This window comes from Paracoccus sp. SCSIO 75233, from assembly GCF_027912675.1.
Lineage (GTDB): Bacteria > Pseudomonadota > Alphaproteobacteria > Rhodobacterales > Rhodobacteraceae > Paracoccus.
The window spans coordinates 1753120-1868462 of record NZ_CP115757.1 but is presented as its reverse complement, the minus strand read 5'-3'; the positions used below and the strand labels follow the sequence as shown (position 1 = coordinate 1868462).

Annotated in this window: 107 protein-coding genes and 3 pseudogenes (2 of these 110 only partly in view); 79 read left to right on the top strand and 31 right to left on the bottom strand. The window is 61.9% G+C overall.

Annotation, left to right across the window (positions count from 1 at the left end; genetic code table 11):
- The 4 genes in view from PAF12_RS09050 to PAF12_RS09035 are tightly spaced (at most 1 nt apart) and all read left to right on the top strand, a layout consistent with a single transcriptional unit that may run on beyond the window.
- Positions 1–1217, top strand: partial view of a DUF294 nucleotidyltransferase-like domain-containing protein gene (locus tag PAF12_RS09050; protein WP_271106610.1) — the 3' portion only. 595 nt of this gene lie to the left of the window's left edge; the window shows 1217 of its 1812 coding nt (coding positions 596–1812); its start codon lies beyond the left edge, outside the window; it ends in the stop codon at positions 1215–1217.
- Entirely contained in the window at positions 1214–1717 is a 504-nt protein-coding gene (locus tag PAF12_RS09045) for a hypothetical protein (protein WP_271106609.1), read from the top strand. Before PAF12_RS09050 ends, PAF12_RS09045 begins: the two co-directional genes overlap by 4 nt.
- Position 1718: 1 nt before the next feature.
- Positions 1719–2093, top strand: coding sequence for a response regulator transcription factor (locus tag PAF12_RS09040; protein ID WP_271106608.1), 375 nt, complete (start codon positions 1719–1721; stop codon positions 2091–2093).
- Positions 2087–4051, top strand: a complete 1965-nt coding sequence (locus tag PAF12_RS09035; protein ID WP_271106607.1) for an exonuclease domain-containing protein — start codon at positions 2087–2089, stop codon at positions 4049–4051. Before PAF12_RS09040 ends, PAF12_RS09035 begins: the two co-directional genes overlap by 7 nt.
- Before the next feature lie 102 nt (positions 4052–4153).
- On the opposite strand, the gene PAF12_RS09030 is transcribed toward PAF12_RS09035, so the two are convergent.
- Positions 4154–4972: a sulfotransferase family protein gene (locus PAF12_RS09030; RefSeq protein WP_271106606.1), complete on the bottom strand. Its 819-nt coding sequence runs from the start codon at positions 4970–4972 to the stop codon at positions 4154–4156.
- 134 nt (positions 4973–5106) lie between these two features.
- On the opposite strand from PAF12_RS09030, the gene PAF12_RS09025 reads away from it, so the two are divergent.
- Positions 5107–6684, top strand: a complete 1578-nt coding sequence (locus PAF12_RS09025) for a DUF5928 domain-containing protein (protein ID WP_271106605.1) — start codon at positions 5107–5109, stop codon at positions 6682–6684.
- A 10-nt stretch (positions 6685–6694) separates the two neighbouring features.
- Positions 6695–7075, top strand: a complete 381-nt coding sequence (locus tag PAF12_RS09020; protein ID WP_271106604.1) for a histidine triad nucleotide-binding protein — start codon at positions 6695–6697, stop codon at positions 7073–7075.
- 166 nt (positions 7076–7241) lie between these two features.
- Here the strand turns inward: PAF12_RS09020 and PAF12_RS09015 are convergent, their stop codons facing one another.
- Both PAF12_RS09015 and PAF12_RS09010 read right to left on the bottom strand, forming a co-directional pair.
- On the bottom strand, positions 7242–7727 hold the full coding sequence (locus PAF12_RS09015; RefSeq protein WP_271106603.1) for a YtoQ family protein: 486 nt from the start codon (positions 7725–7727) through the stop codon (positions 7242–7244).
- 19 nt (positions 7728–7746) lie between these two features.
- A complete protein-coding gene (locus PAF12_RS09010; protein ID WP_271106602.1) occupies positions 7747–8676 on the bottom strand; it encodes an ABC transporter ATP-binding protein in 930 nt (309 codons plus the stop codon).
- Positions 8677–8779: 103 nt separating this feature from the next.
- On the opposite strand from PAF12_RS09010, the gene PAF12_RS09005 reads away from it, so the two are divergent.
- From PAF12_RS09005 to polA, 3 genes are all read left to right on the top strand, one after another.
- Complete coding sequence (locus tag PAF12_RS09005; protein ID WP_271106601.1) at positions 8780–9022, top strand: zinc-finger domain-containing protein; 243 nt, start codon at positions 8780–8782, stop codon at positions 9020–9022.
- Positions 9019–9648: a DUF2459 domain-containing protein gene (locus tag PAF12_RS09000; RefSeq protein ID WP_271106600.1), complete on the top strand. Its 630-nt coding sequence runs from the start codon at positions 9019–9021 to the stop codon at positions 9646–9648. The genes PAF12_RS09005 and PAF12_RS09000 overlap by 4 nt, the downstream gene beginning before the upstream one ends.
- Before the next feature lie 591 nt (positions 9649–10239).
- On the top strand, positions 10240–13047 hold the full coding sequence (gene polA / locus PAF12_RS08995; protein ID WP_271106599.1) for a DNA polymerase I: 2808 nt from the start codon (positions 10240–10242) through the stop codon (positions 13045–13047).
- Positions 13048–13101: 54 nt separating this feature from the next.
- Here the strand turns inward: polA and PAF12_RS08990 are convergent, their stop codons facing one another.
- Complete coding sequence (locus PAF12_RS08990) at positions 13102–14172, bottom strand: DUF2125 domain-containing protein (RefSeq protein WP_271106598.1); 1071 nt, start codon at positions 14170–14172, stop codon at positions 13102–13104.
- 63 nt (positions 14173–14235) lie between these two features.
- On the opposite strand from PAF12_RS08990, the gene PAF12_RS08985 reads away from it, so the two are divergent.
- The 5 genes from PAF12_RS08985 to PAF12_RS08965 all read left to right on the top strand — a co-directional run bounded on the left by PAF12_RS08985 (position 14236) and on the right by PAF12_RS08965 (position 20048).
- On the top strand, positions 14236–14787 hold the full coding sequence (locus PAF12_RS08985) for a gamma-glutamylcyclotransferase (RefSeq protein ID WP_271106597.1): 552 nt from the start codon (positions 14236–14238) through the stop codon (positions 14785–14787).
- A 78-nt stretch (positions 14788–14865) separates the two neighbouring features.
- Positions 14866–16605, top strand: a complete 1740-nt coding sequence (locus PAF12_RS08980; protein ID WP_271106596.1) for a hypothetical protein — start codon at positions 14866–14868, stop codon at positions 16603–16605.
- Positions 16605–18230, top strand: coding sequence for a peptidoglycan -binding protein (locus PAF12_RS08975; RefSeq protein ID WP_271106595.1), 1626 nt, complete (start codon positions 16605–16607; stop codon positions 18228–18230). The genes PAF12_RS08980 and PAF12_RS08975 overlap by 1 nt, the downstream gene beginning before the upstream one ends.
- Positions 18230–18973 (top strand): alpha/beta fold hydrolase, encoded by a 744-nt coding sequence (locus tag PAF12_RS08970; protein ID WP_271106594.1) that lies wholly within the window; start codon positions 18230–18232, stop codon positions 18971–18973. The genes PAF12_RS08975 and PAF12_RS08970 overlap by 1 nt, the downstream gene beginning before the upstream one ends.
- Positions 18966–20048, top strand: a complete 1083-nt coding sequence (locus PAF12_RS08965; RefSeq protein ID WP_271106593.1) for a carboxylesterase — start codon at positions 18966–18968, stop codon at positions 20046–20048. The genes PAF12_RS08970 and PAF12_RS08965 overlap by 8 nt, the downstream gene beginning before the upstream one ends.
- An 81-nt stretch (positions 20049–20129) precedes the next feature.
- Here PAF12_RS08965 and PAF12_RS08960 read toward each other — a convergent pair whose 3' ends face one another.
- Complete coding sequence (locus PAF12_RS08960) at positions 20130–20981, bottom strand: MBL fold metallo-hydrolase (protein WP_271106592.1); 852 nt, start codon at positions 20979–20981, stop codon at positions 20130–20132.
- Between the two features lie 61 nt (positions 20982–21042).
- Between PAF12_RS08960 and PAF12_RS08955 the strand changes: the two genes are divergently transcribed.
- From PAF12_RS08955 to PAF12_RS08930, 6 genes are all read left to right on the top strand, one after another.
- On the top strand, positions 21043–22392 hold the full coding sequence (locus tag PAF12_RS08955) for an ATP-binding protein (RefSeq protein ID WP_271106591.1): 1350 nt from the start codon (positions 21043–21045) through the stop codon (positions 22390–22392).
- 357 nt (positions 22393–22749) lie between these two features.
- Positions 22750–23121 carry a 30S ribosomal protein S12 gene (rpsL, locus tag PAF12_RS08950; protein WP_022705687.1) on the top strand — a complete coding sequence of 124 codons (372 nt, stop codon included), beginning with the start codon at positions 22750–22752 and terminating at the stop codon, positions 23119–23121.
- A 12-nt stretch (positions 23122–23133) separates the two neighbouring features.
- Positions 23134–23604 (top strand): 30S ribosomal protein S7, encoded by a 471-nt coding sequence (gene rpsG / locus PAF12_RS08945; protein ID WP_271106590.1) that lies wholly within the window; start codon positions 23134–23136, stop codon positions 23602–23604.
- A 15-nt stretch (positions 23605–23619) separates the two neighbouring features.
- On the top strand, positions 23620–25743 hold the full coding sequence (gene fusA, locus PAF12_RS08940) for an elongation factor G (protein WP_271106589.1): 2124 nt from the start codon (positions 23620–23622) through the stop codon (positions 25741–25743).
- 120 nt (positions 25744–25863) lie between these two features.
- On the top strand, positions 25864–27039 hold the full coding sequence (tuf, locus tag PAF12_RS08935; protein WP_271106588.1) for an elongation factor Tu: 1176 nt from the start codon (positions 25864–25866) through the stop codon (positions 27037–27039).
- A gap of 144 nt (positions 27040–27183) precedes the next feature.
- Positions 27184–27450 carry a hypothetical protein gene (locus PAF12_RS08930; protein WP_271106587.1) on the top strand — a complete coding sequence of 89 codons (267 nt, stop codon included), beginning with the start codon at positions 27184–27186 and terminating at the stop codon, positions 27448–27450.
- A gap of 316 nt (positions 27451–27766) precedes the next feature.
- Here the strand turns inward: PAF12_RS08930 and PAF12_RS08925 are convergent.
- A protein-coding gene (locus PAF12_RS08925; RefSeq protein ID WP_173485039.1) for an IS5 family transposase occupies positions 27767–28554 on the bottom strand; the annotation gives its coding sequence in 2 pieces (ribosomal slippage) (positions 27767–28215 and positions 28215–28554; 789 coding nt in all).
- Between the two features lie 478 nt (positions 28555–29032).
- Between PAF12_RS08925 and rpsJ the strand changes: the two genes are divergently transcribed.
- From rpsJ to rpmD, 20 genes and pseudogenes are all read left to right on the top strand, one after another.
- A complete protein-coding gene (gene rpsJ / locus PAF12_RS08920) occupies positions 29033–29341 on the top strand; it encodes a 30S ribosomal protein S10 (protein ID WP_042247848.1) in 309 nt (102 codons plus the stop codon).
- 10 nt (positions 29342–29351) lie between these two features.
- Complete coding sequence (gene rplC, locus PAF12_RS08915; RefSeq protein WP_271106586.1) at positions 29352–30227, top strand: 50S ribosomal protein L3; 876 nt, start codon at positions 29352–29354, stop codon at positions 30225–30227.
- Entirely contained in the window at positions 30224–30844 is a 621-nt protein-coding gene (gene rplD / locus PAF12_RS08910) for a 50S ribosomal protein L4 (protein ID WP_271106585.1), read from the top strand. Before rplC ends, rplD begins: the two co-directional genes overlap by 4 nt.
- Positions 30841–31137, top strand: coding sequence for a 50S ribosomal protein L23 (locus tag PAF12_RS08905; RefSeq protein ID WP_271106584.1), 297 nt, complete (start codon positions 30841–30843; stop codon positions 31135–31137). Before rplD ends, PAF12_RS08905 begins: the two co-directional genes overlap by 4 nt.
- 81 nt (positions 31138–31218) lie before the next feature.
- Complete coding sequence (rplB, locus tag PAF12_RS08900) at positions 31219–32058, top strand: 50S ribosomal protein L2 (RefSeq protein ID WP_271106583.1); 840 nt, start codon at positions 31219–31221, stop codon at positions 32056–32058.
- 3 nt (positions 32059–32061) lie between these two features.
- The gene (gene rpsS, locus PAF12_RS08895; RefSeq protein ID WP_271106582.1) at positions 32062–32340 is read left to right on the top strand and encodes a 30S ribosomal protein S19; all 279 of its coding nucleotides are present in this window, start codon (positions 32062–32064) and stop codon (positions 32338–32340) included.
- A 5-nt stretch (positions 32341–32345) separates the two neighbouring features.
- Positions 32346–32723 (top strand): annotated as a pseudogene (rplV, locus tag PAF12_RS08890) (50S ribosomal protein L22); the annotation flags it as partial.
- A gap of 74 nt (positions 32724–32797) precedes the next feature.
- Entirely contained in the window at positions 32798–33514 is a 717-nt protein-coding gene (gene rpsC, locus PAF12_RS08885) for a 30S ribosomal protein S3 (protein WP_271106581.1), read from the top strand.
- A 12-nt stretch (positions 33515–33526) separates the two neighbouring features.
- Positions 33527–33940 (top strand): 50S ribosomal protein L16, encoded by a 414-nt coding sequence (gene rplP / locus PAF12_RS08880; protein WP_271106580.1) that lies wholly within the window; start codon positions 33527–33529, stop codon positions 33938–33940.
- A 226-nt stretch (positions 33941–34166) separates the two neighbouring features.
- Positions 34167–34373 (top strand): 50S ribosomal protein L29, encoded by a 207-nt coding sequence (gene rpmC / locus PAF12_RS08875; RefSeq protein WP_271106579.1) that lies wholly within the window; start codon positions 34167–34169, stop codon positions 34371–34373.
- Between the two features lie 10 nt (positions 34374–34383).
- On the top strand, positions 34384–34632 hold the full coding sequence (gene rpsQ, locus PAF12_RS08870) for a 30S ribosomal protein S17 (RefSeq protein ID WP_271106578.1): 249 nt from the start codon (positions 34384–34386) through the stop codon (positions 34630–34632).
- A 65-nt stretch (positions 34633–34697) separates the two neighbouring features.
- Positions 34698–35066, top strand: a complete 369-nt coding sequence (gene rplN, locus PAF12_RS08865; protein ID WP_090521031.1) for a 50S ribosomal protein L14 — start codon at positions 34698–34700, stop codon at positions 35064–35066.
- On the top strand, positions 35066–35371 hold the full coding sequence (gene rplX / locus PAF12_RS08860; RefSeq protein WP_271106577.1) for a 50S ribosomal protein L24: 306 nt from the start codon (positions 35066–35068) through the stop codon (positions 35369–35371). Before rplN ends, rplX begins: the two co-directional genes overlap by 1 nt.
- On the top strand, positions 35371–35931 hold the full coding sequence (rplE, locus tag PAF12_RS08855) for a 50S ribosomal protein L5 (protein WP_271106576.1): 561 nt from the start codon (positions 35371–35373) through the stop codon (positions 35929–35931). Before rplX ends, rplE begins: the two co-directional genes overlap by 1 nt.
- A 19-nt stretch (positions 35932–35950) precedes the next feature.
- A complete protein-coding gene (gene rpsN / locus PAF12_RS08850; protein WP_271106575.1) occupies positions 35951–36256 on the top strand; it encodes a 30S ribosomal protein S14 in 306 nt (101 codons plus the stop codon).
- 10 nt (positions 36257–36266) lie between these two features.
- Positions 36267–36665 (top strand): 30S ribosomal protein S8, encoded by a 399-nt coding sequence (gene rpsH, locus PAF12_RS08845; RefSeq protein WP_271106574.1) that lies wholly within the window; start codon positions 36267–36269, stop codon positions 36663–36665.
- Between the two features lie 10 nt (positions 36666–36675).
- Positions 36676–37209 (top strand): 50S ribosomal protein L6, encoded by a 534-nt coding sequence (gene rplF, locus PAF12_RS08840; protein WP_271106573.1) that lies wholly within the window; start codon positions 36676–36678, stop codon positions 37207–37209.
- 11 nt (positions 37210–37220) lie between these two features.
- The gene (gene rplR, locus PAF12_RS08835) at positions 37221–37580 is read left to right on the top strand and encodes a 50S ribosomal protein L18 (protein WP_271106572.1); all 360 of its coding nucleotides are present in this window, start codon (positions 37221–37223) and stop codon (positions 37578–37580) included.
- A gap of 134 nt (positions 37581–37714) precedes the next feature.
- Positions 37715–38308 (top strand): 30S ribosomal protein S5, encoded by a 594-nt coding sequence (gene rpsE, locus PAF12_RS08830; RefSeq protein ID WP_271106571.1) that lies wholly within the window; start codon positions 37715–37717, stop codon positions 38306–38308.
- Positions 38309–38320: 12 nt separating this feature from the next.
- Positions 38321–38509: a 50S ribosomal protein L30 gene (gene rpmD / locus PAF12_RS08825; RefSeq protein ID WP_147095542.1), complete on the top strand. Its 189-nt coding sequence runs from the start codon at positions 38321–38323 to the stop codon at positions 38507–38509.
- Between the two features lie 113 nt (positions 38510–38622).
- On the opposite strand, the gene PAF12_RS08820 is transcribed toward rpmD, so the two are convergent.
- From PAF12_RS08820 to PAF12_RS08810, 3 genes are all read right to left on the bottom strand, one after another.
- Positions 38623–41727, bottom strand: a complete 3105-nt coding sequence (locus PAF12_RS08820; protein ID WP_271106570.1) for an efflux RND transporter permease subunit — start codon at positions 41725–41727, stop codon at positions 38623–38625.
- Positions 41724–42836, bottom strand: coding sequence for an efflux RND transporter periplasmic adaptor subunit (locus PAF12_RS08815; RefSeq protein ID WP_271106569.1), 1113 nt, complete (start codon positions 42834–42836; stop codon positions 41724–41726). The genes PAF12_RS08820 and PAF12_RS08815 overlap by 4 nt, the downstream gene beginning before the upstream one ends.
- Positions 42837–43304: 468 nt before the next feature.
- A protein-coding gene (locus tag PAF12_RS08810; RefSeq protein ID WP_173485039.1) for an IS5 family transposase occupies positions 43305–44092 on the bottom strand; the annotation gives its coding sequence in 2 pieces (ribosomal slippage) (positions 43305–43753 and positions 43753–44092; 789 coding nt in all).
- 104 nt (positions 44093–44196) lie between these two features.
- Between PAF12_RS08810 and phnC the strand changes: the two genes are divergently transcribed.
- From phnC to PAF12_RS08780, 6 genes are read left to right on the top strand one after another with little or no spacing between them, the layout of a single operon-like run.
- Positions 44197–45021, top strand: coding sequence for a phosphonate ABC transporter ATP-binding protein (gene phnC / locus PAF12_RS08805; RefSeq protein ID WP_271106568.1), 825 nt, complete (start codon positions 44197–44199; stop codon positions 45019–45021).
- A 21-nt stretch (positions 45022–45042) separates the two neighbouring features.
- Positions 45043–45951: a phosphonate ABC transporter substrate-binding protein gene (gene phnD / locus PAF12_RS08800; RefSeq protein WP_271106567.1), complete on the top strand. Its 909-nt coding sequence runs from the start codon at positions 45043–45045 to the stop codon at positions 45949–45951.
- Between the two features lie 59 nt (positions 45952–46010).
- On the top strand, positions 46011–46868 hold the full coding sequence (gene phnE / locus PAF12_RS08795) for a phosphonate ABC transporter, permease protein PhnE (RefSeq protein WP_271106566.1): 858 nt from the start codon (positions 46011–46013) through the stop codon (positions 46866–46868).
- Positions 46868–48187 carry a phosphonate ABC transporter, permease protein PhnE gene (gene phnE / locus PAF12_RS08790; RefSeq protein ID WP_271106565.1) on the top strand — a complete coding sequence of 440 codons (1320 nt, stop codon included), beginning with the start codon at positions 46868–46870 and terminating at the stop codon, positions 48185–48187. Before phnE (PAF12_RS08795) ends, phnE (PAF12_RS08790) begins: the two co-directional genes overlap by 1 nt.
- Before the next feature lie 4 nt (positions 48188–48191).
- A complete protein-coding gene (locus PAF12_RS08785; protein ID WP_271106564.1) occupies positions 48192–48842 on the top strand; it encodes an SDR family NAD(P)-dependent oxidoreductase in 651 nt (216 codons plus the stop codon).
- Entirely contained in the window at positions 48842–49459 is a 618-nt protein-coding gene (locus PAF12_RS08780) for a chloramphenicol acetyltransferase (protein ID WP_271106563.1), read from the top strand. The genes PAF12_RS08785 and PAF12_RS08780 overlap by 1 nt, the downstream gene beginning before the upstream one ends.
- Here PAF12_RS08780 and phnF read toward each other — a convergent pair.
- Positions 49447–50151: a phosphonate metabolism transcriptional regulator PhnF gene (phnF, locus tag PAF12_RS08775; protein WP_271106562.1), complete on the bottom strand. Its 705-nt coding sequence runs from the start codon at positions 50149–50151 to the stop codon at positions 49447–49449. The two genes, PAF12_RS08780 and phnF, sit on opposite strands and share 13 nt — an antisense overlap.
- A gap of 77 nt (positions 50152–50228) precedes the next feature.
- Between phnF and phnG the strand changes: the two genes are divergently transcribed.
- Genes phnG through PAF12_RS08735 form a run of 8 tightly spaced genes read left to right on the top strand, consistent with a single transcriptional unit; the run spans position 50229 to position 56305 of the window.
- Positions 50229–50687, top strand: coding sequence for a phosphonate C-P lyase system protein PhnG (gene phnG, locus PAF12_RS08770; protein WP_271106561.1), 459 nt, complete (start codon positions 50229–50231; stop codon positions 50685–50687).
- The gene (gene phnH, locus PAF12_RS08765; RefSeq protein ID WP_271106560.1) at positions 50684–51241 is read left to right on the top strand and encodes a phosphonate C-P lyase system protein PhnH; all 558 of its coding nucleotides are present in this window, start codon (positions 50684–50686) and stop codon (positions 51239–51241) included. The genes phnG and phnH overlap by 4 nt, the downstream gene beginning before the upstream one ends.
- Positions 51241–52323: a carbon-phosphorus lyase complex subunit PhnI gene (locus PAF12_RS08760; RefSeq protein WP_271109679.1), complete on the top strand. Its 1083-nt coding sequence runs from the start codon at positions 51241–51243 to the stop codon at positions 52321–52323. The genes phnH and PAF12_RS08760 overlap by 1 nt, the downstream gene beginning before the upstream one ends.
- Complete coding sequence (locus PAF12_RS08755; protein ID WP_271106559.1) at positions 52320–53162, top strand: alpha-D-ribose 1-methylphosphonate 5-phosphate C-P-lyase PhnJ; 843 nt, start codon at positions 52320–52322, stop codon at positions 53160–53162. The genes PAF12_RS08760 and PAF12_RS08755 overlap by 4 nt, the downstream gene beginning before the upstream one ends.
- On the top strand, positions 53159–53968 hold the full coding sequence (gene phnK, locus PAF12_RS08750) for a phosphonate C-P lyase system protein PhnK (protein WP_271106558.1): 810 nt from the start codon (positions 53159–53161) through the stop codon (positions 53966–53968). Before PAF12_RS08755 ends, phnK begins: the two co-directional genes overlap by 4 nt.
- A 2-nt stretch (positions 53969–53970) precedes the next feature.
- The gene (phnL, locus tag PAF12_RS08745) at positions 53971–54654 is read left to right on the top strand and encodes a phosphonate C-P lyase system protein PhnL (protein WP_271106557.1); all 684 of its coding nucleotides are present in this window, start codon (positions 53971–53973) and stop codon (positions 54652–54654) included.
- Positions 54651–55178 (top strand): phosphonate metabolism protein/1,5-bisphosphokinase (PRPP-forming) PhnN, encoded by a 528-nt coding sequence (gene phnN, locus PAF12_RS08740; RefSeq protein WP_271106556.1) that lies wholly within the window; start codon positions 54651–54653, stop codon positions 55176–55178. Before phnL ends, phnN begins: the two co-directional genes overlap by 4 nt.
- Entirely contained in the window at positions 55175–56305 is a 1131-nt protein-coding gene (locus tag PAF12_RS08735) for an alpha-D-ribose 1-methylphosphonate 5-triphosphate diphosphatase (protein WP_271106555.1), read from the top strand. Before phnN ends, PAF12_RS08735 begins: the two co-directional genes overlap by 4 nt.
- 24 nt (positions 56306–56329) lie before the next feature.
- Here the strand turns inward: PAF12_RS08735 and nagA are convergent, their stop codons facing one another.
- The 6 genes from nagA to PAF12_RS08705 form a co-directional block, all read right to left on the bottom strand.
- Entirely contained in the window at positions 56330–57469 is a 1140-nt protein-coding gene (nagA, locus tag PAF12_RS08730; RefSeq protein WP_271106554.1) for an N-acetylglucosamine-6-phosphate deacetylase, read from the bottom strand.
- Between the two features lie 28 nt (positions 57470–57497).
- Positions 57498–58346: a BadF/BadG/BcrA/BcrD ATPase family protein gene (locus tag PAF12_RS08725; RefSeq protein ID WP_271106553.1), complete on the bottom strand. Its 849-nt coding sequence runs from the start codon at positions 58344–58346 to the stop codon at positions 57498–57500.
- A 126-nt stretch (positions 58347–58472) separates the two neighbouring features.
- The gene (locus tag PAF12_RS08720) at positions 58473–59549 is read right to left on the bottom strand and encodes a BMP family ABC transporter substrate-binding protein (protein WP_271106552.1); all 1077 of its coding nucleotides are present in this window, start codon (positions 59547–59549) and stop codon (positions 58473–58475) included.
- 33 nt (positions 59550–59582) lie between these two features.
- Positions 59583–60455, bottom strand: coding sequence for an ABC transporter permease (locus tag PAF12_RS08715; protein ID WP_271106551.1), 873 nt, complete (start codon positions 60453–60455; stop codon positions 59583–59585).
- A complete protein-coding gene (locus tag PAF12_RS08710) occupies positions 60452–61528 on the bottom strand; it encodes an ABC transporter permease (RefSeq protein ID WP_271106550.1) in 1077 nt (358 codons plus the stop codon). The genes PAF12_RS08715 and PAF12_RS08710 overlap by 4 nt, the downstream gene beginning before the upstream one ends.
- Complete coding sequence (locus PAF12_RS08705; RefSeq protein WP_271106549.1) at positions 61515–63041, bottom strand: ABC transporter ATP-binding protein; 1527 nt, start codon at positions 63039–63041, stop codon at positions 61515–61517. Before PAF12_RS08705 ends, PAF12_RS08710 begins: the two co-directional genes overlap by 14 nt.
- A 92-nt stretch (positions 63042–63133) precedes the next feature.
- On the opposite strand from PAF12_RS08705, the gene dnaE reads away from it, so the two are divergent.
- The 3 genes from dnaE to PAF12_RS08690 all read left to right on the top strand — a co-directional run bounded on the left by dnaE (position 63134) and on the right by PAF12_RS08690 (position 68697).
- The gene (gene dnaE, locus PAF12_RS08700) at positions 63134–66601 is read left to right on the top strand and encodes a DNA polymerase III subunit alpha (RefSeq protein ID WP_271106548.1); all 3468 of its coding nucleotides are present in this window, start codon (positions 63134–63136) and stop codon (positions 66599–66601) included.
- A 103-nt stretch (positions 66602–66704) separates the two neighbouring features.
- A complete protein-coding gene (gene yghU, locus PAF12_RS08695) occupies positions 66705–67577 on the top strand; it encodes a glutathione-dependent disulfide-bond oxidoreductase (protein WP_271106547.1) in 873 nt (290 codons plus the stop codon).
- A gap of 319 nt (positions 67578–67896) precedes the next feature.
- Positions 67897–68697 (top strand): DUF3800 domain-containing protein, encoded by an 801-nt coding sequence (locus PAF12_RS08690; protein ID WP_271106546.1) that lies wholly within the window; start codon positions 67897–67899, stop codon positions 68695–68697.
- A 260-nt stretch (positions 68698–68957) separates the two neighbouring features.
- Here PAF12_RS08690 and ilvC read toward each other — a convergent pair whose 3' ends face one another.
- On the bottom strand, positions 68958–69980 hold the full coding sequence (ilvC, locus tag PAF12_RS08685) for a ketol-acid reductoisomerase (RefSeq protein WP_368045135.1): 1023 nt from the start codon (positions 69978–69980) through the stop codon (positions 68958–68960).
- Between the two features lie 130 nt (positions 69981–70110).
- On the opposite strand from ilvC, the gene PAF12_RS08680 reads away from it, so the two are divergent.
- Both PAF12_RS08680 and PAF12_RS08675 read left to right on the top strand, forming a co-directional pair.
- Complete coding sequence (locus PAF12_RS08680; RefSeq protein ID WP_271106544.1) at positions 70111–70566, top strand: Lrp/AsnC family transcriptional regulator; 456 nt, start codon at positions 70111–70113, stop codon at positions 70564–70566.
- Positions 70563–71036, top strand: a complete 474-nt coding sequence (locus PAF12_RS08675) for an Lrp/AsnC family transcriptional regulator (RefSeq protein WP_271106543.1) — start codon at positions 70563–70565, stop codon at positions 71034–71036. The genes PAF12_RS08680 and PAF12_RS08675 overlap by 4 nt, the downstream gene beginning before the upstream one ends.
- On the opposite strand, the gene PAF12_RS08670 is transcribed toward PAF12_RS08675, so the two are convergent.
- Positions 71018–72097: a PA0069 family radical SAM protein gene (locus PAF12_RS08670; protein ID WP_271109678.1), complete on the bottom strand. Its 1080-nt coding sequence runs from the start codon at positions 72095–72097 to the stop codon at positions 71018–71020. The two genes, PAF12_RS08675 and PAF12_RS08670, sit on opposite strands and share 19 nt — an antisense overlap.
- 122 nt (positions 72098–72219) lie before the next feature.
- Between PAF12_RS08670 and PAF12_RS08665 the strand changes: the two genes are divergently transcribed.
- Positions 72220–72384, top strand: a complete 165-nt coding sequence (locus tag PAF12_RS08665) for a hypothetical protein (protein WP_271106542.1) — start codon at positions 72220–72222, stop codon at positions 72382–72384.
- Here PAF12_RS08665 and PAF12_RS08660 read toward each other — a convergent pair.
- From PAF12_RS08660 to PAF12_RS08635, 6 genes are all read right to left on the bottom strand, one after another.
- On the bottom strand, positions 72381–72980 hold the full coding sequence (locus PAF12_RS08660; protein ID WP_271106541.1) for an HNH endonuclease: 600 nt from the start codon (positions 72978–72980) through the stop codon (positions 72381–72383). The two genes, PAF12_RS08665 and PAF12_RS08660, sit on opposite strands and share 4 nt — an antisense overlap.
- 342 nt (positions 72981–73322) lie before the next feature.
- Entirely contained in the window at positions 73323–73979 is a 657-nt protein-coding gene (locus PAF12_RS08655; protein ID WP_271106540.1) for an alpha/beta hydrolase, read from the bottom strand.
- 356 nt (positions 73980–74335) lie between these two features.
- Positions 74336–75217 (bottom strand): calcium-binding protein, encoded by an 882-nt coding sequence (locus PAF12_RS08650; protein WP_271106539.1) that lies wholly within the window; start codon positions 75215–75217, stop codon positions 74336–74338.
- 338 nt (positions 75218–75555) lie between these two features.
- Positions 75556–76455, bottom strand: a complete 900-nt coding sequence (locus PAF12_RS08645; RefSeq protein WP_271106538.1) for a calcium-binding protein — start codon at positions 76453–76455, stop codon at positions 75556–75558.
- Between the two features lie 239 nt (positions 76456–76694).
- A complete protein-coding gene (locus PAF12_RS08640) occupies positions 76695–78512 on the bottom strand; it encodes a hypothetical protein (protein WP_271106537.1) in 1818 nt (605 codons plus the stop codon).
- 3 nt (positions 78513–78515) lie between these two features.
- Positions 78516–81215, bottom strand: coding sequence for a caspase family protein (locus PAF12_RS08635; protein ID WP_271106536.1), 2700 nt, complete (start codon positions 81213–81215; stop codon positions 78516–78518).
- 194 nt (positions 81216–81409) lie between these two features.
- On the opposite strand from PAF12_RS08635, the gene PAF12_RS08630 reads away from it, so the two are divergent.
- From PAF12_RS08630 to PAF12_RS08615, 4 genes are read left to right on the top strand one after another with little or no spacing between them, the layout of a single operon-like run.
- Entirely contained in the window at positions 81410–89227 is a 7818-nt protein-coding gene (locus tag PAF12_RS08630) for a hypothetical protein (RefSeq protein WP_271106535.1), read from the top strand.
- Positions 89209–91041, top strand: a complete 1833-nt coding sequence (locus PAF12_RS08625; protein WP_271106534.1) for a hypothetical protein — start codon at positions 89209–89211, stop codon at positions 91039–91041. Before PAF12_RS08630 ends, PAF12_RS08625 begins: the two co-directional genes overlap by 19 nt.
- On the top strand, positions 91038–91613 hold the full coding sequence (locus PAF12_RS08620; protein ID WP_271106533.1) for an SCO family protein: 576 nt from the start codon (positions 91038–91040) through the stop codon (positions 91611–91613). Before PAF12_RS08625 ends, PAF12_RS08620 begins: the two co-directional genes overlap by 4 nt.
- A 32-nt stretch (positions 91614–91645) precedes the next feature.
- Positions 91646–92824, top strand: coding sequence for a c-type cytochrome (locus PAF12_RS08615; protein ID WP_271106532.1), 1179 nt, complete (start codon positions 91646–91648; stop codon positions 92822–92824).
- A gap of 200 nt (positions 92825–93024) precedes the next feature.
- On the opposite strand, the gene PAF12_RS08610 is transcribed toward PAF12_RS08615, so the two are convergent.
- Positions 93025–94388, bottom strand: a protein-coding gene (locus PAF12_RS08610; RefSeq protein ID WP_271106531.1) for an IS3 family transposase whose coding sequence is annotated in 2 segments (ribosomal slippage) — positions 93025–94038 and positions 94041–94388 — 1362 coding nt in all. Because the reading frame shifts where the segments join, the coding sequence is not laid out codon by codon here.
- 150 nt (positions 94389–94538) lie between these two features.
- On the opposite strand from PAF12_RS08610, the pseudogene putP reads away from it, so the two are divergent.
- Positions 94539–95917: pseudogene (gene putP / locus PAF12_RS08600) on the top strand (sodium/proline symporter PutP).
- A gap of 62 nt (positions 95918–95979) precedes the next feature.
- On the top strand, positions 95980–96747 hold the full coding sequence (locus PAF12_RS08595; protein WP_271106529.1) for an SDR family NAD(P)-dependent oxidoreductase: 768 nt from the start codon (positions 95980–95982) through the stop codon (positions 96745–96747).
- Here PAF12_RS08595 and PAF12_RS08590 read toward each other — a convergent pair.
- Positions 96737–97396, bottom strand: coding sequence for a helix-turn-helix domain-containing protein (locus PAF12_RS08590; protein ID WP_271106528.1), 660 nt, complete (start codon positions 97394–97396; stop codon positions 96737–96739). The genes PAF12_RS08595 and PAF12_RS08590 overlap by 11 nt on opposite strands.
- A gap of 172 nt (positions 97397–97568) precedes the next feature.
- On the bottom strand, positions 97569–98054 hold the full coding sequence (locus PAF12_RS08585; protein ID WP_271106527.1) for an Lrp/AsnC family transcriptional regulator: 486 nt from the start codon (positions 98052–98054) through the stop codon (positions 97569–97571).
- Positions 98055–98105: 51 nt separating this feature from the next.
- Between PAF12_RS08585 and PAF12_RS08580 the strand changes: the two genes are divergently transcribed.
- Positions 98106–99050, top strand: a complete 945-nt coding sequence (locus PAF12_RS08580; protein ID WP_271106526.1) for a LysR substrate-binding domain-containing protein — start codon at positions 98106–98108, stop codon at positions 99048–99050.
- Between the two features lie 41 nt (positions 99051–99091).
- On the opposite strand, the gene PAF12_RS08575 is transcribed toward PAF12_RS08580, so the two are convergent.
- The 3 genes and pseudogenes from PAF12_RS08575 to PAF12_RS08565 form a co-directional block, all read right to left on the bottom strand.
- Positions 99092–100228, bottom strand: coding sequence for an enolase C-terminal domain-like protein (locus tag PAF12_RS08575; RefSeq protein WP_271106525.1), 1137 nt, complete (start codon positions 100226–100228; stop codon positions 99092–99094).
- 34 nt (positions 100229–100262) lie between these two features.
- Positions 100263–102197 carry a TRAP transporter fused permease subunit gene (locus tag PAF12_RS08570; protein WP_271106524.1) on the bottom strand — a complete coding sequence of 645 codons (1935 nt, stop codon included), beginning with the start codon at positions 102195–102197 and terminating at the stop codon, positions 100263–100265.
- A gap of 127 nt (positions 102198–102324) precedes the next feature.
- Positions 102325–103687 (bottom strand): annotated as a pseudogene (locus tag PAF12_RS08565) (IS3 family transposase).
- Positions 103688–103772: 85 nt separating this feature from the next.
- Here PAF12_RS08565 and PAF12_RS08560 point away from each other — a divergent pair.
- From PAF12_RS08560 to PAF12_RS08520, 9 genes are all read left to right on the top strand, one after another.
- Positions 103773–104864, top strand: coding sequence for a TRAP transporter large permease (locus PAF12_RS08560; RefSeq protein WP_271109676.1), 1092 nt, complete (start codon positions 103773–103775; stop codon positions 104862–104864).
- A gap of 7 nt (positions 104865–104871) precedes the next feature.
- Positions 104872–105642 (top strand): IclR family transcriptional regulator, encoded by a 771-nt coding sequence (locus tag PAF12_RS08555; RefSeq protein ID WP_271106523.1) that lies wholly within the window; start codon positions 104872–104874, stop codon positions 105640–105642.
- Positions 105639–107714: a hydantoinase/oxoprolinase family protein gene (locus PAF12_RS08550; protein WP_271106522.1), complete on the top strand. Its 2076-nt coding sequence runs from the start codon at positions 105639–105641 to the stop codon at positions 107712–107714. Before PAF12_RS08555 ends, PAF12_RS08550 begins: the two co-directional genes overlap by 4 nt.
- A gap of 2 nt (positions 107715–107716) precedes the next feature.
- Entirely contained in the window at positions 107717–109267 is a 1551-nt protein-coding gene (locus PAF12_RS08545) for a hydantoinase B/oxoprolinase family protein (RefSeq protein ID WP_271106521.1), read from the top strand.
- Positions 109268–109369: 102 nt separating this feature from the next.
- A complete protein-coding gene (locus tag PAF12_RS08540) occupies positions 109370–109765 on the top strand; it encodes a cupin domain-containing protein (RefSeq protein ID WP_271106520.1) in 396 nt (131 codons plus the stop codon).
- A gap of 1 nt (position 109766) precedes the next feature.
- Complete coding sequence (locus tag PAF12_RS08535; RefSeq protein WP_271106519.1) at positions 109767–110549, top strand: HpcH/HpaI aldolase/citrate lyase family protein; 783 nt, start codon at positions 109767–109769, stop codon at positions 110547–110549.
- On the top strand, positions 110546–111433 hold the full coding sequence (locus tag PAF12_RS08530) for a 3-keto-5-aminohexanoate cleavage protein (RefSeq protein WP_271106518.1): 888 nt from the start codon (positions 110546–110548) through the stop codon (positions 111431–111433). The genes PAF12_RS08535 and PAF12_RS08530 overlap by 4 nt, the downstream gene beginning before the upstream one ends.
- A gap of 14 nt (positions 111434–111447) precedes the next feature.
- Positions 111448–112608: an acetyl-CoA acetyltransferase gene (locus tag PAF12_RS08525; protein WP_271106517.1), complete on the top strand. Its 1161-nt coding sequence runs from the start codon at positions 111448–111450 to the stop codon at positions 112606–112608.
- Positions 112605–114119, top strand: a complete 1515-nt coding sequence (locus PAF12_RS08520) for an AMP-binding protein (RefSeq protein ID WP_271106516.1) — start codon at positions 112605–112607, stop codon at positions 114117–114119. Before PAF12_RS08525 ends, PAF12_RS08520 begins: the two co-directional genes overlap by 4 nt.
- Before the next feature lie 31 nt (positions 114120–114150).
- On the opposite strand, the gene PAF12_RS19010 is transcribed toward PAF12_RS08520, so the two are convergent.
- On the bottom strand, positions 114151–114375 hold the full coding sequence (locus PAF12_RS19010; protein ID WP_368045134.1) for a DUF6538 domain-containing protein: 225 nt from the start codon (positions 114373–114375) through the stop codon (positions 114151–114153).
- A 110-nt stretch (positions 114376–114485) separates the two neighbouring features.
- On the opposite strand from PAF12_RS19010, the gene PAF12_RS08515 reads away from it, so the two are divergent.
- The 3 genes in view from PAF12_RS08515 to PAF12_RS08505 are tightly spaced (at most 16 nt apart) and all read left to right on the top strand, a layout consistent with a single transcriptional unit that may run on beyond the window.
- Positions 114486–114977: a hypothetical protein gene (locus PAF12_RS08515; RefSeq protein WP_271106515.1), complete on the top strand. Its 492-nt coding sequence runs from the start codon at positions 114486–114488 to the stop codon at positions 114975–114977.
- Positions 114974–115210, top strand: coding sequence for a hypothetical protein (locus PAF12_RS08510; RefSeq protein WP_271106514.1), 237 nt, complete (start codon positions 114974–114976; stop codon positions 115208–115210). Before PAF12_RS08515 ends, PAF12_RS08510 begins: the two co-directional genes overlap by 4 nt.
- Positions 115211–115226: 16 nt before the next feature.
- Positions 115227–115343, top strand: the start of a protein-coding gene (locus tag PAF12_RS08505) for a hypothetical protein (RefSeq protein WP_271106513.1). 759 nt of this gene lie beyond the right edge of the window; only the first 117 of its 876 coding nucleotides appear in the window; its start codon is at positions 115227–115229; its stop codon lies off the right edge, out of view.

Genomic DNA, 115343 nt, shown 5'->3' with positions numbered 1-115343 from the left:
GTGACAGCGCCGCACCGGTCTCGGAAATCATGACCCGCGATCCGGTTTCGCTGCCGCCGGGGGCGCTCGGCTCTGACGTGCTGCATTCGATGATGGAGCGGCGGATCGGGCATTTGCCGGTGGTCGAGGCGGGGCGGTTTGTGGGCATGATCACGCAGACCGATCTGACGCGGGTTCAGGCGGTGTCGAGTTCGATCCTGATCCGGGACGTTGCGCAGGCGAGCGATGTGGCGCAGATGGCGGAGGTGACGGCGCGGATCCCGGATCTGCTGGTCAGCCTTGTCGCCGCCCATCAGCGTCATGAGGTGGTGACGCGGTTGATCACCGATATTGCCGATGCCGTCACGCGCCGCCTGCTGGCGATGGCGGAGGCGAAGCTTGGCCCGCCACCTGCGCCGTATCTGTGGGCGGCTTGCGGCTCGCAGGGGCGGCAGGATCAGACCGGCGTGTCGGATCAGGACAATATCCTGATCCTCGCGGACGGGGCGGACCCTGCCGATCCCTATTACGAAAACCTCGCCCGCTTTGTCAGCGACGGGCTGAATGCGGCGGGATATGTCTATTGCCCCGGCGATATGATGGCGACCAATCCGCGCTGGCGTCAGCCGCGCAATATCTGGCGCGATTATTTCCGCGGCTGGATCGACCGGCCTTCGCCCGAGGCGCAGATGCTGGCCTCTGTCATGTTCGATCTGCGGGCGATTGGCGGGGATGGAGCACTTCTGGCGGGGCTTCAGGCCGAGACGCTGGAGATGGCGGCGAAGAATTCGATCTTCGTGGCCCATATGATCGGCAATTCGCTGAAACATCAGCCGCCGCTGGGGCTGATCCGGGGGTTCGCCACCATCCGCTCGGGCCAGCATCAGGGCCATATCGACATGAAGATGAACGGCGTGGTGCCGGTCGCCGATCTGGCGCGGGTCTATGCGCTGAAAGGGCGGCTGAGCCCGGTCAACACGCGCGCCCGGCTGGAGGCGGCGGAGGATCGCGGCGTCATCTCTGGCAGCGGCGCGCGCGATCTTATTGCGGCTTACGATCTGATCCAGACGCTGCGGCTGGAAAATCAGGCCGCACTGGTCCGGGCGGGGCGGAAGCCGGATAATTTCCTGTCCCCCGCCGATCTGCCGGATTTCGAGCGCAGCCATCTGCGCGATGCCTTTGTCGTGGTGCGTTCGATGCAGTCGGCCTTGGGTCAGGGGAAAGGGATGTTGTCATGAACCAGTTAAGCGGCGTGGGCGGCGATCTTCTGGGCGTCTTTGCGGTCGCCATCGGTGCGGCGGCGCTGCTTTATGCGCTGACCCATGCGCTGCGCGCGGCCGGGCGTCCGCTGCCGGGCTGGGTTTTGCCGGCGGGGATCGGTGCCTCGATGCTGATCTATGCGACATGGAACGAATATAGCTGGGCCAGCCGGGTGAAGGCGCAATTGCCGGAGCGGGTTCAGGTGGTCAGCGAAGGCACCGGGCGCAGCGGGCTGAGGCCGTGGACCTTTCTGGTCGCCCCGACCTCCCGCCTTGCCTTGATCGACCCTGACGCCGTGCGCGAAGGGCAGGACGGGGCGCAGATCGTGCCGGTAATCCTTGTCGAACGCTGGAAGCGCAGCGTGACGGTTGAACAGGGGGTGGATTGCGCGGGCGGCCGCACCCGTGCGCCCAATGGCGACTGGCAGGACGCGGCGGCGGGCGATCCGGCCTTTGCGGCGATCTGTTCGGGGGGATGAGATGGCGCGGATTCTGGTGATCGAGGATGAGGACAACATTGCCGCCGCGCTCGATTTCCTGCTGACGCGCGACGGGCATGAGCATGAGCGGCTGGCCACGGGCGGCGGTGCCATCGCGGCGATGCGGGCGAAGCTGCCCGATCTGGTGCTGCTGGATGTGATGCTGCCCGAGATCTCCGGCTACCAGATCGTGCAGGAGATGCGGGCCGATCCGGTGCTGAAAGATGTGCTGGTGCTGATGATGACCGCGCGCGGTTCGGTGACGGAGCGGCGCAAGGGGCTGGCGCTTGGTGCCGACGGGTTCATCTCCAAACCCTTCGAGATGGCGGAACTGCGGGCGGAGATGGCGCGGATGCTGGACGGTGCGTCATGCTGAGCGGTTTGTCGCTGCGGGTCCGCGTGTTCCTGATCTTCGCCGGTCTGGCGGCGGGGATCGTGGCGCTGTGCCTGCTGGGGCTGTTCGTCGCGCATGGGCGGCTGGTGGCCGGGGACGGCATGGCGGGCGTGACCGATGCGTTTTCGCTGATCGCGCTGATTGCCGGGCTGGGCGGGGCGCTGCTGGTCGCCGGGGTCTGGTATCTGTTCGACCAGAATGTCGCCCGCCCGATCGAGACGCTGGCCGGGTCGCTTCTGACCGGGGCGATCCCGGATGCGGATGAGGGGCGCTATCTGGCCGATCTGGCCCCTGCTGCCCGCGCTGCCGCCGCTGCGCAGTCCCGTGCCCGCGACGATCTGGAGGCGGCGCTGTCGGATCACGCCGAGGCCGAGGCGCGTGAGAAATCCATGCTGGAAAAGATCCTCTCCGATATCGGTGCCGGTGCGATTCTGGCCGATGCGGAGGGGCGGGTGGTGTTTTACAACGCCGCCGCTGCGCAGCTTCTGCCGGGGCTGGCGCTCGACCGGGATCTGTCGCGATTTCTGCGCAGCGGCGGGCTGGAGGCGGCGCAGGCGCGGCTCGACGCCGGGGCAGAGGCGAGCGATGTGGCGCTGATCGGGGCTGATGATGCGCGTTTAAGCGGTCGGATGCGGCGGCTTCAGGATGACGAGGGCGGCACGGTGCTGATCCTGCGCCCCGCCCGGCGCGAGCCGGTGCCGCCGCGCGCATCGGTGGAAGCGCTGAGCCGCCATGCCGCCGCGCTGGCGCCGCTGCTGGACGATCTGAACGGGCCGCTGCCGGAGGGGCTGCACGACACGATCCGGGCCGAGGGGCGCGGGCTCGTCGCTGCGTTGCGCGATCTGGATGCGGCGCTGACCCCGCCCGCGCCGCGTCAGCGCCGGGTTGCGGCGGAAGAACTCGCACGCGGGCTGGGCCTGCCTTTGGGCGAGGTCGCGCCGGTGACGCTGGCCGCCGATGGCTGGCAGATCGGCGGGCTGGTGACACGGCTGGGTCAGTCGCTGGCGGAATCGGGCCGCCCGCCTGCTGCGTCGATCCGGCAGGAGGGGGCGGAGGCGCTGCTGCATCTGACATGGGAGGGCGAGGCGCTGCCGATGGATCTGCTGGACCGCTGGCTGAGCGACCCGCCCGATCCCGATCACCCGGAGCTGAGCGGGGCCGACATCCTTGCCGCGCATGGCACCGGGATCTGGCCGGAACGGTCCGGGGAGAGGCATCGGCTGGTGCTGCCGCTGGCGCTGTCGCCGGTGCCGCGCGAGGCCCGGCCTGCCGTGACCTATGATTTCGCGCTGGCGCGGGAGGGCAACGCGGATCACCGGCCGCTGAAGGCGCTGACCTGCGTGGTGTTCGACACCGAAACCACCGGGCTGGCGCTGTCCGACCGGATCGTCCAGATCGCCGGGCTGCGCATTGCCGGCGGGCGGCTGACCGGGGAGCGGTTTGAAACGCTGGTCAATCCGGGCCGCGCGATCCCGCCCGCCTCGACGAAGATTCACGGCATCACCGACGAGATGGTCGCGACCGCCCCCGATATGAGTGCGGCGTTGCGCGGTTTTCACCATTTCGCTGAAGGCGCGGTGCTGATCGCGCATAATGCGCCCTTCGATATGGGGCTGCTGCGCGCGGCGGAGGCGGAGACCGGGCAGCATTTCCCGAACCGGGTCATGGATACGGTACTGCTCTCGGCGATGATCTGGGGGCAGTCGGCGGTTCACAGCCTGGACGCGATCTGCGAGCGGCTGGAGATCACCATCCCCGAGGGGCTGCGCCATACCGCTATGGGCGATGCGGAGGCTACGGCGCAGGCCTGGCTGCGCATGCTGCCCGCGCTTGAGGCCAAGGGCATCACCCGGTTCGAGCATGTGCTGCGGGAGGCGCAGAAACATCGCCGCCTGCTCAGCGACGCCAATCTCGCCGCCGCGCATGGGAAGGATAGCTGAATTCAGCCTGGCCGAAATATCCCGGGGTGAGCGCCGCCACGGCGCGAGGGGCAGCGCCCCTTTTTACCTTCCCCGACCCGTTCCGGCCAACCCCCCCCCGGATCAGCGGCCGAGCTTGGCGTGGACTTCCTCGATATCGACCTCGCCCGTGGGCATCTTGTTATCCGGGTCGTCGAAATCATATTTGAAGAGCTGGAAATCCTTCTTGTAGATCTCCCAGATCAGGTGGCGCGACAGGTCGTCGAAATACTCGCTGACATTATGCGCCCGCTTCGGCCCGTGGCCCTCGGATTCGTTGAAACGCGGCACTTCCTCGATATCCACCTTCACCGGGGTGTCGGCGGCATCCAGTACCTTCTTCATGCCGTCATTGAATTTCTCGGTAAAGAAAATCTGATCGTAGTGACCGCCATTGACGATGAAGGTCGAGATGTGGCCCGACATGGAGGACCAGTGGATATCCGGGTCCATCGGGCGGCGCCAGCGGATGGTATCGCGCGCGAATAGCAGGAAGCGGCGGAAGGATTTGACCTGATCGAACTGGAAACCGTCCTCCGGACTGCCGACCTCGATCCCGTATTTCTGGATCAGCTGTGGGACCAGATTGCCCCGGTAGCGGCTGCCATTGCGCTGGATCCCGGCGATCTTGTCGAAGAACGACGACAGGATCCGCGCATAGGGGTTGCGCACGCAGGTGAAGGTCACACCGGTCCGCGCCCGCACGGTTTCGCTGATGACGTCCTGACTGCCATCCTGCGACCATTTGTGCAGACCTTCGGTGCTGTCATGGATGTCGCCGTCAAAGAAGCGGCCATGATCCGAGTAAAACAGGATCTGGCCAATCGTCGAACATGCACATTTGGGGACGACGCGATAAGTCAGGCTCCTGCTTTCGGTCATCCATACACCGGGAAATCCCATATTTTCAGCCTCCTTTGCCGTCAGCGGGTTGCGACAACGGCAGAAATCGTGAAAGACACAAAGCAGATTGAAGTACTATGTTCAATTGCTGGTTGAGGGTAAACCTTAGAAACTATCGGACATTTTAAATAAACATGGCGAAAATAGCCTTTATTTTGCTAGCTCACAAGGACCCGGCGGGTCTGATCGCGCAAGCCGAGCGCCTCACGGCGACAGGAGATTTCGTCTCCATCCATTTCGACGCGAATTCCAACGCGCATCACTACAGCCAGATCCGTTCGGCTCTGGATGCCAATCCGAACGTCACTTTTGCAGCAAAACGCCTGAAATGTGGCTGGGGCGGGTGGTCGCTGGTGGCCGCGACGCTGGAGGCGTTGCGGGCGGCATCGGATGCATTTCCGACCGCAACGCATTTCTACATGTTGTCGGGTGACTGTATGCCGATCAAATCGGTCGAGTATGCCCATCAGTTTCTCGACACTAATCACATAGATTATATCGAATGCGTCGATTTTTTTGGCACTGACTGGATCAAAACCGGGATGAAGGAGGACCGGCTGATCTATCGGCACTGGTTCAACGAACGCACCCAGCCGCGCCGGTTTTACGCCAGCTACGAATTCCAGAAACGATTCAATCTCAAGCGCAGGATTCCCGACGATCTGCAAATGCGCATCGGCAGCCAGTGGTGGTGCCTGCGGCGTGAGACCATCGAGAAGGTGCTGGAGTTCTGCGACACGCGGCGCGACGTGATGCGGTTCTTCTCGACCACATGGATCCCGGATGAAACCTTTTTTCAGACCATCGTGCCGCATGTCGTGCCGCGCACCGAGATCGAGTCGCGGACACTGACTTACCTGATCTTTACCGATTACGGCATGCCGGTGGTGTTCTATAGCGACCACTACAATATGCTTGTCAGTCAGGATTATCTGTTCGCGCGCAAGATCAGCCCGGAAGCGCTGGAGCTGCGCGAGCGGCTCGGCGCGCTCTGGCAGGCGGAAGGGATGCATTTTGCGATTTCCGACGAGGGTAAATCGCTGTTCCGCTTCCTGACCTGGCGGGGCCGGATCGGGGAACGCTTCGCGCCGCGATTCTGGGAGACGGATGCCAGCCTTGGGCGCAACAGCACGCTGATGGTGATCGTGGCGAAGAAATGGCATGTGGCGAAGCGGCTGACCGAGGCGATTCGCGCGTATACCGATATTCCTGCGGTTGATTACCTTTTCAACGAGACCGACGCTTCGCTGCCCGATCTGGGCGGGGTGGAGAAAACCGTGGAGAAGCGGCAGCGGCACCGGCGGGCACTGATTCGGCTGCTGATGGACGAATATGACGATTACCGGATGGTGATCTGCCTCGACCCTTCCGCGCTGGATCTGATTCAGGATTTCCAGCAGGACAAATCCGAGACGCGGGTGTTGTTCATCGATCCGAAATTCGACGAGGAATATCTGCGCGGCCATGTGACCCGGGTTGGTCTGGCCAATGAATCGACCCCGGCGGAAGTGGTGGACCGGCTGCTGCCGCTGGTGCAGCGCGATCTGCGGCAGGAGACGGAGCGGGTGCGCGATCTGGAATTCGACAGTTTCGAGACGATCAGCGAGCGTCAATCACCTGCCAAGAACGCGGCGGCGCTTGCGACCTTCCTGCGGGTGGAGGAGGATGTCGCCGCGGCACTCGCCGACACGCCGCATCTGTTTGCCGATTGAGGAGTCAGCGATGAGCTACAGCTATGATGACAACAACATCTTCGCCAAGATCCTGCGCGGAGAGATCCCGAACGATACCGTTGCCGAAAGCGAGCATTCGCTGGCCTTCCGCGACATCAGCCCGAAAGCGCCGACGCATGTTCTGGTGATCCCGAAGGGCAAATATGTCAGCTTCGACGATTTCGCGGCCAATGCGTCAGACGCCGAGATCACCGATTTCATGCGCCTCTGTGCCAAGGTCGCGAAAGCGGAGGGCGTGGCGCTGGACGAAGGCAACGGCTTCCGCGCCATCACCAATGCCGGCAATGACGGCGTCCAGGAGGTCCCGCATTTCCACCTGCATATTCTGGGCGGGCGGAATATCGGACCGATGCTGCTGATGCGGGAGTGAGGGGGGCGTCGGATCGCCTTGGTCGTGGGACGGTGTGGGGTGCGTTTAAACGCACCCTACGATTGTACGATGGTGGGGGTGTGGTGTGTCGTCCGGTTTTTTGTGGGGAGCCGGTTCGGGGTGGTGCGTTGAAACGCACCCTACGGGTGGATGAGGGGGGCGGAGGTTATCCGGGTAGTTCCCCGCTCAGCGTGTAGCGCAGGATGTCGACGACCTGTTCCGGTTCCTCGCAGACGGCGAGGGCGGCGGCGTCGACTTCTTTGAGGGCGTGGGCGTGGTCGGGGCCGTGCAGGATGACCAGCGATTTGCCGAGCGCGGCGGCATAGCCTGCGTCGAAGGCGGCGTTCCATTGCTTGTATTGCTCGCCGAAGCGGACCACGACGATGTCGGCATCGGCGATGGATTTTCGGGTGCGGATGGCGTTCAGCTGCGCGCCCTTGCGGTCGTGCCAGAATTTCCGCTCCTCCGCCCCCATGATCGCCACGCCGCAATCGTCGCTGGCGGCGTGATTGGTGACCGGGCCGGTGAAGGTCACGTCCAGGCCCTTTGCGCCGTCGATGATGCGGTCGCGCCAGTCGGTGTGGATTTCGCCGGAGAGATAGATTTTCAGCCCGCCAAGGGGGAGGGTCGGGGTTTCTTTGCTGTCTGCCATGTTTCGTGCTCCTGTCGGCTCAGTGGCGGGTCAGTTCGACAAAGACATCCTCCAGCCTCGGCTGCTCGATTGCAATATCGCGGATCGGGATGCCGCCGCCGCGCAAGGCGTCGATGATGCGGTCGGGCTGAATCTGCGAGGGCTGGTAGCTGAAGGCGATGCGTCCGGCCTCGCGCCGCTCGGCGGTGACGCCGTCGGGCAGGGCGGGCAGGGGGGTGTCGTCGGTGGCGATGACCAGCGTCTTGCCGTCGGCACCTTGCAGCAGGGCTTCGGTGGTGTTTTCCACCAGCACCTCGCCGCGGTCGATAATGGCGATGCGGTCGCACATCTGTTCGGCTTCTTCCAGATAATGCGTGGTGAGGATGATGGTCATCCCCGCTTCGTTCAGCTTGCGGACATTGTTCCACAGCATCTCGCGCAGACCGATATCGACGCCCGCCGTCGGTTCGTCCAGCACCAGCACTTGCGGGCGATGGACAAGCGCCTTGGCCAGCAGCAGCCGCCGCTTCATCCCGCCGGAGAGATTGCGCGAATAGCTTTCCGCCTGATCCGAGAGGCCGACAAGCGCCAGCAGCTCATCCGTCCAGCGGTCGGATTTCGGCACGCCATACAGCCCGGCCTGCACGTCGAGGCTGGCGCGTGGGCTGAGAAACGGGTCGATATTCAGCTCCTGCGGCATGACCCCGATGGCGGCGCGGGAATTGCGCGGGTTCACGTCCTGATCGAAGCCCCAGATCACGACATTTCCGGAGGTCTTGTTCACCAGCCCGGCCATGATGTTGATCGTGGTGGATTTCCCCGCCCCGTTCGGACCCAGCAGCCCGAAGATGGAGCCCGCCGGGATGGTCAGGTCGATGCCCTTCAGCGCCTCTTTCGGCGGGGCCTTGCCAGAGGCGGCGTAGGTCTTGCGCAGGCCGGTGATCTCGATGGCGTTGGCTGTCTCGGTCATGATGTTCCCTTGCATGCGGCGCGGGCGCTTCTTGCGGGGTGGATTGCGGTCGGCTATGTGGAGGTTAGACCCTATTCAGCCCCGCACGACAAGAAGGCCCGCCATGACAGAATTCGTGCCGCCCGAAAATCCGCTGTCCACCGATCAGGAGAGCGCCGCCGCCTATCCCGCCCCGGAAACCGAGACGGTGACCAGATGGAAGGTCGCCTGTGCGGGGGACGAAGCGCGGGGCTTGGGTCATCCGAAGGTCTGGCTGGCGATCTCGCCGGTGACCGGGTTCGTCGATTGCGGCTATTGCGACAAGCGCTTCGTGATCGACCGCGAGAACGCGTCGGACGATCATTGATACGCAGGCTGTTCCGGTCGCTTCTTGTGGCCGGTTTGCTGCTGTTCCTTGCGCCTCTGGGCGGGGCGGTTTTGCCCGGTCATGTAACCCCGGTCTCTGGCGGTGACATGGCGGGGGATGAGGTGGTGATCGGCCTGATTCAGGGGGTGATCCACACCGATCTGATGCTGCCGCTGACGCCGCAGACGCGCAAAGATTTCGATTTTGCCGGGATACCCGACGGGGCCGAGTGGCTGGCGGTTGGCTGGGGCGCGCGCGAGTTCTACACCACGGTTGCGAGCCTTTCTGATCTGAGCGCCGGCAAGATATGGCGCGCGGTCAGCGGGGACAGCTCCGTCATGCGCTATGTGCCGGTCGGTCCGATGCAGCCGTCGATGACGATGACCCTGTCGGCGGCGGAATATGATGCGCTCAGAGCGGCGATTCTGGCTGATACGCTGGTGGATCAGCCGGTTGCGCGCGATTTGCTGACGCCCGGGGATAAGTATTTTGCGGCGCGCGGGCGGTTCTCGATCCTGAACACCTGCAATCAGTGGATCAGCCGGACGCTGCGCCGTGCCGGGCAGGGGTTCGGGGGATGGACGCCGACGACGTTGTCGGTTCGGGTGTCGTTGGCGGTGTGGTGAATTGTTCGGTTGGGGTGGGTGCGTGGTGATTGGTGCGCTGAAGCGCACCCTACGGGTTTGGTGGGGCCGTGGGGGTGGATGCATGGTGGTTGGTGCGTTGATGCACACCCTACGGGTTGGTGGGACCGTGGGGGCGGATGCATGGTGGTTGGTGCGTTGATGCGCACCCTACGGGTTGGTGGGGCCGTGGGGGTGGATGCATGGCGGTTGGTGCGTTGATGCACACCCTACGGGTTTGGTGGGACCGTGGGGGCGGATGCATGGTGGTTGGTGCGTTGATGCACACCCTACGGGTTGGTGGGGCCGTGGGGGTAGATGCATGGTGATTGGTGCGTTGATGCACACCCTACGGGTTGGTGGGACCGTGGGGGTGGATGTATGGTGGTTGGTGCGCTGAAGCACACCCTACGGGTTTGGTGGGGTCGCGGGGGCGTGGTGTTGTAGGGTGCGCTTTAGCGCACCGATCCGATGGGATTGGTTGCATCTGTGACCGCGTAGGGTGCGCTTCAGCGCACCACCCATAACAATCGCAACACTGGAAGCCCGCTTGCGAACATGGCAGAACCGTCACCGACGCAGCGGGAGAAAACCATGTCCAGTGCTTTCGGCAAGGGCCACAAGCTTCACCTCATCGACGGCTCGGCCTTCATCTTCCGCGCGTATCACGCGCTGCCGCCGCTGACGCGCAAATCCGACGGGCTGCCGATCGGGGCGGTTGCGGGGTTCTGCAATATGCTGTGGAAATATGTGCAGGATTCCAGGGGCGATCTGGCACCGACTCATGTCGCGGTGATCTTCGATCACAGCTCCAAGACCTTCCGCAGTGACATCTATCCCGATTACAAGGCCAACCGTCCGCCGCCGCCCGAGGATCTGGTGCCGCAGTTCCCCCTGACACGCGAGGCAACAAAGGCGTTCAACATCGCCTGCATCGAGTTGGAGAATTTCGAAGCTGACGACATTATCGCGACCCTTGCATGTCAGGCCCGTGATGCGGGGGGCGAGGCGGTTGTCATCAGTTCCGACAAGGACCTGATGCAACTGGTCGGGGACGGCGTGACCATGCTCGATCCGATCAAGAACAAGGAGATCGGGCCGGAGGAGGTTGCGGAGAAATTCGGCGTCGGCCCGGATCGCGTCGTCGATATTCAGGCGCTTGCCGGGGATTCGGTCGATAACGTGCCGGGCGCACCGGGGATCGGGATCAAGACGGCGGCGCTGTTGATCAACGAATATGGCGATCTGGAGACGCTGCTGGCGCGCGCCGAGGAGATCAAGCAGCCCAAGCGCCGCCAGACGCTGATCGACTTCGCCGATCAGATTCGGGTGTCGAAGCGGCTGGTGCAGCTCGATTGCGAGACGCCGCTGGATTTCTCGCTCGACTCGCTGGAATTGCGCGACCCGGAGCCTGATGCGTTGCTGGGCTTCCTGACCGGGATGGAGTTCCGCACGCTGACCAATCGTGTGGCCGAGAAATTCGAGGTCGAGGCCCCCGCCGTGCCGGACACGCCAGCCGCGCCGCAGGGCGAGGCCGCGAGCGGGCCGGACTGGCCGGAGATCAGTCTGGACGGTTATGAGACCGTGACCACCGAGGAGGCGCTGGATGCGTGGATCGCGCGGATCGCGGCGGCGGGGGCCGTCGCCATCGACACCGAAACCACGGGGCTGAATGAGATGACCGCCGATCTGGTCGGTATCTCGCTATGTGTCGAGGCGGGGCGGGCCTGTTATATCCCGGTCGGTCATATCTCGGGCGGGGGCGATCTGTTCGGCTCTGGCGCGAAGGCAGAGGGGCAGCTTGACGCCGGTCTGGTGCTGAAGAAGCTGAAGCCGCTGCTTGAGGACTCCTCGATCCTGAAGGTCGGGCAGAATATCAAGTATGACTGGAAGATCCTCGCCCGGCTCGGCATTCGGATGACGCCGCTGGAGGACACGATGCTGCTGTCCTACGCGCTGTCGGCGGGGGATGGCGGTCACGGCATGGATGCGCTGGCGGAGCGGGTGCTGGGTCACAAGACCATGCCGATCAAGGATCTGATCGGCTCGGGCAAGTCGCAGATCGGGTTCGAGCAGGTGGAGATCGCCAAGGCCACACCCTATGCCGCCGAGGATGCCGAGGTCACATGGCGGCTGTGGCAGATGCTGCGCCCGCAGCTTTCACCGAACGCGGTGACTACGGCGTATGAGACGCTGGAACGCCCGATGGTGCCGGTGCTGGCGGATATGGAGATGGCGGGGATCAAGGTCGATCCCGAGCATCTGGCGCGCATGTCCAATGTCTTTGCGCAGAAGATGGCCGGGCTGGAGGATGAAATTCACGAACTCGCCGGGCAGAAATTCAATGTCGGTTCCCCGAAACAGCTTGGCGAAATCCTGTTCGACAAGATGGGGTTGGAGGGCGGCAAGCAGGGCAAGACCGGGGCATATTCGACGAGCGCCGATGTGCTGGAGGATCTGGCGGCTGAGGGCCATGACCTGCCTGCCCGCGTGCTGGACTGGCGCGGCATGTCGAAGCTGAAATCGACCTATACGGACGCACTGCAGACTCATGTGAATGCCGATACCCGGCGGGTGCATACGTCTTATTCGATCACCGGGGCGCAGACCGGGCGGCTCGCCTCGACCGATCCGAATTTGCAGAATATCCCGATCCGCACCGAGGAGGGGCGGCGTATCCGTGAGGCGTTTATTGCCACGCCGGGGCATAAACTGGTGGCACTCGATTACAGCCAGATCGAGCTGCGGATTTTGGCTCATGTGGCGGACATCCCGGCGCTGAAACAGGCGTTTCGCGACGGGATCGACATTCACGCGATGACGGCATCCCAGATGTTCGGCGTCCCGATCGAAGGCATGGATCCGATGGTCCGGCGGCAGGCCAAGGCGATCAATTTCGGGGTGATCTATGGCATCTCCGGCTTCGGGCTGTCGCGGAACCTGCGTATTCCAAGGGCGGAGGCGCAGGCCTTCATCGACACTTATTTCGAGCGGTTCCCGGAAATCCGCGCCTATATGGACAGCACGGTGGAGAACGCCAAGCGCGACGGCTATGTGCGCACGATCTTTGGCCGCCGCATCATGACGCCGGGGATCAACACCAAGGGTCCGGCGGCAGGCGGGGCGCGCCGTGCTGCGATCAATGCGCCGATCCAGGGGGCGGCGGCGGATATTATCCGGCGCGCGATGATCCGTATGCCTGCGGCGATAAGCGGCCTGCCCGCGAAGATGCTGCTACAAGTCCATGACGAGCTGGTGTTCGAGGTCGAGGACAAGGCGGTCGACGATCTGATCGCCGCTGCCCGCGAGGTGATGGAGAACGCAGCGGAACCGGCGGTGCGGCTGTCAGTGCCGTTGGTTGTCGATGCGGGCACCGGGGAAAGCTGGGCCGAGGCGCATTGATCCCTTACGCCCCGATCCTTTACGCGCCGATCCTTTCCGCCCCGCCGGGGCGGCTCAGGCCCCGGTGGCGAACAGCCGGGGGGCGGTGCCAATCGGGACGGGGCCGAGGAAGATCCGGCCATTCTCCAAGATCAGCGGCAGGCGGATCTGACCTTTCGCGGCGCGCGGAAAGCTGATCGGTTCGTCCTCCGCGACCGGGCCGGGATCGGGCGCTGCCCCGGCTGCGGTCTGCGCGTCCTCGTCGGTTTCCGGCAGTTCGTCATCTGCCCCGCCCGACAGGTTGTTCAGAAGCGCGCGCGCCATCATCACGCCGCCGCTGGGGATCAGACCGGCATTTACGGCGGCGTCGATGAATTTCGATGCGTCCTCGGTGTAGAACGCGGCCTGACCGGCGGCATAGCCTTCGGCATCCGCCTCGATCCGGCCGATCAGGGTTGCTTCCGCATCGCCGAAGGTAAAGCGCAGGTCGCGGGTCTCGAACCCGGTCGGCATCGGTGGCGGGGCCTTGCCTTCCAGCGTTGCCTGACCCGGCAGCGAGGTCAGCCAGAGCTTCACCGAGCCGTTGATATCGAGCGCCTGCGGCAGTCCGGCCACGACCGCATCGGTCAGGGCGATGTCGATGTCATAGGCCCCGGCGGAGCGCAGCGGCTGGTTGCCGCCCATATGGACAAGCTGCGCCTCGATCCCAAGGGAAGCGAAAAGTTCTGCGCCGTTCATGGCGAGGTTCTCGGCCTCGATCCCCGCCTTGCGGATGGTCATTTCATGGGTCGGGGAGATGGAGGCGCGCGCCTTGCCGCCTGCCAGTGTCAGCGCGGTCGGGACACCGGCGATGCGCAGCTCCATTTCCGTCGGCAGATCGACGGTCAGCGTATTGGGCGAGGTGACCGGGGCGTAGACATCGACCCCCGGCGTGCTGAAACCGCTGGTTTCATCCCCGTAATCGAGCTGATCCATATGCAGCCCGAGGCGGGTCGGGTTGCGCAGCGGCGTCACGCTTTCCGCGTTGACCTGGGGGTTGCTGGCGACGACCTCGGCCGCCCGATTGCCCAGCCACGTCTCGCCCGCATACCACGCGCCGCCGAAAACCACTGCAATCAGAATAACCAGGATCGTGAGTGTTCTCATGGGATTATCCGCCCGTTCCGTGCCATCTTGAACCGCCCCCTTCTAAGCCTAGAATAGCGCCTTATGAAAGAGGAACGCACAGAAGATCAGAACTGGTTATTCGCCTATGGCTCGCTGATGTGGAATCCGGGCTTCACGGTCGCGGAGACCTGCATTGCGACGCTGGAGGGGTTTCACCGGAGTTTCTGCATGCTATCGCATCATTATCGCGGCACGCCGGAGGCGCCGGGGCTGGTGCTGGCGCTTGACCGGACCGACGGGGCAAGTTGTCACGGGGTGGCGCTGCGCGTGACCGACGCCGACTGGCCGGAGGTCATCGCGGAGGTGCGGGCGCGGGAGCTTGTTTCCAATGCATATAAAGAGTCAGTGTTGCCAATTCGCCTCAGTGACGGGCGCGAGGTGGCGGCGATCACCTATGTGATGCAGCGCGATCACGAGCAATATGCCGGCCATCTTCACACGCAGGATCAGGCAAAAATCATTGCGCGCGCGGAAGGTGGCCGGGGTCCGAACCGTGATTATCTTTACAACACGGCGGCACATCTGGCGGAACTTGGCCTTGCAGACCCGGAAATGGAGGCGCTTGCCGCTGAGGTCAGGCGGCTATCTGGTTGAAATTGCAATTCCACGGTTGGCAGCGATATGCTTGCTGCTACACTCGCACGCAAAACCGAGCCCGGCCGGAGGAACCAGATGACCGACGAGACGCCGCCCGGATCCAAGCCATCCCCGGAAGCGGCGGAGAGCGCGGCGACGGAAAAGACCGAGACCCCGCAGACCGTCCCAGCGTCTGAGACGCCGGGCGAACGCAGCGTTGCCGATCCGAAGCCGCGCCCCTCGCGCCGGCTGACCGCGCGCCGGGCGCAGGAGCGCAAGGTGGTGCAGCCGCATTTCGGCCAGCCGGTCCGCCAGATCCTTGAAATGCTGATCGTGCTGGCGCTGGTCGGCGTCGGCGGCTGGTTTGCCTATGGCCGGATTTTACCGATATTTGCGGCAAATCCTTGGCTCAACGGATTGATTCTAGGCGTTTTCGTAATTGGCGTTCTGGCCTGTTTCTGGCAGGTCGCGCAGCTTTTCCAGTCGGTCAGCTGGATCGAGCGTTTTGCGCAGCGCCGCCGCAATGCCGCGGAAAAAGGCGTCGCGGCAATGGGCGATGGCGAAGATCGGGCACCACGGTTGCTGGCACCTCTGGCCGCCCTTCTGGGCGCGCGCGGCCCGGTTGGCGGGGTGATTTCGACAAGCTCGGCCCGTTCGATCCTCGATTCCGTCGCCACCCGGATCGACGAGGCGCGGGATATCACCCGGTATTTGTCAAACCTGCTGATCTTCCTTGGTCTGCTGGGGACGTTTTACGGGCTGGCGACTTCGGTTCCGGCGGTTGTGGACACGATCCGCGCGCTTGCCCCGCAGGACGGCGAGTCCGGGCTGGAGGTGTTTGACAAGCTGATGACCGGGCTTGAGGCGCAGCTTGGCGGCATGGCCACGGCGTTTTCCTCCTCGCTGCTCGGACTGGCGGGGTCGCTGGTGGTGGGCCTGCTGGAACTGTTCGCGACGCACGGTCAGAACCGTTTTTACCGCGAGCTTGAGGAATGGCTGTCCGGCTTCACTCGGCTGGGCATTGCCGGTGATGACGGGGAAAAGCTGGATCAGGCGAGCATTGTCGGCTTCCTCGACCAGATCGCGGGACAGATGGGCGAGTTGCAGGATTTCTATACCGAGCGGGACGAAATCCGCGAGCAGGAAGCCATTGAGGCCGATGAGCGCGTCCTGCTGATGGCCCGCAATGTCGAGCGTCTGGGCCAGTTCATGCTTGACGATTCCGAGGCGAATGTGACGCGCATGGGCGAAATGGCGATCGCCATGAACCGGATGAGCGAGGGGCAGGACCGGCTTGTCCGCGCGGCGGAGACGCGTCCGGGAACCGATCCCGACCTGACCGCTGCGCTGTCCCGGCTGGCGGAAGGGCAGGAGCGGTTGGCGGCCCGGATCGGGCAGGCGGACCGTTCGACCGATACCAGCGCCGAGCTGTCGCAGGCCCTGTCCCGGATGGCCGAGGGGCAGGAACGGGTGGCTGCGCAGATTGAACAGTTGAACCGGGCCCCCAATCCGAATGGCGATCTGTCGGAGGTTCTGACCCGAATGACCGAGGGGCAGGAGCGGCTGATTGCGCTGGTGCAGGACAACCCGGCGGATATGGACGAACTCGCCCGCGCGCTGTCACGCCTGTCGGATGCGCAGGATCATCTGATTCAGGCCTCCGGGCCGGGCAATGGCGGTGTTGACGAGGAATCGCGGCTGCATCTGCGCTCCATCGATCATGCGATCAACCGGATGGTGGAGCATGAGGCGGCTGTCGGAACGGCGGGTCTCGATGCGTTGCGCGGTGAGATCGCCGAGTTGACGGAAGCGCTGCGGGCGCTCGGGCGGGCGTAATGGCGCTGTCGCGCGGCAGGGGCGGCAACCGTTTCAGCTCGACCATCTGGCCGGGTTTCGTCGACGCGATGACCGCGCTTTTGATGGTGCTGATGTTCGTCATCACCATTTTCATGATCGTGCAATCGGTGCTGCGCGAAACCGTGGACCGGCAGGAAGATGAGCTGGGCCAGTTGGCGGAGCAGGTGGCGGGGCTGACCAGTACGCTGTCGGTGACGCAGCGCGCCCGCGAGGCTGCGCAGGCCGGTCTGGACGAGGCACAGGGCCAGATCCTGTCCTTTGAGGAACAGATTGCCCAACTGATCGCGACCCGGGATGCGCAGGCGCAGCGCGCCGATACGGCGGAGGCGGCGTTGTCGGAGACGCGGCAGACGCTTGCCTCGACAGAGACGGAACTGGCCTCCACCGGGCAGCGGCTGGAAACGGCGGAGGCGACGCTGGAGACCACGCAGAACTCGCTCAGCCGGGCGGAGCAGGCGCTGGCGGCGGCGCGGAGCGAGGTGGACGATCAGGCGGAACAGGCCCGGCTGGCGGCGGCGCGGCGCGAGGCGCTGGAAGCTTTGGTTGCTGATTTGCGGACGGAGAATGAGGATGCGGCGGCGGCGCTGACGACTGCGCAGGCAGAGTTGAGCGAGACCGGCACGGCGCTGAGCGAGGCCGAACAGGCCCGCATTGCCGAGGCTGCGGCGGCTGAGGCGCTGCGCGAACGTCTGCGCAACTCGGAGGCGGAACTGACCGCGATGACCCTGTCGCTGGAGGAAAGCCGTCGCGAGGCCGAGGAAACCCTGACCCTGCTGGCCGCCGCCCGTGCAGCGCAGGAAGAACTGAGCAGCGAGGCCGCCGAAAACGCCAGCGCGGCGGAGCGTCAGGCTGCTTTGCTGGCCGTCGCGCGTGAGGAGTTGTCCGGACAGCAGGAGGCGTCGACCGAGGCGCAGCGGCGCGTGGCGCTTCTGAACGAGCAGGTGAGTGCGCTGAACACGCAGCTTGCCTCTATCCAGGAGGCGCTGAATATCAGCCAGACCGACAATCAGAACGCTGAGGTCGAGCTGGAGGAATTGGGCGCGCAACTGAACGCCGCCCTGCTGCGCGAGGCGGAGGAGCAGCGGCAGCGGCTGGCTTTGGAGGAGGCCGAACGGACCCGGCTGGAGCAGGAGGCGGCGGATCTGGCCACCTACCGCTCTGAATTCTTCGGGGAGTTGCGGCGGATTTTGCAGGGCCGGGAAGGCGTGGAAATCGTCGGAGACCGCTTCGTCTTCCAGTCCGAGGTGCTGTTCGGCCAAGGTGAGGCCACGCTGTCGGCGACAGGCCGTGAGGGCGTGGCGAATGTGGCGACCCTGCTGGAGGAGATCGCCGACACCATCCCCGAGGGGATCGACTGGGTGATCCGGGTGGATGGGCACACCGACTCCACGCCGCTTTCGGGCACCGGGCGCTATCGCGACAACTGGGAACTCAGCCAGGCGCGGGCGCTTGCCGTGGTGCGCTATATGGTGGAGGATCTGGGCTTCCCGGACGGGCGGCTGGCACCGACAGGCTTTGCCGATACCCGCCCGATTGCGACGAATGACACGGCAGAGGGCCGCGCGCTCAACCGCCGGATCGAGCTGAAACTGACGGAACGCTGATGACCGAATATCTGGAGATATCGCAGGACCGCCGCATCGCCTATGAGCGGCAGGAGGGGGCGGGCCCGGGGATCGTGTTCCTCGGCGGCTTCAAATCCGACATGCGCGGCAGCAAGGCGGAATATCTGGCAGGCTGGGCGGCGCAGGCGGGCAGGGCGTTCCTGCGCTTCGACTACACGGGTCACGGCGAATCCTCCGGCCGGTTCGAGGATGGGGCAATCGGTGACTGGGCCGGGGATGCAATCGCCGCCATCCGCGCCCTGACCGATGGGCCGCAGATTTTGGTCGGGTCGTCGATGGGCGGCTGGATCTCGCTGCTTGTGGCGCGCGAAATGCCGGAGCGTGTCGCCGGTCTGGTCGGCATCGCCGCCGCGCCGGATTTCACCGAGAACGGGTTCTGGGCCGGTTTCAGCGAGGCTGATCGTGCGGTTCTGATGGAGGAGGGCCGGATCGAACTGCCCTCGGAATATGACGATTCGCCCTATGTCATCACCCGCCGCCTGATCGAGGACGGGCGTGAGCATCTGGTGCTGGACCGGCCTTTGCCGCTGCCGTTTCCGGTGCGGCTGTTGCAGGGCACGGCGGATGCATCCGTGCCGGTCGATTGGGCGATGCGGCTTCTGGATCACGCCGACAGCCCCGATCTGCGGCTGACGCTGGTGAAAGGGGCGGATCATCGGTTTTCCTCGCCCGAATGTCTGGACCTGATCGCTGGGGCGATTGACGAGGTCACGCATGGCTGAGCGCAAACGCCCGCGCAAGGACGGCTCTGCCGCGCCGGGGAAGGCCCGGCGGGTGGCAGACGCTGCCGTTGATGCGGGCGGGGATGCGCCGGAACGGCGGGGGCGTTTCATGAGCTGGGTGTTGATGTCGCTGGCGGTGATCGCGGTGCTGATCGGCTTGGTCTGGATGTTCGGGCCGCGCGAATCCGGTCGTTTCAATCCGCCGGAAATCGCGGAATTGCCGGAGGATCTGGATAACTACCTGTTTCAGGAGGAAAGCGGCGTCCGCCCGGATGTGGCGCGCCGCATCGTCTGGGCCGGGCGAACCGGGGTAAAAACGCCGGTTTCGATTGTCTATCTGCACGGGTTTTCCGCCACATTGCAGGAGCTTCGTCCGGTGCCGGATCTGATTGCGGCATGGCGCGGCTCCAACCTCTATTTCGCGCGGTTGAACGGGCATGGGATGGACAAGGCGTCGATGGGTGCGGCGCGGGTGGATGACTGGGCGCGCGATGTCGCGGAGGCGATCGCGATCGGCAAGCGGATCGGGGAAAAGGTGGTGGTGATCGGTTCCTCCACCGGGGGGACGCTGGCGGCGATGGCGGCGCGCGATCCGGAGCTGGGGCCGCAGATCGCGGGCGTGGTTCTGGTGTCGCCCAATTTCAGGCCGCTGAACCGCTGGACCTTCCTTGCCCGGCAGCCGCTGGCGCGCCAATGGCTGCCCATCCTTGCCGGAGGCGAGCGCTGTTTCGAGCCCTTGAACGAGCGTCATCGCATGTTCTGGACCAGCTGTTATCCGGTTGTCGCCACCCTGCCTATGGCAGCCCTTGCGGCGGAGGCCGAGGGGACGAATTTCAGTGCCGCCACACAGCCGCTTCTGGCGCTGTGGTCGGATGACGATCAGGTCGTCGATCCGGCGGTCACAAAGCGGGTGCTGGAAAGCTGGGGTGGTGAGGTGACCATCAAGCAGGTCACCGTCGGGCCGGGCGACGATCCGTCGGCGCATGTGATCGCGGGGGATATTCTCTCACCCGGGCAGACCGCGCCGGTGGCGACAGGGATCAATGGTTGGATCACCCGGAATTTTGGGGATTGATCCGAGGGTGCCGTGACCGCGACCGGCGGGCTGGTGGCGCTGCCGGATGGATATTTGGCCCAGGGTGAGGTGACGCGCGGGTCAGCGGGCCACGGCGAATTTCGCGTCTGCGGTGATGGAACCTTCGGGCGCGACGACGCCGAGTTCCGTCATGGCGATGAGATGGGCCAGCACATTGCGGGTGGCGGCGGGGAGAAGCTGTTCGGGGATATCATAGATATTTTGCGCAAGCGCCGCAGCCGTTGCCGGGCCATCGGTCAGCGCGCCCAGGATTTGCGCGCTTCGCTGGCGACGATGGGCGCGGAGTTCGGCAACACGGGCTGCGGGATCGTCCACCGGGTCGCCGTGGGCGGGCAGCAGCCGGGCGGGATGCAGCGCCTCGATCCGGTCGAGGCTGCGGAAGTAATCCAGCAGATCCCCCTCCGGCGGTGAGATCAGGGTGGAGGACCAGCCGAGGATGATGTCGCCGCAGATCAGCGTATCGCCCCACAGGAAGGACAGGTGATTGCCCATATGACCCGGCGTGTGAATGGCGGTCAGCGCCCAGCCTTCGCCCTCGATCCGGTCGCCGTCGCGCAGGTTGTGATCGGGTGTGAAATCCCGGTCCCGCCCCTCGCCGCCGCCGGTCGCCTCGGCAAGGGATTGCATGATGATCGATCGTCCGGCCTCTGCCGTGCCGAAGGCGCTGATGGGGGCGCCGGTTGCGTTTGACAAGGCGGCGGCGGCTTCGGAATGATCCCGATGCGCATGGGTGACGAGGATATGGCGGATGCGGCCCGCGCCGGCCTTTATGATGGCGGCAAGATGGCTGTCGATCAGCGGGCCGGGGTCGATGACGGCGATGTCGGTTTCGCCCAGCAGGAAGGTGTTGGTGCCGGGGCCGGTCAGCGGCGAGGGGTTCGGTGCGAGAATGGTTCGCAGCATTGGCATCATGTCCCTCTCTTTCCCATATCTTTCGCATTATCTAACCTAGGCGGGCAAATCAGGGGGCGCCATGAAATTCGGTCCTGACTTCGGATGGCTGAAGCGATTCATGCCGCGCGGGCTTTACGGGCGCGCGGTGCTGATCCTGCTGTTGCCGGTGTTCACCATGGTGCTGGTGGTCACCGTGATGTTCCTGCAACGGCATTTCGAGGATGTGACGCGGCAGATGACCCATTCCGTCGCGCAGGAGATCGCCTTCGTCGCCAGCAGCCTAGACCAGCCGGGCAGCGCCGATGCTGCGCTGCGGGAAGGGGAGTGGGTGGCGGGCAATCTCGGGCTGAGTCTGGAGATGCCGGGAGATCCGGTGGAGGATAGCCGGGTGTTCTATGACGTCTCCGGCCGGATCGTGGCGGATGAGCTGCAGCGCAATCTGCCGATGCTGCGGGCTGTGGAGCTGGGCGATCTGAGCCGGGTCAGGCTGGGTCTGGACGGGGTGCTGGGGCCGTATGTGCTGACATTTCCGCGTGAACGGGTCAGCGCCTCGAACCCGCATCAATTGCTGGTGCTGCTGGGGTTCACGGCGGCGCTGATGACGGTGATTGCGGGGGTGTTTCTGCGCAACCAGCTGCGCCCGATCCGGCGGCTGGCGCGCGCGGCGGAGGATTACGGCAAGGGCAGGGTGACGCCCTACCGGCCCGGCGGCGCGGTCGAAATCCGCAGCGCGGGGGCGGCGTTTCTGGATATGCGCAACCGGCTGGAGCGGCTGGCGGAGCAGCGCGGCATGATGCTGAGCGGGATCAGCCATGACCTGCGCACGCCGCTGACCCGGTTGCAGCTTTCGCTTTCGATGCTGTCACCGGAGATGGAGCCGGATGCGCAGGACATCGCGGATATGCAGCGCGACGTCGAGGAGATGTCGCAGATGATCAACGCCTTTCTGGCCTTCGCACGCGACACGGCACAGGAAACCCCGCCGGAGACGGTGGCGCTTCTGCCGTTCATGGAACGGATCGTTGGCGATGCCACCCGGTCCGGCTATGATGTGTCGCTGAACGCGCCGGGCGTGCAGGAGGACGACAATGCCGTGTTCCGGCCCGATATGCTGCGCCGCTCGGTCGAGAACCTGATCGGCAATGCGGCGCGCTATGGCAGCCGGGTGCGGGTGGAACTGTCGCTCGGCAAGCGCTCGGTCACCGTCGCGGTCGAGGATGACGGGCCTGGCATTCCCGAGGCGCAGCGGGAGATGGCGCTGCGCCCGTTCAGCAGGCTCGATCCGGCGCGGTCGCGCAACCGGGGCGAGGGGGCGGGTCTGGGCCTTGCCATCGCCGCCGATACGGCGCGGATGCTGGGCGGGCAGTTGCGGCTTGGCCGCAGCGAGGCTCTGGGCGGGCTGAAGGCGGAGATCGCGTTTCCGCGTTAGACCGCGCCTGATCGCTGGCAAAAGGGGGGCTTGCAACGGGTGGTTTGCTGCCCCATGTGAAACGCGGTGCAGCACAGAAACCGGGTTGACCGGTCGCGCGCGCTTCTTCCCGGCGTCTTGTTGACAGAATTCCTGATTCCGCCTATAGCCCCGCAGACCCGGAGGGTTTGCCTTTCGGGGTCCAGAACCTTCAGGTCGGGATTTGGGCCGAAACGGCCCGGATCCACTGGATAGCCCCGCCGCCCCGGCAACGGGAACGGATGGGGCTTTGGCTTTTTGCGATTCGCGCAACTGGCCGTCGAGAAGTGGCGCAGTCTGATGACTGCGAGTATTGACAGAAGCAAGACGGGGAACCGAATGCCGACGATTCAACAGCTGATCCGCAAACCGCGGCAGCCGAAAGTGCAGCGCTCTAAGTCGCAGCACCTCCAGGGATGCCCGCAGAAGCGTGGCGTCTGCACGCGCGTCTATACCACGACGCCGAAGAAACCGAACTCTGCTATGCGGAAGGTCGCCAAGGTGCGCCTGACGAATGGCTTCGAGGTCATCTCCTACATTCCGGGCGAAAAGCACAACCTCCAGGAACACAGCGTCGTGCTGATCCGTGGCGGCCGTGTGAAAGACCTTCCGGGTGTCCGTTACCACATCCTGCGCGGTGTGCTGGATACCCAGGGCGTCAAAGACCGCCGTCAGCGCCGCTCGAAATACGGCGCGAAGCGTCCGAAATAAGGAGAGAGATCCATGTCACGTCGTCACGCCGCTGAGAAGCGCGAAGTGCTGCCCGACGCCAAGTTCGGCGATCGCGTCCTCACGAAATTCATGAACAACCTGATGGTTGACGGAAAGAAATCGGTTGCCGAGCGCATCGTTTATAACGCGCTGGACCGCGTTGAATCGAAGCTCAAGCGCGAGCCGGTCGAAGTCTTCCACGAAGCCCTCGACAATGTGAAACCCTCCGTCGAAGTGCGCTCGCGCCGCGTCGGTGGTGCCACCTATCAGGTTCCGGTCGAGGTTCGCCCGACCCGCCGCGAAGCGCTGGCCATCCGCTGGCTGATCACCGCTGCGAAGAACCGCAACGAAAATACCATGGAAGAACGCCTCGCCGGCGAGCTTGCCGATGCCGTCAATGGCCGCGGCACCGCCGTTAAGAAGCGCGAAGACACCCACAAGATGGCCGACGCGAACAAAGCGTTCAGCCATTACCGCTGGTAAACGGAAGGAACTCCCATGTCCCGCGAATATCCGATTCAGCGTTATCGTAACTTCGGCATCATGGCGCACATCGATGCCGGCAAGACCACGATGACCGAGCGTATCCTGTTCTACACCGGCAAGAACCACAAAATCGGCGAGACCCATGACGGTGCCTCGACGATGGACTGGATGGAACAGGAAGCCGAGCGCGGAATCACCATCACCTCGGCCGCGACCACGACTTTCTGGCAGCGCCAGGAGGATCCGAGCGCGGAGGGGACTTCGGACACCAAGTTCCGCTTCAACATCATCGACACCCCCGGCCACGTTGACTTCACCATTGAAGTCGAGCGTTCGCTGGCGGTTCTCGACGGTGCGGTTGCGCTGCTGGACGGTAACGCAGGTGTTGAGCCGCAGACCGAGACGGTGTGGCGTCAGGCCGACCGCTACAAGGTTCCGCGGCTGGTCTTCGTCAACAAGATGGACAAGATCGGCGCCGACTATTTCAACTGTGTGAAAATGGTCAAGGAACGCACCGGCGGTACCCCTTGCCCGATCGTTCTGCCGATCGGTGCCGAGGATCAGCTGGAAGGCATCATCGACCTGATCACCATGGAAGAATGGGTCTGGACCGGCGAAGATCTGGGCGCCAACTGGGAGCGCCGGCCGATCCGTGCCGAGCTGCAGGACATGGCCGACGAATGGCGCGGCAAGATGATTGAGCTTGCTGTCGAGCAGGACGATGACGCCATGGAGCAGTATCTGGAGGGCAATGAGCCCGACGAGGACACGCTGCGCAAGCTGATCCGCAAAGGTACGCTGTCGCTGTCCTTCTTCCCGATGCTGGCCGGTTCTGCTTTCAAGAACAAAGGCGTACAGCCGCTTCTTAACGCAGTGATCGACTTCCTGCCGGGTCCGCAGGACGTGCCGACCCTGATGGGCTTCTCGCCCGATGACGAGAACGAAGAGCGTAACATCCCGCGTCCGGCTGACGATGCCGAGCCGTTCTCGGCGCTGGCGTTCAAGATCATGAACGACCCCTTCGTGGGCTCGCTGACCTTCACCCGGATCTATTCCGGTATGGTGAAGAAAGGCGACACCATGCTGAACTCGACCAAGGGCAAGCGCGAGCGTGTCGGTCGGATGATGCTGATGCACGCCATCAACCGCGAAGAGATCGAGGAAGCCTATGCCGGTGACATCATCGCGCTGGCCGGTCTGAAGGAAACCACCACGGGCGACACGCTGTCGGATCCGTCGAAGCAGGTGGTTCTGGAAACCATGACCTTCCCCGAGCCGGTCATCGAGATCGCCGTGGAGCCGAAATCCAAGGCCGACCAGGAAAAGATGGGCCTCGCGTTGCAGCGCCTTGCTGCCGAAGACCCGTCCTTCCGCGTCGAAACCGATCTGGAATCGGGTCAGACGATCATGAAGGGCATGGGTGAACTTCACCTCGACATTCTGGTCGACCGCATGAAGCGCGAGTTCAAGGTCGAGGCGAATATCGGTGCGCCGCAGGTGGCCTACCGCGAAACCATCTCGACCGAAGCCGAGATTGACTACACGCATAAGAAACAGTCGGGCGGTACCGGCCAGTTCGCACGCGTGAAGCTGATCATCACCCCGACCGAGCCGGGCGAAGGTTACTCCTTCGAATCGCGTATCGTCGGTGGTGCGGTGCCGAAGGAATATATTCCGGGCGTCGAGAAGGGTATCAAATCGGTCATGGACAGCGGTCCGCTCGCCGGCTTCCCGGTGATCGACTTCAAGGTCGCGCTGATCGATGGCGCGTTCCACGATGTTGACTCGTCCGTTCTGGCCTTCGAAATCGCCGCCCGTGCCGGGATGCGCGAAGGTCTGCGCAAGGCCGGTGCGAAACTGCTGGAGCCGATCATGAAGGTCGAAGTGGTCACACCGGAGGAATATACCGGCTCGATCATCGGCGATCTGACCTCCCGTCGCGGGATGGTTCGTGGTCAGGACAGCCGCGGCAACGCGAACGTCATCGACGCTTTCGTGCCGCTGGCCAATATGTTCGGCTATATCAACAACCTGCGCTCGATGTCTTCGGGCCGCGCAGTGTTCACGATGCAGTTCGACCATTACGATGCCGTGCCGCAGAACATCTCGGACGAAATCCAGAAGAAATACGCGTAATCAAGGCGGTGCGGGATATATCTTCCGCACCGCTCCACCCGTACTCGTACGGTGCGCTGAAGCGCACCCTACCACCCGTAGGGTGCGCTTCAGCGCACCGTCATTCAAAGGAGCTTTGCAATGGCAAAAGCAAAATTCGAACGCACGAAGCCGCATGTCAACATCGGTACGATTGGTCACGTTGACCACGGCAAGACGACGCTGACGGCTGCGATCACGAAGTATTTCGGTGACTTCAAGGCCTATGACCAGATCGACGGCGCGCCCGAGGAGAAGGCGCGTGGGATCACCATCTCGACCGCGCATGTCGAGTATGAGACGGACGACCGTCACTACGCCCATGTCGACTGCCCCGGCCATGCCGACTACGTCAAGAACATGATCACCGGTGCCGCGCAGATGGACGGCGCGATCCTGGTGGTGAACGCGGCTGACGGCCCGATGCCGCAGACCCGCGAGCACATCCTGCTGGGCCGTCAGGTCGGCATCCCCTACATCGTGGTGTACCTGAACAAGGTCGACCAGGTCGATGACGAGGAACTGCTGGAACTGGTCGAGATGGAAGTCCGCGAACTGCTGTCCTCCTACGAATACCCGGGCGACGATATTCCGATCGTCAAGGGTTCGGCGCTGGCGGCTCTGGAAGGCCGTGACCCGGAAATCGGCGAGAACTCGATCCGCGAACTGATGAAGGCTGTGGACGAATATATCCCGACCCCGGAACGCGCTGTCGACCAGCCCTTCCTGATGCCGATCGAGGACGTGTTCTCGATCTCTGGCCGTGGTACGGTTGTGACCGGCCGGGTCGAGCGTGGCGCGGTCAACGTGGGTGACGAGCTTGAAATCGTCGGCATCCGCCCGACCAAGAAAACCACCTGCACCGGCGTCGAGATGTTCCGCAAACTGCTGGATCGCGGTGAAGCGGGCGACAATATCGGTGCCCTGCTGCGCGGCGTGGAGCGTGACGGCGTTGAGCGCGGTCAGGTTCTGGCCAAGCCGGGTTCGGTGACCCCGCACACGAAGTTCGAGGCCGAGGCCTATATCCTGACCAAGGAAGAAGGCGGTCGCCACACCCCGTTCTTCGCGAACTACCGTCCGCAGTTCTACTTCCGGACCACGGATGTGACCGGTTCGGTGACGCTGCCGGAAGGCACGGAAATGGTGATGCCGGGCGACAACCTGAAATTCGAGGTTGAGCTGATCGCGCCGATCGCGATGGAAGAAAAACTGCGCTTCGCGATCCGCGAAGGCGGCCGCACCGTCGGCGCCGGCGTTGTTGCGAAGATCATCGAGTGATCACGGCGTAGGGTGCGCGCACGCGCACCACGCGACAGACAAGGCCCGTCCCGAAAGGGGCGGGCTTTTTGCTTTGTGAGGGAACTTGTGCATGGTAATTTTGCTTTCTTCGTGCAAGCTAACTCTTAGCTACAGGAGGTCTGCGTGGAAGTTAGCAGAGAAATAGCAGATGCGGTTGACCGGGTGGTTAGAGAGCGCATCGGTAGAAAAGTTCATGAAGTTAGCATTGATGCAGTAAGAGCGAGCGATGGGGAAGTTACGATTTTTGTGACGGTCGTTATGGAGCGCGAGGCTACCGCGGCAGACTTCGCAGGGAAGTTTTTTGGTTTAACGGGCCGTGTACGAGATGCACTCGGCGAGGATATGAGGGACGTGTTCCCCGTGATAAGGCCCGTAGAGGCTCATGCCTGATACCTCGCTCGCAAAGGGACTGATTGGCTCTGCGAAATCTCTTAGTTCCGCCAGTGGAAGGAGGCCTAAGCAAGCCGACCTTAGGCGCTCTGTCAGTGCTGCGTATTATGCTGTATTCCATCATCTGGCGCGTTCTTGCGCCGATGCACTGGTTGGAGCCTCGAAAAGAACTCGCCCAAACAAAGCATGGGTAGAGGTATACCGTGGCTTGGATCATGGTGCCGCGAAGAATGCGTGTAATGGTGCAGGAAACGTTGCATTTCCCCAGGATATCAAGGATTTCGCCGACGCGTTCAAACAGCTGCAGGTTGCTAGGTCATGTTGACAAATGGCGGATCCAGAGACGGATCGACGTGATGTCAATGAAGCCGAGGAAGCTTTCCGCCGTCTTGTCGTAGCGGGTCGCGACACGCCTGGCGTTCTTGAGCTTGTTGAAGCAGCGTTCGACCAGATTACGCAGGCGATACAGCGAGCGATCGACACCAATCCGCTTCTTGCGGGACTTTCGCATCGGGATCACGGGCAGGACGTTGCGCGCTTCCATGCCGTCTCTGATCTTGTCTGCATCGTAGCCGCGATCCGCGAGCAGCACGCTCGGGCGGGGCAGATTATCCGCCATCACCAGATCGAAGCCGAGATAGTCCGACGTCTGGCCTGGCGTGATCTCTGTCCTCATGGGAAGCCCGTGTGCATTGACGAGGAGGTGGATCTTGGTCGTAAAGCCACCTCGAGAACGGCCGAAACCCTGTCGTGGAGTCCCCCTTTAGCGCCCGCTGCCTGATGGTGGGCGCGGATTACGGTGCTGTCGATCATCTGCAGGGCGCTTGGCACAGCTCCGCTCTGGTTCAGTGCCTCCATGATGTCCTCCCAGAGCCCGGCCAACGTCCAGCGCCGGAATTGCCGATAGACGCTCGACCACTTGCCGAACTCCCCGGGAAGATCGCGCCAAGGCGCCCCGGTTCGGGCAATCCAGAAAATCCCATCAAGAACGAGGCGGTGGTTGGTGGGTTTACGCCCGTTCGGGGCGCGGACGGCGAGGATGAAGCGCTCAAAGAACGTCCATTCCTCGTCCGACATAAGGTCTCGTGCCAAGCTGGTCTCCATCGCAGATGCCAGCTTGAATCATGCTCAAAGCCTGATGTGAATCCCTTTTGTCAACACGACCTAGACATTCAGCCGATTACGACCCGATGATTAGGATCAGTAAAATTGAAGCGCTGAGTTTTGCGACGCTCGCAGAGGACAGCATTGCCGCTCTGGATCGAGTCGGAAGGAAAGACAAGCTTGCGTTTGCTACATGGGTGCTGATCACCAGCAAGGGAGCTAATGATGCTCGTAGCCGGGCAAGGACTGGAAATTTGAGACAAATATAGAGCTTCCCGCCCCCCTTGACCCCCATCCCCACCTGACGCTATACGCGCACATCGCGACCGAATCCGCCTGAATCACAAGGATTCGCTTGCATCTGTCGGGGCCGCCCCCTATAGGGCGGCTTCGCAGTTTTTATACAGGTCCGATGCTGGCGCCGCGTGGTGTGTCGTCAGCCTCTCGACTGGAACCCTCAAAGCTCCGAGGGATGACGATGCAAAGTCAGAATATTCGCATTCGGCTCAAGGCGTTCGATTATCGCGTGCTGGATGCCAGCACCCAGGAAATCGTGAACACGGCCAAGCGCACGGGTGCCACGGTTCGCGGGCCGATCCCGCTGCCGAACAAGATCGAGAAATTCACCGTCCTGCGTGGTCCGCATATCGACAAGAAATCGCGCGACCAGTGGGAAATCCGCACGCATAAGCGTCTGCTGGACATCGTCGATCCGACGCCGCAGACCGTCGACGCGCTGATGAAGCTCGACCTCGCCGCTGGCGTGGATGTCGAGATCAAGGTGTAAGGGGGCGGCAATGCGTACAGGTGTAATCGCCAAGAAGCTGGGCATGACCCGGCTGTTCATGGAAGATGGCCGCCAGGTTCCGGTGACCGTGCTTCAGCTGGACAATCTGCAGGTGGTCTCGCAGCGCACCGCTGAGAAGGACGGCTATATTGCCGTGCAACTCGGTGCCGGCGACGCCAAGGCCAAGCGCGTGGCGGCCCCGCTGCGCGGGCATTTCGCCAAGGCCGGTGTCGCGCCGAAGCGCAAGATCGCCGAGTTCCGCGTCTCCGAGGACAACCTCGTCGATGTGGGCGAGGAAATCATCGCTGACCACTATTTCGCCGGCCAGTTCGTCGATGTTGCGGGCACCTCCATCGGTAAGGGTTTTGCCGGTGCGATGAAGCGTCACAACTTTGGCGGTCTGCGGGCCTCGCACGGTGTGTCGATCAGCCACCGTTCGCACGGTTCGACCGGTCAGTGTCAGGACCCGGGCAAGGTGTTCAAGGGCAAGAAGATGGCCGGTCATCTGGGCGCGGTTCGCGTGACCACCCAGAACCTGCAGGTCGTCAAGACCGACACCGACCGTGGCCTGATCATGGTCAAGGGTTCGGTTCCGGGTTCCAAAGGTGGCTGGGTCATCGTCAAGGATGCCGTCAAGAAAGAGCTGCCCGAGAACCTGATCACCCCGGCTGCGACCCGTTCGAAGCTGAAAGAAGCGCAGCGTATCGCCGAGGAAGCCGCAGCAGCCGCTGCCGCCGAGGAAGAAGCCGCGCGCAAGGCCGCTGAAGAAGCCGCCGCCGCCGAGCAGGAAGCCGCGCTGAAGGAAGCCGAAGCCTCGATCGAAGCCGACAAGGCTGACGAGGGCGGGGCTGACGACGCCGCTCCGGAAGGGGAGAACAAGGAATGAAACTCGATGTGATCAAGCTGGACTCCGGTAAGGCCGGGTCCATCGAGCTGGCCGACGAGATTTTCGGGCTGGAGCCGCGCGGCGACATCCTGCAACGTGTCGTCCGCTGGCAGCGCGCCAAGGCGCAGCAGGGGACCCACTCGGTTCTGACCAAGTCCGAAGTCAGCTACTCGACCAAGAAGATCTATCGCCAGAAAGGCACCGGCGGCGCACGTCACGGTTCCCGCAAGGCGCCGATCTTCCGCAAGGGTGGTGTCTACAAGGGTCCGACCCCACGCAGCCATGCGTTCGACCTGCCGAAAAAGGTCCGCGCGCTTGGCCTTAAGCACGCCCTGTCGGCGAAAGCCACGGCGGGTGAGCTGGTCGTGGTCGAGGATCTGAACATCGCTGACGCCAAGACCGCTGCCGTCGCCAAGGCCGTGAAGGAAAACGGCTGGAAGCGCGTGCTGGTCATCGACGGTGCCGACGTGAACGAGGGCTTTGCCCGCGCCGCGCGGAACCTCGACGGGGTCGATGTGCTGCCCTCGATGGGTGCAAACGTCTATGACATTCTCAAGCGTGATACTCTGGTCATCACGCGGGCGGGTGTCGAAGCTCTGGAGGCTCGCCTGAAATGAGCGCGAAAGCTGAACATTACGACGTGATCCGCAAGCCGATCATCACCGAGAAATCGACCCTGGCGGGCGAAAGCAACGCCTTCGTTTTCGAAGTGGCGATCGACGCGAACAAGCCGCAGATCAAGGAAGCTGTGGAAACCCTGTTCGACGTCAAGGTGAAAGCGGTCAACACCACCGTGACCAAAGGCAAGACCAAGCGTTTCCGCGGCCGCCCCGGCGTCCGTTCGGACGTGAAGAAAGCCTATGTCACGCTGGAAGAAGGCAATTCGATCGACGTGTCCACCGGACTCTGATCGAGGCGAAGGATCGCGGTCTCCGGGTCAACCGGGGGCCGCATGAGTTTTTGACGAAACAAAGCAACGGAAGACAGAAAGATGGCACTCAAGTCGTATAAACCGACGACGCCTGGCCAGCGCGGGCTGGTTCTGATCGACCGTTCGGAGCTTTGGAAAGGTCGTCCGGTCAAAACCCTCACCGAGGGTCTGACCAAGAAGGGCGGCCGGAACAACACCGGACGGATCACCATGCGCCGCAAGGGCGGCGGGGCAAAGCGCCTGTATCGCATCGTCGATTTCAAGCGCACCAAGTTCGATGTCTCGGGCACGGTCGAGCGGATCGAATACGATCCCAACCGCACTGCGTTCATCGCGCTGATCAAATATGACGATGGCGAGCAGGCTTATATCCTGGCACCGCAGCGTCTGGCCGTGGGCGACAAGGTCGTCGCGGGCGAGCGTGTGGACGTCAAGCCGGGCAACGCTATGCCGTTTTCGGGCATGCCGATCGGCACCATTGTTCACAACGTGGAACTGAAGCCCGGCAAGGGCGGTCAGGTCGCGCGTTCCGCCGGCACCTACGCCCAGTTCGTGGGCCGCGATGGCGGTTACGCCCAGATCCGCCTGTCCTCGGGCGAGCTGCGCATGGTCCGTCAGGAATGCATGGCCACCATCGGTGCCGTGTCGAACCCCGATCACTCGAACCAGGATTTCGGCAAGGCTGGCCGCAACCGTCACAAGGGCATCCGCCCGAGCGTGCGCGGTGTCGCCATGAACCCGATCGACCACCCGCATGGTGGTGGTGAGGGCCGGACCTCGGGTGGCCGGACGCCGGTGACGCCCTGGGGCAAAGACACCAAGGGCAAACGGACCCGCACCAACAAGTCGACCGACAAATATATCCTGCGGTCGCGTCACGCACGCAAGAAGGGGCGCTAATCCATGGCACGTTCTGTTTGGAAAGGGCCTTTTGTTGACGCCTATGTGCTGAAAAAGGCCGAAAAAGCCCGCGAGTCGGGTAAATCGGATGTCATCAAGATCTGGTCGCGTCGTTCGACCATTCTGCCGCAATTCGTCGGTCTGACCTTCGGCGTCTATAACGGGCATAAGCATATCCCCGTTTCCGTCTCCGAAGACATGATCGGTCAGAAATTCGGTGAGTACTCGCCGACCCGGACCTATTACGGTCACGCGGCCGACAAGAAAGCGAAAAGGAAGTAATCGTCATGGGTAAGGAAAAGAATCCGCGCCGCGTGGCGGATAACGAAGCGATGGCGAAGGCGCGCATGGTTCGTGTCAGCCCGCAGAAGCTGAATGTCGTTGCCGGTCTGATCCGCGGCAAGAAGGTCGAGAAGGCTCTGAACGATCTGACCTTCTCCAAGCGCCGCGTCGCGGGCGATGTGAAGAAGCTGCTGCAATCGGCCATCGCGAATGCCGAGAACAACCATAACCTCGACGTCGACAACCTCGTGGTTGCCGAAGCCTGGGTTGGCAAGAACCTGGTGATGAAGCGTGGCCGTCCGCGGGCGCGTGGCCGTTACGGTCGCATCATGAAGCCGTTCTCGGAAATCACCATCAAGCTGCGCGAGGTCGATCCGGCCGCTGCCGCGGCTGCGGCGGAAGCCAAGAAAGCTTCCCGCAAGACCGCCAAGGCAGACACCGCAGAGGAGCAAGCGTAATGGGTCAGAAGGTCAACCCCGTCGGGATGCGCCTCCAGGTCAACCGCACCTGGGACAGCCGCTGGTATGCCGATGACAAGGAATATGGCGACCTGCTGCTTGAGGACGTTCGCATCCGCGAGTTCATCAAGAAAGAAGCCAAGCAGGCCGGCATCAGCCGCGTCATCATCGAGCGCCCGCACAAGAAATGCCGCGTGACCATCCACGCCGCGCGTCCGGGTGTCATCATCGGCAAGAAGGGCGCCGATATCGAGGTTCTGCGCAAGAAACTGTCGCAATTCACCGACAGCGAACTGCATCTGAACATCGTCGAGGTCCGCAAGCCGGAGCTGGACGCGCAACTGGTGGCCGAGTCGATCGCCCAGCAGCTTGAACGCCGGGTTTCGTTCCGCCGGGCGATGAAGCGCTCGGTTCAGAACGCGATGCGCATGGGTGCCCTTGGCATCCGGGTCAACGTCGCCGGTCGTCTTGGCGGTGCCGAGATCGCGCGGACCGAATGGTATCGCGAAGGCCGTGTGCCGCTGCACACGCTGCGCGCCGATATCGACTATGCACTGGCCGAGGCGATGACGCCTTACGGGATCATCGGCATCAAGGTGTGGATCTTCAAAGGCGAGATCATGGAGCATGATCCTTCCGCCCGCGAACGCCGCGCCGCCGAGGCTCAGGAAGGCCCCGCACCCCGTGGCCCGCGTCGCGACCGCGATGCCCGCTAAGGAGAAGTAACAATGCTGCAACCGAAACGGACCAAGTTCCGCAAACAGCACAAGGGCCGGATTCACGGCGAAGCCAAGGGCGGCTTCGACATCAATTTCGGCTCCTTCGCGCTGAAGGCCACCGAGCCTGAGCGTGTCACCGCTCGCCAGATCGAAGCGGCTCGCCGCGCGATCACCCGCCACATGAAGCGTCAGGGCCGGGTCTGGATCCGGGTGTTCCCGGACGTGCCGGTTTCCTCGAAACCGACCGAGGTGCGGATGGGTAAAGGTAAGGGCTCCGTCGATTACTGGGCGGCTCGGGTTCACCCCGGCCGGATCATGTTCGAGATCGACGGCGTCTCCGACACCATCGCCCGCGAGGCGCTGCGCCTCGGCGCGATGAAACTGCCGGTCACGACCCGCATCGTCGAGCGTCAGGACTGGTAAGGGTGGTGCGCTGAAGCGCACCCTACGGTTGGGGCCCCGCCGGCGACGGCGGGGCCTTTTCGCTTTTGTGGCAACGGCCGGTCGGCCGCGCCAAGAATTTCCGGGAAAATGCTTGCCAACCATGCGCCGGGCATGTATGGCCAAGCCTTCATCATGAAACTCCACCGGAATCAGGGTGGCCCGTGGCAAGCGGGGCTCTCCGGTGATGTTGAAAGGAAAAAGCGCAATGAAAGCGCAGGAACTGAAAGACAAGACGCCCGAGCAGCTCAATGAGCAGCTCGTGTCGCTGAAAAAGGAAGCGTTCAACCTTCGCTTCCAGCAGGCCACCGGCCAGCTCGAATCGACCGCCCGCATGCGCGCCGTGCGCCGCGATGTGGCGCGTGTGAAAACCGTTCTGAACCAGAAAGCGGCTGACGCCGCGTCGTCGAAGTAAGGGGACCGATATGCCCAAACGCATCCTGCAAGGCACCGTGACCTCGGACAAGAACGACCAGACTGTGACCGTCCTGGTGGAACGCCGCTTCAAGCACCCGCTGCTGCACAAGACTGTGCGGTCGTCCAAGAAATACCGCGCCCATGACGCGGATAACCAGTTCAAGGTCGGCGATACCGTTCGGATTATCGAATGTGCGCCGGTCTCGAAGACCAAACGCTGGACCGTCCTGACGGAAGACGCAGCCGCGTCGGCCTGAGGTCCGGATAAATTCGAAACCCTGGGGCGACCCGCATCGTCGTCCCCAAAGGTCGGGAGTAAACCATGATCCAGATGCAGACCAATCTGGATGTTGCTGACAATTCCGGTGCCCGGAAAGTTCAGTGCATCAAGGTTCTGGGTGGTTCGCACCGTCGCTATGCGTCGGTCGGCGACATCATTGTCGTTTCCGTCAAGGAAGCCATTCCGCGCGGTCGCGTGAAGAAAGGCGATGTCCGCAAGGCCGTCGTCGTGCGCACTGCCAAGGAAGTGAAACGCGAAGACGGCACCTCGATCCGCTTCGACCAGAATGCCGCCGTCATCCTGAACAACCAGGGCGAACCGGTCGGCACCCGTATTTTCGGGCCGGTCGTTCGTGAGCTGCGCGCGAAGAACTTCATGAAGATCATCTCGCTCGCTCCGGAGGTGCTGTAATGGCTGCCAAGCTGAAAAAAGGCGACAAGGTCGTCGTCCTTGCCGGCAAGGACAAGGGCAAGCAGGGTGAGATCACGCAGGTTCTGCCGAAAGACGGCAAGGCTGTCGTGGACGGCGTGAACATCGCGCTGCGTCACACCCGTCAGTCGCAGAATTCGCAGGGTGGCCGTATTCCCAAGAATATGCCGATCGACCTGTCGAATCTGGCACTGCTGGACAAGAACGGCAAAGCGACCCGCGTCGGCTTCCGCGAGGAAGACGGCAAGAAGGTCCGTTTCGCCAAGACCACGGGAGATGCGATCTGATGCTGGACGAATCCAAGTACACGCCGCGTCTGCGCCAGCAGTTCCGCGACAAGATCCGCGCCGCTCTGAAAGAAGAGTTCGGCTACAAGAACGACATGCAGATCCCGAAGCTCGAAAAAATCGTGCTGAACATGGGCATCGGCGAGGCCGTCAAGGACACCAAGAAGGTCAAGCAGGGCGCTGAAGAGCTGTCGCTCATCGCGGGCCAGAAGGCTGTCACCACCAAGGCCAAGAAATCCATCGCCGGTTTCCGCGTTCGCGAGGAAATGCCGCTGGGTGCCAAGGTGACCCTGCGCGGCGACCGCATGTATGAATTCCTCGATCGCCTGATCAACATCGCGCTGCCGCGCGTCCGCGACTTCCGCGGCGTGAAGGGCACGGCGTTCGATGGCCGCGGCAACTACGCCATGGGCCTCAAGGAACATATCGTGTTCCCGGAAATCAACTTCGACAAGGTCGACGAAGTTCTGGGGATGGACATCATCATCTGCACCACCGCGAAGACCGACGCGGAAGCGAAGTCGCTGTTGAAGCATTTCAACATGCCGTTCAGCAACTGATCGCGGAGGGAAAGAAGATATGGCTAAGAAATCCATGGTTGAGCGCGAGAAGAAGCGCGAACGTCTGGTCAAGAAATACGCCGCCAAACGTGCCGAACTGAACGAGATCATTCACGATCAGGAACGCCCGATGGAAGAGCGCTTCAAGGCGACGCTGAAACTGGCTGAACTGCCGCGCAACTCCTCGCCGACGCGCCTGCACAACCGGTGCCAACTCACCGGTCGTCCGCATGCGTATTACCGCAAACTGAAACTCAGCCGGATCATGCTGCGCGAGCTTGGCGCTCAGGGCGCGATCCCGGGCCTGGTCAAATCGAGCTGGTAAGGGGGCGACAATGAATATGAACGATCCTCTCGGCGATATGCTGACCCGTATCCGCAACTCGCAGATGCGCGGCAAATCGACCGTCCGCACCCCGGCCTCCAAGCTGCGCGCCTGGGTTCTCGATGTGCTGCAGGCTGAAGGTTACATCCGCGGCTACGAAGAAGTCACCACCGAGGCCGGCCATAAAGAGCTGGAAATCTCGCTGAAATACTTCGACGGCCAGCCGGTCATCCGTGAGCTTGCCCGCGTCTCCAAGCCGGGCCGCCGCGTTTATGCCGGTGCCAAGGAAATCCCGCAGGTCCGTCAGGGTTTGGGCGTTTCCATCGTCTCGACGCCGAAAGGCGTGATGTCGGATGCAAATGCACGCAACGCCAATGTCGGCGGCGAAGTGCTCTGCACCGTATTCTAAGGAGGGCAGGATGTCTCGAATTGGTAAAAGACCGGTCGAACTGCCCAAGGGCGTGACGGCCGAGGTCAAAGGTCAGACGATTGAAGTCAAAGGGCCGAAAGGCACCCGCAGCTTCACCGCGAATGACGATGTCGAACTGAAGATGGAAGACGGCTCCGTCGTCGTCAGCCCGCGCGGCCTGTCGAAGCGTGCGCGCCAGCAGTGGGGCATGACCCGCTCGATGGTGGCGAACCTGATGACCGGCGTGTCGGAAGGCTTCAAGAAAGAGCTGGAAATCCAGGGCGTCGGTTATCGTGCGCAGATGCAGGGCAAGACCCTGAAACTGTCGCTCGGTTATTCGCATGAGGTGAATTTCGAAACGCCTGACGGCGTGACGATCACCGCGCCGAAGCAGACCGAAATCGTCGTGGAAGGCATCGACCAGCAGCAGGTTGGTCAGGTTGCGGCAAACATCCGCGAGTGGCGTGCGCCGGAGCCCTATAAGGGCAAGGGTATCCGCTACAAGGATGAATATGTCTTCCGCAAGGAAGGCAAGAAGAAGTAAGGGGCGCGAAAATGGCACTGAAAAAGAGAGATCTGTTCCTCAAGCGCCGCCTGCGCAACCGGAACAAGCTGCGCGCGATGGCTGGTGGCCGTCCGCGCCTGTCCGTCCACCGTTCGTCCAAGAACATCTCCGTTCAGGTGATCGACGATGCACAGGGCCGGACCCTGGCTGCGGCGTCCTCGCTGGAGAAGGATCTTGGCGTGGTCGGCAAGAACAATGTCGATGCCGCCGCCAAGGTTGGCGCGGCAATCGCGGAACGGGCCAAGAAAGCCGGTGTCGAGCAGGTAGTGTTCGACCGTGGCGGTTTCCTGTTCCACGGCAAGATCAAGGCACTTGCAGATGCGGCCCGCGAAGGCGGTCTGAAGTTCTGATGACTGTGGGCGGCGCCGCGCTTGATCGTGGTGCCGCCCCGATGATCCGGGGGCAGGGGGCTTCGGGCTGTCCTGCCCACCTGGATTGAGTTGAACGGCGCCGGACAAGCGCGCCACCAAAGAAGGAATGCCGAATGGCAGAACGTGAAAACCGCCGGGGCCGCCGCGAACAGCGCGAGGAAACCCCGGAATTCGCCGACCGTCTGGTCGCGATCAACCGTGTCTCGAAAACCGTCAAAGGTGGTAAGCGCTTCGGCTTCGCCGCTCTGGTCGTCGTGGGCGATCAGCGGGGTCGTGTCGGCTTCGGCAAGGGCAAGGCCAAAGAGGTGCCGGAGGCGATCCGCAAGGCAACCGAGCAGGCCAAGCGCAACATGATCCGCGTGCCGCTGCGCGACGGTCGCACGCTGCACCATGACACCACCGGCCGCCACGGTGCGGGCCGCGTCGTCATGCGGACAGCCGTTCCCGGTACCGGGATCATCGCAGGTGGTCCGATGCGCGCCGTGTTCGAGATGCTGGGCGTTCAGGACGTTGTTGCGAAATCGCTGGGTTCGCAGAACCCCTATAACATGATCCGCGCCACGCTGGACGGTCTGAAATCGGAAGCCTCGCCGCGTTCCGTGGCTCAGCGCCGCGGCAAGAAGGTCGCCGACATCCTGCCGTCGCAGGAAAAGGCACCCGAAGCCGAAGCCGGCACCGCCGCGACCGAAACCTCGGCACAGGCGTAAGGAGAGGGCAACATGGCAAAAACCATCGTCGTCAAGCAGATCGGCTCCCCGATCCGCCGCCCCGCCATCCAGCGTGAGACGCTGAAAGGTCTGGGCCTGAACAAGATGCACCGCACCCGCGAGTTGGAAGACACCCCGGCGGTCCGGGGCATGGTCGCCAAGATCCCGCATCTGGCGGTCATCATCGAAGAAAAGAACTGAGAACAGGCCGGGGCGACCCGGCCTTTTTCATTTTCCCCGGTCTTTCTCTTTGGGGCGTCTCGATCCCGGGGCTTGCCCGTCGCGTCGCCCCGTATGGTTCGGGCCTGCTGCCGTTATTCCTGCCCTGACGCGGGCTGCGCAGTTGGCGGGGCAGGCCGGGGTTTCGGCTCCGCCTCATCCTCCGGGCCGAAGCGCAGCCGCTCGATCAGCACATAGATCACCGGCGTCAGCAGCAGCGTCAGGACAAAGGCGAGGCTCAGCCCGCCGACGATCACCGTCCCGATAGCGCGGCGGCTTTCGGCACCCGCACCCGATGCGCGGGCCAGCGGAACCGCGCCCAGCACGGTCGCAATGGTGGTCATCAGCACCGGGCGGAGCCGGGTGACGGCGCCTTCGCGCGCCGCCTCGACCAGCGGCTTGCCCGCCTCGCGCAGCTGATTGGCGAACTCGACGATCAGGATGCCGTTCTTGGCCATGATGCCGATCATCAGGATCATGCCGACCTGCGAGAAGATATTCACCGTCCCGCCGGTCATCAGGATCGTCACCACGGCCCCGGCAAGGCCAAGCGGCACGGTCAGCATGATGGTGATCGGGGTGCGGAAGCTCTCGAACTGGGCGGCGAGGACCAGAAACACGATGGACAGCGCCAGCGCGAACACCATGGCGATCCCGCCGGAGCTTTCCAGATAATCCGAGGCCTGCCCCTCCCACGCCAGAACCGCGCCTGCGGGCAGTTCCAGAACCGCCGCTTCGACCGCCGACATGGCATTGGCCAGATCGACGCCCTCGGTCAGATCGGCTTGCATCTCGATGGAGATCAGGCGGTCATAGCGATTGATCTCGGGCATGGTCGCGCCTGTGGTCATGCTGGCGAAGGCGGATAGCGGGATCAGGTCGCCGCGATTATTCCGCAGCAGCACGGACAGCATGTCCTCGATGGAGTCCCGGTCCTCCGGCGCGGCTTGCAGGATCACCGGATATTGCCGCCCGTCACGGCTGTATTCCCCGACCCGGCTGGACGCGAACAGAACCTGAAGCGTTTCGCCGACGGTTTCGGCGTCGAGACCCAGATCCTGTGCGCGGGCCCGGTCGATCAGCAGGCTAGCGCCCGGCTGGTTCGCCGTTGCGCTGACCTCGATCGACGCAAGGCGGCTGTCGCCCTCCAGCATCGCGGCGAGCTGCTCGGCCCATGCGGCCGTCCGTTCGACATCCGGCCCGCCCAGCATCCAGCGGATATTCCCGACTGAACCGCCGATGCCCAGACCGCCTGCGGGGCGCACGAATGTCGCGACCTCAGATATGGTGGCGAGTTTCGGGCGAAGGTCGGACACCAGCTCCCCCACACCCATGTCGCGTTCCCCCCATGGCACAAGGCTGACGAACAGCATGGCGCGCCGCTCCTCCCCCCAGCTACCGACGATGGCGGTGATATTGCTGATCGTCCCGTCTTCGCGCAGCGGTTCCAGCATCGCCTCGATCTTCCTGACCGCCGCATCGGTGTATTCCAGATTTGCCCCCTGCGGGGCAGCGACGAAGATCATCAGGCTGTTGCGGTCCTCATCCGGGGTCAGCTGCTTCGGCAGGTTCTGATAGATCGCGAAGGCACCAGCCATAATGAAGGCTGTGACGGCGAGGATCGGCAGAGGGCGGGCGATCATCATGTCCAGCACGGTGCGATATATCCGTTCCAGCCATTTGATCATCCGGTCGACGCCACGGGTCAGCAGATTGGGCCGGTCCTCACGCGGCATGGCCCGGGCCGCGAGTACCGGCGACAGGGTCAGCGCGACGAAGCCGGAGACCGCGACGGCCACGGCCAGCGTGATGCCGAACTCAGCAAAAAGCTGGCCGATTTCGCCCTGCATGAAGCTGACCGGCAGGAACACCGCGATCAGCACCGCCGTGGTTGCGATGACCGCGAAGCTGACCTGACCGGCACCGCGCCGCGCCGCCTCTGCCCGACTTTCGCCCATTGCCCGGTGACGCTGGATGTTTTCAAGCACGACAATCGCGTCATCGACCACCAGACCGATGGCAAGGATAAGCGCGAACAGGGTCAGGATGTTGATGGTGAAACCCAGCATCATCATCGACAGCGCCGCGCCAAGGGCCGATATCGGAATGGTGACGACCGGCACCATCGACAGCCGCAGCGACCCGAGGAACAGGAAGATCACCGCCGTGACGAGTGCCACGGCCTCCGCGAAGACTTTCAGCACCTGTTCGATGGAGCTTTCGATGAAAACGGCTTCGTCGGATGTGACGATCAGCGTCATGTTTTCGGGCAGGGTGGGGCGGATGCGCGCCAGCTCTTCCCGGACGGCGCGGGAAATGGCGACGGTGTTGGACCGTGCCTGCGCCTGAATGCCAAGGCCAAGCGACAGCGCGCCGTTGGAGCGGAAGATCGAATTGCGCTGTGCGGGCCCTTCCTCGATCTCCGCCACATCGCCGAGGCGCAGCGGGCGCGCGCCATTATTGCGGATCACCACCTGCCGGAAACCGTCGGCAGAGGAAAACCGGGTCTCCGCCAGCACCTGCAATTGCCGCGCCCCGGTTTCGATCTCGCCTGCGGGCAACTCGATATTATTCGCCCGCAGGGCGGAGACGATGTCGCTGGTCGTGATGCCATAAGCCGCCATCCGCGCCGGATCGAGCCAGAGCCGCATGGCAGGCGAGCGTTCGCCAAAGATCGCCGCATTCGCCACGCCGGGCAGGCGGGCCAGCCGGTCGGTCAGGAAGCGGTCGGCGAAATCGGACAGCTCCAACGGGGTCATGTCGGGGCTGGCGAGGCTGAGCCGCATCACCGGATCGCCCTCGCTGTCGTTCTTGTCGATGCGCGGCCGCTCCGCCCCGTCGGGCAACTGGTTCACCACCCGCTCCACGGCGTTGCGCACGTCATTCGCGGCCTCGTCCATATTCCGCGAGGGGTCGAAGGCCATGACGGTGCGCATCCCGCCACGCTCCGACTCGGTGGAGATGGAGCGTAGCCCGGTGATCCCTGCAAGCGCGCCTTCAACGACGGTCGCGACCTGATTGTCAACCACATCGGGCGAGGCCCCGGTGTAATCGACGCTGACGGTGATCTGCGCCGCCTCCACCTGCGGCAATTCGCGCAGCGGCAACCGGGTCAGCGCCATGATGCCGAGCAGCATGATCAGCAGGCTCATCACCGTGGCCAGCACGGGCCGACGCAGTGAAAGCTCCGGCAGGCTCATCCGTTGCCCTCCGGCGCGGCGGGGGTTTCGGTCGGGTTGTCCTGCGGGATCGCCTCTACCGCCGTGCCGGGGGCGACGCGGTGCAGGTTGGTCACGATGATCTGCGCTGAGGGTGACAGGCCGGACAGAAGCTCGACCCGACCGTCGATCTGCTGGCCGATCTCAATCGCGGCGCGGCGCGCCACCCCGTCTTCGGCCACCATCACCAGCGTCTGATCGCCTTCGACCTGAAGGACACGTTCGGGGATCGAGACGCCTTCGCGCTGGTCCAGAACCAGTTCGACCTGAAGAAACATCCCGCCCGCCAATGCGCGGTCGTCATTGGCGATCCCGGCCCTGATCGCAATCGAACGGGTGGCGGAATCGACGCGGCTGTCGATCCGGTTGATCTTGCCTTCGAACACGCGATCCGGCCATGCCGCCGAGGTCAGCTTCACCCGCTGCCAACGGCGCAGGCGGGGCAGAAGCGTTTCGGGCACACTGAAATCGACCTCGATGACTGAAAGATCGTCAAGCGTCGCGATGGCGGTCGAGGTATCTATCATCTGCCCCTCGACCAGATCGGTCAGCCCGATCACCCCGGCAAACGGCGCGCGCAGGCTGCGGTCCTCAAGCGCAAGACGGGCAGTGTCGCGATCCGCCTCGGCCCGCAGCAATGCCGCCCGCGCGGTCTGATACGCGGCGTCGGAGGAGCTGCCGCTGCGGTTCAACTGTTCCTGCCGGGCAAAAGCCGCCTCTGCCTCCGCCAGCGTTGCCTCTGCCGCTTTCAGCTCCGCCTGTTCCGCACGGTCGTCGAGCTGGATCAGCAAGTCGCCTGCCGAAACCTGATCGCCGGGCTGAAAATCTATGCTCGCGATTCGCCCGCCCGCGTCGGGCATCAATTGCAGCGCTTGCCGCGCCCGTGCGGTTCCCACGGCGCGGACGCTTTCCAGAAACCGCTGAGTTTGCGGCTGAACGGTTTCGACCTGCACGACCTGACCGCCGCCGGGCGGACGTCCGCCGGAAAACTCCGTGTCCTGCGCGGCCATCAGCCGGTCAGTGACATACAGCCCGCCGAAAGCGGCGGCCACGATCACGATTATGCCGAGCACGAGTTTCAGTGCGCGCATCTTGGCTGCCTCAACATGGTTTGGCTGGGACTTTGACAAGAATCATACGGATTGTTGTGCAGAACAACCGAAAAATGCGAATCGGTGCCGGGCTCAACGATTATTGACCATGCTGTGAGACCTTTCGCCGCGTGGGGTTCGGTGCCGAAATCCGGGTTTCCGGCGTGTTATTCGCAGCAAGCGATTGAAATCATGTAATCGGGAAAAGCTGTTTCAAAGATTGCTCCATCGCGGATGCGGCGCGGCGGCGCAGTGGCTGTTCAGCGTGTTTCCGATGCCAGCCCCGATTGCCGCTTGTAAATTCGTTCATCTCTGAAGCCTGATTTGCCCTGCCAGGTTTCGCCGCGAAACCTCATTCAAGATTAGTGATTTCAGGCCTGATGGACCGTCGGGCAATGCCTGCCTCTGACTGCGTCTTCACCTGACTGTTACAAAAACGACGCCAAATCGTTGCACAGGGCTTCTAGGTCATGTTGACAAATGGCGGATCCAGAGACGGATCGACGTGATGTCAATGAAGCCGAGGAAGCTTTCCGCCGTCTTGTCGTAGCGGGTCGCGACACGCCTGGCGTTCTTGAGCTTGTTGAAGCAGCGTTCGACCAGATTACGCAGGCGATACAGCGAGCGATCGACACCAATCCGCTTCTTGCGGGACTTTCGCATCGGGATCACGGGCAGGACGTTGCGCGCTTCCATGCCGTCTCTGATCTTGTCTGCATCGTAGCCGCGATCCGCGAGCAGCACGCTCGGGCGGGGCAGATTATCCGCCATCACCAGATCGAAGCCGAGATAGTCCGACGTCTGGCCTGGCGTGATCTCTGTCCTCATGGGAAGCCCGTGTGCATTGACGAGGAGGTGGATCTTGGTCGTAAAGCCACCTCGAGAACGGCCGAAACCCTGTCGTGGAGTCCCCCTTTAGCGCCCGCTGCCTGATGGTGGGCGCGGATTACGGTGCTGTCGATCATCTGCAGGGCGCTTGGCACAGCTCCGCTCTGGTTCAGTGCCTCCATGATGTCCTCCCAGAGCCCGGCCAACGTCCAGCGCCGGAATTGCCGATAGACGCTCGACCACTTGCCGAACTCCCCGGGAAGATCGCGCCAAGGCGCCCCGGTTCGGGCAATCCAGAAAATCCCATCAAGAACGAGGCGGTGGTTGGTGGGTTTACGCCCGTTCGGGGCGCGGACGGCGAGGATGAAGCGCTCAAAGAACGTCCATTCCTCGTCCGACATAAGGTCTCGTGCCAAGCTGGTCTCCATCGCAGATGCCAGCTTGAATCATGCTCAAAGCCTGATGTGAATCCCTTTTGTCAACACGACCTAGTCCCGGCCTTGAAAAAGGCAGAAATAAGCAGACCGCATATATGCAGATCGAAGCATCCAATGTAACGCGTATCTTCGGCAACACCCGTGCCGTGGACAGTGCGAGCTTCACGATTGACCGTTCCATGATGATCGGCGTCATCGGCAGCTCGGGCGCCGGGAAATCGACCCTGCTGCGCATGATCAACCGCCTGACCGATGCAAGCGAGGGACAGCTTCTTGTCGACGGCAAGGATGTCCTGTCGCTGAAAGGCGGGGACAAGCGCGCCTGGCAGGCCGATTGCGCGATGATCTTTCAGCAGTTCAACCTTGTCGGGCGTCTGGATGTCGTCTCCAACGTGCTGCACGGGCTCTTGAACAAGCGCGGCACCTTGTCGACGCTGTTCAATATCTGGTCGCGGGAAGATATCGACCGCGCCATAGCGATCCTCGACCGGCTGGGCATTGCCGAGCAGGCCCCGAAACGGGCGGAGGCGCTGTCGGGCGGGCAGCAGCAGCGTGTCGCGATCGCGCGGGCGCTGATGCAGGATCCGAAGATCATCCTTGCCGATGAGCCGATTGCCAGCCTTGATCCGATGAATGCACAGGTGGTGATGGACAGTCTGCGCCAGATCCACGAACAGGATGGCCGCACGGTCATCGCAAACCTGCACACGCTCGACACGGCGCGGCGCTATTGCGACCGGGTGATCGGGATGCGCAAGGGGCGGATCGTCTTTGACGGCTCGCCGGAGCAACTGACGACCGGCGTTGCGCGCGACATTTATGGCGCGGGCGCCGATTTTTCCGAAGCTGCAACCTCGACGGCAATCGACGGCCCCGCCGAAGGCGACCGCGAATTTGCCCAACAGATGCTGACGGACTGATTTTCTTAACAGGAGAAAACCATGAAACTCTTCCTGACCACTTCGCTGATCGCTGCTGCTCTGGCTCTGCCGGCTGCCGCGCAAGAGATCGCTGAGTTCAACATCGGCGTTCTGGGCGGCGAGAACGCCCAGGACCGGATGACCAGCAACGAATGCCTGCGCGCCTATGCCGAGGAAGAGCTGGGCGTTCCGGTCAAGCTGTTCACCCCGGCTGACTATGACGGCGTGATCCAGGGTCTGCTGGGCGGTTCGCTGGACATGGCATGGCTGGGTGCTTCCGGCTACGCGAAGGCCTATCTGACCGACCCCGAGGCGGTTGAGCCGGTTCTGGTCAAGACCAATCTCGACGGCAGCTCCACCTATTTCTCCATCGGTTTTGCCCGCGCTGACAGCGGTATCACCTCGATGGACGACATGAAGGACAAGGTTCTGGGCTTCGGCGATCCGAACTCCACCTCCGGCTACCTGATCCCGTCGGTCGAAATGCCGAAATCGGGCTACTCGGTCGAGCCGGGCGAGTACTTCGCTGACGTCAAGTTCACCGGCGGTCACGAGCAGACCATCGTTGCGGTCAATAACGGCGACATCGACGGCGGCGTGACCTGGGCTGACGGTCAGGGCGATTGGGAAGACGGCTACAACTCCGGCGCGCTGCGCAAGGCGGTTGATGCTGGTATCGTCGACATGAACGATCTGGTCGAGATCTGGCGCTCCAAGCCGATCCCGGAAGGTCCGGTCGTGCTGCGCAAGGCGCTGCCGCAGGACGTCAAGGACAAGATGACCGCTCTGGTCGAGGGCCTGATCGAGAAAGATCAGGAATGCGCCTATGGCGTCGCCTCGGGTGAGACCGCTGGCTTCACCCCGGTCGATCACGACGCTTACCAGACCATCATCGAGGTCCGTCAGGCGCAGGACGCCTCGGGCAGCTAAGCCTTAACATTGCGGCGCGGGGCATTCTGCTTCCGCGCCGTTTTTCTTTTGGATATTCCATGACCGATATCGCGCAGATTTCCGAAGAATATCGCGCCGCCGCGAGCCGCAAGCGGCTTTATAGCGGCTTGCTCTGGGCGATTTTCGCGCTTCTGATGATCTCCGGCTTCCGTCTCGCGAATGAGCGGAACGCGGGCGGGTTCTGGGACGGCTTGCCGAAATTCTTCGATTTCCCGGCTGAACTGGTGTCGGAGGCGGTCGAGAAGGCGGGCAATCTGCCGGGCCTGATGCTGGAGAATATTCCGGCCCTGATCGAGACGATCAATATCGCTGCCGTGGCGACCCTGATCGGGGTGATCGGCGGCGGGATCATGGCGCTTTTGTCGACGCCGGGGCTGGCGCCGTGGCCGCGCCTTGTGCCGCTGTTCCGCCGGATGCTGGACATTGCTCGCGCGATCCCGGAACTGGTCATCGCACTTGTGTTCATCTTTGTCCTCGGCGGCGGGCCGGTGCCTGCGACACTGGCGATTGCGTTTCATGCCGTCGGCGCGCTTGGCAAGCTATTTTCGGAGGTGGCGGAGAACGCCAGCCCGAAGCCGGTCGAAGGGCTGGAATCGGTCGGTGCAAGCTGGGTGCAGCGGATGTGGTTCGGCGTCCTGCCGCAGGTCGGGCCGAACTGGATCAGCTACGCCATGCTGCGGTTCGAAATCAATATCCGTGCCAGCGCTATTCTGGGCTTTGTCGGCGCGGGCGGTATCGGCTACGCGCTGCGCAATGCGATCAGCTGGGGGCAGGGGCAGTATGACGCTGCCGCCGCGATCTTCATCCTGCTGTTCCTGACCATTGTGTTTTTCGACCAGCTGTCCAGCTTCGCGCGTGAACGGCTGGTCCGTGGCAAGGCAGAGGGGCGCATCTGATGGCTGTGACTGATATCAGCGCAGAGGTGCATCGCGGTTTCGGCCGCCGCCGGGTGTTCTCGCTCGCTGTACCTGCTGTGGTGCTGGCCTATCTGATCTATGTCGCGGTTGCCTTTGATCTGGCCGGGCTTGCCAGCCGGGCGAGATGGGAAAACGGCGCGACGCTGCTTCAGGATTTCTGGTCCTACAAGACCCATGTGACACGCGAGAACCGCCGTGGGGATGGCGAAATCGTCACCGCGATTGAGGGGATGCGCAACGCGACCTATGCGCCGGGGCAGGAGCCTGAATGGGTCACGCCGCTGGCCGATGGCGGGGCGGAGATCAGCCTGCGTCGCGGCAACTCGGTCCTGATCGCCGCCAGTGGCGAGGTGACGCTGGAGGCGAACGGCGAGGTGTTCAACATCAGCCCGACTGCCGACGGCATCACCACAGACATCACCGACCCGCCCGACTGGGTCAGCCTGTCCGACAAACGCTTCATGGCAAATCTGCCAGCGGGCGGGCGTCTGACCGTCACCCGCTCCCGGACAGAAATCTTCCGGCGTTCGGCAGGGTGGGAGTTGTTCTTCTTCGATCTGTCCAGCCCGTATTACGGAAAATCCTTCCCGCAACTGATCGGCCTCGCCTTCGGTGGCGAGCGGCTGGATCCGACGCGCTCCAATATCGGCGGTATGGCGCAGGATTTCTGGAATAACAGCGTCTGGCATCACGGCGATGTCGCCTGGGCGATGTTTGAAACCCTGCTCATGGCGTTTCTGGGGACGTTCGGGGCCGGTCTGATCTCTTTGCCGCTGGCCTTCATGGCGGCGTCGAATTTCGCGCCGTCGCGGCTGGTCAGGCAGGTGTTCCGGCGGGTCTTCGACTTCGTGCGCGGCGTGGATGCGCTGATCTGGACCATCGTGCTGTCGCGCGCCTACGGTCCCGGCCCGCTGACCGGCACGCTTGCCATTCTGCTGACCGAAACCGGGACCTTCGGCAAGCTCTTCTCCGAGGCGCTGGAGAATATCGACGACAAGCCGGTCGAGGGGCTGCGCTCCACCGGGGCCGCGGCGGCGCCTCGGATCCGCTGGGGCGTGCTCCCGCAAATCGCGCCGGTGATCCTGTCGCAGCTTCTCTATTACTTCGAATCCAACACCCGCAGCGCCACCATCATCGGCGCGATCACAGGCGGCGGAATCGGGCTGCTGCTGGTGCAGGCGATCCAGACCCAGAAAGATTGGGAGCATGTGACCTATTACATCGTGCTCGTGGTGCTGCTGGTCATTGCGATGGATTGGGTTTCCGGTAAGGTCCGCGGAAGGCTGATCAAGGGTTGATGAGATGCATGTTCTGGTGACGGGGGCCGGTCGTGGCATCGGTCAGATGCTTGCCACGCGGGCGCTGTCACGGGGCTGGCAGGTGACGGTGACACTGCGCAGCGGCGAGGGGCCGGAAGGCGCGGCGGTTCATTGTCTGGATGTGACCGACCGTGACGCGCTGCGCGCCGCTGCCGCCGAAACCGGGCCGGTCGATGTTCTGATCAACAATGCCGGCATTATCGGGCCGGAGCGGCAGGACCCGCTGGATATGGATTTCGACGGGTTTGCCGAGACGCTTCGGGTCAACACGCTCGCCCCGCTGGCGGTCGCGCAGGCGTTCCTGCCAAATCTGCGGCAGGCAGGCAACGGGCGTGTGATTTCCATCTCCAGCCAGATGGCGTGGATGGGGTATCGCAAGGCCGACCGCATCGCCTATCGCGCCTCCAAGGCGGCGCTGAACAAGGTGATGCAGGGGCTCGCCACGCGGCTTGAGGGCGAAGGCATCGCCGTCGCGCTGGTCGATCCGGGCTGGGTGCAGACCGATATGGGCGGCGACGGTGCCGATCTTTCGGCGGAGGAGGTGGCGGACGGCATCCTCGACCTCGCGGCGGATATGACCATCACCGATACCGGGCGGTTCTTCCGCTATGATGGCAGCGAACGGGAGTTCTGATGCCGAAACTCTCCGCAGATACGCCCTTCATCCCCGAAAGCGCGCAGGTGAAAGCTTCCAGCTTTGGCCGCTATTGCGAGGTTGGTGATGGCGCGCGGATCATGAACAGCGAATTTGGCGATTACAGCTATTGCGACCGGCTGGCGGATATTGCCAATACCACGGTCGGCAAATTCGCCAATATCGCCGCGCTGACCCGGATCGGGCCGACGGATCACCCGATGCACACCGCCAGCCTGCATCATTTCATCTATCGTTCCGAATATTACTGGGACGATGCCGAGGCGGATGCGGATTTCTTTGCCGCCCGCGCCGCGCGGCGGACATCTATCGGGAATGACACCTGGATCGGCCACGGTGCCATCATCAAGCCGGAACTGCGCATCGGCCACGGTGCCATCGTCGCGGCAGGGGCCGTGGTCACGCATGATGTGCCGGACTGGATGATCGTCGCCGGTTGCCCGGCGAAACCGCTGCGCCGCCGCTTTACCGAAGACATTGGCGAACGGCTGATGCGGCTTGGTTGGTGGGACTGGGATCATCAGCGGCTGCGGCAGGCCCTGCCCGATTTCCGCAGCCTGCCCGTGGCGGAGTTCCTCGACCGTTACGAATCCTGATTGTCGAGCACCATCGTCACCCGCTCGCTCGCCCACCAGACGATGCTGCGCTCGACCGGGCGGCCTTTCGCGATATTGACGGCCTCGGTGCGCAGCAGCGGCCCGCCGGGATCGATCTGAAGCCGTGCCGCCTGCGCCTCGTCCGCAATCGTCGCCTTCAGCCGGGTCGTGGCGCGTTTGTATTCGGGCACCCCGCTCTGGGCGAGGGCACGGGTGATGGAGCCCTCGCCGGACAGCACTTTCGGCAGATCGGGCAGCATATCGGCGGGGAAAACCGCGCGGAAGATCGCGACCGGGCGATGATCTACGCTGGCCACGCCTTCCGCCACATGCACCGGCGCGCCTGCGGCGATCTGCAACCCCTGTGCCTCGGCTGTGTCACAGCTTCGGGTGACGACCGAATCGATCCGCCGGTTCGGCACACGCCCCGCCAGCTCGATATTGCGGTGAAACTGCGCTTTCTCGCCCAGCTTGTACTCGACAGGTGCGGCGGAGACGAAGACCCCGGCACCCCGGCGCGAATACAACAGGCCCTCGTCAGCCAGCACCTTCGTTGCGTGGCGCAACGTGTGGCGATTCACGCCAAAACGGGCCGCAAGCTCTGCCTCGGGGGGCAGCCTTGTGCCGGGACGCCACATGCCACGCGCGATCTCGGCGCGCAGCGTATCTGCAATGCTCTGCCATAGACTCATCTGTCACCAAAATTTCACGGTTCAACGGATTGTTCGGGGCACCGTTTCGGGTTACCACATGTCTAGTTGTATAGTGGATGGCAGGAACAATGTCACCTGAATCTTCAGATGAATTTCGAAAAGCCGCGCTCGGACTGCTCGCGCGCGCACCGGCGAAGAGATTGGCCGAATTGATCACAGAGCCGCCCGCGCATGATTATCTGCGCGCGCCGGAAATCGGGACCGTGATGGTGCGGGGCCGGGCAGGGGGAACGGGGGCTGCGTTCAATCTGGGCGAGATGACCGTCACCCGCGCCTCGGTCCGGCTGAGCGGCAGCGGCACGGTCGGGCATGGATATGTGCAGGGGCGCGACAAGGCCCATGCCCGCAATGCCGCGCTCGTCGATGCAATGTTGCAGGACGATGCCGATGAGGTCGAGACCGCGATCCTCGCACCCTTGCGGGCTGAGGAAAATGCCCGCCGTGCCGCAACCGCGACGGAGGCGGCCAGGACGCGGGTTGAATTTTTCACACTGGTCCGGGGGGAAGACGAATGACCGATCTGTCCGGAGGTTTCACCGATCCGCCGGTTCAGGCTGCGACCGCGTTTCGCGGCATTCTGAACGTCATGGCCCGGCCGGGCGAGATTGCTGAGGTTGCGGGTCATCACGGCCCCGCCCCGCTGTCAGATGCCGCTGCCGCTGTGCTGCTGACACTGGTGGACCGCACCACGAAACTGCATCTGGCCGCGAGCCACGACAATGCGGATATGCGGCAATGGCTGGCCTTCCACTGCGGCGCGCCACTGGTCGATGCGGGAGAGGCCGAATTCGCGCTTGGCGACTGGGCCTCGCTGATGCCGCTGGATCGCTTCGCCATCGGCACGCCGGAGTATCCCGACCGTGCCGCGACGCTGATCGTCGACGGCCATGATTTCGACGCCGCTCCCGCCACGCTTCGCGGGCCGGGGATCAAGGACACAGCAGATCTCGCCCTGCCGGAGCGGGAGGCGTTCGTCGCCAACCATGCCCGCTTCCCGCTGGGATGGGACGCGATTTTCTGCGGCGGCACTCGCATCGCCGCTCTGCCCAGATCGACGGAGATTTCCTGATGTATGTCGCCGTAAAAGGGGGCGAGCGCGCGATTGACGCCGCCCATGACTGGCTGGAACGCGCCCGTCGCGGGCCGGACGATCTGCCGGCGCTTGATACCGCGCAGATCCGCGAACAGCTTGCCGTCGGGGTGGCGCGGGTGATGGCGGAGGGCTCGCTTTATGATCCCGACCTTGCCGCGCTGGCGATGAAGCAGGCGCGTGGAGATATGATCGAGGCGGTCTTTCTGATCCGCGCCTATCGCACCACCTTGCCGCGCTTCGGTGCGTCGGAGCCGGTCGATACCGCGCAGATGCTGGTGAAACGCCGGGTCAGCGCCACGTTCAAGGATGCGCCGGGCGGCCAGATCCTCGGGCCGACTTTTGACTATACGCACCGCCTGCTGGATTTCCGGCTGATGGCGGATGGTGAACTGCCCGCCGGTGAAAACGCCACTGACGGGGCGGAGCAGCCTGAGGTGCCGCATATCCTGTCCTTCCTGAACCGCGACGGCCTGATCGAGGAAGCGGCACGGGACGACACCACCCCGCCCGATCTGACGCGCGAGCCGATGGAACTGCCCGCAGACCGTCCTTTGCGGCTGCAAGCCCTCGCACGCGGGGACGAAGGCTTCCTGCTGGGCCTCGCCTATTCCACGCAGCGCGGCTATGCCCGCAACCACGCCTTTGTCGGGGAATTGCGGATCGGTGTGGTTTCGGTCGAGGTCGATATTCCCGAACTGGGTTTTGCCATCGAACTGGGCGAGGTCGAGCTGACCGAATGCGAGACGGTGAACCAGTTCAAGGGCTCGAAAACCGAACCGGCGCAATTCACGCGCGGCTACGGTCTCAGCTTCGGCCAGACGGAGCGCAAGGCGATCTCCATGGCTTTGGTCGACCGGGCGCTTCGCTGGGAAGAATTGGGTGAGGATAATCAGGGCGCGCCGGCGCAGGATCAGGAATTCGTGCTGTCGCATTGCGACAATATTCAGGCAACCGGGTTCCTCGAACATATCAAGCTGCCGCATTACGTCGATTTCCAGGCCGAGCTGGAGCTGGTCCGGCGTCTGCGGGCGGGCGCAGAGCAGGAGGCTGCGGAATGACCGATCAGGCCTATAATTTCGCCTATCTGGACGAGGACACGAAGCGGATGATCCGCCGCGCGATCCTGAAGGGCATCGCCGTTCCCGGCTATCAGGTGCCGTTTGCGAGCCGTGAGATGCCGATGCCCTATGGCTGGGGGACCGGCGGGGTGCAGGTGACGGCGGCGACGCTGTTGCCGGGGGACACGCTGAAGGTCATCGATCAGGGCGCTGACGACACCACGAACGCCGTCAGCATCCGCAAGTTCTTCCAGCGGACCGCCGGTGTCGCGACGACCGAACGGACGACGGAGGCGACGGTGATCCAGACCCGCCACCGTATCCCGGAGACGCCGCTGACCGAGGATCAGATCCTCGTCTATCAGGTACCGATCCCGGAGCCGATGCGGTTTCTTGAGCCGCGCGAGACGGAAACCCGCCGCATCCACGCGTTGGCCGATTACGGGCTGATGCAGGTCCGGCTGTATGAGGACATCGCGCGTCACGGCGAAATCGCGACCAGCTATGCCTACCCGGTCGAGGTCGCGGGGCGTTATGTCATGGACCCGTCCCCGATCCCGAAATTCGACAATCCGAAGATGAATGATTGCCCGGCGATCCAGCTTTTCGGTGCCGGGCGGGAGCAGCGCATCTATGCCGTGCCGCCCTACACCACGGTTGTGAGCCTCGATTTCGAGGATCATCCCTTTGTGGCGAGCAAGGCCGATCATGACTGCGCGATCTGTGGGGCGTCGGACAGCTATCTCGATGAGGTCATCACCGATGATGCAGGGGGGCGGATGTTCGTCTGTTCGGATACGGATTATTGCGCCAGCCGGGTGCAGGAAGGTGCGGCATGAATATCGCTGAAGCACAAATGACGCCGACGGTGCCGGTCGACGGACCGCTGCTGTCGGTGCGCGGGATCACCAAGCGCTACGGCGCGCGGATCGGCTGCGCGGATGTCGGCTTTGATCTCTGGCCGGGGGAGGTGATGGGGATCGTCGGTGAAAGCGGTTCGGGCAAATCCACGCTGCTCGGCTGCCTGTCGGGGCAATTGCGTCCCGATGAAGGCCAGGTGATCTTCCGCACCGAGCGCGGGCCGGTCGATACGGTGACCATGTCCGAACCCGACCGCCGTCTGCTGGGCCGTACCGAATGGGCTTTCGTCCACCAGCATGCCCGCGACGGGCTGCGCATGGGGGTCAGTGCCGGCGGCAATGTCGGTGAGCGGCTGATGGCGACGGGCGCGCGGCATTATGGCCGCATTCGTGCAACCGCCGAGGACTGGCTGGAGCGGGTGGAGATCGACCGGGGCCGGATCGACGACCGCCCCTCGCAATTCTCCGGCGGGATGCAGCAGCGTCTGCAGATCGCGCGCAACCTCGTCAGCGGCCCGAAGCTGGCCTTCATGGACGAACCCACGGGCGGGCTGGATGTCAGCGTGCAGGCGCGGCTTCTGGACCTGCTGCGCGGGCTGGTGCGCGATATGGGGCTGTCGGCGGTGCTGGTGACGCATGATCTGGCCGTGGTCCGGCTGCTTGCCGACCGGCTGATGGTGATGAAGGATGGCCGGGTGGTGGAAACCGGGCTGACCGATCAGGTACTTGACGATCCGCAGCATGGCTATACGCAGCTGCTGGTCTCCTCCGTATTGCAGGTGTGACAATGATCGAAGCGAAAGATGTGGCGAAAGAATTCACCCTGCATAATCAGGGCGGCACGGTTCTCAGGGTGATGGAGGGCGCGTCGCTGACGGTCGCGCCCGGCGAATGTGTGGCCCTGACCGGGGCGTCGGGGTCGGGCAAATCGACGCTGATGCGGATGATCTGGGGCAATTACCGCACCGATCATGGCACGATCCGGGTTGCAGGCACCGAGGTCTCGGGCGCGGAGCCGCGTGCGATCATTGCGCTGCGCCGCGATACGCTCGGCTATGTCAGCCAGTTCCTGCGCGTGGTGCCGCGGGTGCCGACGCTGACCGTGGTGGCCGAGCCCTTGCTGGCGCTTGGTGTTCCCGTGGATGAGGCAGAGGCGCGGGCGCGCGATCTCTTGACCCGGCTGAAGATCGGGGAACGGCTGTGGTCGCTGTCGCCGACGACCTTTTCCGGCGGTGAACAGCAGCGGGTGAATATCGCGCGCGGCTTCGTTCATCCCTATCCGGCGCTGCTGCTGGATGAGCCGACCGCGAGTCTGGACGCCGCCAACCGCGAAACCGTACTGCGCCTGATCGAAGAGGCCAAGGGACGGGGCGCTGCGGTGCTGGGGATTTTCCACGACGAGGACGCGCGCGACCGGCTGTGCGACCGGCAGGTGGATGTGACCGTGTTCACGCCGGACCGCGCTGCATGAGGGCGCGCCGGATCGCTGTCGTCGGCCCGTCCGGGGCGGGCAAGGACACGCTGATGCGCGCCGCCGCATCGGCGCTGCCTGAGATCTGTTTGCTGCGGCGCGCCATCACCCGGCCTGAGGATGCAGGCGGGGAGGATTTCGAGGGCGTCACCGAGGCCGAATTCGCCCGCCGTCAGGCCGCTGGCGACTTCGTGCTGAACTGGGATGCGCATGGTCTGCGCTACGGCGTGCCGCAGATGCAGGGGCAGGGGGTCTGGCTGGTCAACCTGTCGCGCCGGGTGCTGCCGGAGGCGGCGCAGGCGCTGCCCGGTCTGGCCGTGATCCATGTCACCGCCGCGCCGGAGGTGCTGGCCGCGAGGCTGGCCGAACGCGGACGCGAAACAGCCGAGGACATCGCCGCCCGCATTGCCCGTGAGGCTGAATTCGACGCAGCGGGTCTGCCCGTTATTACCATCGACAATTCCGGCGCATTGGCGGATGCCGAAGCCGCATTCATCGCCGCCGTTCAGGAGCTTTCATCATGATACTCGCGAATGCCGATCTCGTCCTGCCCGACCGCGTCATGCGCGGCGCGCTTCGTTTTGAAGGCGAGATGATCGCTGAGATGACGGAGGGCGAGAATGTTCCCCCCGGTGCCGTCGATTGCGGCGGCGATCTGGTCATTCCGGGGCTGATCGAGCTGCACACCGACAATCTCGAACGCCATATGCGGCCGCGCCCGCAGGTGGACTGGCCCCATGAGACCGCCATTCTGGCCCATGATGGCGAGCTTGCCTCCGTCGGGATCACCACGGTGTTCGACGCGCTTCGGGTCGGCTCTATCTACGGGTCGTCCAAGGGCTATGCGCCCTATGCGCTTGCTCTGGTGAACGAGATCAACGGGCTGACCGCGCGGCAGGCGACCCGGATCAGTCATTTCATCCATCTGCGGGCCGAGATCTGCTCTGAAACCCTGGTCGAGGAGATGGAGGCGTTTGGCGAGGATCATCGCGTCCGCCTCGTCAGCCTGATGGATCACACGCCGGGGCAGCGGCAATTCCGCGACATCACGAAGCTGGAGGAATACGAAAAGGGCAAGCACGGTCTCAGCGACGCCCAGTTCGAGGCGCATGTCGCGCGGCTGATGGAGCTGCGCGCCCGGATCGGTGACCGGCATGAACATGAGGCGGTGCGCATCGCGCAAAAGCTGAGCGCGACGCTGGCCAGCCATGACGACACCACGGCGGAGCAGGTCGGCGTCAGCGCCACGCATGGCGTGCAACTGGCGGAGTTTCCGACCACGGTGGAGGCCGCGCGGGCCAGCCATGCCGCCGGGATCAAGGTCATCATGGGCGCGCCGAACCTGATCCGGGGCGGCAGCCATTCCGGCAATGTCGCGGCAGAGGAACTCGCCCGCGCCGATCTTCTGGATATTCTGTCCTCCGACTATATCCCTTCCAGTCTGCTGATGGCGGCGTTTCGTCTGGCGGATATCTGGGACGATCTGCCAAGGGCGATTGCGACGGTGACGGCGACGCCTGCCGATGCGACCGGGCTGACGGATCGCGGGCGCATTGGCGAGGGGCTGCGGGCCGATCTGGTGCGGCTGAGACCGACCGGCCAGACCCCGCATGTGCGCGGCGTCTGGTGCAAGGGGCGACAGGTCGGCTAGGCGGCTTGGCGGGGCAGGGATCGCTCAGGCCAGCGGTGACTGCCAACCCTCCCCCGACCAGATCCCCCGCAGGGAAAACCGGTGATCCAGCAGCACCGGCACCGGGCTGAGACCGGGTTTGAGCCGTCCAAGACCGTCCAGCCCGATGGCCCTCGCTGGCTCTGACGTTGCCATTGCAAGGGCGCGGGCCGGGTCGGTCCCGACATCCTCCACCACCACCGAAATGGCCCGATCCATCCGCAGATCGGCCCCGGCCAGTGTTCCATCTGCAAGCGTCAGCCGCCCGTTCTCGCGCCGGATCAGCCTGTCGTTCAGCCTCATTTCCGTGGCATCCGACCCGGCAAAAGCCATGCAGTCGGTGACGAGGAATATCCCCTCCGTCCGCGCCGCAAGTGCGGCCTTCATCGCCGCCGGATGGACATGGATACCATCCGCGATCAGCCCGGCATGTGGCGCGTCACCCGCCAGAACCGCCCCGGCGAGACCGGGGCTGCGATGGCCCATCTGGCTCATGGCGTTGAAAAGATGCGTGGCCGCGCGCGCCCCGGCGGCAAACGCGGCCTGCGCGGCCTCGTAGCTGCAATCGCTGTGGCCGAGGCTGACGACCGCCCCCGCCCCCGACAGCGCCGCGATCTGCTGGGGCGTCACGGCCTCTGGCGCGAGCGTGACCATCAGCACCGGTAGGGCTTGGGCCGCGTCGCACAGGCGGTGCAGGTCGGCGTCATCCATGGGCCGGATCAGCGCCGGATCGTGCGCCCCCTTGCGCCTCGGGTCCAGATGCGGGCCTTCCAGATGCAGGCCTAGGAAGCCGGGCGTTTCGTCCTCTGCCGCCGCGATCCCGGCAGCGATGACCTGCGCCGTCGCCTCTGGAGTGTCGGTGATGAGCGTCGGCAGCACGCCCGCGCAGCCCAGCCCTCGATGCGTGGCGCAGATATGGCGCAGCGTGGCGAGGTCGGTCTGTCCATCGACCATCCGCCCGCCACCACCATTGACCTGAAGGTCAAGGAAACCCGGCGCGATAATGCCGTCCTGGTGAATGTCGGCGGGTCCGGCTTCGGCAATGGGCAGGATCGCCGCGATCCGCGCCCCCTCCATGACGATGGCGTGGCCGGTCAGAAAGCTCTGCCCGTCGAATATGCTGTCAGCGCTCAGAACCTGTGTCATCCGATCCCCCGGTGTTCCTGCGTTGACATCACGCGCCTTGCCCCGCAGCCAGCATCTCCGCCGCCATGCTGACCGCCCCGTCGAGACTGCCGCCAAGCGCGGGCCGGACGGGCCATTCATCGGCAAGCCTCTCAGCATAGAACGGGCCGAGGCCGCCGGTAAACACGACCGGCATCGCCGCGCCGTTCTGGATTTTTTGCAGGCAATCGCGGACATGATCCGTCGCCTTGTCGAAAATCCGCCGCGCCGCCGGGTCGTCCGATCCGACGATGCGGCGTGCAAAAACCGCGAAATCGGCGGGGCGGGCGGTATTGCCGAATTCGATGATCCCCTCGAACCCGCCCAATTCGCGGAGCATATCCTCCATGAGCGGGGTCAGTTCGGTGAAACCGTCATATCCGCGCAGCGTCTCGTGCAGCAATTCGCGCCCCATGACCGCGCCGCTGGCGTCATCGCCCAGCAGAAACCCGCGTCCGCCGCGCTGTCGGATTTGGCCGCCGCGCTGCTCTGCGTAGACGGAGCCGGTGCCGATTGCCGCCAGAATACCGTCCATCTCCCCAAGCGCCCCACGGGCGGAGGTCACGGCGTCATTGACGATCTGCACGCGCGTAAAGGGCAGGCGGGATATCAACCGCGCAGCTGCCCCGGTCATCTCGCCACCGGCAAGGCCCAGCACGGCGCAAAGCGCCTCCGGGCGAAGGTCATGACCTGCCAGAGCCTGCCGCATTGCTGTCATGATACTGTCAGCCGCCGCCTCGGTATCGGTGTTGATATTCGCCGGCCCGCCCTCGCCACGGCCCAGAACCTCGCCACCCGCCGTGGCAAGTGCGGCGCGGCAGCCGCTGCCGCCACCATCGACCCCAAGGACATACTGCATCTTCTGCCTCCTCGGTCCCAGATATCAAAATCGGGCGGGGAGGGAAGCGATACTCACCCGGTTCCCGGTGATTGAACGAAAAACGGGGCCGCGAACGGCCCCGCCGGAATGGTTCGCCGCCGCAGTTTACTGCGGGATTTCGGCGTCGATGCCTTCGACGTAGAAATTCATCTGCGCCAGATCCTCGTCACTGGCGGTTTCGCCTTCCGCCAGCCAGACGGAGCCATCCGCCTTGTTCAGCGGCCCGGTGAACGGGTGATATTCGCCCGAGGCGATGCTGTCCTTGACCGCGAGTGCGGCGTCGCGGACCTCGGCGGGAACGGCCTCGGTGATTTCTCCGATCTCCACCTCGCCTTCGGCGATACCGGCCCAGGTGCCTTTCGATTCCCATGTGCCATCCAGAACCGCGCCGACCCGTTCGATGTAATAGGGCGCCCAGTTGTCGATGATCGACGACACCCGCGGGCTCGGCTTGAACGCCGCCATGTCGCTGGCCTGACCGAAGCCGATGGCACCGGCCTCCTGCGCCTTGGCGAGTGGGGCTGTGGAATCGGTATGTTGCAGGATCACGTCCACACCTTCCGCGATCAGTGCCGCCGCGGCCTCGGCCTCTTTCGCGGGGTCGAACCAGCTATAGGCCCAGACCACGCGCATCTCTACGTCCGGGTTCACCTTCTTGGCGTGGATATAGCTGGAGTTGATGCCCTGAATGACCTCCGGGATCGGGAAGGAGCCGATATAGCCGATGGTGTTCGATTCCGTCATCATCCCGGCAATCGTGCCCATCACGGCGCGGCCTTCGTAGAAACGGGCATCATAGGTCGCGACATTGTCGGCGCGCTTGTAGCCGGTGGCGTGCTCGAACTTGATGTCGGGGAATTTCTCCGCAACGGCAATGGTGGCGTCCATAAAGCCGAAGCTGGTGGCGAAGATGATGTCATTGCCAGCCAGTGCAAGCTGGGTCAGCGCCCGCTCGGCATCCGCGCCTTCCGGCACGCTTTCGATATAAGTCGTCTCGATCCGGTCGCCATATTCGGCCTCCAGCGCCTGACGCCCCTGATCGTGCTGATAGGTCCAGCCGCCATCGCCGACCGGGCCGACATAGATGAAGCCGACCTTCAGCGGCTCGTCCTGGGCGAGCGCGGGCAGGGCGCTCAGCGCGGTCAGCGTGGCGGCGGTTGCTAGGAAAGTTCTGCGCAGCATGGGTCGTACCTCTCTGTTGTCGTGCAGTCTGTCTTAACTGGTTGCGTGGAAAATCTGGCCGAGCGATCCCGGCGCGGCGCTGCCGCGACGTCGGGCCGATATGATAACGAGCGCGATGATCGTCGCAAGATAGGGGGCCATTGCCAGAAGCTGCACGGGCACATTGACCCCTGCCGCCTGAAGCCGGAGTTGCAGCACCGTGACACCACCGAACAGCCATGCGCCCGCCAGCACCCCGATGGCGCGCCAGCCGGAGAACACCACAAGTGCGAGCGCGATCCAGCCAGCGCCCGCCGTCATCCCCTCGGTCCATTGCAGCACCGTCGCGATGGAGATATAGGCCCCGCCGATCCCGGCCATGGCCCCGCCAAAGCCGATTGCCGCCAGCCGCACCAGCCGGACCTTATGGCCAAGCGCGTGCGCCGCATGGTGGTTCTCGCCCACGCCGCGCAGCACCAGACCGGCGCTGCTGCGATTCAGGAACCACCAGATCGCCACCACCATCACCAGCCCCAGCCAGACAATCCAGTGAATGCCCAGCGGTCCGGCCGTCATGGAGGGTGCCTTGACCCCCTCATAGGGTTTGCCGAACAGCGCCGTCAGCCCCAGCCCGAACAGCGTCAGGGCAAGACCGGATGCGACCTGATTGGTCAGCAGAAACTGGGTCAGCACCCCGAAGATCAGTGAAAGCGCCGCCCCGCCAAGTGCCGCCATCGCAAACCCGAAAGCGGGGCTGCCGGTTGCATGGGCGGCGGCGAACCCGGCAAGCGCGCCGGTAATCATCATCCCCTCAACGCCGAGATTGAGAACCCCGGACCGCTCCACGATCAACTCGCCAAGCGCCGCAAACAGGATCGGCGTCGCGGCGGAGAGGATCATCACGATAAGCACGCTCAGGTCGATCATGCCGCCACCCTCCGCCGGATGCGATAGCGCGTCAGCAGGTCGAAGGCGAGCAGATAGAACAGCATCATGCCCTGAAAGACCTGCACGGTGGCAAATGGAAGCTGCATGATCATCTGCGCGATGTCCCCGCCGATATAGGTCAGGGCCATCAGCAGCCCGCCCAGCACGATGCCGACCGGGTGCAGACGGCCCAGAAACGCCACGATGATCGCGGTAAATCCGTAGCCCGATCCGAAACTGTCGGTGATCTGACCGGCGGGGCCCGATGCCTCGAACAGCCCGGCCATCCCGGCGAGCGCGCCTGACAGGCCAAGGCAGAAGGCGACGAGCGCCGAGGGTTTGACGCCCGCAAATCTCGCCGCGCGCGGCGCTTCGCCAGCGGCGCGGATATGCAGGCCCCTTATATGGCGCGACATCAGCACCCAGATCGCCAGCACGGCGACGGCGGCGGCGATGACGCCCCAGTGAATGCCGGTGCCGGGGATCATCTCCGGGTTGGCGGCGGCGGGGTATTGCGCGAGGTTGCGCGATCCGGGCATGCCGAACCCCTCCGGGTTGCGCATCGGGCCGAAGGCCATCCATGCCGCGATCCGTTCCGCGACATAGACCAGCATCAGCGAGACGAGGATTTCCGAAGCCCCGAACCAGTTGCGCAGCATGGCCGGGATCATCCCCCATGCCCAGCCACCTAGCGCACCTGCCATCACCATGGCCGGAAATATCCACCAGCCCTCTGCCGGATAGGCGGCGAGCGCCACGGCAGCGCCGGTGATGCCGCCGATGATGTACTGACCTTCCGCCCCGATATTCCAGATCCCGGCGCGGAACCCGACCGCAAGGCCGGAGGCGATCAGGATCAGTGGTGCGGCCTTGACCAGCAATTGCGGGCGCGAATAGCTGGCCGAGGCACCGAATAGCGGATCCCAGAAGATCGTGCGGATCGCGCCGAGCGGGTCATAGCCCATCAGCCCGAACAGAATGCCGCCGGTAATCATGGTGGCGATCACGGCGAGGATCGGCGTCGTCAGTTGCCAGATCAGCGGTGTGTCGGCACGGGGTTCAAGCTGCCACATGCGCCGCCTCCATCCCATGTGCGCCGCCGAGCATTAGGCCGATCTCCTCAAGGCTCAGCCCATCGGTCGGGCGCGGATCGGACAGCCGCCCCTCGTTCAGGGCGCAGAAACGATCGCCGAGTTCCAGCAACTCCTCCAGATCCTGACTGATGACGATGACCCCCGCCCCGGATGCCGCGAGATCGAGCAGCGCCTGACGGATCGCGGCAGCGGCACCGGCATCGACGCCCCATGTCGGCTGGTTGACCACCAGAACGCGCGGATTTTGCATCACCTCGCGCCCGATGACGAATTTTTGCAGATTGCCGCCGGAAAGCGCCCTCGCCGCCGTCTCCGGCCCCGGCGTGCGGACGTCGAATTCTGCGATCACCTTCTGCGTATAGGCGCGGGCATCGGCGCGCCGTATCATTCCGCCCGGTGCCAGTTCCTGCCGGGTCGCTGCCGTCAGGATGGCGTTATCGGTCAGCGAAAACCCTGGCACGGCGGCATGGCCCAGCCGGTCCTCCGGCGCGGCGAGCAGACCGGCTTCGCGGCGATGATTTGGCCCTCGCCGCGACAGGTCGTGCCCGTCCAGCGTGACGGTTCCTGCGGGTGAGCGCATCTCCCCCGACAGTGCCGCCAGCAGCTCCTCCTGCCCGTTCCCGGCCACGCCACCAATCGCCAGCACCTCGCCCGCCCGCACCTCCAGCGACAGGTTCTTGAGCGAGGTCGAATCCGGGTCCGGCGCGTCCATGCTCAGATCGCGGACCTTCAGCAGCACCTCCCCCGGACTGCGGCCTGACCGGTCGATGTCGCGCATCTCCCCGCCGACCATCATCGCCGCCAATTCGCGCGCCGAATGATCGCGGGGGTTGCAACTGTCCACCACCAGCCCGCCACGCAGGATCGTGGCCCGGTCGCAATGGCTGCGGATCTCTTCGAGCTTATGACTGATATAAAGGATCGAGGTGCCGCCATCGGCCAGCTTGCGCAGCGTGGCAAACAGGATCTCCGCCTCCTGCGGGGTCAGCACGCTGGTGGGTTCATCCATGATCAGCAGCCGTGGGTGACCCAGAAGCGCCCGGATGATCTCCACCCGCTGACGCTCACCCGCCGACAGATCGGCCACCCGGCGATGCGGGTTCAGCGGCAGGCCGTAATCCTGGCTGAGCCGTGTGATCTGTTCCGCCAGTTCCCGCCGCTTTGGCGGGTTGTCGAGGCCAAGCGAGATGTTCTCCGCCACGGTCATTGCGTCGAACAGGCTGAAATGCTGGAACACCATGCCCACGCCCGCCATGCGCGCGGCATGTGGATCGGCGGGGGCAAAATCCTGACCCGCGAGCACCATCCGCCCGGCATCGGGCCGCACCAGACCATAGATCATCTTGACCAGAGTCGATTTGCCCGCCCCGTTCTCCCCCAGAAGCGCGTGAATATCGCCCGCCCGGATCGCAAAGCTGATCTCGTCATTGGCCTTCACGCCGGGATAGGTCTTGCTCAACCCCTCGGCGCGGAAAATGGCAGTCTCGGTCAAGTTGCAGTTCCTGTTGTTCTTGGCCCTGATTTACGCAGATTAAGCCGCGACGGGCAATTGCGCTTTCAGTCAGCACGACTTAGCTTCGCCTCATGCCGGAAAATCAGCCCCGATTCATTCACCTTCGCACCCATTCCGAGCATTCGTTGCTGGAAGGCGCGGTCCCCGTCAAGAAACTGATCGAGCTTGCCAAGGATGCCGGGATGCCGGCGGTTGCGCTGACCGATACGAACGCGATGTTCGCGGCGCTTGAGTTCAGCGTCAAGGCGGCGGGCGAGGGGGTGCAGCCGATCATCGGTTGCCAGTGGACGCTGCGTGTCGGCGATCACTACGGCCCGGTCGTGGCGCTCGCCCAGAACCGGCAGGGCTGGCTGAACCTGATGGCGCTGTCCTCCGCCATGTATCTGCGCCGGGGCGGGGCGCCCTTGCATGTCACCGAGGAAGAACTGACCGAGCGCGCGGACGGCCTGATCCTGCTGACCGGGGGCGCGGAAGGCGCGGTCGGCAAGCTGATCCAGTCGGGCGATCCGGCAGGGGCGGAGGCGCTGCTGCGCCGGTTGAAGGACGCATTCGGCAACCGGCTTTATATCGAACTGACCCGGCACAAGGACGAATCCGGCAGGCTGATGGCGGCGGAGGCCGCGACCGAGGACGGTTTCATCCGTCTCGCCTATATGCTGGAACTGCCGCTCGTCGCGACGAATGATGTCTATTTCCCCAAACCCGAGATGTATGAGGCGCATGACGCGCTGATCTGCATTGCCGAGCGCGCCTATGTCGACCAGTCCCAGCCCCGCCGCCGCCTGACCCCGAACCACGATTTCAAAAGCGCGGAGGAAATGGCGGTCCTGTTTGCCGATCTGCCCGAGGCGATCGAGAACACCGTCGAGATTGCCCGCCGCTGCGCCTTCGCCGTCAGCCGTCACAAGCCGATCCTGCCCCGCTTTGCCGATGACGAGGTCGAGGAGCTGCGCCGTCAGGCGAAAGAGGGGCTGGAGGAGCGGCTGAAACTCATCCCCCATGCCGTCAGCGTCGAGGAATATCACAAGCGGCTGGATTTCGAGCTGGGTATCATCGAAGAGATGGGCTTTCCCGGCTATTTCCTGATCGTTGCCGATTTCATCAAATGGGCCAAGGATCACGATATTCCGGTCGGGCCGGGCAGGGGGTCTGGCGCCGGGTCTCTGGTGGCTTATTCGCTGACCATCACCGATCTCGATCCGCTGCGTTACAACCTGCTGTTCGAACGCTTCCTGAACCCGGAGCGGGTCTCCATGCCCGATTTCGACATCGACTTCTGCATGGACCGCCGCGAAGAGGTGATCCGCTACGTTCAGGATAAATACGGCGCGGAGAAGGTCGGCCAGATCATCACCTTCGGTGCGCTGCTGTCGAAGGCTGCCGTGCGCGATGTGGGCCGGGTGCTGCAACTGCCCTTCGGTCAGGTGGACCGGCTGTCGAAGATGATCCCGGTCGAGGGCGTCAAGCCCGTCAGCGTCACCAAGGCCATTGCCGAGGAACCCCGCCTGCGCGAGATCCGCGACAAGGAGGAGGTCGTGGCCCGCCTGCTGGATTATGCCGCCAAGGTGGAGGGGCTGTATCGCAACGCCTCCACCCACGCCGCCGGGGTGGTGATCGGGGATCGCCCGCTGGATCAGCTTGTCCCGCTCTACCGCGATCCGGCGTCAGAGATGCCCGCGACGCAGTTCAATATGAAATGGGTCGAACAGGCCGGGCTGGTGAAATTCGACTTTCTGGGCCTGAAAACCCTGACCGTCATTCAGAACGCCGTGGACCTGATCAATAATGGTGGCAGGCCCCTGCATATCGCCGCCGACGGTCGCCAGCTTTACGACCCGCCCGAGGGCGCGGACAATCAAATCAACGCCATCCCGCTGGATGACAAGGCAAGCTACGACCTGTTCGCCTCTGCCCGCACCGTGGCCGTGTTTCAGGTTGAAAGCTCGGGCATGATGGACGCGCTCAGGCGGATGAAGCCGACCTGTATCGAGGATATTGTGGCGCTTGTGGCGCTCTACCGTCCCGGCCCGATGGAAAACATCCCGACCTATTGCGAGGTGAAGAACGGGCAGCGCGATCTTGAACCGCTTCACCCATCCATCGACCATATCCTTGAGGAAACGCAGGGCATCATCGTCTATCAGGAACAGGTGATGCAGATCGCGCAGGTCATGGCGGGGTACTCCCTTGGCGGCGCGGACCTGCTGCGCCGCGCCATGGGCAAGAAGATCGCCGAGGAGATGGCGAAGGAACGCCCGAAATTCATCAAGGGCAGCGTCGAAAACGGTGTCGAAGAAAAGAAGGCCGGAGAAGTCTTCGATCTTCTGGAGAAATTCGCCAATTACGGCTTCAACAAATCCCACGCAGCGGCCTATGCCGTGGTCAGTTATCAAACCGCTTGGCTGAAGGCGAACCACCCGGTTGAGTTCATGGCCGGGGTGATGAACTGCGATATTCACCTGACGGAGAAGCTGGCCGTCTATAAGCGCGAACTCGACCGGATGGAGATTGAGGTGGTGCCGCCCTGTGTCAACCGCTCGGGCGCGACCTTTACCGTCAGCGAAGGCCGCATCCACTACGCGCTCGGTGCGCTGAAGGGTGTAGGTGTCGAGGCAATGCGTGGCATTATCGAGGCGCGTGGAAATGAACCCTTCGCCGATCTGGTCGATTTTGCCCGCCGTGTCGATCTGCGCCGTGTCGGCAAGCGCGCGCTGGAAATGATGGCGCGGGCCGGGGCCTTCGATCTCCTGGACGACAACCGCGCCCGGGTGATGGCGAGCCTGGACGGGCTGGTGGCGTTTTCCGGGGCCAGCCATGATCAGGCGGCGTCGAACCAGTCATCCCTGTTTGGCGGGGGCGAGGATCTGCCGCCGCCGCGCCCGGTGCTGGCGCAGGTCTGGCTGCCATCCGAAAAGCTGGGGCAGGAACATCAGGCGATCGGGTTTTACCTGTCCGGCCATCCGATTGACGACTACCTGCCCGCCCTGCGCCGGATCGAGGTCAACACGCTGACGGAGATCAAGGCCGCCGCCGCCTCCGGCCCGCTGGTCACCTATATCGCCGGGACCGTCTCCAGCCGGCAGGAGAGGAAATCAGCTAGCAGTGGCAAGCGCTTTGCATTCGTCGCGGCTTCGGACCCTACGGGGCTTTACGAGGCGGTCGTTTTCTCGGAGCAATTGGAGGCGAGCCGCGACCATCTCGAACCCGGCAGCAATGTCGTCATGCAGGTGCAGGTCGAACCGCAGGGGGATGAGGTCAAGATGCTGGCCCGCTCCATCGTGCCTCTGGAACAGGCGATTGCCAATGTCGGCCCGGCGGAGCTGGTGCTGGAGGTCAGCGACGCAATGGATTTCGGAGGGCTTCAGGACACGCTGGCCGGTCTGGACGCGGATCGGGGCCGGCGCGGCAAGCTGATCCTGCGCATCCATGAAAGCGATCAGGCCTATGATGTGGAGGTCGCGGATCGCGCCCCCGTCGGTCCCGCTGCGCGCCAGCGCCTTCGCGTCGTGCCCGGCGTTCTGGACGTGATCGAGCAATAGCGCGCCGCACGCCACATATCCGCGCCGGAACCGAGGTTGAATTTCAGCGCCGGGGAACACAGTTTCCGCACAGGCATATCATTCCAAAGGGACAGGACGCGCTATGACCGAAGACTATACCCCGCCGAAGATCTGGACTTGGGAACCCGGCAATGGCGGCAAGTTCGCCAATATCAACCGGCCCGTATCCGGTGCCACCCATGACAAGCAAAGCCCGGTCGGCAAACACCCGATCCAGCTTTATTCTCTGGCCACGCCGAACGGCCAGAAAGTCACGATCATGCTGGAGGAATTGCTGGCCAGGGGTCACAGCGGTGCCGAATACGACGCATGGCTGATCGACATCGGCGAGGGCGATCAGTTCGGCAGCGGCTTCGTGTCGGTTAACCCGAATTCCAAGATCCCGGCGATGATGGATCACTCGGTGAACCCGCCACGGCGGGTGTTTGAATCCGGCTCCATCCTGCTCTATCTGGCGGAGAAATTCGGCGAATTCCTGCCCTCCGACCCCGCCGCGCGGACCGAGGCGCTGAACTGGCTGTTCTGGCAAATGGGCTCCGCCCCCTTCGTCGGCGGCGGCTTCGGGCATTTCTACCACTACGCCCCGGAAAAGATCCGATACGCCATCGACCGCTACACGATGGAAACCAAGCGTCAGCTTGATGTGCTGGACAAGCATCTGGCCGAAAATCGCTACATGGCGGGCGATGAATATTCGATTGCCGATATGGCGATTTTCCCGTGGTATGGCCGCCTGACCACCGGCGGTGTCTATGGCGATGCGGTGACCTTCCTGCAAGGCGCGAGCTATGAAAACGTGCTCCGCTGGAACAACGAACTCGCCGCACGCCCCGCCGTGCAGCGCGGCATGATGGTCAACCGCACCTCCGGCGATCCGTCGGGGCAGTTGTGGGAGCGCCACGATGCGTCTGATTTCGAGACCAAGACGCAGGATAAGGTCGAGGCGGCGGAGTAGCGGCGCACTGCGGAAGCGCAACACGAGGGCAAGCGCCTGCCCGTGGGATGGCGCTGCAAGGGCGGTGCGATGCACTTTATCGCGCCGCCCGCATTTTCTCGTGGATCTGCAGCGCCGATGTCACCCAAGCGCCAGCCCGCCGGGACGGGCAGACGCTTGCCCGGCGGCGCAGGGCGCCTTGTCCCGGGCTGGGGATGTTGGAGGTGACGTCCGTTTCGAGCCCATAGCGACCGTTCAACTGGATTAGACGAATTGGACAATGTTGGACCGAGTGGATAGCTATTCGTACCATTAGATAAAATGGCGTAGATTGTGATCGATGTCAGAGTTCAGCAAATATGTCGTCTATGTTGACGAGAGCGGCCATTCCAACTGGACAGCTGCACCAGAGTATCCATTGCTCTGCCTCAACTACTGCATGTTCGAGAAAGATCACTACATTGATGAGCTGATCCCGCGTTTCAACCGTTTGAAATTCAAATATTGGGGCTGCGACAACATTGTTCTGCATGAACGCGATCTGCGTAAATCTGACAAGATTAGAGATCCCGCCGTTCGCTCGAAATACGAATGGCTGCAAGGTGATCGCAAGCGCGTCTTTATGGAAGAGCTGACGCAACTCATGTCCGACGCGCAGTTTCGCTGTTTCTGCGTTGTGATCGACAAGCCTAAAGTGCCCGAGTGGCATAAGTCTTACGATCCATATCATATCTCTCTTTCAAGGGGGTTCCGTCAGATCGAGACCTATCTGAAAATCCACGACCCGGACGAATTGGCGAAGCAGCTGCACATCGTGTTTGAAGCCCGTGGGCGCGATGATGATGCCGCTCTCAGCAAAGCCTATAAGCAGGTGTCGGTACAAGGATCACTGTTGGCTCCTGTCGTAACCCGTAACTATTCGAACTTTCGCCTTGAATTGATGGACAAGAAAAGCAACTCGTCGGGTCTTCAGATCGCCGATCTCACAGCCCGGCCGATTGGAAACCACTACTTACATGCAACTGGCCAACGGTCACAGACCGATCAACGCGCCATCAAGGTACTGCTTGAAAAACTGCATTTTTGCTCGGGAACGACCTGTGAAATTGGCAAATATGACGTGTTTCACGAGGGTCTGTAAAATTCAAAGGCGAGCCCAGGCTCGCCTTTGAACGGACGGTTAGACCATCCCATTACTTCCCCCTACATAGTCCTAAATCGTGAAACATTCAAGAACAGCCTGAGCCGTCTCGATGGCGTTTGTCTCATCGGTTGAGTGCTAAACCGAACGACCGCATTGTCCCTCGGACCCGCCGTTAAAAAAAGGCTAACTCGTCGTGGGCAACTAAAAGGCCGGGACGCGATACGCCCCGGCTTTCCTTATTCCCTTAAACGCGAAGCTCAGTTCCGCGCCTTATCCACCATCTTGCCCTTGGAAATCCACGGCATCATCTCGCGCAGCTTCTCGCCGACCTGCTCGATCTGGTGTTCGTCGTTGATCCGGCGGGTTGCCTTGAAGCTCGGCTGGCCGACGGCGTTTTCCTGCATGAAGTCGCGGACGAATTTGCCGGTCTGGATGTCGGTCAGGACCTCTTTCATGCGGCGCTTGGTTTCCTCGTAAGGCAGGACGCGCGGGCCGGAGACATATTCGCCATATTCGGCCGTGTTGGAGATCGAGTAGTTCATGTTTGCGATGCCGCCCTCATAGATCAGGTCGACGATCAGCTTGACCTCGTGGAGACACTCGAAATAGGCCATTTCCGGTTCGTAACCGGCTTCGACCAGCGTTTCGAAACCGCAGCGGATCAGTTCGACCAGACCGCCGCACAGGACTGCCTGTTCGCCGAACAGGTCGGTTTCGCATTCCTGACGGAAATTGGTCTCGATGATGCCCGAGCGACCGCCGCCGATGGCGGAGCAATAGGACAGGCCCAGATCCATCGCCTTGCCGGTGGCGTCGTTATGCACCGCGACGAGGCAGGGGACGCCGCCGCCTTTGACATATTCGCCGCGCACGGTGTGGCCGGGGCCTTTCGGGGCCATCATAATGACATCGACGCCGGGCTTCGGCTCGATCAGGCCGAAATGCACGTTCAGGCCGTGGGCAAAGGCAATCGCCGCACCTTCGCGCAGATTGTCATGGACGTATTTCTTGTAGGTTTCGGCCTGCAATTCGTCGGGCATGGTGAACATGATCAGGTCGGCCCATGCGGCGGCCTCGGCAATGCCCATCACCTGCAGGCCTTCGCCCTGGGCCTTGGCTTTCGACGGCGAGCCGTCGCGCAGCGCCACGGCGACATTCTTGGCACCGGAATCGCGCAGGTTCAGCGCGTGGGCGTGGCCCTGCGAGCCATAGCCGAGAATGGCGATCTTTTTGTCCTTGATGAGGTTAACGTCGCAATCGCGGTCGTAGTAAACGCGCATATCAGCGGTCCTTTCATGTTGTCTGGCAGTGTTGATACGGAAATTACCGCTGGTAATCAGTGCAATTTTCGCGAAATTATGTTTCATATCGAAATAATCATGCCCATAGATATACAAAACCGGATGAAACATGCCTGACGAGGCCGACCGCCGTATTCTGCGCCAGCTTCTGGCCGATCCTGACCAGCCCGCCGCGCGTCTGGCGGAGCGGGCGGGTGTGACCCCGGCGACGCTGTGGCGGCGGCTGGAGAAGCTGCGCGCCTCCGGCGTGATCCAGCGGCAGGAGGCGCGGATCGACTGGCGCAAGCTGGGCTATGAGGTGGAGGTCAGCCTGCGCTTCACCCTCGACAAGACCAACCCGCGCGCCTTCGACGAATTCACCGCCGCCGCCCGCGAGGTGCCGGAGGTGATCGAGATCCAGACCTTTCTCGGCAGCGTCGATTTCCGCCTGTCGGTCATCGCCCGCGATATGGCACATTGGCAGGAGATTTACCGCGAACGCATCCTGACGCTCCCGCATGTGGAGGCGAGCGATGCGCTGATGCTGGTCTCCACCATCAAGAACAGCGTGGAACTGCCGCTATGACGCCCGACGCGACCGATCTGGCGATCCTGAAACTCCTGTCGCGGGATGCGACCCTAGGCGCGGCGGAGATCGGGCGGGCGATCAATATGACCCAGCCCGCGACATGGCGGCGGATCAGGCGGCTGCAAGAGGCGGGGGTGATCGCCGGGCAGCGCGTGGTGCTGGACAATGCCGCACTCGGCTTCGGGGTGACCGTGTTTCTGGGCATCAGGCTGGCGACCAAGGGCCGTACCAGCCTTGAGGAGTTCGAGCGCGCGGCGACCGCCATCCCGGAGGTGCAACTGGTCCAGCATGTGCTGGGGCAGTTCGATTACCGGCTGCGGATCGTGGCGCGTGACATTGCGGATTTCGAACGCATCCTGCGCCGCCGGATCATGACCTTGCCGGGGCTGGGGCAGGTGGAAGCAAACGTGATGCTGTCGGAGGAACGTCTGCCGGGGCCGCTGAAGCTTCAGAACAGCGAAAGCTGATCGCCCTTGCGTTCCGGCGGCCCGAAGCGGGAGCAATCGAGCGGCGGCGTCGTCTCCGCATAGCCCAGCCGTTTCCGTGCCAGCCGGAAGCGTTTCATCATCAATTCCGCCTCGATCCCCTCGCCGCGCATCCGGCTGCCGAAACGCGGATCGTTGTCGCGTCCGCCGCGCATCGCCTGCACCCGGTTCATCACATGCGCCGCCGCATCTGGGCGGTGCCGGTCCAGCCAGTCGCGAAACAGCGGGGCCACCTCCAGCGGCAGGCGCAGCGGGATCATGCTGGCATTCGTCGCCCCGGCCTCGCGCGCGGCGGCAAGGATACGCTCGATCTCCGGCTCGGTCAGGACCGGGATGACCGGGGCGACCATGACGCGGACCTGAATGCCGGCGGCGGAGAGGGCGCGGATCATGTCCAGCCGGGTCGCGGGGGCAGGCGCGCGCGGCTCCATACTGCGGGCAAGCGCCGGGTCCAGCGTGGTGATGGAGATGCCGATATGGATCAGCTGCCGCTCAGCCATCCGTGCAAGCAGGGGTAGATCGCGGCGCACGGTCTGGCCGCGCGTGACAAGGCTTGCCGGGTGGTTCCAGTTCAGCAGCACCTGCCACATCTCAGGCATCAGCGCCCGTTTGGCCTCGATGGGTTGATAAGGGTCGGTATTGGTGCCGAATGCGATCGGGGCTGCGCGGTAGCCGGGCCGGGAAATCTCCTGCTCCAGCAGCTTGGCGGCACCGGGTTTGACGGTGATCCGGGTCTCGAAATCCAGCCCCGGCGACAGGCCCCAATAAGCGTGGCTGGGCCGGGCGAAACAGTAGATACAGCCATGTTCGCAGCCCCGGTAGGGGTTGATGGAGCGGTCGAACGGCACATCCGGCGACTGGTTGCGGGTGATGATACGGCGCGGATGTTCCTCGGAAAACTCGGTCCGCAACAAACGCTGCTCCTCCGGGATGTCCCAGCCGTCATGGGTGCGTTCCGCGCTCAGCCGGTCATAACGATTCGCCGGACGGCTGACCGCGCCACGGGCTTTCAGGATTTCATCGGGATCGCGGTTCGCAGCCATGCCGCAAGCATAGAACATATGCAGAACATAGTCCATATTTCGCAACTTATCGCCGCATATTCAAACAACCCTTTCCATTGCCCGAGCAGAAGCCCATATTAGCCTGTGGAAGGAGATCCGCTATGCCGCTGCCGCATTTTCTGCTTTTGATCGCTGCCGTAATCGCCGCTGCCGCCGCCACGCTGTGGTTCAGCCTGTCGAACGGGGTGCCGCTGATGGTTCTGGCAATGGTTGTGCTGATCGCGGCGGGTCTGGTTCACGTCACCCGGCGGGATCACAGGCTTTAGGCCTCCAGCTCGGTATCCCAGTACAGGAAGTCGATCCAGCTTTCATGGAGATGGTTGGGCGGGAAACGACGGCCGACGGAGTGCATTTCTTCCGGCGTCGGCTGGCCCGGTTCGCGGCGCAGCTTCAGCCCGCTATGGCGCAGCGAGCGGTTGGCCTTGCGCAGATTGCAGGGCGAGCAGGCGGCGACGACGTTTTCCCAGCTTGTCACCCCGCCGCGTGAGCGGGGGATGACATGGTCAAAGGTCAGATCGCCGCGTGAGCCGCAATACTGGCATTCGAAACCGTCCCGCAGAAAAAGATTGAAGCGCGTGAATGCCACGCGCTTCTGGGGTTTGACGAAATCTTTCAGCACCACAACCGAGGGTATGCGGAAGGCCTGCCGCTGACTATGAACGAAGCTGTCATATTCAGCGATGACCGAGACCCGTTCGAGGAACACCGCCTTGATCGCCTCCTGCCAGGGCCAGAGGGAGAGCGGGTAGTAGCTGAGCGGTCGGTAATCGGCATTCAGGACCAGCGCCGGATATTGTCGCAATGCCGCCGGTTCACGCACGAATTGCGTCCGAAAATCCTCGTGATGATGATCGTCGAGCATGTTTTGCTCCGTCCTGCCAGCCCGTATCAGCTTGCCTGGCTATGACTATATATCGGGGTACAAATCAGGCAAGCCCCAGAATATGGAATTGTTCTAGCCCGGATAAGTGACGGGGATGTGACACGGGCGATATGCGCAATTTTACGCATATTATGATTTTATTTCATCACGTTATGGGGCTTAGTTTCCAGGTAACGCGAAGAAACAAGGGGGCTATGATATGGTGTAATTGGCAAAGCATGGCCGAAGCTGCGGCTGGATGACGCATGAAACGGACGTTGCGTATCACGAAGCTGCGGTTTGCCCGGCTGGTGTCGTGGCGCGCTTATCCCGTGCGTCTGGTTATTCGGGAAGCCGGGCTTGCAGGAATTGCAGCGCCGCGACCAGACCGTCCTGGGCGATGCCGTGGCCGGTGCCTTTCATGACATGGGTGTAGACCTCGAACTCAGCCGCGCTCAGCGCATCGGCGGCGTCGCCCATATCGCTGAACGGCACCATCGGGTCCTGATCGCCATGCAGCAGCAGGACCGGCGGTTTGACACGCGCCTCCGTCGCCAGACGTTCCGGTTCAAGCAGGCGGCCGGAGAAGCCGATTATGCAGGAAACCGGATCTTCCCTGCGGGGAAGGACATGCAGCGCCATCATGGTGCCTTGCGAAAACCCAATGACTGCAAGGCGATCCGGGGTCAGCCCCTCATCTGTCAGCACCTTGTCAAGGAAGGAATTGATGTCATCGACCGATTGCACCATCGAGGCGCGTGCCTGATCCTCGGTCGAGCCGTCAAGCCACGGGATCGGAAACCACTGGCGACCGAAGGGGTTATTGGCGCAGGGTTCCGGCGCGTCCGGGGCATAAAACGCGGTCCCCGGCAGATGCGGGGCGAGGACGTCGCCGAGGCCCAGAAGATCGGCCCCGTCGGCCCCGTAGCCATGCAGGAACACCAAGGCACGCGTGGCGTTGTCTGCGCCTTTGCGGTCGGATTTGAGGGGGCGGACCATGACGGCTCCTTCACTTTGGCATCGGGCAATCGGGGCGAAGTGTTACGCGCCACCCGGCGGGGCTGCAACCGGAATGCGGTATGAAACCGGCGGCACGCTGCGTACACCGGGCGTACACAGGCTGTACACAGGATGTGCACCGGGTGCGCCCCGCGACCGCGTGCGCGGGACGCCGAAGGGATCGGGTGTGGCGGCAGGCGCTGTGCTGCGCGCTATGCCGGGGGGCGGCGCGCCCAAGCGGTTTTCGCAAGGGATGTCTGCATCGCGCTTATGCAGAATGCGAATGTGGGTATAGATAAAAGTGAAAATGGCGGGGCCGGGGCCCCGCCGCATTCGTGTCTCTGACATTCCTTGGATCAGATCAGGAAGTCGTCGGCGTTGAGTTGGGAGGTGTGGATGTCGGTCAGCGTGATCGAGGCATCCTCCTCGGTTGTGATCACGACCGAGCCGCCGTCATTCTTGATGGTCCCGTCGGCGATGAGTGCGTCGAGATCGCCTTCAAAGGCAAAGGCGCGCAGGTCGATCACGTCATTGGTCTCTGGTCCGGCCTGGAAGATGTTGATCGTGTCGTCACCGTGGCCCGAGATGAACCCGTAGGTGGTCGGCCCAAAGAGGGAGGACGACATCAGGTCATCGCCGGCACCGCCCCAGACTTCGTCTGTCGAGCGACCGGACATGATGGTATCGTCACCGTCGCCGCCGAACAGCGTGTCTCTGCCGGTTTCGCCGTAGATAATGTCGTCGCCCGCTGCGCCGAAGATCATGTCGTCGCCGTCGCCGCCGAACAGCTCATCATCACCATCGCCGCCGCCGAGCATGTCGTTGCCCGCGTCGCCATAGATCATGTCGTCGCCGGTGCTGCCCCAGACCGTATCATGGCCGGTGCCGCCGCGCAGAATGTCGAAGCCGTCGCCGCCGCCGATCCAGTCATCGCCCGCGCCGCCAAGGATGGAGTCGGCATCCTGCGCGCCCCAGACCGTGTCATTGCCGTCACCGGCATCGACGTCATCTGCGCCGTACCCGGTCCCGATCACGTCATCGCCCGCGCCGCCCCAGACGGAATCGCTGCCACGGTCGTCCAGACCAGCCCACATTTCGTCATTGCCGTCGCCGCCATGCAACTCATCATGGCCGTCGCCGCCCCAGATCGTATCGGCCTCGCCATAGCCGTAAATTGAATCATTCGCTTCGGTGCCAGCGAGGAGGTCTGGGCCTTCTGTTCCCTGAATTACCGGCATAATCGCTACTCCTTACTTTCATGCAACATAGTGGTTGCATCACAATTTCATTACCAATGCTCACAACGCTAGCACGGGATCAGGGATATTTGTACAGAACTAAAATGCGGCTTTCAGCAGTTCTGCTTGACGCTGCGTCAGGTTTGTGGCGCAGCTATCGGAAATTGGCCGATATTCCTGAATAAATATCAATGATTTGGGCGCGAATGGGGAAAATGGAGGGGCGCTGACGTTTCCGAAATATTTCCGCCGCTTGCTTTTTATCAAAGTTGATAAATGCCCAATAAAAAGGCGGGGCCGAAGCCCCGCCGGGTTGGAAACTGATTGGAATCAGTCCCTCAGAGCAGGAAGTCGTTGTCGACTAGCGCAGCAGTGTTGAGGCCGTTGAGGATGATCAGCGAGCCGGGTTCTGTCACGATTTCGACGTTACCGCCATTGTCGTAGATAGTGCCGTTTCCGATCAGATCGCTGAGCTGACCGGCCAGGCCGAAGCTGCGCAGATCAATGACGTCCTCGTCAGCTACGCCGGCTTGGAAGCCTACCACGGTATCGGTGCCGTGGCCGGTTATGAAGCCGAGCACGTCGCTTCCTGCAGTGCCGAGGCCGATAAGATCGTCCCCCGTGCCGCCCCAAATTTCATCGTCACCGTCGTCGGAGAACAACCAGTCATTGCCGTTTCCGCCGTAGATCGTGTCGTTGCCGCCATTGCCGAAGATGACATCGTTGCCGTCGAAGCCGAACAGCATGTCGTCACCGCCGGTGACCGGGCCGCTATGATCGCCTTCTATATAGTCGTTTCCGGTGCCGCCCCCGATGGTGTCATTGTCCTCGTTGCCATAGATGGAATCGGAACCGGTGCTGCCCCAGATCGTGTCATTGCCGAAGCCGCCGCGAAGCCGGTCGTTGTCGGCACCGCCGCCGATCCAGTCATTGCCGTCTTCGCCACGGATATTGTCGTCGCCAGCCGCACCCCAGACGGTGTCGTTTCCGGTGCCCGCGAGAACGGAGTCGTTGCCTGCACCTGCGCCGATGGTGTCGTTGCCTTCCGCGCCATTTATGGTGTCATTGCCCATATCGTTGGTGCCGGCCCAGAATTGATCGTCGCCGGCATTGCCGTAAAGATCATCCGCGCCGTCATTGCCGATAATCGTGTCGTTTCCGGCGAGACCGTAAATCGTGTCGGCCTGTTCCGTGCCGTCAAGGCTGTCCGCGCCTGTCGTTCCTAGAATCTGTGGCATATCTGCACCCCTTTATATTTTGCGTCTGTCCTAGCATGGCCGAGAAAATTACAAGGCCGCCGTTCAGCGTAGCACGATTCGTTAATGTTTCACACCAAGAGGGTTAATGTGCCGGAAATTTGCTTGAAAGACTTCGGTAATTCCTACCTTTGGAAGATATGCCGTTTTGGGGGTTAGCGGTTTTTTCCGGAGATTATGGCGTTTCGTGTTTCGCGAAATGAGCCTGTTTCCAGACAGGGTTAAAGGACTGGCGAGCGTTGGCTGATGCGGCAGATCGGTGCGTGCTGGCGGAGGTCTCCATTCCCTTCATGCGGCTTGGTGTCCTGCCGAAGCGCGTATCGGTTTTCCGCCTCGATGCGTTGTTCATTGTCGATGCGCTGGCGGATGGTAAGGGCGGGCGTGCCGGTCGGGTCGAGGATAAGCGTTGCGCCGCCGCGATGGCGGATCATGCGGCCATCTTCTGCAACCGTGTCGCAAATCTGGACGATTTCGGCGATCATTGAAAAATCGATGAAACCATCCGGGCCGACGCGCAATGTCGGGCGGATCGACGTGACCCGGGGGGCGGAGAGTTTGCTGCCCGGACCGGCAAATCCCGCCGCGCGCAGGCCGAGGGCGCGGGCCAGTCGTGCATCGGCATCTATGGCATGGGCGAGGGCGCGGGCCTGGCGGCGGATCTCTGCCCCGGAGAGCGGCATGACCGGGCTGGTATCGTAGCGGATTGCCGAGAGCGCGAGGCCGGGGATTGGGTAGACCGGAATTTCGGGCGGGTCCCAGCTGAGCGCGGTTTCCGAGACCACGTCGATGCCGTCCGGGTAAATGCCGCGGCGGCGAAAGGCGGCGATAAGCTCCTCGCGATAGCCGAACCGGTCCAGCGGGGCAAGCAGGCGGTCGGCTGTGATCATGGCCCGCAGGTAATCGGCGAACAGGATCGTTGCGGGCGGGCAATAATCGAGCGCGCGTATGCAGATGTTCAGAAAATGACCCGCCATGCGGGAGGCGATCTGCTGCACCTGTTCCAGCAGATAGCGTCCGACGGCGCTGTTTACCGGCTCGGCCAGCTGGATCAGTGGCGAGATGCGGCGGTCGAGGGCGCGCAGGAACGCTTCGAACACGGCGGAGGAGAGCAGCCCGCCGCGGTCATGGGGCAGTTCCGGGGCGGCATCATAGCGGGCGGGCATGTCCGCGTCGCCATCGGCGAAGGCTGCCTCCGTCCAGGCGACATCCAATGTGCGCAAGCCCGATTTGCGGATCAGCCCGCCAAGCTGCGGGGCGAGGCTGATCAGAGATTTTTCGCGCAGGAAGGACAGGCCGGAACGCTGCATGAGATAGCCCAGATAGCCGCCCCGTTCGAAGCGCGACAGAAGCGCGATCGTATCGGCAAGCGCCTCGTGAAAGGCGAAGACATCCGGGTGCATCGGCATGTCGTAATCGGGCCGCAGACCGTCGATCAGGGCATGGGTGACCTCATGTGTGACGATGTCGCTGGACAGCGCGGTAAAGCGGATCAGGCGGCGGTCGGCGCGGCCGCTTTCCTCACCTGCCGGGCCGTAGCCGAAGCCGATGGCGGCGGCGTTCCGGTCGTAATAGGCGTTCAGCGCGTGTTCAGCGAAGGGCATCAGCTTCAGCGCCGGATAGCTTCCCTCCCGCCAGAACGCCCATGCAACCGGGCGGCCAAGTGCGCGGCGGAAGCTTTCATAGGTTGCCATTGCGGCGAAATAGACATTTCGGCAGTGGGTTTCGTTCTGGCCCTGATCGAACACGAAATCATCCGGTCCGCGCCGGTCGAGATCGGGTGCGCCCCGGCTGATCCGCGTGACGCCGTCGGTCGCATCGACCTCGAAAAGCTGTCCTGCCGGTCCGGGCCAGAGCGGTTCATAAGGGATGGCCAGCCGGGATAATGCGCCGCTGCTGACCGGGACCGAGCTGTCGATGGTGAACACGTCGCCGCGCCGCAGCCGCTCCGGTTGGTTGCCTTTCAGGGGATAGCATTTCTCGCTGACACCGGCGTCGCGGCCGATGGTGCTGGAGACTTCGCAGCGTGGCAGGCCGGACATGGATCAGACCAGCGGGAAGGGCTGGGTGAGCTTCGCCGGATCGCAATAGACGCCCGCGCTTTGATCGTTGCTGTTCATCAGGGCGTTGACGCGGCTTTTATAGTCGGCGTTGGTCATCGGACCGGACTGGCTGCGCAGCAGTTCCAGTACGGCACGGCTGAAGACCCCTTGTGGCGGGGAGCCGTTTTCGATGGCTTTCTGGGTGGCTGAGGCGGCACTGAACAGGACATGGCGGGCACCGTCATAAGGGCCGCGCGCCGTTGCAAGGGGGGCCGTGAATGTATTGCGGTGCGGGCGGTATCCGGGGCGCAGGACCGTACCCATCGTGCGGGAGCGGCCGGGCAGGGACAGGCGCGTGGCGGTTCCCGCAAAGCAGCAGTCGAGGAACACATAGAGCGATGCCTGAGGGTGAATATTCTCCAGTATCCGGTTTATGTCATCGTCGATCAGCGCATGGGCCACCTGCGCGTCCAGCCCTTCGCTGGCATTTGCCGCGACGATGGCCTGATCGCGCCCGGTGGTTTCGAAATCGTCCTCGACGCTGAATTCGGGCATGATCTCGATCCCGTGGCCGGAAAAATGCCAGATGATCGTATCGCCGGCGGCGGAGCGGGCGACGAGGTCGGTCAGGCTTTGCACAAGCTGGTCGCGTCCGGTTTCTTCGGGCCGGGTCAGTTGGGTGACGTCGAAACCGCGCTGAGTCAGCATGTCGCGCCAGCCATCGGAGTCGTTCACGCAGCCGGTCAGGCGGTTGGCGCTGGCATATTCGTTGATGCCCACGGTCAGCGCGTAACGGGAGGGGCGGCGGGCGCTGGCCGCTGTGGCAATCGTGGATGGTTGCGGCGCGGCACCGTTTTCCGCTGCCGGTTCAGGCTCCTGCCGCAGCCCGCCAATGAGGGCGAGGGAGGATCGGACCGCGTCCGGGAGCGGCGTTTCCAGCGATGAGACGGCGCGGCAGTATTTATCATTTATCTCGGGGAAGCGCGAAATGTCGTCCTCATGCGTCGCACCCCGGATAAACCGCATCACCGACCACATGGTCGCGCGGTCATTGTCGAAGGAGCCGTGGCAGATCGCGTCGGAGCGCAGCCGTTTCGGTGTGTCGGGCGGGGTTGGAGAAAACACCAGCGCCTCCCGCGTGACCCCGCCTGACCATTTGGTGAGATGGGTCAGCAGTTCCTTGTCGCGGGTCAGGTCTTTCTGGAGACCGGCGAGCCTGACGGGCGCATCTTCCTCGAACCCCTGCGCTACGAGGTAGAGCAGGGATTTCCGATATATGCCGCGCACCGTATCGTCGCGTTCCGCCTGATCGGTCATGGCGTATATCCGGCATTTCAGATCGTTCTGGTCATGCGCGGCAAGACGGTCGCGATAGAGCGCGGTTGTCGCAGCAGGGGCCAGCGTCTGAAATGTGCTCGGCAGAAGCCCTGCCGCCTTCAGCCGGGGCAGAAAATGCAGCAGCAGGATAGACCCGGCGCTGTGGCCCAGCAGGTCGATTGCGGGTTTGCTTTGCCCGAAGCTGCGCTTGAGATGGCTGGCCAGAAGCGTCAGGCCGTATTGATCGCCGGGGGCCGAACACAACTCGGCACTGCGCTTCATCATCTCCCAGACCGACTGACCGCCGAACTGAACCAGCTTCTCGATCGCACCGTCAAATGCGTCTTCGAAGCCGAAGGCCCTGCGTGTTCCGAAACCCAAAAATTCCCTGATAACCTGCACGATGGCGGTGCAGGCGCCGCTTTCCCAGATGCAGTAGATCGGATAAATGTCATTCTCCAACCACCATGGCGCAGTATCGCGGGCGTATTCCCATGCGAGGTTCTCCCCCACCAGCCCGCCATGCGCGTAGATCAACAGCCGCCGACCCTGCTTTTTGTCGATCCAGTCTTTTGCCTTCTGGGCGATCGTCGCCACATCGGAGGGGGTGGTATATAACTGTCCTGTTTGGGACAATTGACCGAGGCGCATGTTGATATAGTGATGTTTGAGGTCAATCTCCCGCATGGGTTCGCGATATCTCGGCGTCGTATCGCGGGCTGCCCATTCCGGTGAGGGCCGGACTGGTCGGTTAAGTGAGAACCAGTGCAGATACTGGTCCAGCAGATCCGAACGGGATGCGGGTGACGCGGTCCCGCTGGCTTTGTTGCGGTTTGTGGCGAGCTTGCTGTAGGCGTCTTCGACATTCTCGCGGCTCAGTTCCTTCGGGAAGATGTCGGGCCAGGGCATATCCTGCCGGCTTTGCAGCGGCGGGGTTTTGCGTTTGGTTGCGTCTCGGCCATCGGTGGCATCCTGAAGGCTGAGCAGGATCTGGACGAGGCTTTCGAGGACGGGTGTGGCCTTCCGTTCACCCTCGGTGCAGATCATGATCTCGATATCGGCGCCACGCCCGCCGATCTCTGCGTCGATATGGCGGAGCAGGACGACCCAGCCGGAGGGCAGGATGACCAGATGCGGCAGATCATAGCCGTGACCATAGGCGGTGCGTTCTATCTCGGTGATGATTTCAAAGACCGCACCATATTCGCCTGCGCTTTGCGTCAGGGCTTCAAAACTGCCCAGCCGGTCGAATTGCGGTGCCGCGCTGACCGATACCAAAACCTTGTCTGCGTCGACGAATGGTTCGGCACGGATGAAGAAGGTTTCTATTTCGGCAGTGGTTCTGAAAACGGGATAGTCGGAAACGCGAATTGACGGATTTGCCATGCGCACACCCCAGCAATACCGGAAATATCCAATCCCGGTTTGATAACATGATTTCTGTATTAAAACAATATAAACGGCGCGCTTGTTGTAACATATATATAATAAAGCGATGAAAATACTAATATTGTTGCCCGAATCGGGTGTTTTGGATTACATTTGTTATATTTCCTGCCTGCCATATGTGAGGCGTCGAGATGTTCAAAATCATTCTGTTGCCCGCTTTTCTTACCGCCGCGATCTGGTCCGGATCGCCCGCATTTTCCGCCCAGAACGCGGATGAAACAGCCGAAGATACAACGCGTGAATTCTGTACCGAGGACGTAAGTTCGTTTGCCGAATTGAGCGACGATAACAAACTTCCGCGGCGGGTCATTTGCGCTGAGGTGGCGGCGCTGGATCAGATGCTGGTGTATAACCGTTTCGGTTCGCATAACCCTTATGGCCAGATATTCGCGCTGACCCGCGATCTGGTGCCTGTCCAATCGCAAAGCGATCCCGCTGGCGATACGGTGCCGGCGAAAAAGCGGCAGATGGAACCGACGCCTGCAGTTCTCCCCAAAGACTGTAGCGACGATCTTGGCGTCTATGGCCGGTCCCCCGATCTGAAGCCGGGGCAGGTGCGGCTGAACGATTGCAAGCGTCCGCGTCCGCTGACACTGCGGGCCAATGTCGGAGATGTGCTGCATGTGCGGCTGCGCAATTATCTGCGCGGCGGAACGGAAGAGGGACGGCCCGGCTATTCCGAAACATTCTGCAGGAACGGCGACGGATCGGTGCGGGATGTGTTCGGCATTCGTGATCTGGTCTCGGAAGGTGATGCCGGGATTGAGGATGGGGTCTATCGCGATGCCGGGCTTGACGCCAAGAATAATGCGAAACTGGTCGAGGCGCTTTGCGCGGCGAATTCAGCGCCGAAAAACCCGGTTCTTGTGGACGGGGATGAGGCAACCGACTGGCCGCGCACGCGTGGGATTTCCTTTGTCATAGACGGGTTGCGGCCGGTGAACGATCCCGCGACCGGCGCAATCGACGATGTCTGTCTCGGGCTGGGGCAATTGCGGCCGGGTGAGGGCTATGTCGACTGCTACTGGCATGCCGAGCGGGAGGGGCCGTATTTCATCAACTCCATCGCCGCGCCCGCTGGTGGCGAGGGCGATGGCGGCTCGCTGACCCAGGGGTTGTTCGGCAGTCTGACGGTCGAGCCGCAAACCGAGGAACAGCCGTCCACCCAGTGGTATCGCAGCCAGACCTCGAAGGCGGCTTTCGATAAGGCATGGCCTTGGGCGGATCTGGCCGACAGCCCGCATAATCGTGCGGGAAAACTGGATTACGAGAAGATGGTGACTGTCGGTGACGAACAACTGCCGGTTCTGAACCTCCTCAAACCGCTTGGTGATCGTCGCTATGAAATCGTCTCCAACGCGCTGAATGCCATTGTCGATCCCGCCGACAAACCGGCATTTCGCGAGTTCACCGTCGTTTTTCATGATGAGCTGAAAACCTTCTACACCCGCAATTTCGAAGAGCTGGGCAGGTTTCCGCAGCTTGAAGGGGTGAAAGACGGGTTTGCGATCAATTACGGGGCCAGCGGTCTGGGCGCGATGGTGCTGGCAAACCGCAAGGGGATCGGGCCGTCTGCGCAGTGCATGGAATGTCTGTATGAGGAATTCTTCCTCGAAAGCTGGGCAAACGGAGATCCCGCACTGCTGGAACGCTATGCCGACGATCCGTCGAATGTGCATCATTCCTATCTGAATGACCCGGTTGTCTATCGGAATTACCATGCCGGGCCGAAGGAAACCCATGTCTTCCATCTTCATGCGCATCAGTGGTTCGGGGGAAATGATGACGGGCGCGGATCATATCTCGATTCCCAGACCGTCGCGCCGCGACAGGGCTTCACCTATCGCATCTATCACGGCGGGCTGAACAAATACCGGCCTGCGGGGCCGGAGGGCGAGCCGCCGCCTGAGCCTGAGCTGGGCTGGTGGGAGACGCTGGGATCCGGAAACCGCAACCGGACGGTCGGCGATTCCATCTTCCACTGCCATCTTTATCCGCATTTCGCGCAAGGCATGTGGGCCTTGTGGCGCGTCCATGACGTGTTGGAGGATGGATCGCGTAAATTGCCGGACGGCCAGGCAAAGCCGGGGCTGTCCACCGAATTGCTCGAACGCGACAAGAACGGGGTGCTGGCGAAGATCAAGCCTCGCCGGGGCTCTGTCGATGAATTTGGCCGTTACATCAAAAATGCAGAGGGTACGCCCATTCCGGCGCTCGTTCCGCTGCCGGATCAGGCCGCGCCCTTGCTGCCGACCTATGCTGGCAACGATGGCGATATCGACGTCGCCTCCGATCAGGCGGTGCCGGGATATCCGTTCTTCGTTGCCGGAGAGCCCGGTCACCGTTCGCCACAGGCCCCCTATGACATCGCTGCTGCGCTGCCGGACAAGAAGACCGACGGCGCGGCACCAGTCGATACGGGTGTTCCGGGTGGCAGTGGCGGTGCGGGAACCGAAATCACTGCGGATGCGGGCGGGACCAAATGGCTTGACGGCGGATTGCAGCGCCATGTCGTGACATCGGATGCGCAGCGTGAACTGGGAATTTCCGTCGATCTGGCGACCGACCAGACGATTGACACTACATCTGACGAGGCGCAGCGGCGTCGGGTCGAGGACGATCTGTATCGCGTCACGGCGAAGATGCTCGCGCTTGGTGATTTTTCGGGCCATCTGACCAAGGCCGGGATCAAGCCGCTCGAAAATGACGGGGAGCCGTTGGAGAAAGCCGCGATGGCATTTCATTATAACGGCAGGACCGAGGACGGAAAAACGCTCAAGCTGCGTGACGCCTATGGGAATTCAAGCGCGTTCGACCCGGATCGTGGAGGGTATAAGAGCGCCGCACCCGGGGATGAACCGGGTACTGCAGGGCAAAAGGTTTTCCCGGTCAACGGTGCCCCGCCCAAGCCCGGTGCCCCTTTCGCGGATCCTTGCGGCGCGCCGGATTCCTTTGTGGGCCGATACCCGATGGACCCGAAGGAATATAAGACCGGCAAGGAAATGACCCAGATCGCCGATCCCTTCGGGGAGGATTTGAAGTCTTTCGTGCCTGACCCCGCTGTGACCGGTTTCCGCCGTTATGCCGCCTCTGCGGTGCAGGTTGATATCGTGACCAACAAGGCCGGGTGGCATGACCCGCAGGGCCGGATCAATGTTCTGACGTCTGAATCGGACAAGTATAAGAACCGTGGACCCTCCGCCCGTGAGGAGCCGTTTTTCTTCCGTGCCTATTCCGGCGAATGCATCGAATTCCGGCACACGAATGAACTGCCGAAGGAGCTGGAACTGGATGATTTTCAGGTCCAGACGCCGACCGATACGATTGGCCAGCATATCCATCTGGTGAAATTCGACGTTACCTCCGGTGATGGGTCTGGCAATGGTTTCAACTACGAGGATGGCACCTTTGCGCCTGACGAAATCGCGACGCGGTTATGTGCGTGGGCGAAGGCTGACCCTGACGATGACCGAGCCAAAGAAATTCTCGCGGAGCTTGAGGCGAAGATTCGTCAGGCCCGCAAAGAGGCGGTCAAAGACGGATATGTCGTGGAAGAGCTGCCTGAGGGCATGTCGTATTGCGATTGGCCGCCGGTCGCCAAGCACAAGATCTGGAATATGAAGCGCGGCTATTTCCCGTTCCTGTTCCAGACCTCCGTTCAGCGCTGGTTTGCCGATCCGATCCTGTCCATGACAAGTGAAACGGGAAAGGAGACCGCGGATCGCACCATGCGAACGGTGTTTTCGCATGACCATTTCGGCCCCTCTTCGATACAACAGCACGGTTTCTATTCGGCACTGGTGATCGAGCCGCCCGGCAAGCGTGTCTGTCCGGGCGAGGTGACCGACGAGACGCCCTGTCTGGAGCCGAACACGACCCCGACGGAGCTTGTCGCTGGCGATGCACGCGGTGTCGGGACGCATAAGATCGTCGATCAGGGAGATGATCCCGAGCTTCATCCCAATTATCGCGAATACGCACTCGCCATTGCGGATTTCGCCCTGCTCTATGATCCGACCGACGCCGATGAGGATGATCTGATCGCCGCGGCGGGCTTGCTGCCGGGCGAGGCGATGCTTGGTGCGAAAAATTCCGGCGCCGAGGCTTCGCCGAAAGGGTTGGCCAAGCTGGTCTGCGAGGCGGAATACCGGGCGTCAGCGCTTGCGGTCATGGCTGACAGCGAGATTGAGAAACTCTGCAACAGCAGGATCGAGCGCTATTCAATCAGGGGGTCGATGACCGCTGTCGAAACGGAGGGCGTCCCCCCGGCAATGGTCGCGCGCGATCTGATCGATGAAGATGAGGTCAGGGAATTGCGCCGTCACTTTGCCCTCGTGCGTTATCGCGCCGGATACGGGGAGGGGCTGGCACGACCCGTCAGCCCGCCGGAGCGTCCCGAGGCGATTTCTGTCGATCATCATGATCCCTATCTGGTGAATTATCGCGGCGAACCGGTCCCGTTGCGTATCGGGGAGACCGGGAGCAGCGATGACGACGATGATGCAGCGGAAGACGGCGCGTCTGATGGCGATGACGAGGCGGATCATGCGTCGCGAATGATGGAAGACGCCGCGAATGACTATACGATCGGCGTTGCGCTGCCTGATGATTTCACCGACGCGGAACCCGTCGCAGACCCGCCAGCCGAAGCTGTTCCGGCTGAGGATGCCCCGGTTAAGCCCTCGCGCGCATCTGAGGTTGAACGCGGCCGGGTGCTTTGGGACGACGCCGCGATGACAGGGCGGGCGCTGAAGCCGATCCTTGCCAGCTTCTCGCCCGTTATGGCCAGCAGCGGGGCGGCTGTCGTCGTTGACAAGCAGGATGAGGACCGGGGCAAAGCCGAGAATGAGGGCGCGGAAGAAGCTGACGAGGATGATGAAGTTGATATTGCGGATGAAGAAGATGAGGCCGCAGCGGGGGTTCAAAAACTCAGTTCCAGCCGCTCTGCCTCTGGCCGGACCGCGTTCGATTGCTTTCGTGATCCCGCCAATATTCTAAAACAGTTCAAACGCCGGGACCCTGAGGAGCCTAAGCTTTGGGGGGATGCCAAGACGCAGCCTGATTGGCAGAAGCCGGGTATCGATCATGATTTTGAAGATGGTCTCGAAGACAAGCTGGCAGCGGCTGCGGGGAAGCTGGATTGCTCCATCGACAGCCAGTCTGCCGATCCGCGTGGCGATCTTGCCCATGTCTACCGGTCGGAGTTCTTTGCCGGTGAGTTGATGGGCGCTGGCTCCGCGGGGCAGGGGCCGGTTCAGGGAAAAGGCCCGCCGGGCAACCGCCCACATGGCGATCCCGTCACGCCGCTTCTGGAAACCTATACCGATGAGCGCATTCAGATCCGGCTGATTCAGGGCGCGCAGGAGGTGCAGCACACCTTCAATATCGAAGGGCTGCAATGGCGGCGGCAGATCGACCAGAAATATCCCGCGAACTCTGTCCGCCTGACGGATGATTACCAGCACGAGACGTGGTGGCAGAGCTGTTATGAGGAGGGGCGAAAGGGTCTGGCCCGGCAGCATGATCGCTGGCGGAATGGAAAGCTGAGCCCGGCCGAGAAGGCAGCCTTCTGGGACCGTCGCGACAAGCTGGTCGCCCGCTGCGACAATATCGAATCCTTCGTCGCGGCGCAGGAGGTCGGCATTTCAGAACATTTCGAGATCCCGGCAGCGCCCAGCAAATATGCCTATCAGTATCGCTCAGATCTGGAGGAGGATCTGGCGGACAGAACTGCGGCGCTCGACTACATGTTCAATTTCGGATCGCAGGACGCGCTCTGGAACGGTGCCTGGGGGCTGATGCGTGTCTATGAAACAAGCACGGTGCGCGATGAGACCAGAAGGATCGAAGCCCAGTCCGCGTCTGGCGGAAATGCTTGTGCCGGGGTTGCGGCGGTGCCCGATGGTCCGGAATGCGTGATCGGTACTGTGCTGAAGCGCGTGAGCAACACAATACCCGAGAACCGCCGCAGCTCGGAAGAAAGGTCGGGAACCGAGCCGCTTATTCCGGTGGAGCAACCGGCTTTCTGCCCGAAAAATGGTCCGATCATTGAGGCGTTTGCGGTCGCAATGCCGGTTCCGGGCGGTCAGCAATATGCGTCGAAAAAGGACGGTTTCCGCGATCCGAATGGATTGGCGCTGGTGCATGTTCCCAAGCATATCGTCGCGCCCTGGCTGGCGACAGGTGTGCCGGATGACGAGATACCGGCTCTGCGTGCCGCTGCGCGTGAATATTACCGCGATCAGCCGATGGTGATCCGCGCGAATGCGGGGGACTGTCTGCGCCTGTCGGTCGTGAATGCGATTGCGGCATCTGCCGACGATACGGCTTCCGCCTGCGGTCACGCGCCGAATGGAAATGCCGGTCCGGTGGTGGATTGTCTTGGCGATGCGCCGATGCCGAAGCTGGTCAAGCTGAACGTGGAGCCATCATGGAGCGAGCCGGAGGGGCAGAATGATACCGATCCGCGTGTGCGGGTGCAGCAGGATGATATTGATGTCCGCCCGTCCTCACGCGTTGCCTTCACTGTCCCGGTGCCGATGCTGACACGCGGCGAAAACGCTCATCTGCCTTTCGGCGTCAATCCGACCACATCGAAACCGCCCGGTTCAATCCAGACAGCGGAATACTACATGGGCCTTCTTCGGATGGATTGGCCGGAAGTGGCAGGTTTGATGGGAAACACCGAGAATACTGATCTCTCGCCGATCAGTAATGCCCTTCTTCAATGCAAAGCGCGCGAGTTCGCCTATGAGGGCATCGAGGGCAGTTCGGAGGATGATTATGAGGTTGCGAAAAAAATTGTCGGGAATGACAGCGAGCATTACGCGGTGCTGACCAGTGACGATGGAGGCGACCGCGAGTCCAATGCCGGTGTCTTCCCGATCGAGTTGTTTGGTCAGACCTATTTCGGGTTCATTCAGGAGCGGCCTGATTCGAACGAACCTATCTCGGAAGGTGTCGTGGAGAATGTCGCGCAGATGACGGTCGATTGCGTGACCGCCTTGCTGATCGGTGGAGAATTTCCGGACGCGACAGGCGACGACGAGGAGTTGACCGGACAGGCTGGCGACAACACGACGGCAATCATCAGTGCCATTCCCTATGCGTTTGGTGCTGTGCCGATCAAGCCTGTCGCGGATATGTTCAATCACTTGTCGCATGGTCTCTTCGGTGCGCTTGTGGTCGAACCGCAGGGCGCGCGCTATCCGGGACGGCTTGAAGGCGTGGATGGACCGGGGGAATACAGCCCGGCGGAGCTGCCCGAGCCCGATGATATGCATCGCGGCAACGGCCATAACACCGAGATCAGCTTCACCGATGCGAACGACAAGGAGCGCAGTTATCGCGAGTTCGTGCTGTTCTATCAGGACGGGCTGAACCTTTGGGATGACGGCAGTACCAATCGGTTCATTCCCAGGAACCCGGCAGGGCGCACGAAATTCCTTCCCATTGTCGATGATTGTGGTGTCTGTGACGATACCTATGACTGGGGCGAGAAGGCGGTCAGCTATTTAGCCCCGGCGTTTTACCGACGGCTGCGGCAGTCTCAGAACCGCCCTGCGGAGGCTCATTCCGATCTGAACGGTTTCGAGTTCGAGGATGATTTTCGCTTTCCGAAAGCTGGCCTGACATCCAACCCGATGGTGCTTGACGCGAAGCCCGGGGAGGAGGTTGTGATCCGTGTCATTCACCCCGGCGGACGGGCGCGGCAGCGCGCTTTCGTGACGGTCGGCAATGACTATGACGATATGTTCCCGGGCTTCGGCTTCCCGCATTCGGCGCTGTTGGCGCCGGGCAAGGCGCTCTCGGCGGCGTTTACGGCCCCGGTCCGGCCGGAATGCTATCTGTGGTCGGACGGGCCGCGCAATATCGAGGCGGCAGGCGCTTGGGGGCTTCTGGATGTCCGGGCAGATGGTGAGGGTTCGAGATGCGTACCCGAACAATAAGCCCGATCGGCGTTGGCCTGATCCTCGCCTGCGGCGCGGCCAATGCGCAAATCCCGGATCCCGGTTTCGGCGGCGGCGCGCAGGTCGAGATTATGCTGAGCGATGTCTCGGGCGCGCGGCTGGAACGGCCAGTGGCGGGGGAACCGTTCCGCATTCTGGTGAGACTGTCCGATCCTGGCAGCGGACAGCCGGTCGCGGATGAACATCTCAGCGGCTGGATCAGGCCGGTTGAAGCCTCGAATGATCGTTGCCGTGACGCCGCGCGGTCCTATTTCGTCAATCAGGGCGCGCTGCCCCGGGGGAGCACCGATCTCGCCCGCTCGCTTTACGCGGTGCGCCATGATGACGGCAATGTCTCGATCATCGACTGGGAGCATTCTATCGCCTCGGCAAATATTCTGGCGATGGTCCCCGTGCCTGATCTTGCAGGCCCGCTGACCGCGCTGCCGGATGATTTCGCCTTCGCCGCGCCTTCTGTGCGGGGCGAGCGCGTGCAGATCGACGCGACGCTGGGTGCCAAGGCGGAAATCCTGCCGCCGATTGCGGCGGCGGGGGAGATGCTGGTGACGTCCAATGGCTGGATGGCGCGCGGCGACCGGCTGATTGCCCCCGATGACGGCGTGGTGAAGCAACTTCCCGGTGAGGTTCGCGGCATCCAGCCCGCCTTTCCCGACGAGGATTATGGCGGTTACGAAGGTGTTGTCGCGCTGCTGGAGAATGGGGCCGCGTTCATTGCCCGAGAGGGCGAGGACATGACTGCACTGGTCCAAGGGCCGGCAAACGCCACATCTGCCGCCCATTCTGCGGAGGCCGATGCGGTTCTGTTCGTCGATGGCGGCACGACATTCGCTGTGTCTTACGGCGGGCGTCCGGCGACCCAGGCGCAGCTTCCTGCGCCTGCTTCCCGTATCTCGGTCTCGCTCGACGGAGTTTATGCGCTGGCGTGGTCGCCGGATTCCTCTGCCGTCTCGATCATCGAAATCGCCACGGCTTCGGTGATACAGGCTGTGGAGTTGAACCGCGCTCCGCTGAACCAGCCGGTCAGGGAGGTGGGCTTTGCCGAGGATGCGGCGTTTCTGTTGCTGGAACGGCTTGATTTCGTGATGGTGGTCGATCTCGATCAGGTCCGGCGGGGAGAGCCTGCGGGCGTACGAGCGGTGCGCATCGGGCCGCCGGTCGAAGACATTCCCGACGATGCGGGGCCGTTTCTGATCGAAACCGTGCGTGGCCACAGCAGCGGATCCGTTCTCGCGCTGCACCCGGATCTGTCGACCGCGTTTCCGGTGAAGCGCGACAGCGGCGGCAATGCGACGGCACCGATGAACGGGTTTCGCATTCGCGGCGGCAGGCCGCTGACCGTGGCCGAACTGTCCGGCGGTTTGCGCGAAACGGAGCCGGGCGATTACGCCGCTGCGACGGTTCTGGCCTATGGCGGGCCTTATGAACTGGTGGTTTCAGCCGGGCCGGGCCGCTTTACCGCCTGCACACGCTTCGATGTGCAGGGCGAGTATGTCGTGGGGCTGCAACTGGCGCTTCAGGCCGCAACTGAAACGCAAGGCACGGACCGAACGGCGCTGACGCTGAGCCTGCGGGATGAGGACGGCGTGAACCAGATCTGGCCGGGGGATATGCCGGTCGTTCTGCAATCGCTCGAAAGCGGCTGGCGTGACCGGGTTGTCGCACGGTCCGTTTCCGAGGGCCTGTATCGTGCATCTCTGGGCGCGATCCCGGACGGGCTGGTCAGCATCGCTTTCGACGCTTCTCTGCCCGCGAGAATTTCAATTAACCCTGTCATTATCGAGGTAGGCAAATGATCAAGGCTGCAATTGCTTCGACATGTCTGATGATCGCCCCGGCGCTAGGCGAAGAGGCCCCGGCGATCTTCGATGAAACCGGCGTGCTGATCGACAAGGCGGATGGCGTTCTGCCCGATGCCGATGTCACTGATCAGTTCGGCAACAAGATGCGTTTCCGCGATGCGGTCGGTGACGGCACTTTCGTGCTGAATTTCACCTATACGCGCTGCACCGAACTTTGTGGGATGGCCGATCTTTATCTGACCGATATTGATGAGCGGCGGCGTGAGCTGAACAAGCCCGTGCAACTCGTCACGCTGACGCTGGACCCGGCGCGTGACCGGCCCGAGGATCTGCTCCAGCGGCATCAGGATTTCGGCAGCCCCGACGGCTGGCTGCGGCTGACCGGCGATCCCGCCGATATCCTGCCGCTGCTGATCCGGCTGGGCGCTTGGGATGGTGGCCCGCTGGAGGATCACAAGCTGTTCGTGATCGTGGGCGATGTCAGCAAATCCGAAATGGTGCGGCTGGAGGCAGACCCGTGGTTGCCCGACCGCATCTATCAACTCGCCGCAGATTACACGAACTAGCCGCGCAGATGCGGGCTTTTGCGCAACTCATCATGGCGTTGGCCATGCTGGCTGGGCCTGCGACTGCGCAGGAGGGTCTCGATCACGGTCGGGCCCTGTTCGAGGGGGAGGCGGGCAGCGGGCTGCTGGTCCGCATCGGCCAGCGCCAGGTTCCCGCCCAAGGAATCTCATGCGCGGGCTGTCATGGCGGGGATGCCGGCGGCGGTGCGGAGGTTCAGTCCGGCCCGGATATTACCTGGACGACACTGACGGCGAAGGGCTATTCACCGGAAGCCTTTGCCCGGGCGCTGACCGAGGGCCTGCGCCCGGATGGCAGCGAGTTGGGCGGTGCGATGCCGCGTTTTGGCTTCTCCGATGCGGACGACCCTGCGGCGCTGATCGCCTATCTCGATGCGGTGGCGGGGATACAGCGCAGTGGTCTCAACGATACGCAGATATTGTTGGGGCAGGCGGCAGAAACCCGATCCGCCACGGCTTTCTGGGATGGTTTCAGGCAGCAGGTTGACGGGCTGGCACCGAACGGGGTGTTCGGACGGCAGCTCCGGCTGTCGGAGGAGGCGGCTGGATTTGTCGTTATCGGTGCCGCGCAGCCGGTTGAGCGGCCGGGCGTTCCCAGCCTCTTTCCGCTGGCCCCGCTGCTGGGGGATGAGGACACGGCATTCATGCGGGGCGGCTATGCGACGCTTTCGCTGCAAATCCGGGCCGCTGCGGATCATGCAGGCGGGATTCAGGTTCAAGCCGATCCCGCATTGCAAACGCGGCTCGGCTCGCTGCTTCGGGGGGCGGATGTGGTGTTTGACGATGCATCGGCAGGTGATGACCGTCCGGTCATGGTGCTGGGTATCGACCGGCTCGCCACGCCGCCCGAGGCCCCGGCGCTTTACGCAACCGTGGACGATCTCGCGCGGTTGGCGGACCCCTTGCCCGGCTGCGTGATCGCCACAGATCCCCGCGGTTCGGATCCGTCGCAGGAGCCGCTTCTTTCCCGCTATGGCCGCGCGGCGGCGACAGCGCTGCTGGAGGCGCTGAAGCTTTGCGGGGCGGATTGCACCCGGTCGCGGCTGATGCTGGCGTTTGACGAGGTACGCGTGTCCGTTCCGGGCTGGCCCGATCTGGATTATTCGGCACATCGTCTGACCGGCACGGACGACATCGCGCTGTGGTCGTTCTGTGGTGACAGGGTGGAGCGGATTGAGCAGGCGGTGAACTAGGCAAGTCCGCTTCGTTCTGGCGTGATGCGGTTCGCATCGTGCTGACCAGCGGTCTGCCACGACGTCAGGTTGCGTCCGATCTTGGCAGCCGCCACGCCGCCGGGAACGTTACCGGCGACGGACAATTGTCCGTCGTCAGAACATTTGGCGCAGATTGGGGCGTAGACTAGCGGAGAGCGGGCCTCGTCTGGGATTTGATGTTAGGCTGTGAGCTTGCGGTGCTGCAAGCGCCGATATTCGATGGTTTTTCGTTTGATCCTTTCGCGCTGTTTGATGATGGCCTGTGCCCTGCCGAAGTAGACATCGGCAGGCGTCACGTTGGCCAGGCTCTCGTGGTAACGCTGGTTGTTGTAGTGCTCGACGAAGGCCTCGATCTGGGACTCGAGGTCGCCGGGCAGGAAGTAGTTCTCCAACAGGATGCGGTTCTTCAGGGTCTGGTGCCAGCGCTCGATCTTGCCCTGGGTCTGCGGGTGGCACGGCGCGCCGCGCACATGGCTCATCTTGTTGGACTCGATGTATTCGGCCAGCTCGCCCGCGATGTAGCTGGGGCCATTGTCCGATAGCAGCCTGGGTTTGTGTAGAACGGTGGCGCTGTCGCAGCCCGAGGCGGCGAGCGCGAGGTCCAGCGTGTCGGTCACGTCCTCGGCCCGCATGTTGGTGCATAGCTTCCAGGCGATGATGTAGCGCGAGAAGTCGTCAAGCACCGTCGAGAGGTACATCCAGCCCCACCCGATGATCTTGAAGTAGGTGAAGTCGGTCTGCCACATCTCATTCGGCCGCGTGGTCTTGGTGTGGAACTGATCGGCCGCCTTGATTACCGTATAGGCTGGGCTGGTGATCAGGTCATGGGCCTTGAGCAACCGGTAGACCGTGGCTTCCGACACGAAGTAGTGTTTCTCGTCGGTGAAGCGCACGGCCAGTTCGCGTGGGCTGAGGTCGGTCGCCTCCAACGCCATCTCGACGATCTGGTCCTGGATGTCCTCGCCAATGCGGTTCCACACCCGGTTCGGTGCCGAAGGGCGATCCTCCAGCGCTTCCGGCCCACCTTCCCGGTAGCGGTCATACCAGCGGTAGAAGGTCCGGCGGGCAATGCCGAGCTGGTCCAGCGTCCGCCTGGCCGGCAGGTGCGACTGCTCGACGATACGGATGATCTCCAGCTTCTCGGATGCGGGATACCTCATTCGTCGTCGCCCCCATCCGCGATCATGCTTTTTTTAAGCAAGCGGTTTTCCAGCGTCAGGTCCGCCACGCACTCCTTCAGCGCACGGGCTTCGCGGCGCAAGTCCTGCACGTCACCGGAGGTCGCCGCACGGGCGGTGTCCCCGGCCAGGCGGCGTTTGCCGGCTTCCATGAACTCCTTGGACCAGCTGTAGTACAGACTCTGCGCGATGCCCTCTTTGCGGCACAACTCGGCGATACTGTCGTCACCGCGAAGACCTTCAAGCACGATGCGGATCTTGTCTTCGGCCGAGAAGTGGCGGCGGGTCTGACGCCGGATGTCCTTGACCACCCGATCTGCAGGGGGCTTGGTCGGCGATTTTGAATTGGAGGATTTGGGCTTCATCTTCGTTCCTTCGTCACTACGACGAAGCCCAAATCCTCCTTAAATCACAACCTCAAATCTGTGCCATAGCCGCTGACGGGGGACATTTACTGCTATAAGAATACCAACACGATCAGCGATTTCGTCCTTGGTGGACGCAAGCTGAACAGTATGACCGCAGCGCTCAGCGCCCATGCCAGCGACAGCAGTGGCTGGCTTCTGCTGGGGCTGACGGGCTGGGCCTATACCTCCGGTCTCGACGCGCTGTGGATGATCGCCGGTCTGGCGCTCGGCATCTATCTGGCTGGAAGTTCCTGGCGGCCCGGCTGCGCATCTATACCGAACATGCCAACGATTCACTGACGATATTGTCGTATTTCGAACATCGTTTCGAAGATCGGTCCCGCGTCCTGCGGATATTCTCGGCCATCATTATCCTGATCTTCTACACACTCTACCTGTCGTCGGGTCTCGTCGCAGGTGGCCTGTTGTTTGGCGAGGTCTTTAGCGTCGATTTCACCCTTGCGGTTGTGATCAGCACTGTCGTCGTTGTGGGATATACCTTCATCGGCGGATTTCTGGCCGTCAGCTATACCGACGTGGTTCAGGGCCTGCTGATGGTTTTCGCGCTGGTCCTTGTTCCGCTAATCGGGATTTATGCCGTCGGTGGTTTTGATAGTCTGATCTCCGGGATCGAGGCGAAAGAACCCACCTTGCTCGCGCTTGGCAGCCAGACCGCATATGACGCTGAGACCGGAACCTGGTCAGCCGCCGGAGCATTCGGGCTGATCTCGATTGTGTCCAGTATGGCGTGGGGGCTGGGCTATTTCGGCCAGCCGCATATTCTGGCGCGTTTCATGGGCATTCGCAGCGCGGCTCAGATCAAGAGCGCCCGGCGCATTGGCATGACCTGGGTTATCGTCTCGATGCTGGGTGCCATGTTGGTCGGTCTTGTCGGGATCGTGTATTTCGAGCCACCACTGGCTGATCCGGAAAAAGTCTTCATCAACCTGACCGCCGCAGTCCTGAACCCGTGGATCAGCGGTATCATGTTGGCGGCTGTACTGGCGGCGATCATGTCGACCGCGGACTCTCAGCTTCTGGTCGTCTCGTCGGTCCTGACAGAGGATATTTACCGGACATTGATCAATCCTAAGGCTTCGGAGCGGCAGCTTGTCTGGGTCGGACGGTTGCTGATCGTGGTCACGGCACTCGTGTCCTTTGTGCTTGCCTTGCAGGGTGGATCGGTCCTCGCTCTGGTTGCTTATGCATGGGCAGGATTTGGCGCGGCATTCGGGCCACTGATCCTGATCTCGCTGTATTGGAAGGGCGTCACGCGGCATGGCGCGCTGGCGGGGATGTTGACCGGAACATTGACCGTGCTGCTGTGGAAGCAGCTTGGCACGCCGTTCGGCCTCTATGAAATGGTTCCGGCCTTCATACTCAGCGCAATCGTCGTTGTCGTGGTCAGCAAGGTCACCACTGCAACGCTGCCCTCGGAAGACGCGACACAGCACTTCGTGCATTTTGAACCAGCACAAAGCAACTGATCTGCAAGGGCGGGCGGCGATGCGTCGCCCGCCGTTTGATCGCCACACCACGGAGGAAGGTTATGGAGCAATTTCGGCTCGACGGTAAAACGGCGTTGGTGACGGGTGCAGGGGGCGGGCTGGGCGTCGCGCAGGTTCATGCCTTGCTGCTTGCCGGTGCACGGGTTGTGGCGGCGGATCTGTCGCCTGAGCGGGTCGCCGCCGCATTGGGTGATCTGCCAAAGGAACATGCGTCGCGGCTGACTGTCATTCCTGTCGATGTCACGCGTGAGGATGACCTGTCCCGTCTTGTCAGCACTTGCATGGAGAGCGGCGGCATCGATGTCCTCGTGAACAACGCAGGGATTTCGCGGCCCGGTCCGGTTCTGGACTACGATCCGGCCGACTTCGATCAGACGGTGGATGTGAATTTCAAGGCCGTCTACCGGCTCAGCCAGTTGGTCGGACGGGCGATGAGTGACCGTGGCACAGGCGGCGCTATCATCAATATCGCATCGATCGGGGGCATGGTTGTCGATGGGCCGATCTCATCAGCTTATGATGGAACAAAAGCTGCCGTGATCCAGATCACCAAGAATTTTGCCGTCGAACTGGCCCATGCGGGCATCCGTGTGAATGCCATCGCTCCCGGATATATCCGGACCGAGATGACCCGCGGTTTTCTGGAAGATGCTGACTATCTGGAGAACCTGCGACGTAACCGCATTCCGATGGGTCGCGTCGGTGAGCCATCCGAGATCGCAAGCGCCGTTGTTTTCCTGGCCTCGCCAGCCTCGTCCTACATGACCGGGCACACCATGAATGTCGATGGTGGCTGGGTTATCTGGTGAAGGTCAACAGGGAGGGAAGCACGGCATTTCTGAAATCGTCGCCGTTTGTCACCGCATCGCTGGACAGCGAGTATTCCATGATCAGGAAAACAAGTGCCGGCTGCTTTTGCGCCCAGTATAAATGCGGCACTTCACCGGCAAATGCGATGTGCTGACCGCGCTGCAGCAGAACCGGTGCCTCTGAAGGGCCGACTTCAGCCTCCCCGCTCAGCATAAGCAGATGCTCGATCCCGCCATGCGTTTTCGACACGATTGGTGCGTCGCTTTTTGGGATCACGGTCTCGTAAACCTCCCAGATCGAATCCGCAGCCATCCGATGCAGGAAGCGCATATCGATCCCGGGACCCGACAGCGGCTGCAGGCTGTCCTCCCCCGGTGAAGGAGGGGTGGAAAGAAAATCGCTCGGCGTTACCTGTAAGACACGGGCCAAAGCGGCCAGAGTCATAACCGTCGGATTGCCCCGGCCCGTTTCGAGCTTCGAAAGAGTGCCCTTCGCAATTCCCGACCTTCGCGACAATTCGGACAGGGACATGCCCTTGATGTCCCTGAAATATCCAATCCGCGCGCCAATATGATGCGCGTAGATATTGCTTGTACTGATTGCTGTCTGACTGGTCACTTGCTGAAGCATATCCGAGGGTTCGATCACGCATGAAGCATATAGCTTTTGACCGCCTGGGCAACGTCCACAGACCGGAATTATCTCGTATTGCAGGAGTTAGGTAGCATGGCTTCGGTTGTTACTTCTGATGACGTTGAACCGTTTTTCAGGTGGAATATCTGCCGTCAGCTATGGCGTTTCGGCCTGGACGGAACGCCTGTCAGCCAACCAGTGCGATGTGCCTGGGCGGGCAGGTCGCTGCAATCGAGCCGCGCGCGAACTTCTGACAGAAAACGATCCTCGCCTCCAACGAGATGACGCCCCGCAATTCTGAGAGTTCATCGAGCAGCGCATCGATATCTTCTGCACATGGCGCAGTCACCGTGCACATCAAGTCAAAATCGCCGCTGATCGAGGCGCATTCCAGAATTTCAGGAAACTCTTTCAGCGCCGCGACGACGGCTCGACGCGCCGCGCGGTCACAACGCAGTGAGATATATGCGCGCGTTTCCTGTAGCTGCGGTTCAGGAGATACGATGGCGCTATAGCCGCGAATAATGTCGTTCTGCTCAAGTCTCGCAATGCGCTCGGTCACCGTCGAGCGTGCCATGCCGAGGCGCCGTGAGATTTCCGAGGTCGTAAGTCGAGCATCCTCCTGAAGAAGCGCGATAATACTCCGATCAACGCTATCCCGCATATTGGTCATGATAATCGCTCCCAACACTTTTGTTTTCTTTATTCTGACAGCTTCAGACAAATGAAAAACATATTGAGTTTGCGGTTTATGATGAGCAATACTCATAGTATGAAGCGATATCTTCCATCGTTATCCGCGCTTTCAGCCTTCGAGGCTGCGGCAATTCATCTGAATTTTACCCGTGCGGGTGAGGATATTGGGCTTACACAAAGCGGTATCAGCCGACAGGTCGCGGCGCTTGAGGCCCTGCTGGGTCTGCGGCTTTTCGAGCGGATCGGCCCTAAGCTTGTTCTTTCGGACGCGGGTCGCGCTTATCGTGAACGCGTTTCTCAGAGCCTCGACCAGTTGGAGGAGGCCACGATTGATCTTGTTCGCGGCAGTGCGCGCAGCGAGATGTTGCAGATCGGCGTTCAGGACAGTCTGGGAAGCCAATGGCTGGTCTCCAAAATGACCCGTTTCATCAAGCGGTTCCCTGATCAGCATTTCACGATGTTGCCTGTAGACGGAACGCTCGATTTTTCGAGTTCGCAGATCGATGTCGCGGTGCTCAGGGGGCGCGGTGTGTGGCCGGATATGTCTCATCACCATCTCATGGATGAAAAAGTGGTTGTGGTTGCCGCGCCCTCTCTTATTCCGGTGGGTACCGAATTGCCGCTGACCGAGTTCTATCGTTTCCCGCTGATCCAGAACGCCCATCGACCCGCGAGCTGGCTGCGCTGGCTTGAGGCGAATAATCTAAGTCATAACGAACGAATTTCCGGCCCGCGCTTTTCACAGACAAACATGGTGATACAGGCAGCGATTGCGGGTATCGGGCTGGCCGTGGTGCCGCGCGTTATGGTGGAGGTGCAACTCGATTGCGGGTTGCTGCATATGCCTTTGGGCGGCGCAGTGCCAAGCGGGTTTGGCTATTATCTGGTCTACCCCTTCAACCGGAATATCACCAAACCGATTACCGACTTTCGCGATTGGCTTGTTTCTGAGACGCGCAGCTTGCGCATGTAGACGGCCCCGGTCGACAGGAACCGATTTGTCCTGACTTCGTCTCAGAGGTGCAGCGTTTCAATCGCCGTGCGGCCGAGGACATCTTCATCTATTTCGAGGCCCAGACCCGGACCCGAAGGTGGATAAACATGCCCGTCGCGGATATCTACGCCTGCCTCACACTCATCGGGCGACATGACATAGCGCGGCATGTAGAACTCACACCCTAGGGAGATGTTCTCGCAGGATACAATCAGATGCGCGGCCGCGTTGAGCGCGATTGCACCTTCGAACAACGTGCCGCCATAACACGGAATCCCGGCTTGTTCTGCAATCGTTGCAATCGCACGACCATGTGCGAACCCGCCCGCTTTCATGATCTTGATGCTGAATGCCCGTGCAATCCGCCGTCTGACCGCGTCGGCTGCAGATGCCGGGCTGAACACGCTTTCATCGGCAAGGACTGGCGTATCCAGCGCTGCCGTGAGCTCTGCCAGCAGTTCCCAGAGATGCGCTTTCACCGGCTGCTCGATAAACGTCAGGCGAAACGCCTCCATCTCGCGCAGGTTCTTGATGGCGCCGAAGGGTGACAGGCCCTGATTATAGTCGATCCTCAAATCGGTATCATCCGGCAGATAATCGCGGATGCGGGCGACACGGCGCACATCCTCGGCATGAGTGTCGACAAATCCGGTCTTGATTTTGAAAATCCGCGACCCCTCGTCATACATCCGTGTAGCCAGTGCGAGATCCGCTTCGAGATCCGGGTTTGCCAGTGAAAAACTGAACGGGATGCGATCCTTCACCTTGCCACCCAAAAGCTGGTAAAGGGGCAGGCCAGAGGCTTTCCCGACAATATCGTAAAGCGCCATTTCCACTGCAGCCTTAGCTTCGGGATGCCCAACTGCCGCGCGGTCGCAAGCGTTCATGATCTTGGGAATATCGGCGATCTCGCGACCTTTCAGGACCGGCCAGTAATATCTTGCCAGTGCGGCCACGCCGGCCTCGGTGGTGCCGGAGAAGACCGACCAAGGGGCGGCCTCACCAAAGCCTGATGGCCCGCCATCCGTATCGATGCGAATAATGATCCGCCGGTTAGTTCCAGATATTGAGCCGACACCCTGAGAACGTTTCATCGCAATCCGGTTCTCGACGACCCAGAGTGTCATCGCGATTGCTTTCAGTTGTTCTGCCGACATCTTGTGTGCTCCAAACGTTGTGGTGTCCGACGGCTCAGTTCTCGCGCCGCTCTGATTGTGCTTGCGGCAAGACGACCGACAGCCCCATGACCAGAAGGATGGCTGCCGCCGCGAGGGCGCGATATTCCAGTGCAGCACCGTAGCTGAAAGCGAGCGCGATGCCCGTGGCCAGCGCCAGTGCCCTTGGCAAGATCGTCACGCGGCGTGTCCAGTAGCCGATGGATGCCAAGCTGATACAGGTGATCGCGGCGACATTGACGCCGAAGATCATCAGCGCTTCGCTTACCGATGCTTGCCACATAATGGCGGGAGTAAAGACGAAGCTGAATGCGACGACAAGCCCGCCTATCGACAGTTTCCAGGCTTCGAAGCCGGTTTGCATCGGACTTGCCTTGGCGATGACGGCCGCCGTGTACGCGGCAATTGAAACCGGCGGAGTCGCATCCGCCAGAATAGCGAAGTAAAACACGAATAGATGCGCGCCGAGCATTGGGGCACCCAGCTCTATCAGGATCGGGGCACCAACCACCGAGACGATCAGATAGGCCGGCGTTGTCGGTACGCCCATGCCAAGCAAGAGGCTGACCAATGCGACCATGATCGCGGCAAGCCAAAGCTGGCCACCCGCTGCGCTGTTGATAATATTGCTGATCGCGATGACTAACCCGGTTGTCGTAAGGCCGGCAACGATCATTCCTGCGGCCGCGACTGCGAGCGCGACAATGGAGATGAGCTCACCCGCCTCAGCTAGTGCAAAGAATATCTGTTTGGGACCGACTGCCGTTCTACGGCGCAACCACGATACGACAACCACGGCCCCTATGGCGCATATTGCAGAAAATGTGGGCGAAAATCCCGACATCAACATCGCAAATAAAAGCACCAACGGAGCCAGCAGATGTATGTCGCGGAAAACGTCCTTCCATTTTGGAAGCTGGTCTGCGGGCATGCCGCTGAGCTTCAGTCGCCGCGCTTCCAGATGCACCATCAGTAGCGTCGTCGCGTAATAAAGAACCGCGCCGAGAGAGGCGGCAATGATGATGGTGCGATAAGGGATGCCAGTGATCTCGGCCATCAGGAACGAGGCCGCACCCATGACCGGAGGCATGATGGCACCGCCGACGCTGGCAGCGGTTTCGACGCCTCCGGCAAAAGCTGGTCGGTAGCCCAAGCGTTTCATCAGCGGTATCGTCACGACCCCGGTCGAAGCCACGTTAGAGACGGCCGATCCGCTCATCGTGCCAAACAGGCAGGAACTGATAACCGCGACCTTTGCCGGGCCACCGGAGTATTTGCCAGCCGCAGCTTCGCCAATATTGGAAAACAGCATTCCTGCGCCGCTGATCCGGACGAAGGCACCGAAGGTTATGAAAATCGCGACAATCGTAGCGGAAATTCCCATCAACGGGCCATAAATGCCGCGGCCATTGATGAGCGTCATCGTCTCGACGACATGATCCAGGCTCATTGCGCGGTAATGCCAGAGACCGGGCAGAAACTGCGCAGTGAACATATAGGTGATGACAAGGATCGTCAGTCCGGCCAGTATCGGCGTCAGTGCCCGGCGTACGCCCTCCAAAACCAGCAGGATGACCAAAATACCCAAATAGCGTTGAACGTCTGTCAGCGGTGTCAGGAACTCCGAACGCTGATAGATCGTGTTCGCATTCAGGTACATATACAGGCTTGGCAACAGGCTCAGCCCGGCCAGTATCCAGTCCATGGTGCTGGGTTTCTGGTTTGGCGCGTCGGTCTGGGCTTCGTCAGCAGGCAGGATTTCAGATTCGGACTGCTTGATGCTGCGCGCAGGAAACAGCAGGAAGATCAACGGCAAGAAAAGCAGGAAATGCAGGGAGCGCAAGGTCAGCGGTTCCGGCCAGCCCCGAACGGCGAAATAGAGATGAAGCGCGGTCGCAGCAGCGGCCCATGCCTTGATTGCGAGGCCGAGCGGTCCCGAGATTTTGCGCATCTTCCGTTTCTCCACCCTGAGCGCGCCGACGACCGGTCGCTGACTTTATAATATGTCCGTCGTCAGAACATTTGGCGCAGATTGGGGCGTAGACTAGCGGAGAGCGGGCCTCGTCTGGGATTTGATGTTAGGCTGTGAGCTTGCGGTGCTGCAAGCGCCGATATTCGATGGTTTTTCGTTTGATCCTTTCGCGCTGTTTGATGATGGCCTGTGCCCTGCCGAAGTAGACATCGGCAGGCGTCACGTTGGCCAGGCTCTCGTGGTAACGCTGGTTGTTGTAGTGCTCGACGAAGGCCTCGATCTGGGACTCGAGGTCGCCGGGCAGGAAGTAGTTCTCCAACAGGATGCGGTTCTTCAGGGTCTGGTGCCAGCGCTCGATCTTGCCCTGGGTCTGCGGGTGGCACGGCGCGCCGCGCACATGGCTCATCTTGTTGGACTCGATGTATTCGGCCAGCTCGCCCGCGATGTAGCTGGGGCCATTGTCCGATAGCAGCCTGGGTTTGTGTAGAACGGTGGCGCTGTCGCAGCCCGAGGCGGCGAGCGCGAGGTCCAGCGTGTCGGTCACGTCCTCGGCCCGCATGTTGGTGCATAGCTTCCAGGCGATGATGTAGCGCGAGAAGTCGTCAAGCACCGTCGAGAGGTACATCCAGCCCCACCCGATGATCTTGAAGTAGGTGAAGTCGGTCTGCCACATCTCATTCGGCCGCGTGGTCTTGGTGTGGAACTGATCGGCCGCCTTGATTACCGTATAGGCTGGGCTGGTGATCAGGTCATGGGCCTTGAGCAACCGGTAGACCGTGGCTTCCGACACGAAGTAGTGTTTCTCGTCGGTGAAGCGCACGGCCAGTTCGCGTGGGCTGAGGTCGGTCGCCTCCAACGCCATCTCGACGATCTGGTCCTGGATGTCCTCGCCAATGCGGTTCCACACCCGGTTCGGTGCCGAAGGGCGATCCTCCAGCGCTTCCGGCCCACCTTCCGGTAGCGGTCATACCAGCGGTAGAAGGTCCGGCGGGCAATGCCGAGCTGGTCCAGCGTCCGCCTGGCCGGCAGGTGCGACTGCTCGACGATACGGATGATCTCCAGCTTCTCGGATGCGGGATACCTCATTCGTCGTCGCCCCCATCCGCGATCATGCTTTTTTTAAGCAAGCGGTTTTCCAGCGTCAGGTCCGCCACGCACTCCTTCAGCGCACGGGCTTCGCGGCGCAAGTCCTGCACGTCACCGGAGGTCGCCGCACGGGCGGTGTCCCCGGCCAGGCGGCGTTTGCCGGCTTCCATGAACTCCTTGGACCAGCTGTAGTACAGACTCTGCGCGATGCCCTCTTTGCGGCACAACTCGGCGATACTGTCGTCACCGCGAAGACCTTCAAGCACGATGCGGATCTTGTCTTCGGCCGAGAAGTGGCGGCGGGTCTGACGCCGGATGTCCTTGACCACCCGATCTGCAGGGGGCTTGGTCGGCGATTTTGAATTGGAGGATTTGGGCTTCATCTTCGTTCCTTCGTCACTACGACGAAGCCCAAATCCTCCTTAAATCACAACCTCAAATCTGTGCCATAGCCGCTGACGGGGGACAATCCTTGCAGGTAACCTGATGAATGCGGCTGACCTCACAGGTCATATTGTGCGGGCCGCGCAGTTTTTGGTTGGTCGGATCAAGGGGGGGCTGGCAGTTGTGAACGTTTTGTCCAACTTCCTGCTCTCCGGGGCGAGTGGAGCCGCTACGTCGGAAGCCGCAGCGGTTGGTGGCCTGATGATCCCTTCGATGAAGCGTGATGGGTATGATCCGGCCTACGCAGCAGCGCTGACTGCAACAGGTTCGCTCCTGGGCCCGATGATACCGCCCTCATTGCCGCTGATCTTATTCGGGGTTCTGACCGGCACCTCGATCGGCGATTTGTTCTTGGCCGGGATTGTACCGGGGCTGATACTTGGCGGGCTGCTTCTCACCTATGCTCTGTGGAAGGGTCGCAGGGATGATCATCCCGTTGCCGCTCGCGTTCCACCCGAAGAGCGCAGAGGAATCCTTATAGCCGCGATCCCGGCTATAATCCTTCCGGTCTTTATTGTTGTCGGAATTCGGAGTGGGATTTTCACCCCGACGGAGGCAGCAGGAGTCGCTTGTATTTATGCGCTTGTCATTGCGCTTTTCGTCTACCGCTCCCTTTCTTGGCGACGATTGCTGCGGTGCTTCCACGATACTGCAACCATGTCGGCAGGGGTTATGCTGATTGTCGCAATGGCGAGCATGACGGGGTTTGTGCTGGGCATCGAAAACCTGCCCCAAAGGATTGCCGACAGCATATTGGGCGTGACGCAGTCACCTGCGGTTTTGATACTGCTGCTCAATATTATTCTCGTCGTAATGGGCCTGTTTCTGGAACCTCTCGCGGCGATGGTTCTGATCGTTCCGGTCCTGAATGCCCTGGCTCCGACGATTGGTATGGATCCGGTACAGATGGGTGTCATGGTCGTACTTAACCTGATGATTGGTATGTGTACTCCACCGGTTGGCCTGGTTCTTTTTATTGTCGGCACCATTGCACGGACGCCAATTCAAGCCGTTGCGATGGCGGCACTTCCAATGCTTGTGCTCTGCGTCATCGTTCTTGCGCTTGTTGCGGCAGTACCTTCTCTGTCGCTCTTCCTTCCCAATCTTTTCAAATAAGAATCACATGAACATCGAACTCGATAAATCGGTCAACCAATCCACGCAGATGGCCTTCGCAGTGATAGAGGCTATGGCAGATCGTGGTGAGCCAGTCGCGGTTTCCGATCTGGCCCGTCAAATCGGCGTGTCAAAAGTGCGGGCTTTTCGCTTCCTGCGCACCTTGCTGAGCCTCGGCTATGTTTTGCAGGATCCTGAAACGGAAAAATACCGGCTGTCCTACAAGCTTTACCATCTCGGTCAGGCACTCGCGGATTCTACAGACATTCTACGCGAAGCGCGCCCGGTGATGATTGAACTGCGTGATCTGACGGGGTTCACGGTCTCGTTTTCGCAGATGGAGCCTGACGGCATGCGAATTCTGGACATGGTGCGAACAATACAGCCGGTCGCGATCGTAACCCGCCCTGGTGCACTTCTGGATTTCCACTCGTCTGCTCAGGGCAAGGTTGCGTTGGCCTTCGGCGGGGCGAAGCTCGGCGAGGGCTCGCTTCGGGAATGGACCGCTGAGACACCGACTGATCGTAATGCGATTGGTGTCGAAATTCAGAAGGTGCGGGAGCGTGGCTGGGCCGAAGCGCCCAACCAGACTTTGCAAGGCGTTACAGCGGTCTCTGCCCCGGTTTTTGATATGACGGAGAACTTCATAGCTACGCTGACGATTGCGGGTCCGACCGGTGTTATCGGTACGCCGCCGGCAAATCGTTTCGTCGATGCGCTGATGATGTCCGCGCGGAAATTCTCCACCAACCTTGGCAACACGGAGTTACCTAAATGACCAGATATTCGCTTGCTGTGGACATCGGGGGAACATTTACCGACGCTGTTCTCCTCGCTGATGATGGCCGCAACTTCGTCGACAAGACACTGACGACACACGGCAATTTGCTGGAAGGCTTTTTCCGGGGTGTCGAGCTTGTCATGAACCGCGCGGGCGTAGAGCCCGGTGATGTGAACGATATGGTCGTACATGCGACTACCGTTGTCACCAACGCATTGATTGAGCGCAAAGGTCCCCCTGTTGGCCTTATCCTGACGCGTGGTTTCGCGGATATCCTGTATATCAGGGATGAGCATCGCTACGATATGTACGATCCGCAGATTGAGTTCGCTGAGCCACTGATCCCGCGCGAAAGAACCTGGGTCCTGAGCGAACGTATCTTGGCCGATGGTTCTGTTGAGCTGGCTCCACAGGAATCCGAGATTGTTGCCATCGCCCGGGGCTGCAAGGCACAAGGGATCGAGTCGGTGGCCGTCAGTCTGATGAACGCCTATCGAAACGGTGCGAATGAAAAGCTCGTTGCCGAGATTTTTGCGCGCGAAGCACCAGAGATATTTGTTTCGCTTTCATCTGAGATTGCGCCGCAAATGCGCGAGTATCTGCGAACTTCGACAACAGCGATCAATGCCTATACGGTTCCTATCACGCGGCCTTATCTTGATGCCTTGATTGCGGAACTTGATCGTCGCGGTTTTGCTCAACAGCCGCTTATTATGTTGTCGAATGGCGGGGTGATCGGGGCAGGGCGCGCGGGAGATCTTCCAGTTCGGATGATTGAAAGCGGCCCGGCCGCCGGCGCTCTTGTTGCGTGCTATTTCTCACGGATGTTTGGTATTCGTGATCTGATCTCCTTCGACATGGGTGGAACGACCGCGAAGGCCTGCATGATCCAGGGTCACGAGCCTCTGGTAACGGGTACTTTTGAGGTCGACCGACGATACCGTTTCAAACCCGGCTCGGGTATGCCGATCACAGTGCCTTCAATCGATATGATTGAGATCGGGGCGGGAGGCGGCTCCATCGCCTGGGTCGACGAACTTGGTCTTTTGCGCACGGGTCCGGAAAGTGCAGGCTCTATTCCCGGACCGGTTTGTTACGGGCGGGGCGGTAAAGAGCCCTGTATCACAGATGCGGATGTCGTTCTGGGCATTCTCGACCCGGACCGCTTTCTTGGCGGCGACATGACGCTGGACGCGCAGGCCGCGCGCGAGGCCATAAAGAGGCTTGGGGAAAAAATCGGCCTGACTGTGGAGCAGACGGCGTGGGGAATTTACGAGGTTGTGTGCGAACAGATGGCGGCGGCAGCACGCACGCACGCAACCGACCGCGGTGTCGATTATCGTGGCCTGCCGATGCTCGCGTTTGGCGGTGCAGGCCCGGTACATGCATGCCTCGTGGCTGATCTGATCGAGTCGAAGCAGGTAATTTACCCGCCTTTGGCCTCCGTTCTCTCCGCATTTGGGACGCTGGTGACGCCAGCACAGATTGATCTTGTCCGCAGTCAACTTACAGCCGTCGATAGTCTGGATGGTGCGGCCGCACAGCGCCTTGTGACGCAAATGACCGAAGAAGGTACCGCCGCGCTGACCGAAGCCGGTTTGGCTCCCTCCGATATCGACTTTGTGTTTGGTGCGGAACTTCGCTACCTCGGTCAGCAATCGGAACTTCGGGTGGACCTGCCATTTGATCCGCGCGAGGAGCTGGATACCCAGGTTATGCGCGAGATATTCGAGCGTGAATATGTCGTTCAATACGGGCTTAAGCTTGACGATATACCGATTGAGATCGTGAACTGGCACGTCACTGCGCGCGGCAAACTGCCCGAGCGAGCGACTGCGCATGTTTCCAAAGGTGATGCTCGCCCCGAAGCTCGTAAGCGTATCGTTCATCTTCGTGGGCAACCGGTTGAGACCGCGGTTTATGCGCGTTCTGCAATGGTTGAGGGGGACGTGATCAGTGGCCCGGTCATCGTCGAGGAGCGGGAAACAACGATCTTCGTACTGCCGGGTTGGACGATCCGCCTGCATCCGAATGGCAGCCTTGTTGCCGATAAAGTAATGGAGCACTGAGCATGGATGGTGTTGAACTTCAGATCCTGTGGTCGAACATGATCGGAATCGTGTCCGAGCAGGCGCGTGCGTTACAGCGCATCGCTTTTTCACCCATCGTTCGCGAGGCTGGCGATCTCGCAAACGGTCTTTTTGATGCGCGGGCGCGCATGGTGGCGCAGGCCGTCACCGGCACACCGGGACATATTAATTCGCTCGCATCGGCTGCCAGCAACATGCTGAAACATGTGGATGCTGGCAGCCTGAAACCGGGCGATGTTCTCATTACCAATGATCCTTGGATGTCGGCTGGACATTTCTTTGACATCACCGTTTTGTCCCCGATCTTTCGCGGCGAAAGGCTTATCGGTTACGCAGGCTCGACCATTCACCATACCGATATCGGAGGTTATGGTATCGGTTCCGGGGCGCGAGATATTCACGAAGAAGGTCTGTGGATACCGGTTCTGAAACTATATGATGAGGGCGTGCGTAACGAGACGTTGTTTGACGTCATCACCCGGAACGTGCGGACCCCTGATGCGCTGCTCGGTGATCTTGGCGCGCAAGTCTCGTCGGGCATGATTGCATCGCGAAGGTTGAATGCTCTTTGCGACCGTTATGGTCTGGACGATATCGAACTGCTTTCCGACGAAATAATCAACCGATCCGAAACCGCGACGCGAGACTCGATCCGGGCGTTGCCGGGCGGGACATTTCACGGGGAAACGTTCTTTGATGTGCCGGGGGGCGACAGGGTTACGCTGAAATGCGCGATCACTATTGACGATGAGGCTGGCGAAATCACGATTGATTTCGAAGGTTCGTCGAAGCGCAGTCAACGCGGCATCAACGTCGTTCCGGCCTATACACAGGCCTATGCAACCTTCGCTATTCGCTCGACCCTGAATCCGGATCTGCCGAATAATGCGGGGTCTCTGGCACCGATTAAACTGAAACTGCCGGATAACTGCATCGTCAACGCGACCTATCCCTCACCAGTCAATGCGCGGCATGTTGTGGGAATGTATGTGCCTTTCCCGATCTTGAATGCTCTGTCGCAAGTCGTTCCGGAGAAGGTCGTAGCCGAAGGCTCCGGCGCGGTTTGGACAGTTCAGATTCAGGGACAGGACGCAGACGGAAAAGCTTTCACTTCGTCGATGTTCAACTATTCCGGGGGAATGGGCGCGCGCGCAGGCAAGCCCGGAATTTCCGCCGTCTGCTATCCGACGGGCGTTTCCGCCGTCCCGGTCGAGGTGCTCGAAGCGGCGTATCCTATCGTGTTTAGCTGCAAAGAACTGGACCAGGGGTCTGGAGGTGCGGGTCGACAACCGGGCGGAGATGGCCAACGGGTCAGCTTCCGCATGCGGACTGATCAGCCGTGGCTCCTTAATGCCGTTCCCAGTCGTTTGAACGAGGCACCGCAGGGCCTCGATGGAGGCGTATCAGGGCGGGCCGGACAGTTTTTGGTGAATGGCGAATCTGTGGTGCTTTCAGGAAAGACGGATATGCGACCGGATGATGAAATCACAATGATCACCCCGGGCGGCGGAGGTTTTGGATATCCCGAATAAGCCGGGATGACGATGGTCTTACACGGTCTGCCGAAAGTCGAAAGACAATCGAAGTCGCGAAATTAGTCGAACCCGATAACTGTGACAGAGGAGGAGGATTAGATGACAGATCAAACTGAACCGTTCCGCATGCCGGTAAAATGGGAGGACCTGCCGCGCTTCAACGTGCGCGAGCATGTAAGTCGGGCAGGTTTCCGAGGTGAGGATGTGTTGCTCGTCATGAACTGGCTTGAACCCGGTATGACCCTTGGCATGCACAAACATCCTTTCGAACAGATCGCAGTGGTTCTGACCGGGCGTATGCGATGGACGGTTGGTGACCAGACCTTCGAAGTCGGTGCAGGCGAAGTTTTGCGCGTGCCACCGGATGTTATGCATGGAGGTGTGCCGATCTCCGACGAGGTGGTGATGAATCTCGATATCTTTTGCCCGATCCGTGAAGACTATCTGAACATTGTTGATCATCAGGCAGAAGACTTCCCGCAGAAGGAGAAGTGATATGCCGTTTCCTGCGGTTCATGCAGGCTTTTCCTCTTCGTTGATGAAAAGCAAAACCCATCTCACCGCCTTCTGTCAGTTTCCTGATCCCAACGTCACCGAAGCGCTGGCCCGAACCAAGCTCGATTCCGTGCTTCTGGATATGCAGCATGGAATGTTTGACGAGGCGGCGGTTATCGCTTGCGTCGCTGCTGCTGCGCTTGAGGGAAAGCCGGTTTTTGTTCGTGTCCCGGTCGGTTGTGGAGGTTTGGTTTCCCGTGTTCTGGATTTCGGTGCAGTAGGGGTCGTTTGTCCAATGGTGAACACCGTTACGGATGCCGAGAAACTTGTCGCCTATACGAAATTTCCGCCGCTTGGTGCGCGTAGTTGGGGCCCGCGCCGCGCGATCCCGCTTTCGGGTCTGAGCGGACCGGAATATCTGAAACAAGCGAACGAGCTGAATCTCTCGATTGCAATGATCGAAACGCAACAGGCGCTCGACAACCTTGAGGCAATACTATCCGTACCGGGCATTGACGGTGTGTTTGTCGGACCTGTCGATCTGTCTGTCTCTCTTTCTGACGGTAGCTCACTCAGCAGCCCAAAGGTGGATGCCGCACTTACTAGGGTTGCTGAACGGGCAGGGGCCGCCGGAAAGCTGTCGGGGATATTCGCCGCGAGCACAGAGCATGCGATTGACTATGCGGCGAAAGGATATCGTTTCATCGGGCTTATGCAGGATGCCATGTTTCTTCAAAAAGCTGCGGACGATGCCGTAACACGTGTCAGGGAGAGGACCGAGTGACCCGGCCCGTTATCTTGACCGCTTGTATCAACGGTGGACGGCCCGATGCAGCGTCAATCAATTCCAGCCTGCCAATTAGTCCGTCAGCGATTGCAGCCGCGGCGAAGGATGCGGCTCGGCTGGGCGCCGCGGTGCTGCATATCCACGCCCGAAATCCGAGCACCGGTGTACCATGTAATTCGCCGGAGATTTGGGCTGAAATTGTTCGCCTTATTCGTGAGGACGAAACAGACATTCTGCTGAATCTCAGTGCGTCAATGGATGGCTTTCTGTATCTCGATGACTCTCGAAGCTTTCAGTTTTCTTCGAAGTCGACGCTGCGGCCGCCAGCGGGACGTGCTGCGCATATTCTAACTGAGCGCCCAGAGATCGGCACGATAGATTTCGGGACCTTCGCAATTGACGAAGCCATTCATGTAGCCCGCCCATCTGATCTGCGCGAGATGGCCCGCCTTTATTCCGAAGCGGGCATCGTCGCCGAAGTGGAGTGCTTTGATTTTGGGCATTTGGAGACAGCACGAAAACTGATTGAGGAAGGGTGTTTCCCTGATCGGCCATTCGTCCAGCTTTGTCTCGGTACGGCCTATGGTGGCGCCCCGGCGACGCATTCAGCCTTTTCTGCCATGCGGGAACGCATCCCGGCAGGGCTGGCATGGGCGGCTTTCGCGGCAGGCGATGATAATATCTGGGTAATGCGTGAGACTGTCATCGGTGGAGGGCATGTGCGTGCGGGGCTGGAGGACTGCCTGACTGACGGAAACGGATCGCCCGTGTCAAATGGTGAGCTGTTAAAGACTGCGGTCAAAACGATTTCGGAAGCTGGGGGAAGGCCTGCTACCCCGGCTGAAGCGCGCGCAATACTTGGGATAAAAAAGATAAACTGATTTGGAGAGGTCAAATGGGTGAAGCGTATATTACTGGCTGGGGTCATACCAAATTCGGGCGTTTTGATGGTGATCTCGAAGATCTGATCCTGGCCGCTGCCGACGAGGCAATTAAGCATTCCGGGATAACGCCGGATGCCATTGACGCCGTCTGGATCGGCCATTTCAACGCAGGAATGGTAAATGATGCCTTCCCGTCGTCACTTGTGTTCAACCTTGACCCTTCAATGCGCTTCATTCCAGCAACCCGCTGCGAGAATGCCTGCGCGTCCGGATCGGCAGCCATATTCGCGGCGCGTGACGCCATAAGGGCCGGGACGATAAAGCGGGCGCTGGTTGTTGGTGTCGAAAAGATGACGGCGACGGATACCGCTGGTGTTACCGAGGCGCTTGGTGGAGCTGCCTATCAGAGGGAGGAGGCGGGCACTTCGTTTCCGCAGGTCTTTGCCCGCTTCGCACAGGCCTATTCTCAGGCTCATGGTGATTGCAGCACAACTCTCGCGCATATTGCTGCCAAGAATCACGCCAACGCCATGAACAACCCGCTGGCGCAACTGCATAAGCCGCTTTCCGTTGAATTCTGCGATACCGTATCTGAGAAAAACCCGCTCATTGCGTCGCCGCTCAGGATGACGGATTGCTCACTGATCTCTGACGGGGCGGCCGCTCTGGTTATTTCTGATGAGAGCCTGCTCAATGAGCATTCGCTCGCAGTCGGCTTCAGGGCCGCTGTACAGGTGAATGATTTCATGCCGATGTCCAGGCGGAACTTGCTGGAGTTCGGTGGCCCCGCAGAGGCTTTTCGACGCGCATATGAACTGGCTGGCGTGACTGTCTCAGACCTGTCATGTGCTGAGGTGCATGACTGCTTCACGATTGCAGAACTCATGATTTATGAGGCGATGGGTTTGGCACCAGACGGCAGGGGCAGGCAAGCGCTTGACGATGGGACGGTCATGCCCGAAGGGCGGCTGCCGGTAAACCTCTCTGGCGGGCTGAAGGCGAAAGGGCATCCTGTCGGCGCAACCGGCGTTTCAATGCATGTTTTGGCCGCGCGGCAAGTCACAGGCAACGCCGATCAAATGCAGGTGCCCGGTGCCGAACTGGCCTGTGTTTTTAATATGGGCGGGGCTGCCGTGGCGAACTACGTCTCATTGCTGGAGGCCGTAAAATGAACCCGGCCTACTGGCTCGAGCGCGCCGCGCGGGTCTGGCCAGATCGCGCGGCGCTTTTCCACGGTGCAGAGCTCGTTGCCACTTATGCGCAGTTTAATGCGCGTGCAGGTCGGCTGGCTGCAGGGTTGCAGGAAGCCGGAATAAATGCCGGTGATCGCGTCGCGATATTCGCAGCGAACAGGGTCGAGTACCTCATCATCATGCAGGCAATATGGCGTATTGGCGCGGTTGCGGTGCCGATTAACTATAAGCTGCATGGAAAGGAGGCGGCATATATCCTTGATCATGCCAGTGCCAAAATTTGCTTTACAACCAGCGATCAGGTCGATGAGCTTTCCGCTTTAGCACCGTCTGTCAGGATCGTGGATCTGGACGGATCAGGTTTTTCGGACCTTTCCCTGGACCGGGTGCCGCCGCCTTTATATTCGACCGGAAGCGACGATCTGGTCTGGCTGTTCTACACCTCGGGCACGACCGGTCGACCCAAGGGCGTTATGCTGACACCCGGAAATCTGCGTGCTATGTGCCTCAGCTACTTTGCGGATGTGGATGCAGCCCGATCGACGGACGCAAAGGTCTATGCGGCACCAATGTCTCATGGGGCGGGTTTGTACCAATTTATCTACATGATCTGCGGCGCGCGACATGTGGTTCCCGCGTCAGGCGGCTTCGATGAACGGGAGATACTCGATCTTGCGGACCGTCTCGGCGATCTTTGTTTCTTTGCCGCACCGACGATGGTTCGCCGCCTCGTTTCAGTTGCGCGTGAACGGGGAAGTCGCGGTGATGGCATACGAAGCATCATATATGGCGGCGGCCCGATGTATCTATCAGATATTCGCGATGCTATTCAGCAGCTTGGCAATAGATTTATCCAGATCTACGGTCAGGGTGAAACGCCGATGACGATTTCTGTTCTGACCCGTGCTGATCACGAAAGCGCTATGGAGGCTGCAGAAAACGGGTCCCGTCGCCTCGTTTCTGTAGGCATTTCTCAGGCGACTTGCCAGATTGCCATTCTCGGGAAAGAAAATCAGTCTCTCGCGGTTGGTGAGGTTGGAGAAGTCGCGGTCAAAGGGCCCTCTGTCATGAAGGGTTACTGGAATGACCCCGCCGCGACGGCCGCAGCGATTCAAGACGGTTGGTTGCGCACCGGTGATATGGGTGCTTTGGACGAACAGGGCTACCTGACGCTGCATGATCGTTCCAAGGACGTTATCATTTCAGGCGGAACGAATATCTACCCGCGAGAAGTTGAAGAGGCCCTGCTGCTGCATCCTTCTGTCTTGGAGGCTTCTGTTATCGGAATGCCGGATCCGGAATGGGGAGAGATTGTCGTCGCTTGTATCGTGCCAAAAAACGGTCGAGATCTGAACGAGGCTGAGCTGGATGGCCATTGTCTTAACCTGATCGCCCGTTTCAAGCGCCCGAAACGTTACCTATGCCTCAAAGACCTCCCTAAGAATGCGTATGGTAAAGTTCTCAAGACTGAGCTGCGAAAATTACTATAGAAGTTAAGTGGTGGTGCCTTTGTCAGACGCCTCAGAATGGACAAGGCCCATTATCGCAGAGTGGATTGCCTCGCGAGACGTCGTGAAGTTGCAGAGCGGTCGGGGCAGGCATTGTGGTGGCAATAGCCCATCGGCAGGTTTTCGTGCGCAACGAACGGGTCACGGTCTTATTGCCCAGTTGACCATGCAGATCGACGGGAACGCGCTGCCGATAATAGTAGATTCCGGTCTTCGGATGTTTCTGCGGGCGGGGCATTTGCAGGACCTATGTGTAGCACCTCGGTGTAGCACCTGAGGCTCATATCACCCTGCTATTATAGCACTTCTTTGATTTCAAACGGGAAATACTGGTGCTGCCGGAGAGATTTGAACTCTCGACCTCTCCCTTACCAAGTTAGCGGTCCCCCCGAAACATCCAGCAAATCGGCGAAATCCAAGCCCACCAAAACCACTGATGTTCTGGCGAAGTTCACGGATAACTGTGCGGTTTCTGTGCGAGATGCAGAAAAGCAAAACCCCGGCAGGTTTGGGACCGATGCCGGGGCGAAAGTGCAGTACAAATTTTGCAAGAATGAAGGTAGCGCATTCCTGCCAGCCTGCGCAATAGCCTTTGTTGATGCAGTTGAAGGTTTGCCGCGCGAAGATCGGCTGCCAATGCTGGAAATCGCCGCCGATCACTATCGCGCCGGCCCGCCGATCCCGCCGCTGATGGGCTACTTGGACGAGGCAGATACCTGGGCATCATGGGCCAGCCGGAATGAGAAGAAGGCATATCTCTGGGCCTGCTGGCAGCATCTGAGCGAAGCGGATCAAGCAGCTTTCCTCGCGAGGGTTGATACGCGGAGGGCAGCAGCATGAGCACCGCCACCCTTCGCCCAGTGGAAGAATTGCTGTGGTCCTGGCCAACCGTCTGCCGGATGGCCTCGACCGTATGGGCTCGCAGCTTCGCGGCTTCGATAGCCAAGCAGGCTAAGCGCCGGCACTGGACGCCTTCACCGAAGCAGCACGCGCTGATGCAACGCATGGTGTCCGAGCTCTATCAGCACAAGAGCAACGGGGAGGGCGATTTCGATGTTATCGATGCCGGTTGATCATCTTCCCTGCACAATGAGCGATAAGGCGCTTCGCCGCCGCTCTGATGAGATCGAGCGCCGCAAGGCGATGTTTGGGCAGGCCCGAGCCGTAGAGTCTGCACTTCGCACCATCACTGATCGCCAGCCCGGC

Bases quoted from the DNA above. Each gene is read 5' to 3' on its own strand.
- PAF12_RS09045 (WP_271106609.1), top strand. From the start codon at position 1,214: ATGAACCAGTTAAGCGGCGTGGGCGGCGATCTTCTGGGCGTCTTTGCG.
- PAF12_RS09040 (WP_271106608.1), top strand. From the start codon at position 1,719: ATGGCGCGGATTCTGGTGATCGAGGATGAGGACAACATTGCCGCCGCG.
- PAF12_RS09035 (WP_271106607.1), top strand. From the start codon at position 2,087: ATGCTGAGCGGTTTGTCGCTGCGGGTCCGCGTGTTCCTGATCTTCGCC.
- PAF12_RS09030 (WP_271106606.1), bottom strand. From the start codon at position 4,972: ATGGGATTTCCCGGTGTATGGATGACCGAAAGCAGGAGCCTGACTTAT.
- PAF12_RS09025 (WP_271106605.1), top strand. From the start codon at position 5,107: ATGGCGAAAATAGCCTTTATTTTGCTAGCTCACAAGGACCCGGCGGGT.
- PAF12_RS09020 (WP_271106604.1), top strand. From the start codon at position 6,695: ATGAGCTACAGCTATGATGACAACAACATCTTCGCCAAGATCCTGCGC.
- PAF12_RS09015 (WP_271106603.1), bottom strand. From the start codon at position 7,727: ATGGCAGACAGCAAAGAAACCCCGACCCTCCCCCTTGGCGGGCTGAAA.
- PAF12_RS09010 (WP_271106602.1), bottom strand. From the start codon at position 8,676: ATGACCGAGACAGCCAACGCCATCGAGATCACCGGCCTGCGCAAGACC.
- PAF12_RS09005 (WP_271106601.1), top strand. From the start codon at position 8,780: ATGACAGAATTCGTGCCGCCCGAAAATCCGCTGTCCACCGATCAGGAG.
- polA (WP_271106599.1), top strand. From the start codon at position 10,240: ATGTCCAGTGCTTTCGGCAAGGGCCACAAGCTTCACCTCATCGACGGC.
- PAF12_RS08990 (WP_271106598.1), bottom strand. From the start codon at position 14,172: ATGAGAACACTCACGATCCTGGTTATTCTGATTGCAGTGGTTTTCGGC.
- PAF12_RS08985 (WP_271106597.1), top strand. From the start codon at position 14,236: ATGAAAGAGGAACGCACAGAAGATCAGAACTGGTTATTCGCCTATGGC.
- PAF12_RS08980 (WP_271106596.1), top strand. From the start codon at position 14,866: ATGACCGACGAGACGCCGCCCGGATCCAAGCCATCCCCGGAAGCGGCG.
- PAF12_RS08975 (WP_271106595.1), top strand. From the start codon at position 16,605: ATGGCGCTGTCGCGCGGCAGGGGCGGCAACCGTTTCAGCTCGACCATC.
- PAF12_RS08970 (WP_271106594.1), top strand. From the start codon at position 18,230: ATGACCGAATATCTGGAGATATCGCAGGACCGCCGCATCGCCTATGAG.
- PAF12_RS08965 (WP_271106593.1), top strand. From the start codon at position 18,966: ATGGCTGAGCGCAAACGCCCGCGCAAGGACGGCTCTGCCGCGCCGGGG.
- PAF12_RS08960 (WP_271106592.1), bottom strand. From the start codon at position 20,981: ATGATGCCAATGCTGCGAACCATTCTCGCACCGAACCCCTCGCCGCTG.
- PAF12_RS08955 (WP_271106591.1), top strand. From the start codon at position 21,043: ATGAAATTCGGTCCTGACTTCGGATGGCTGAAGCGATTCATGCCGCGC.
- rpsL (WP_022705687.1), top strand. From the start codon at position 22,750: ATGCCGACGATTCAACAGCTGATCCGCAAACCGCGGCAGCCGAAAGTG.
- rpsG (WP_271106590.1), top strand. From the start codon at position 23,134: ATGTCACGTCGTCACGCCGCTGAGAAGCGCGAAGTGCTGCCCGACGCC.
- fusA (WP_271106589.1), top strand. From the start codon at position 23,620: ATGTCCCGCGAATATCCGATTCAGCGTTATCGTAACTTCGGCATCATG.
- tuf (WP_271106588.1), top strand. From the start codon at position 25,864: ATGGCAAAAGCAAAATTCGAACGCACGAAGCCGCATGTCAACATCGGT.
- rpsJ (WP_042247848.1), top strand. From the start codon at position 29,033: ATGCAAAGTCAGAATATTCGCATTCGGCTCAAGGCGTTCGATTATCGC.
- rplC (WP_271106586.1), top strand. From the start codon at position 29,352: ATGCGTACAGGTGTAATCGCCAAGAAGCTGGGCATGACCCGGCTGTTC.
- rplD (WP_271106585.1), top strand. From the start codon at position 30,224: ATGAAACTCGATGTGATCAAGCTGGACTCCGGTAAGGCCGGGTCCATC.
- PAF12_RS08905 (WP_271106584.1), top strand. From the start codon at position 30,841: ATGAGCGCGAAAGCTGAACATTACGACGTGATCCGCAAGCCGATCATC.
- rplB (WP_271106583.1), top strand. From the start codon at position 31,219: ATGGCACTCAAGTCGTATAAACCGACGACGCCTGGCCAGCGCGGGCTG.
- rpsS (WP_271106582.1), top strand. From the start codon at position 32,062: ATGGCACGTTCTGTTTGGAAAGGGCCTTTTGTTGACGCCTATGTGCTG.
- rpsC (WP_271106581.1), top strand. From the start codon at position 32,798: ATGGGTCAGAAGGTCAACCCCGTCGGGATGCGCCTCCAGGTCAACCGC.
- rplP (WP_271106580.1), top strand. From the start codon at position 33,527: ATGCTGCAACCGAAACGGACCAAGTTCCGCAAACAGCACAAGGGCCGG.
- rpmC (WP_271106579.1), top strand. From the start codon at position 34,167: ATGAAAGCGCAGGAACTGAAAGACAAGACGCCCGAGCAGCTCAATGAG.
- rpsQ (WP_271106578.1), top strand. From the start codon at position 34,384: ATGCCCAAACGCATCCTGCAAGGCACCGTGACCTCGGACAAGAACGAC.
- rplN (WP_090521031.1), top strand. From the start codon at position 34,698: ATGATCCAGATGCAGACCAATCTGGATGTTGCTGACAATTCCGGTGCC.
- rplX (WP_271106577.1), top strand. From the start codon at position 35,066: ATGGCTGCCAAGCTGAAAAAAGGCGACAAGGTCGTCGTCCTTGCCGGC.
- rplE (WP_271106576.1), top strand. From the start codon at position 35,371: ATGCTGGACGAATCCAAGTACACGCCGCGTCTGCGCCAGCAGTTCCGC.
- rpsN (WP_271106575.1), top strand. From the start codon at position 35,951: ATGGCTAAGAAATCCATGGTTGAGCGCGAGAAGAAGCGCGAACGTCTG.
- rpsH (WP_271106574.1), top strand. From the start codon at position 36,267: ATGAATATGAACGATCCTCTCGGCGATATGCTGACCCGTATCCGCAAC.
- rplF (WP_271106573.1), top strand. From the start codon at position 36,676: ATGTCTCGAATTGGTAAAAGACCGGTCGAACTGCCCAAGGGCGTGACG.
- rplR (WP_271106572.1), top strand. From the start codon at position 37,221: ATGGCACTGAAAAAGAGAGATCTGTTCCTCAAGCGCCGCCTGCGCAAC.
- rpsE (WP_271106571.1), top strand. From the start codon at position 37,715: ATGGCAGAACGTGAAAACCGCCGGGGCCGCCGCGAACAGCGCGAGGAA.
- rpmD (WP_147095542.1), top strand. From the start codon at position 38,321: ATGGCAAAAACCATCGTCGTCAAGCAGATCGGCTCCCCGATCCGCCGC.
- PAF12_RS08820 (WP_271106570.1), bottom strand. From the start codon at position 41,727: ATGAGCCTGCCGGAGCTTTCACTGCGTCGGCCCGTGCTGGCCACGGTG.
- PAF12_RS08815 (WP_271106569.1), bottom strand. From the start codon at position 42,836: ATGCGCGCACTGAAACTCGTGCTCGGCATAATCGTGATCGTGGCCGCC.
- phnC (WP_271106568.1), top strand. From the start codon at position 44,197: ATGCAGATCGAAGCATCCAATGTAACGCGTATCTTCGGCAACACCCGT.
- phnD (WP_271106567.1), top strand. From the start codon at position 45,043: ATGAAACTCTTCCTGACCACTTCGCTGATCGCTGCTGCTCTGGCTCTG.
- phnE (WP_271106566.1), top strand. From the start codon at position 46,011: ATGACCGATATCGCGCAGATTTCCGAAGAATATCGCGCCGCCGCGAGC.
- phnE (WP_271106565.1), top strand. From the start codon at position 46,868: ATGGCTGTGACTGATATCAGCGCAGAGGTGCATCGCGGTTTCGGCCGC.
- PAF12_RS08785 (WP_271106564.1), top strand. From the start codon at position 48,192: ATGCATGTTCTGGTGACGGGGGCCGGTCGTGGCATCGGTCAGATGCTT.
- PAF12_RS08780 (WP_271106563.1), top strand. From the start codon at position 48,842: ATGCCGAAACTCTCCGCAGATACGCCCTTCATCCCCGAAAGCGCGCAG.
- phnF (WP_271106562.1), bottom strand. From the start codon at position 50,151: ATGAGTCTATGGCAGAGCATTGCAGATACGCTGCGCGCCGAGATCGCG.
- phnG (WP_271106561.1), top strand. From the start codon at position 50,229: ATGGCAGGAACAATGTCACCTGAATCTTCAGATGAATTTCGAAAAGCC.
- phnH (WP_271106560.1), top strand. From the start codon at position 50,684: ATGACCGATCTGTCCGGAGGTTTCACCGATCCGCCGGTTCAGGCTGCG.
- PAF12_RS08760 (WP_271109679.1), top strand. From the start codon at position 51,241: ATGTATGTCGCCGTAAAAGGGGGCGAGCGCGCGATTGACGCCGCCCAT.
- PAF12_RS08755 (WP_271106559.1), top strand. From the start codon at position 52,320: ATGACCGATCAGGCCTATAATTTCGCCTATCTGGACGAGGACACGAAG.
- phnK (WP_271106558.1), top strand. From the start codon at position 53,159: ATGAATATCGCTGAAGCACAAATGACGCCGACGGTGCCGGTCGACGGA.
- phnL (WP_271106557.1), top strand. From the start codon at position 53,971: ATGATCGAAGCGAAAGATGTGGCGAAAGAATTCACCCTGCATAATCAG.
- phnN (WP_271106556.1), top strand. From the start codon at position 54,651: ATGAGGGCGCGCCGGATCGCTGTCGTCGGCCCGTCCGGGGCGGGCAAG.
- PAF12_RS08735 (WP_271106555.1), top strand. From the start codon at position 55,175: ATGATACTCGCGAATGCCGATCTCGTCCTGCCCGACCGCGTCATGCGC.
- nagA (WP_271106554.1), bottom strand. From the start codon at position 57,469: ATGACACAGGTTCTGAGCGCTGACAGCATATTCGACGGGCAGAGCTTT.
- PAF12_RS08725 (WP_271106553.1), bottom strand. From the start codon at position 58,346: ATGCAGTATGTCCTTGGGGTCGATGGTGGCGGCAGCGGCTGCCGCGCC.
- PAF12_RS08720 (WP_271106552.1), bottom strand. From the start codon at position 59,549: ATGCTGCGCAGAACTTTCCTAGCAACCGCCGCCACGCTGACCGCGCTG.
- PAF12_RS08715 (WP_271106551.1), bottom strand. From the start codon at position 60,455: ATGATCGACCTGAGCGTGCTTATCGTGATGATCCTCTCCGCCGCGACG.
- PAF12_RS08710 (WP_271106550.1), bottom strand. From the start codon at position 61,528: ATGTGGCAGCTTGAACCCCGTGCCGACACACCGCTGATCTGGCAACTG.
- dnaE (WP_271106548.1), top strand. From the start codon at position 63,134: ATGCCGGAAAATCAGCCCCGATTCATTCACCTTCGCACCCATTCCGAG.
- yghU (WP_271106547.1), top strand. From the start codon at position 66,705: ATGACCGAAGACTATACCCCGCCGAAGATCTGGACTTGGGAACCCGGC.
- PAF12_RS08690 (WP_271106546.1), top strand. From the start codon at position 67,897: ATGTCAGAGTTCAGCAAATATGTCGTCTATGTTGACGAGAGCGGCCAT.
- ilvC (WP_368045135.1), bottom strand. From the start codon at position 69,980: ATGCGCGTTTACTACGACCGCGATTGCGACGTTAACCTCATCAAGGAC.
- PAF12_RS08680 (WP_271106544.1), top strand. From the start codon at position 70,111: ATGCCTGACGAGGCCGACCGCCGTATTCTGCGCCAGCTTCTGGCCGAT.
- PAF12_RS08675 (WP_271106543.1), top strand. From the start codon at position 70,563: ATGACGCCCGACGCGACCGATCTGGCGATCCTGAAACTCCTGTCGCGG.
- PAF12_RS08670 (WP_271109678.1), bottom strand. From the start codon at position 72,097: ATGGCTGCGAACCGCGATCCCGATGAAATCCTGAAAGCCCGTGGCGCG.
- PAF12_RS08665 (WP_271106542.1), top strand. From the start codon at position 72,220: ATGCCGCTGCCGCATTTTCTGCTTTTGATCGCTGCCGTAATCGCCGCT.
- PAF12_RS08660 (WP_271106541.1), bottom strand. From the start codon at position 72,980: ATGCTCGACGATCATCATCACGAGGATTTTCGGACGCAATTCGTGCGT.
- PAF12_RS08655 (WP_271106540.1), bottom strand. From the start codon at position 73,979: ATGGTCCGCCCCCTCAAATCCGACCGCAAAGGCGCAGACAACGCCACG.
- PAF12_RS08650 (WP_271106539.1), bottom strand. From the start codon at position 75,217: ATGCCGGTAATTCAGGGAACAGAAGGCCCAGACCTCCTCGCTGGCACC.
- PAF12_RS08645 (WP_271106538.1), bottom strand. From the start codon at position 76,455: ATGCCACAGATTCTAGGAACGACAGGCGCGGACAGCCTTGACGGCACG.
- PAF12_RS08640 (WP_271106537.1), bottom strand. From the start codon at position 78,512: ATGTCCGGCCTGCCACGCTGCGAAGTCTCCAGCACCATCGGCCGCGAC.
- PAF12_RS08635 (WP_271106536.1), bottom strand. From the start codon at position 81,215: ATGGCAAATCCGTCAATTCGCGTTTCCGACTATCCCGTTTTCAGAACC.
- PAF12_RS08630 (WP_271106535.1), top strand. From the start codon at position 81,410: ATGTTCAAAATCATTCTGTTGCCCGCTTTTCTTACCGCCGCGATCTGG.
- PAF12_RS08625 (WP_271106534.1), top strand. From the start codon at position 89,209: ATGCGTACCCGAACAATAAGCCCGATCGGCGTTGGCCTGATCCTCGCC.
- PAF12_RS08620 (WP_271106533.1), top strand. From the start codon at position 91,038: ATGATCAAGGCTGCAATTGCTTCGACATGTCTGATGATCGCCCCGGCG.
- PAF12_RS08615 (WP_271106532.1), top strand. From the start codon at position 91,646: ATGGCGTTGGCCATGCTGGCTGGGCCTGCGACTGCGCAGGAGGGTCTC.
- PAF12_RS08595 (WP_271106529.1), top strand. From the start codon at position 95,980: ATGGAGCAATTTCGGCTCGACGGTAAAACGGCGTTGGTGACGGGTGCA.
- PAF12_RS08585 (WP_271106527.1), bottom strand. From the start codon at position 98,054: ATGACCAATATGCGGGATAGCGTTGATCGGAGTATTATCGCGCTTCTT.
- PAF12_RS08580 (WP_271106526.1), top strand. From the start codon at position 98,106: ATGAAAAACATATTGAGTTTGCGGTTTATGATGAGCAATACTCATAGT.
- PAF12_RS08575 (WP_271106525.1), bottom strand. From the start codon at position 100,228: ATGTCGGCAGAACAACTGAAAGCAATCGCGATGACACTCTGGGTCGTC.
- PAF12_RS08570 (WP_271106524.1), bottom strand. From the start codon at position 102,197: ATGCGCAAAATCTCGGGACCGCTCGGCCTCGCAATCAAGGCATGGGCC.
- PAF12_RS08555 (WP_271106523.1), top strand. From the start codon at position 104,872: ATGAACATCGAACTCGATAAATCGGTCAACCAATCCACGCAGATGGCC.
- PAF12_RS08550 (WP_271106522.1), top strand. From the start codon at position 105,639: ATGACCAGATATTCGCTTGCTGTGGACATCGGGGGAACATTTACCGAC.
- PAF12_RS08545 (WP_271106521.1), top strand. From the start codon at position 107,717: ATGGATGGTGTTGAACTTCAGATCCTGTGGTCGAACATGATCGGAATC.
- PAF12_RS08540 (WP_271106520.1), top strand. From the start codon at position 109,370: ATGACAGATCAAACTGAACCGTTCCGCATGCCGGTAAAATGGGAGGAC.
- PAF12_RS08535 (WP_271106519.1), top strand. From the start codon at position 109,767: ATGCCGTTTCCTGCGGTTCATGCAGGCTTTTCCTCTTCGTTGATGAAA.
- PAF12_RS08525 (WP_271106517.1), top strand. From the start codon at position 111,448: ATGGGTGAAGCGTATATTACTGGCTGGGGTCATACCAAATTCGGGCGT.
- PAF12_RS08520 (WP_271106516.1), top strand. From the start codon at position 112,605: ATGAACCCGGCCTACTGGCTCGAGCGCGCCGCGCGGGTCTGGCCAGAT.
- PAF12_RS19010 (WP_368045134.1), bottom strand. From the start codon at position 114,375: ATGCCCCGCCCGCAGAAACATCCGAAGACCGGAATCTACTATTATCGG.
- PAF12_RS08510 (WP_271106514.1), top strand. From the start codon at position 114,974: ATGAGCACCGCCACCCTTCGCCCAGTGGAAGAATTGCTGTGGTCCTGG.